Origin of the sequence: Terrimonas pollutisoli, assembly GCF_029360765.1 — a bacterium.
In the GTDB taxonomy this organism is placed as follows: Bacteria; Bacteroidota; Bacteroidia; order Chitinophagales; family Chitinophagaceae; genus Terrimonas_B; species Terrimonas_B pollutisoli.
In genome coordinates this window covers 288,356-403,698 of record NZ_JARKNA010000003.1, presented here as the reverse complement: position 1 = coordinate 403,698, position 115,343 = coordinate 288,356, and the positions used below count along the sequence as shown (strand labels likewise).

The window sequence follows — 115,343 nt, the reverse complement described above, 5'->3', positions numbered from 1 at the left end:
CTCAAGCAACTCCTTTGAAGAAGCCTGGCCGGTTGGCATTTGCGGGTAGTTGACAAACATGAGTTTCACCTTTTTCAATCTCTTCTCATCCAGCTTCTCGAAATCAGGCTCGTAACTATTTTTTTCTCTTAGTTTATAATCAACACATTTGCCTCCCGCTAATTTTACAGCACTCGTATAGGTAGGATAGCCCGGGTTAGGAACCAATACTTCATCACCCTTGTCGAGATAAGTCATGCAGATATGCATGATGCCTTCTTTACTGCCAATCAGTGGCAATACTTCTTTATCAGGATTCAACTCCACGTTATACCACCGCTGATACCATTCGCTTATCGCTTTTCTCAACACCGGTGAACCTTTATAGCCCTGGTACGCATGTACATTTGGCTTTGCCGCTTCTTCCTGTAATACTTTTATCACTTCGGGATGTGGGGGCAGGTCAGGACTACCAATGCCAAGGTTAATGATATTCTTCCCGGTTTTGTTGAGCTCGTCAATTTCCCTCAGCTTTTGCGAAAAATAGTATTCGCCAATTCCTTCTAGTCGTTTACTGGTACGATATCCGGTCCCCTCCCAACCTCCCCCAATAGGGGAGGCCACCATCTCACCTGCCTTGCTTTCCGAAGACCCTGATAATTTTTGTGATTTTTTCATTTTATTATTTTCAAATCCATAATACTATTTCAACTTTCATGTGCTCTCTTAAGTCTTCCGCCAGCTGGCTGGGAGAGATTTAGAGGGGCCTTCCGTTCTTATAAACTCCATATATCTTCAACGCTTCCGTCAGTGGCTTCAGGCTATCTATTACCTTTTCAAATTGCTCTACCGACTCAAATTCCATATCCGCATGAAAGCTGTATCTAAAATCGCTGCCGGGTATCGGGAAGCTTTGCAGCTTGCTTAAATTGATTCCGCCTTCAGCGATCTTTGTCAGCACTTTTGCAAGACTACCTCTTGAGTGATCGGTATGAAAATTTACCGAAGCCTTGTCCGCCCCTTCCACCGGTTGAGCAGTATCTTCCCGCTGCAACACCAAAAACCTGGTGTAATTATTTTTCATCGTATGAATATTCGGGGCGATCACATCGAGCTCAAATAACTCTGCGGCAAGCTTGCTGGCGATGGCGGCGATATGTTTGCTCTTGTGCTGGTGAATATGTTTGGCACTTAAGGCCGTATCATCGGTCTCCACCAGCTTCCATTTGTATTTGTCTAAAAAATCATAACACTGTTGCAGGGCCATGGTATGCGAATGCACTTCACGGATATCATCAAGCTTTACACCGGGATTGACCAGCAGGTTTTGTTTGATGTGCAGGTACACTTCACCGGTTATTTTCAAATTACTTTTTTGCAGCAGGTTGTAATTGGGCAAGATGCTGCCGGCAATGGAGTTCTCAATAGCCATTACGCCGCCATCACTTTCTTTTTTATTGGAAGCAATTTTGATCACGTCCCTGAAAGTGGCGCAGGGCAGCACTTCCACGTTTTTACCGAAAAAATGACGGGCAGCTACCTGGTGAAAGCTGCCTTCGTATCCCTGTATTGAAACTTTTGTATTCATGATTGCTCAAAAAAAATCCCGGCCTTTGAGCCGGGATTTCTTTATGTTGATTTTAGTTGTTCTATTTTACTTTCAACAAAAGCATTCCCGGCTTCATTCTAAAATAAAAGAAGCTAAAATAAAAACCGAAGAATGTGTTTACTGTTGTCATGCTTCAACAAATATAATCGCTCATAAAATTCTGAGCAATTATTTTTTTATTTTTTTCTGATCAACCGTTTGAATGGTTAACGATAGGTCATCAATCTCTGCCTTTTCTTCTGTCACCACCTGTGTTCGCATCATTCATTCTTATCTTACGGCCGCGATAATTTTTACCATCCATAGCCTTGATCATTTTCTTGCCTGCAGAAGGCTCAATCTCAATCCAGCTGGTCATTTCCTTCATATCGATACGTCCCAATACTTCTTTCTTCAGGTCACTCATATCCAAAATGAACTGCAGGAAACTCGCTTTATAAAAACCATCTTTTGTTCCCAGGTTTACGAACAGTCGTTGATAGCTTCCATTACCTGCATACGCTTTTCCTTTTGTATCACGATCTCTTTCTCTTGATGGGGCCCTTTCACCTCTTTCGGTTCTTCTATCTGCCCTTCTTTCTTCCCGCATATTCAGGTCAGCAGCATTTTCATAATATTTCAGAAAGCGATCAAACTCCAATGCGGCCACCCGTTGCAGGATCTCTTCCTTTTCTACATTTTCAAATTTCTCTTTCAATAAAGGCAGATAGGTTTCATATTCGCCATGGCTAATATCTGCCTGCAACATCTTATCAATGAAATGAAAAAATTGTTTGCGGCAAACATCTTTACCGCTCGGTATGTCCATTTTATGAACACGGGTGTTTACCAGCCTTTCAATCTGTCGTAAGCGATAAATCTCCTTGGGCGTTACTATTGAAACAGAAACACCACTTTTTCCTGCACGGCCGGTACGACCGCTTCTGTGGGTATACACTTCCACATCATCCGGCAATTCATAATTGATAACATGGGTAATACCGGTAACGTCAATACCACGAGCCGCCACGTCTGTAGCGATAAGCAACTGAATACTTTTATCCCGGAACAGACCCATCACTTTGTCACGTTGTTGCTGTGTCAGATCACCATGAATCGCATCAATGTCATACCCCTCTCTTGTCAATCGCTCCGTTATATCCTGCGTATCGGCCTTGGTGCGGGCAAACACAATACCATATATACCGGGATTGAAATCGATGATACGTTTTAACACCTCGTACCGGTTGTGATGCTGTGTAGCATAATACTGGTGATCAATATTGGCATTGCCTGCATTCACCTTACCAATGGTAATCTCGAAAGGTTGATCCATATAGCGTTTGCTTACCTGCCTGATCTCCGGTGGCATGGTAGCACTAAATAACCAGGTGCTTTGCCGGTTGGGGGTATTTTTTAAGATGAATTCTATATCATCTTTAAAACCCATGTTGAGCATTTCATCCGCTTCATCCAATACTACGTAATGGATCTGTTCCAAATTGATCGCCTTTCTTTCAATCAGGTCGATCAACCGGCCGGGTGTAGCCACAACAATTTGGGTTCCTTTCTTCAGATCGCGGATCTGCATAGAAATAGAAGTACCGCCATATACTGCTGTAACGGAAATGTGACCTGCATTTTTCTTGAATGTGGTAAGATCGCTTGTGATCTGGAGACAAAGTTCTCTTGTTGGGCATACGATCAACGCCTGGGGAAACCGATTTTCCTTATTAATAAGTTGTAATAATGGCAAACCAAAAGCGGCTGTTTTGCCGGTGCCCGTCTGGGCCAAGCCAATAAAATCTTTTGTGCCTTGTAATAAAACAGGAATGGCTTTTTCCTGTATGGGGGTTGGCTGTGTAAAGCCGAGGGCGGTGATGGAACGCAATATGCCTTCCTCAATGCCTAATGATTCAAATGTAACCACTGATAGTATGATTTAAAATGACTTCACGGATAGGGGACGCAAAGGTAAATGTTTTATACCTGGCAGCGACTGAGAAGTTGTCTGCCTTTACTCCGCGAAATCCTTTTAAATCCTTCACCCGTGATAAAAAAAAGCCGTTCCGGTTTATCGGAACGGCCACCTAACGATTTGCTTGCCGTGAGGAATTTCTTATTTTTTCAAAGTATCTGCTTTAACAGTTGTATCTGCTTTAACGGTTGTATCAGCAGGAGCTGTAGTTGTTGTATCAGCAGGGGGAGTTGTGGTCAAAGTTGTATCTCCTGATTTTTCTTCAGTTTTGCTTTCGTTGTTACATGCTACAAAACCAAGGCTAGCTACTGCCAGTACGATAAAAAGCTTTTTCATTGTGATTTTTTAATTTTTATTTTATGAAATATTTCATTCTTTATACCGCAAGCGGGAAAAGGTAACCCATAATTTTAAAAAAAATTTTTTAAGGGCAGACAGGGTTACTATTTTTAAAAAAAAGTATTAAATAACGGATAGTGAACCAAGAGAATAACGAACGAATTTTATTGCAAGGATTAGCCCGCAACGATAAGAAAGCCGTGGAAACGATCTACAAGGAGAATTATAGTACGGTTCAGTCCCTGGTAATCAACAATAACGGTACGGCCGACGACGCAAAAGATATTTTCCAGGAGGCCATGATCATACTCTATGAAAAAGCAAGGTCCGGCACCTTTGAGCTGAACTGTCTGATCAAGACTTATGTTTATTCTGTTGCAAGGCGACTGTGGCTCAAGAGATTACAGCAGGCCAGCCGGTATACCGGTGAAATCGGGAATGCGGAAATTGTAGTGCAGGTAGAAGATGACATAGAAGGACATGCCCGCCGGGACGCCGAATTTGAAATGATGGAAAAAGCAATTTCCGGTTTGGGAGAACCTTGTAAAAGCCTGCTGGAAGCTTTTTACCTGCAAAAAAGAAATATGCAGGAAATAGCGGCCAATTTTGGCTACACCAACGCCGAAAATGCTAAAACACAGAAGTATAAGTGCCTGATGAGACTGAAGAAAATATTTTTTACTCATTATAAAAACGGAGTGGGTGATGAATGAGCCTAATGAAATAATGATACTTGACGCTGTTGAAAGGTATATCCGTGGTGAAATGAACCCGGATGAGCGATTACACTTTGAGAACCTGCGCAAAACAAATGGTGAAATTGATCAATTAGTGGTGGAGCACACCTTGTTTTTGCAACAAATGAACCGCTTTAGTGAATGGAAGAGATTTCATTCCACGTTGCATGATGTACACACTGACCTTGCCCAACAGGGTAAGATCAACGCTGATAAGCTGAAAGGCAAAGCCAAAATGGTGTACATGTGGAACAAATACAAAAAGGTAGCCGCCATTGCCGCATCAATTGCCGGTGTTACAGCTCTTACTTTTAGTTCGCTGGTTTGGTCATTCTCGCCAGCTACTAGTAATAAGAAGTTGGTGGAGGATCTCAGCCGTGATATCCAAATTGTAAAAGCCGAGCAGCGTTCACAAAAAAATGCGGTAAATAGCCTGAGAAACCAGATCACTGTTGATCCGGCCATTACGTATAAATCGGGAGGGTCGGGTTTTTTAATTGATGGCAAAGGTTTATTGGTTACAAATGCCCATGTTGTAAGAAATGCACGCAATATTGCGGTTCAAAATAAGTCGGGCGCCAGCTTTAATGCTAAAATTGTGTTGATCGACGAAGTGAAAGATTTGGCGATCCTGAAAATCGAGGATACTAACTTTAAACCGTTCGCCTCTATCCCTTACGCTATCAGCAAATCATCTACTGATCTTGCATCACCTATTTTTACATTAGGTTATCCCCGCGATGAAATTGTTTATGGTGAAGGATACCTGAGTGCAAAAACCGGTTTTAATGGCGATACATTAAGCTGCCAGATCTCTATTCCGGCCAATCCTGGTAACAGTGGTGGACCGGTATTGAATCAGCAGGGCGAAATCGTCGGTATACTAAGCACAAGAGAAACTGCTGCTGAAGGTGTTGTTTTTGCTTTGCAGGCAAAACATATTCACAAAGCATTAAATGACCTGAAAAAAGATACCTCTTATCAACGGGTAAAACTGGCTTCCAAGTCTTCGCTGGCCGGCATGGACCGCACACAACAGGTGAAAAAAGTAGAAGATTATGTTTTTATGGTTAAAGTGAACTAATCCCTTCTCTTTCATAAAAAAAGTAAAGCCATTCGCAATGCGGATGGCTTTACTTTTTGAATTCAGTTGATATTATTTTTCAACCCATAATTTCTCCGGATATTCTCCCTGGTCGATCAATGTCTTCAGGCTATTTTCTACAAATGGTGCATCTTCTTTATAAGTCACACCGAACCACGAAGAAGTAGTCGGAATAATCTCCACTCTTCCACCCTCTTTGATAAACTGGTCGGCAACAATCGGAATAAAAAATTCAGACTTTAATTCCTGGCCATATTGTTGCAGGAATTCACGAAACAATTTTTGTGTGTAGGAGAAAAAGGATGTATCAAAACACCAAAAGTTCATTGACACCCTTGTATCCAGTGAAAGTTCCTTTGGTTCCAAACCATCATCCACAGTAATTTTATCCCCTTTCTTACCAATATTGATTCTTTCTGTTATACCGGCAAGGTGACCAGTTTCATCCAGGCTGCAGACACCCCTGTTTACTGTACCGTAGTCAGAAAGCGTTTTTAACAGGTCATAACCAACAATCGCATAGTTTTTTTCGTTGCAATCATTTACGAGAAAATCAGCAGCATTTACAAACGCATCATGACCATAAAAGTCATCAGCATTGATTACCGCAAACGGCTCGTTTACCTTATCCTTGGCACATAATACTGCATGTGCAGTTCCCCATGGTTTTTGGCGATCAGCCGGGTAATTATATCCTTCCGTAAACGCTTCCATATCCTGGTATACATAGTCGATAGCGATACGGTCTTTTAATTTCGGTTCAAATATTTCTTTGAAGTCATCAGCAAACTCACGACGGATGATAAATACAACTTTGCCAAATCCTGATCGTATTGCATCAAATATTGAGTAATCCATAATCGTTTCGCCACCAGGTCCAAATCCTTGTATCTGTTTCATACTTCCATACCTTGATGCCATGCCGGCTGCCAATATTACCAATGTCGGTTGCATAGAGTCTTAAAATTTTTGGGCACGAAAATAAACTAAATTCGCTACCCATTCATGCTATTTTAAATGCCTGCTCTATCGTTTGACCGGATAACAACTGATCGTATTGCGTCTTTCAATAATTATAACATCGAAGTTGAGGTTTTACGCCTTGACAAGGTTGATGCAATAATATCCGGCAACAAATGGTTCAAACTACGCTACTACATCGATGAAGCCAAAGCCACCGATAAAAAAGGGATACTGACATTTGGCGGCGCATGGTCAAATCACATCGTTGCTACGGCAGCGGCTTGTCAGCTGCACAGACTCCAATCCATTGGCATTATCCGCGGCGAAGAGAGTCTTCATCTTTCCAATACTTTGAAAATGGCTAAAGACTTGGGGATGCAGCTTATTTTCATTTCACGTTCATCCTTTCAAAAAAAAGAAATACCATCAGACTTAAACATCAGTGAATATGCAATAGTAGATGAGGGCGGCTATGGGCGGCTTGGAGCCAAAGGAGCTTCTACCATTTTAAATTGTTGCAACAAATCATATACGCATTATTGTTGCGCTGTTGGTACAGGCACCATGATGGCCGGCATTATTAACGGCCTATCATCCGATCAACAAATACTTGGCATCAGTGTTTTAAAAAATAACTTCTCCTTGTCCTCCCAGGTGCAATCGCTCCTGGACGTTGACAAAAAAAACTGGTCCGTCCTGCATGATTATTCTTTTAATGGCTATGCTAAACACACGCCGGAGTTATTGCAGTTCATGAATGCGTTTTACAGACAAACAGGTGTTCCTACTGATTTTGTGTACACCGGCAAATTATTTTACGCCGTCACAGACCTGGTTGAGAAAAACTACTTCCCTCCAGGTAGCAAAATCCTTGTAATCCATAGTGGCGGCCTGCAGGGAAATGACTCGTTGAAGGAAGGAACGCTGCTATTTTAACATTCTTGACCATGTATGGTATATTTGTTGCTTATGGATGCAAACAATCCATATCTTTCGTTTTTGAATTATGAAAAAACTCGTCCTGTTTCTCTATATCATTTCTCTCGCCGCGGCCCAAGGTTTAGCCCAGGATACTCTTCCCAAATTTTCAGTGAAAAATGTCGGTAACAACCGTATCGTTATTGGTTGGGTCAACACTTTTGAAACAGTGAGGCAGATCAGCATTCAGCGTTCTTTTGATAGTACGAGAAATTTTAAAACGATACTTACTGTTGCCGATCCTACACTTCCTGAAAATGGATTTGCCGATACAAAGGCCAATCATGACCAGATGTTTTACCGTCTTTATATAATGCTTGACAAGGGTGCCTATCTTTTCAGTGATTCAAAAAGACCTGTAAAAGATACCGTAGTAAAAAAAGATGCCGCTGTTAAAACAGATTTGCCTGGACTGGCAGTGATCATTTCTGACAGCGTTGTGATAGGCCCTGTTGCTGCCAATAACCGGCCCAAGACAGACATGTTTATTCCTTCCAAAAGAGTGTTTACCTATAAAGATGGCTATGTAAGAGTGTTATTACCGGATGAAGATGAAAAAAAATACAGCATTAAATTCTTCACCCAGGAAAATGAGCTGCTATTTGAATTAAAAGAGGTAAAAGAAAAAGACTTCAAAATCGATAAGGCAAATTTTTACCACGCCGGCTGGTTCAAATTTGAATTGTACCAGGATGGTGAACTGCTGGAAAAAAATAAATTCTACATACCGAAGGAGTTTTAAAAACTTGACAAATAAGCAATGGGCAATTGACAAATCAGATCCTGACTGTTGAAATCGCTTATTGCTTATTGTCTATTGTCTTTAGTTCTGCATCAAATACTTTCTCAAAATTCCTTTTCACCTTTTCTTTCACTTCTTCAAAATTTAACGGCCTGCCCAGTTCTTTTTGTAAAGAAGTTACCTGTTTATCCTGTATACCGCAGGGTATGATGAAATTGAAATAATCGAGATCTGTATTAACATTGAACGCAAAACCATGCATAGTAATCCAGCGGCTGCTACGAACACCAATGGCACAAATCTTTCTTTCCCGGCCTTTTTTATCAGCATCCAGCCAAACACCCGTTTCTCCTGCGGAACGTCCCGACTCTATCCCATATTCCTTCAACGTAAGTATGATCACCTCTTCAATATTGCGCAGGTACTTCCCGATATCAGTATAAAATTTTTCCAGGTCCAGGATCGGATAACCAACTATTTGTTGCGGACCATGAAACGTAATATCGCCACCACGGTTGGTACGAAAGAATTCAATCCCCTTTGCTTTTAAATTTTCCTCACTCAGCAGCACGTTCTCTATATGACCGCTTTTCCCCAACGTATAAACGGGAGGATGCTCTACGAAGAGGAGATAGTTTGTAGTTGACAGTTGGCGGTTGGCAGTTGGCAGTCCCTCAGTTTCTGACATTTCACTTTTCATTTCTGATTCGCAGCTCCTGATTTCTGACTTTATCCTGACATTTTCCTGCAGGAGGTTTTCCTGGTAGTCCCAGGCAGTTTTATAATCCATGCTCCCCAAATCCCTGAAAATAACCGGTTGTTTGCTCATAGTAAACGGCAAATTTACGATCCTGCTTTTAAATTGACTTCTGACAAGAATGCTATAAAAACAAATTGAAATGCGCACCTTTGCAGGATTGCAAAAATGATACGGCACTATGAATGAGGAAAATGAGCTCGAACCCCAGGAAATTATCGATAATAACGATGAACTGTATGAAAGGTTTACCCTGACGGTAGATAAAGGACAGGAACCGTTACGCATAGATAAATTCCTGATAAACCGGATAGAACGAGGCACCCGGAATAAGTTGCAAAGGGCCATTAATACCGGCATGGTGCTCGTAAATGGCAAAGAAATAAGGCCCAATTATAAAGTAAAGCCAAACGACGAGATCATTGTATATTCTGATACCGACCCGGAAGAGTCAGAAATAGTTCCCGAAAATATCCCCCTCAATATTGTATATGAAGATGACTCACTGATGGTGATCAATAAACCAGTGGGCATGGTTGTGCACCCCGGCAGCGGTAATTATTCAGGCACATTGCTGAATGGTGTGGCTTATTACCTGCAACAAAAAAATCCTGCCGTTTCCGAAGCTGTCCTACCCCGCTTTGGTTTGGTGCATCGTATTGATAAAAATACCAGTGGCTTACTGGTATTGGCAAAAACGGAGCATGCCATGCGGATGCTGGCCAAGCAATTCTTTGATCACACGGTAAAACGGCAATACGTGGCGTTAGTTTGGGGCGATATGCAGGAGGATGACGGCACTGTAGTTGCCCATATTGGTCGTCACCTGCGTTTCAGAAAACAGTTTGCTGCTTATCCCGAAGGCGATCATGGCAAAGAAGCGATCACCCACTACAAAGTAATGGAACGATTTGGCTATGTAACATTAGTACAGTGCATACTGGAAACCGGTCGTACTCACCAAATAAGGGTGCACATGAAACATATTGGACATCCGCTCTTCAACGATGATTTTTATGGCGGTGATAAAATTGTAAAGGGAACAGTGTATGCTAAATACAAACAGTTTGTCGACAATTGTTTTGCTATTTGTCCGCGCCAGGCCCTGCATGCAAAAACGCTGGGCTTTATACACCCCGAAACAGGTGAGGAATTATTTTTTGACACCGAACTGGCAGACGATATGAAGCAGGTGATTGAGAGATGGAGAAAGTATATCAGTGCAGTTGGAAACCGGATGGAGAAATGACAACGGAAGTCAGAGGTCTGACTTCCGACTTTAATTCTTAAAATCGAATAACGTTGCCGTAAACACTCCTCTCTCCCGTTTTTTGAACACTACGTCCCAATTGCCTTTGTAGCGGAGAGTTTTGGGAACCAAATAGTCACCAAGCTTTGTCATCTCTACTTCCATACTAACATCAAAATCATACACCCCAGCGTCATAACTAAGGCTATAATTGCGGGCCAGCACCTCCATGGTCACCGCGTCAAACCAGGTGATCATATTATCAATAACGATCTTATCTCTTTCCCCGCCCGATAAGTCTTCCCTGGCCTTCACCGAAAAAAGATAACAGGGCTTGCCCCCATACTCCACCTGGTCAATCATGAAATCATAATACGCCGCCACGTCGGGATCGAAAACATTTATTTTGTTGCCGATAAAAGGAATGCCTGGTATCTTCTTGCCAGGATTGAAGAATAACATTTTCAATTGTTCTTTATGCCTGGCAACACCTGATTTTCCTTTCGCATCAAAAGAAGTTCCTTTTACAATATTATTTTCACCACAAATTTTTCCATTGGTGAAAAACAATCCGGCGTATAATTCAGCAGTATAATAGTTGTACTCCCTGTCGGAATTATAAAAATTGCCCTGTGTAGTTTCGGAAATGATTTCCGTGGTGCGGCAACCATTTTCTCTTACCTGTCGGGTCTTACTTTGCATGCCCGCTTTTTGCCGGTCTTTTTTATCCATAATGCGAATATCATTCAATGCTGTAAAGCCCAGCACATGCAGGTTTTTAAAGGCTTTGTAAAAAGTCGTGTCGTTTTTTACCCGGTCAATAAATTTGGGAACATTGATATCTGTCCGTACCACTACTTCGGACAGGTTGATCATTTTTGCAAGGCGCTCATTGTCCAGCGAATCCGTTTGGGCATAACCCCGCAGAATGAAAGAAAAAAATAAGAGTACGAATAAGAAAAGCTTCTTCATGCTGCTTATTTATCGGGAAATAGCATTTTATAGTCGACACTTATTTTCCCTTTGGAAATATCATTTAACCGGCCCTTCATCAGTTTTTTCTTGAGCGGCGAAAGATAGTCGATAAAAAGTTTTCCTTCCAGGTGATCATATTCGTGCAGGATCACTCTTGCTGAAAGACCATTGAATGTTTTCTCCTGTGGTTGAAAATTTTCATCCACGTATTGCAGCGTCACTGTCTCATGCCGGTAGATATCTTCCCTGATTTTCGGTATACTGAGACAGCCTTCGTTATAGGGCCATTCTTCGCCATCCAGCTCTTTAATATGGGCATTGATAAAAACGGACTTGATGCCGGGTGCATCGGGGTAATCGTTTTTGTCTTTTTCATCCATATTTTCAAACATTTGGACGGTATCCATCACAAACAGCCGGATGTCCCTGTTGACCTGCGGTGCAGCAAGCCCAACGCCATTGCTGGCATACATGGTTTCCCACATGTCTTCAATAAATTTTGACAAACCGGGATAATCCGGGGTAATATCGGTGGCAAGTTTTCTTAAAACCGGGTGGCCATATGCTACAATCGGGAAAATCAAATTGACGAATTTAAAAGTTCAACGTTTACACAAAATTGAAGGTGCAAATTTAAGCCTTATCGGCTTACTAACCTACCCTGGAACAAGGGTTTAACTATTCCGCATATACTCCTGCAACATAATGGTAGCGGCTATTTCATCAACCAGGGCCTTGTTTCTTCGTTGCATTTTTTTAAGTCCCATTTCCAGCATGGCATCTTTCGCCATTTTGGAGGTATAGCGTTCATCCACTTTTTTGATGGGAATGGCTGGAAAGTTTTTTTGGAGCTCTTTGATGCATTTTTCCACCAGCGGGGTGGCATGGGTATCGGTGTCGTCCCAGTTTTTGGGCTCACCGATGATGATCAGTTCTACCTGTTCCCTCGAGAAATAATCTTTGAGAAAAGGGATCAATTGTTTTGATTCAACCGTAGTGAGCCCGGTGGCGATGATCTGTAAAGGATCGGTTACGGCAAGGCCGGTACGCTTGAGACCATAATCGATGGCAATTATCCGGGGCATAGAAGGAACGCTGATTTTTATGATTATTAAGATATGCACTGATCATCATAATCAATCATAACGATCATGATGATCTGCGTTCTAGTTTATAAACAGGTCGGCAATCACAAATATCGCAAAGACCACACTGGCTATTCCATTCGCCGTCATAAAAGCCAGGTTTACTTTTCGAAGATCATTGGGTTTGACGATAGAATGCTGGTAGATCAGCATGCCTGTAAACACCGCAATGCCGATCCAATACAGCCAGCCAAAACCTCCATACAAACCCGCACCAATGACACAAGCCGCACTCAACACATGGAGCAACTCGGATACCCGTAACGCTTTTGCCTTGCCTAACCACGCCGGAATAGAATAAAGTTGCTGTGATTTATCAAACTCTTCGTCCTGCAAGGCATAAATTATATCAAATCCACTGACCCAGAAAATAACGGCAAGTGAAAAGAGAATAGGCAACAATGAAAACTGGCCTGTAACAGCCAAATAAGCGCCAATAGGCGCCAGTGATAAACCCAACCCCAACACCAAATGACAGAGCGGCGTAAATCGTTTGGTATAACTATAACCCAACACAACTGCCAAAGCAACGGGTGACAGGTAAAAGCAAAGTCTATTTATAAAGAAAGTGCAAACAATAAACAATAGGCAATTGACAAGAGTGAAAAGTAAAACACTGTTTGCTTTTAATATACCCGCCGGAATTTCTCTTATTGCGGTCCTGGGATTTTTGGCATCAAAGCTTCTGTCGAGATAACGATTGAATGCCATGGCTGCACTCCGGGCAAAGACCATGCAGAGGATGACGAGGATGAGTATTTTTAAATAAAATTTCAGTGGAGGATTTAGGCCAGGTATTCTTTCACCATTTATGTAAACATTAAAAGGATTTTCAAGCAAAATACTTAATGGAGTGTCATATCTGGTTGCCAAGAAAAATCCAATCATCGCAAAAGGCATTGCGAAAATGGTATGGGAAAATTTTATTAGGCTTAAATATTTTTTTACGCTATTCATCAATGTTCAATTTTCAATGTTCAATTTTCAATTGGCAAACTCCCCTTTAAGGGCTGGGGGCATCCAATCATCGCAAAAGGCATGGCGAAGATGGTGTGGGAAAATTTTATAAGTGACAGATAGCTTCTGACCTTTGTCATAATTTATTTTAAATACGGTTTTAACCGGTCATTCAATTCTTTTACAGAAATATTTTCCTTAACCGATTTGTCATAGATGCTAATCAATAACACTACTTCATTTATCAATTTTACAAAGGTGATTAGCCTTGCTCCGCCACTTTTTCCCTTTCCTTTGCTGGCAATTGCTAACCGTATTTTGTAACAATTATTACCCAGCGCAGTACCCTGAGTTGGATTTATTGTCAGTGATTGAACAAGAACCCCAAATCATTTTTTAGAGAAGGATATTTTTTGGCAAGTTTTTTAAGTTCTTTCTCAAATTCGGATGTAGGAATGATTTTATAGCTCATCCAAAAGGTCTTGTATATTTCGAAGTTTTCTTTTCCCTTTTAAATACTCGGCTGCTTCTTTTGCTCCTCTTTCTATTGAATCCAAAATTTCCTTTTTCGTTGGTTCTTTGAAAACCTCATTCTTCACCCGTTTCTTTTTCAAAAAGTCAAGTACCTCCTTGAATTGCTCAGAGTTTTTGGGTTTTACAATTATCGTTTCCATAACTACAAATTTAGGTTGAAATCCTGGAACGCACCATCTCCCACAACACCACTCCCGCCGCCGTCGCAATATTCAACGAATGTTTCATTCCTAATTGTGGAATCTCAATGGTGCCATCACATAAGCCAATGGTTGACTGCTCCACACCCGTTACCTCATTGCCAAAAATGACCGCTATTTTCCCTGCCGCATCAAATTTTTCGAGAGAAATACTGTTTTCTACCTGTTCAATGGCGAAAACTTTGTAACCATCCCGCCGTAAATCCTCCACAGCTTCTTTGGCCGAGGGAAAATGTTTCCAGGTAACCGTTTCTTCGGCGCCGAGAGCTGTTTTTTTGATCTCTTTATGCGGTGGTTTGGCGGTATAGCCGGTGATATAAATGGCTTCAATCAAAAAAGCATCGGCTGTGCGAAAAACACTGCCAACATTATAGGCACTCCGAACATTTTCCAGTACGGCTATAACAGGTGTTTTGGGAGATTCTTTAAATTCTTCTACCGTTTTGCGGCCCAACTCTTCCATGCTCAGTTTTCGCATGGCGCAAAATTAACCGGTCAGGATGGAAATATAAAACCCTGCAAATGATTACAATTAATTTCAATCAAAGCACGTACAGTCCTCAGCAGAATATGGTTGTGAAAAGCTATTTATACACCAGTTACCCAAGCCGGAACAGTTGAATCAACACTTCCTTATTTTTGCCCTCCTTAAAACGGCGATTATCCTGATGGCTAAAGCGAAAGTTGAAGAAACTCCCATGATGCAGCAACACCGGGCTATTAAGCAGAAATACCCCGATGCTATCCTGCTATTTCGGGTAGGGGATTTTTATGAAACGTTTGGCCAGGATGCAGTGATCGCCTCGCAGGTATTGGGCATTACATTGACCAAAAGAAACAACGGCGCAGCTTCTTCTCTTGAATTAGCCGGTTTTCCGCATCATGCCCTGGATACTTACCTGCATAAATTGGTAAAGGCCGGTTATCGTGTGGCTATCTGCGATCAGCTTGAAGATCCCAAACAGGCAAAAGGCGTGGTGAAAAGAGGCGTAACCGAAATGGTAACGCCGGGCACCACTGTCAACGATAAATTACTGGAACATCATAGCAACAACTTTTTGGCGGGAATACATTTCGCCGAGAATGAGCATTTTGGCCTTGCCTTCCTCGACATCTCAACCGGTGAATTTTTTATCGCCGAAGGTGATAAAGAATACGCGGATAAATTGCTGCAAAGTTTTAAACCAGCCGAAGTCATTTTTCAACGCCACAAACAAAAAAATTTCAAAGAATGGTTTGGCGGAAAAATGTACACCTACACCCTGGATGAATGGATCTTTGATAAAACATATGCCGAAGATGTTTTGCTGAAACATTTCCAGACACATTCCTTAAAGGGTTTTGGCGTTGATGATCTCGGCAATGGCTTAATTGCCGCCAGTGCCATCATTCATTATCTAAAAGATACAGAGCATCCCAACCTGCAGCACATCACTTCTATTCAACGTATCGACCGGGACGATTTTTTATGGATGGATCGGTTCACCATCAGGAATTTGGAATTGGTATATGGTAATTCAGAAGGCAATCACACTTTGTTAAGTGTGCTGGATAATACCGTATCGCCGATGGGTGCCCGTTTGCTGAAACGCTGGATCATTTTCCCGTTAAAAGATATTCTTAAGATCAATGAGCGGCTGAAACTGGTGGAATTTTTCATCAAAGAAACTGATTTACGAAACAGAGTTTCACAGTCCATCAAACAATGTGGTGACATTGAAAGACTGGTGTCTAAGATCCCGATGAAAAAGATTAATCCCCGTGAGGTGTTGCAACTAGCGAGGGGCCTGCAACAGGTAGCAACGATCAAAGAGCTATGTTTGACTGCTGACAATGAATACCTGAAAAGATTGGGTGATGCATTGAACCCCTGCCCCTATATCGCCGAAAAAATTTTTAAAGAAATTGTTGATAATCCACCTGCTGTTGCTGCTAAAGGTGGCATGATGAATAAAGATGTCAGCAGCGAATTGGATGAGCTAAGAAAAATATCGCAGACAGGAAAAGAATACCTGGTACAACTACAGCAAAAGGAAATAGAAAGAACGGGAATCAATTCCCTGAAGATAGGATTCAACAACGTGTTTGGTTATTACCTGGAAGTAACCAACCTGCATAAAAATAAAGTGCCTGCCGAATGGATGCGGAAGCAAACCCTCGCTAATGCGGAACGTTTTATCACGCCGGAGCTGAAGGACTATGAAGAAAAGATAACCGGCGCGGAAGATAAAATCCTGCAATTGGAGTTGCAACTGTATGAATCACTATTAAACGAATTGTTTGATTACCTCGCTCCGGTGCAAAACAATGGTAATATTATCGCCATACTCGATTGCATTTGCTGCTTTGCACAAAACGCTATTCATTATCAATACAAGAAACCGGTCTTGCATACAGGCCCTGAATGGAAAGTGAAAGAAGGCCGCCACCCGGTTATTGAAAGAAATTTGCCGGTAGGTGAAACGTATATTCACAACGACCTGGAGCTAAATAAAACGGATCAACAGATCATTATTCTCACGGGCCCGAACATGAGTGGTAAAAGTGCTTTGCTCCGGCAAACGGCACTCATTACTTTGATGGCCCATATCGGAAGTTTTGTTCCCGCTACAGAAGCCAAGATTTCGTTGACTGATAAAATATTTACCCGTGTTGGCGCATCCGATAATTTAAGTGGCGGCGAATCCACATTTATGGTGGAGATGAATGAAACTGCTTCCATCATCAATAATATCACGCCCCGCAGTCTGATCCTGCTCGATGAAATCGGCCGCGGCACTTCCACTTACGATGGCATCTCTATTGCCTGGAGCATTACAGAACACTTGCACAACACCTCTCACCAGCCGATCACTTTATTTGCCACGCATTATCATGAACTGAATGAACTGGAAGATAAGTTTCAGCGCATAAAGAACTACCATATCACCAACAAAGAAGTTGGCAATAAAATAATTTTCCTTCGCAAACTGGCGCCGGGCGGCAGCACACATAGTTTTGGTATACATGTAGCCAAAATGGCGGGAATGCCACCTTCATTGATTGAAAGGGCCAATGAAATATTATCGCAATTGGAAAGTAAACATGTGGAGGAAGGAGAGCCGGAAGTCAGAGGTCAGAAGTCAGAAGTGAAAAGTCAAAGGATTTCAGATAAAGTAAAAAATCTTTCACTGCCACAAATGCAGCTTTCCATCTTTGATGCGCATAGCGAAACCTTTGATGAAATAAGGAAACTGTTGGAATCAACGGATATCAACCGTCTTACGCCTGTAGAAGCTTTATTGAAATTGCAGGAGATCAAGAATAAGTTGAAATAAGATTCACATTACCTCGCATCAAACCAAAGCGGCTTGCTGTCATTCCACTCGCCGTTATAATTGATAAACAACTCCTCTCCTTCTTTTATGTACCGAACCGTCTTAATACTGATCAGGTCATTGTCAAAATCCATTTCGTATTCGCAATTGGACTTATAAGAGTGATTATACATCGGCACATATCCAAGGGCCATACAACATTGATTACCTTTTTTGCCCCATTCAAAAATATAATCATGCAACAGGGTTTTATCCAGCAGCTTCCGGTCATCATTACTCATGACAATAACCGGGGACATTTCGATAACCGTGTCTGCTTCAATAGCGGATGACGTGTAAACACCGCGGCCCAGGTCGCCGGAAGGGGCAATAAAAAGAATAGGCAGGATCATGCAGCAAATAATGTTTAAAATAAAAGTCACGAAGTACGTAAATATTAGTTAATACAGAAACGGCAGTAGCATGGGCATTTCATAGCCTGTACTTCGTATTTTTGACTCATGTCATTAGAAGACGAACAACCTTCATTACCGGAGCAATTTAAAGCCGTTATCCAAACGGAAGACAAATTGCAGATCCGTGATTTTTTGAATCATCAGAATATCAGTGATGTAGTGGACCTGGTTTATGAGTTCCCCGATTATGAAAGCCAGATCATTGCCAACATGTCGGTGCACCGTGCCGCCAGTGTTTTCAAGATACTCGAGTTTCCCACACAAAAAAGAATTATCCAAACCCTCCCACCCAATACCGTCGCTTCCCTATTGAATGAATTACCGGCTGATGACCGTACCGATTTTCTCGAAGGCTTGCCGAGTAATGTGGTTCGTGAACTCATTAAATTACTCGATCCCGAAGAAAGAAAGATCACTTTATCATTATTGGGCTATCCTGAAAATAGTATTGGCCGTTTGATGACGCCGGACTATGTGTATGTGTATCCCTATAACACCATTGAAGAAGTTTTCGCTACCATCCGGAAATATGGCAAAACCAGTGAAACCATCAATGTGATCTATGTGATCAATGAAAAAGGAGAGCTACTGGACGATTTGCGGATCCATGAATTTATTTTGAATGCACCCGATAAAAAAGTTTCGGAATTGATGGATGACAGGGTGGTGTCGTTAAATGCTTTTGATGACCAGGAAACCGCCAGCGAAGTATTTAAGATGAATAACCGGGTGGCTTTACCCGTCGTCAGCAACAGTAATAAGTTATTGGGTATTGTAACCATCGATGATATATTGTGGGTAGCCAGCGAAGAATTTAGCGAAGACATGCAAAAGATGGGTGGTACGGAAGCTTTGAATGAACCTTACCTGGAAATGCCGATTCTTCGCCTCTTTAAGAAAAGAATAGTCTGGCTGGTGATATTGTTTTTAGGCGAAATGTTAACCGCAACGGCGATGGCTTATTTTGAAGATGAGATTGCCAAGGCAGTAGTGCTTGCTTTATTTGTACCATTGATTATTTCCAGCGGTGGCAACAGTGGTTCGCAAGCCTCCACACTCATCATACAAGCCATGGCAGTAGGTGAAATAACAGTTTCGGATTGGTGGCGGGTAATGCGGCGTGAAATTTTTTCAGGAGTCCTCCTGGGGTCTGTACTCGGCATCATTGGTTTTTTTCGTATTGCTGTGTGGCATTCCATATTTCCTGATTTGTATGGAGCGCATTGGGTGGCATTGGGATTGACCGTAGGCATAACATTGTTGGGTGTCGTGCTATGGGGTACCCTGGCCGGAAGTATGCTTCCCATGATGCTAAAACGTTTAGGCGCCGATCCTGCTGTTAGTTCAGCTCCTTTTGTAGCCACGCTTGTTGATGTCACCGGCCTCATTATTTATTTTTCGGTTGCCTTCATGCTGCTGAGCGGCACGTTATTATAAATGCTTTTAATGCATTTTGCGGCAATCTGCAACGGCGCTCAATCGTTTGCACAACCTAAACAATTCTATATCTTTACCGCATATAAAAAACCTAAATCATCTATGTGCGGAATCGTTGGATATACCGGCCCAAGAGAAGCCTACCCTATTATTATTAAAGGATTAAAAAGATTAGAATACCGCGGCTATGACAGCACCGGAGTTGCTTTACAAAATGGCGAAGGATTAAATGTGTATAAGAAGAAAGGTAAAGTAGCCGAACTGGAAGAATCGATCGTTGGAAAAAAATTACATGCCCACGCAGGAATCGGTCACACCCGTTGGGCCACCCATGGTGAACCAAGCGATCGCAATGCCCACCCGCACCAATCAGCCAGTGGCAAATTAGCAATGATCCATAACGGCATTATCGAAAACTACGCCCCGCTCAAAAGTGAATTACAAAACAAAGGATATACATTTAAGAGCGATACAGATACCGAGGTTCTTTTGAACTTTATTGAAGAAATTAAGACAAACAATAATTGTTCGCTGGAAGAAGCGGTAAGGATTGCGCTTAAGAGAGTGGTAGGCGCCTATGTTATTCTGCTGATGGATGCAGACGATCCTGAAACAATCATTGCTGCCCGTAAAGGCAGCCCGCTTGTTATCGGTATTGGCAAGGGCGAACATTTCCTGGGTTCCGACGCATCTCCCATGCTGGAATACACCAAGGAAGTGGTATATGTAAACGACTATGAATTAGCCATCATAAAACCGGATGAGCTGATCTTAAAAAATCTCGGTAATGAAAAGATCACTCCCTATGTTCAGAAGCTTGACCTGGAACTGGCAGCAATTGAAAAAGGTGGCTTTGATCATTTCATGCTGAAAGAGATCTTTGAACAACCACAGACCATTTATGATTGTCTCCGGGGAAGATTAGATGCGGAAGCGGGAACTATTACGATGAGTGGCATCCAGCAATATGCTGAACAGATCATGAAAGCCCGCCGCATAGTGATGATTGCCTGCGGTACCAGTTGGCACGCGGGACTCGTGGCAGAATATGTCTTTGAAGAACTCTGCCGCATCAATGTAGAGGTGGAATATGCGTCCGAATTCCGGTATCGCAACCCCGTTATTCACGAAGGCGATGTAATTATTGCCATTTCACAAAGTGGGGAAACGGCAGATACCCTGGTGGCAATAGAAACGGCCAAACAAAAAGGCGCCATCATTTTGGGTGTTGTAAACGTAGTAGGTTCGTCTATTGCCAGGATGTCGCATGGTGGAGCATATACACATGCCGGTCCTGAAATTGGCGTAGCAAGTACCAAAGCATTTACAGGACAGCTGGCTGTTCTTACTATGATTGCGTTGAAGATCGCTCATCTGAAAGGCACTATTTCACAGGAGCGTTACCTGCATTTATTAAATGAATTGAATGATGTGCCGGAAAAAGTTGCTTATATTTTAAAAAGCAGCGACCATCTAAAAGCTCTCGCTGAAAAATATAAAGATGCGCAGGATTTTCTCTACCTCGGCCGGGGTTATAATTTCCCTGTAGCACTGGAAGGCGCATTAAAACTAAAAGAGATCTCCTATATACATGCCGAAGGCTATCCCGCCGCCGAAATGAAACATGGACCTATTGCTTTGGTTGATGAAACTTTGCCAGTAGTTTTTGTAGCTACCAAAGATTCTTACCATGAAAAAGTAGTCAGCAATATGCAGGAAATAAAAGCGAGGAAAGGAAAAGTTATTTCTGTCATCACTGAAGGAGATGTGCATTCTACCGAGCTTTCTGATGACGTGATGATCGTTCCGGCGGCTGACGAAATATTGGCCCCTATGCTGAGTGTTGTTCCCCTTCAATTACTGGCTTATTATATTGGCATTGCAAAAGGTCTTGATGTAGATAAGCCGCGCAATCTCGCCAAGTCTGTTACTGTAGAATAAGGTTGTTTTGCCAGGCGCAGAGCTATGAAAATTTGATAGCTCTGCGCTTTAAAATTTTATACATGAATCAAATCACAAAAACTCCGTTATCGGGGTTGGGTTACAACTTCATTGATGAGCAATATATTCCTGAAGGAAAAGACGAATATTATCTTCGAAATATCCAAAATCCCAATCACTCACAATATCGCTCACTCACTGACAGCGAGATAAACCAGTTAATCGCTAATGGCAATTGTTCAGATGATTGGAGCAACGTATTAGTAACAAACGGATTTGACACTTCGCTTGTACAACAATGTAAGTTTTATGGCCTGGTGCGAATTGGCAGGCTTGAATCTTATTACCTGGAATTTCATGATATCCGCTTACCCGTTGGGCTTTATAACAGTTCCATCATTAGTTGTGATCTTGGCGATAATGTAGTAATCAATAATGTAAACTACCTCAGCCACTACATTATCGGCAACGAGGTAATCATTGTGAATGTAAATGAGATCGAAGTTTCCAATCATGCGAAGTTTGGAAACGGCATCATTAAAAAAGGTGAGAAAGAGTCGGTACGCATCTGGCTGGAACTCTGCAATGAAAATGCTGGCCGCCGTGTGATGCCCTTCGATGGAATGCAGGCTGGTGACGCCTGGCTGTGGACCCGTTATCGCAGCGATGAAACTTTAATGCAAAAATTCAAAGAATTTACAGAAAAGAAATTTGATGACCGGCGTGGCTATTATGGAATGATTGGCGATCGTTCGGTGATAAAGAATAGTCGCATCATTAAGGATACATTTATTGGCACCGATGCTTATATCAAAGGAGCGAATAAATTAAAAAACCTGACGATCAATTCTTCGGCTGAATCACCCACTCAAATTGGCGAAGGGTGCGAATTGGTGAATGGTATTATCGGGTTTGGTTGTAAAGCATTTTATGGTGCGAAAGCCGTTCGCTTTATCCTGGCTTCTCATTCCCAACTAAAGTATGGCGCCAGGTTGATCAATTCATTTTTAGGTGACAACTCCACCATCTCCTGCTGCGAGGTATTGAATTCATTGATCTTTCCTGCGCATGAGCAGCACCATAACAATTCCTTCTTATGCGCCTCTATATTAAAAGGCCAAACGAATATGGCTGCCGGCGCTACCATCGGCTCCAACCATAATTCCCGCGGTGCAGATGGTGAAATAATTGCTGGTCGTGGATTTTGGCCAGGCTTATGTGTAAGTTTAAAACACAATTCAAAGTTTGCATCGTTTACATTGATTGCAAAAGGTGATTTTCCGGCAGAGTTAAATATCCCTATTCCATTTTCTTTGGTAAGTAACGATGTAGCTAATGACAAGCTTGTTATCATGCCGGGTTATTGGTTCATGTATAACATGTATGCCCTTGCCCGCAACAGTGGCAAGTATGAAAGCCGCGATAAGCGAACATTCAAAAACCAGTATCTCGAATATGATTTCCTGGCGCCGGATAGTGTAAATGAAATATTCGATGCCTTACAATTACTAAAGAAAGCCGTAGGAAAAGCAAAGGCGACAAAAAAAATAAGCGAGGAGCAGGCCCTTCAAAGCGGAGAAAAGTTGCTGGAGCAAAAAAAGAATCTCAGCAAACTGGAGATACTGATAGATGGTGTTGAAAATACTTCCCGCAAGGTGCAGTTGGTAAAGGTCACCGAAGCATATCAGATGTTTAAAGAAATGATCATTTATTACGGAGTTACCCAATTACTAAATTGGATTGAAGGAGATGAGATCACTTCTTTTGATGACATGATTAATTCGATCGGGAAACCTGTACGGACAAACTGGTTAAATATCGGCAGCCAATTGATTCCTGAGCCGTCCGTCAATGAGTTACTCAAGGACATTCACGAAAGCAGGATAAGTGACTGGGAGGAGGTGCATACTTTTTATAAACAAAAAAGTGAGCAATACCTGCATGACAAAAGACAACATGCAGTTGCGTCCTTACTTGAACTTCTTGAGATCAAGCCTTCCTCCTTTACCAGAAAAATATTTCTGCAATTGCTACAACAAGCTGTTGCCACAAAAGAATGGATGGTCAACAACATTTATGAATCAAGAGCAAAAGATTATGCCAATCCATTTCGCCTGATGGTATACGAATCACAAAAGGAAATGGAAAAAGTAATCGGCAGTCTCAAAGACAATGCCTTTATCAAACAACAGCAGGAAGAACTACTTGTATATAAAAAGAAGGCAGCCGCAATCAGCAAGCAATTCGGTAAATGACCGCTTATTTTTTTCTGAAAAATAAGCGGATCGGCACGCCGGTAAAATCAAAATGCTGGCGGAGTTGATTCTCCAGGTAATTCTGGTAAGGCGCCTTTATGTCGTCCGGAAAATTGCAGAAGAAGGCAAACGATGGCACCGCCGTTGGCAATTGCGTTACAAATTTTATTTTAATAGCATGCCCCCGAACCACAGGCGCATGATAGTTTTCCATCGCCTTTTGCATCACATTGTTTAATTCTGATGTAGGCACTTTGCGTTTGCGGTTTTCGTAGACTTCCAATGCCGTTTCAATGGCTTTGAAAATGCGTGTCTTTTCTTTGACAGAGATAAAAAGGATCGGCACATCTTTAAATGGTGCCAGTCTTTTCTTTAAAGTGGCCTCATATTCCTTGGCAGTATTTGTTTCTTTCGCTACCAGGTCCCATTTGTTTACCAATACAACTATCCCTTTTCCTTTCCTGGCGGCCAAGGAAAATATATTCAGATCCTGCGCCGCTATTCCTTTTTCAGCATCCAACAAGATTAGACATACATCCGCTTCATCCAAAGCTTTGATAGCCCGGATAACGGAATAAAATTCAAGATCCTCATGCACTTTGGATTTTCTCCTGATACCTGCCGTATCAATCAGGACAAATTCTTTTTGATAAAGATTATAATGAGTATGTATCGTATCCCGGGTGGTGCCTGCTATTTCACTGACAATAGTCCGCTCCTGCCCTATCAACGCATTCAATAATGAAGATTTTCCAACATTCGGTTGACCGATGATCGCAAATTTTGGTAAAGCTGTTTCATCCTGTTCTTCATCTTCGTCGGGTGTAGCAGGAATTAACTCGGTGATCGCATCCAATAATTCACCACTACCACTGCCACTGGCCGCCGCTATAAAAAATATTTGATCGAATCCGAGGCTATAAAACTCCGATGCTTCCAGCAACCTTTCGTTATTATCAACCTTGTTCACTGTCAGGAAGACAGGTTTTTTACTCCTTCTTAAAACATGAGCCATTGAATCATCCAGGTCAGTCATGCCGGTGTGAGCATCGACCATAAAGAGTATCGCATCCGCTTCATCCACGGCAATCAATACCTGTTTGGCAATCTCTTTTTCAAAAACGTCTTCGCTACCAGCAACAAAACCACCGGTATCAATAACGTTGAAATTTTTTCCATTCCAATCAGCCACACCATATTGCCTGTCACGGGTCACGCCGCTCATGTCGTCAACGATCGCTTTACGCTCTTCCAGCAAGCGATTAAAAAATGTACTTTTCCCTACGTTTGGACGACCTACTATTGCTACTGTAAAACTCATACCCTAAATCCCTAAAGGGACTTTTAGACTCCGATAATTGAAATTGTCTATTGAATCAAGAACTTCAATTAACGAAATGATTAAAAATATATTTAGAAATCTATTGCTACATTTTACTCTTCCCAAAAGTCAGACAGTCCCGATCTAAGTTCCCCCTTTAGGGGGACAGAGGGGGGCTAATAACCGTACTCCTTCAACTGCAAATCATTTTCCCGCCATTTCGGTTTTACTTTTACAAAGAGTTCCAAAAAAACTTTTTGTTGCAAAAACTCTTCGATATCCTTTCTGGCCATCATGCCCAACTTCTTGATCATACTTCCTTTTTCACCGATCAATATTGCCTTTTGCGTTTCCCGGTGAACAATGATGTCGGCCACTATTTTTACCAGTGTTGTTTTTTCTTTGAACTCTCTCACCAGTACAGCGGTGTGATAAGGGATTTCATCCGCTGCTAATTCGTAAATTTTTTCCCGTATCAGTTCGCTTACAAAAAACTTGGTTGGCAGGTCGCTGATATCATCTTCCGTATAAAACGGATCTCCTTCCGGCAGTAATTCCAATATCGGTTTTAAAAAATTCTTCAGGTTAATACCGCTGGTAGCTGAAATCGTGATTGTTTTCCGACAATATTTTTTGCTATCAAAAAAAGCAATAGCTTCCTTTATCTTTTCCTGGCTTGCTCTGTCGATTTTATTGATGACAACTATTGCCGGTACTTTCAACTTTAGTGCTTCAAATATTGTATTGCACTCTTCCCAATTTTCATTCACATCTACAATCAATAAAGCCACATCTGCATCTTCTAATGCTCCTTTAACGGATTGCATCATTTTTTCATGCAGCTTGTATTTCGGTTCAATGATACCCGGCGTATCTGAAAAAATGACCTGGTAATCTTTTTCGGTCATGATCGCCTTTATCCTGTGCCGGGTGGTCTGTACTTTCGGTGACACAATAGCCAACTTCTCTCCCATCAGCGCATTTAACAAGGTGCTTTTACCCGCATTGGGTCTGCCAAAAATGTTTACAAAACCGACTTTCATGATAAACTTGTCCAGTTGATTCCCGGCAAGCCGATGCTTCAAATTGCAAGAAGGAGGAGGTAGTCAATCCTTGCCAGTTGAAACAGCAACTGTTAGGAAAAATTAAATAATCACAATTACGGCGATTATCAAGTAAATACATCTTATGTCAATCACTGAGAAACCTATACCGTAAACATAAACAAAAATCCGCCGGATGGCGGATTTCCTCTGTTGCGAAGGGGAGGATCGAACTCCCGTCCGCCAGCTGGCGGATATGAGCCCGGAACTACTCATCAGCTATCTTTTGCCAAATCCAGTCTCTGCCTCTAGCTGATTTAAGTTCTTTTTCCCGACGCATCGCTTGTGCTTTGGTTTCAAATATCTCTGTATGAACTATTTTCCAGGGCCTGAATTTTATTGTCCAACCCTTTATCGCAAGTTCGTTATGCGAATTAAATCTTTCAGCTAGATTTGATGTATATCCGATATAAATCTTTCTGTGCTGTTGACTATATAAGACATATACCGTAAACATAAACAAAAATCCGCCGGATGGCGGATTTCCTCTGTTGCGAAGGGGAGGATCGAACTCCCGACCTTTGGGTTATGAGCCCAACGAGCTACCGCTGCTCTACTTCGCGGTGCAAATGTAAGGTCATAGAGCTTAGCAGCCAAACAAAAATCAAAAAGCTGTTGTGTTTATTTTCACAACAGCTTTTTCTACAAATAATTTCATTGATTATGATCTTCTTGAAATGCTACTGGCACCGCTTGTTTTGATATCACGGATTAAACCAGCTCCCTTATATTTAACATCGCTGGCACCACTGGCCTCAGCCGATAACTCTTTATTAACAGTAATTTTAATATCACTTGCTCCGCTGGCTTTTGCATTGCAATAATCAACAATCATGTCAAATCCTTTAAAATCACTGGCGCCACTGGCTTCAATATTTAATTGACCCACATCACCGTTCAGCGTAAGATCGGAAGCGCCACTCAGGTCAATCATCAGTTTTTGCGCATCTATTTTGCCTTTTAAATTGCTGGCGCCTGACATATCCAGTTTTAAATTTTCAGCTTTCCACGCATCCACGATGTAAACGTCGCAGGCGCCGCTGACATTTAGTTTATCCAATTGCTTGAATGAAATATAAGCCTTCAGTTTTTTATTACCCGAGTTCCACTTGCCCTTATTGTCATAACCAACAATGAGCACACCTCCTTTCACTTCCACTTTTATATTTTCCCGGTATTTCTTTTCAGAAGCACTTACGGCCACTGATTCTTCATTCGACTGGGTGAGGTATACATCAAAAGCACTGGATAATTCAATCGCCCTGAAATTTTTAGCCTCCCGCACCTCCGCATTGGGATCATTAATGGTTTTTTGCGACAAGCCGGCAACAGCAAAAACAGTGACAAGCAAAAGTGACAATATAGTTTTTTTCATAAACTTGTTGATTTTGAGTAGTACGAAGGATGCAGTAAGAAAGTTACAGCGACATAATTTTATTTTCTTCTTACTTTTGCGGCAGTTCTTATACTTTCAATACGAAAGCTTTAAAGTTTTCAGTGTTCCCGGGGTGTTTGAGCCAACCTGACGAAGGGCCCTTCGAGAGGTTTGGTGACAATCTGAGATTATACCCGTAAACCTGATCAGGGTAATGCCTGCGCAGGGAAGGATGGCAGCCTACTGCCCTTTCTCCTACAGCATTTCCCTCTCATTTTTAACCGTTTAAACTTAAAAAAATGAAGAGGATTGCAATCACAAGCTGTATTTTATTTTCAGCCTCTGTTTTATTTGCACAACAAGTCCCGGCAAATCGGGAAAAAGTTCCAACCGAACAAAAACAAGAAACCAGCGACAGTTTTTATTTGCTTACACCAGTCGAAGTAAAAGCTATCCGTGCGGGTGAAAAAGCACCGTTTACCAAAACCAATTTGTCGAAAAAAGAAATCCAGAAAAACAATCTTGGCCAGGACATCCCTTTTATCCTGAACCAGACTCCGTCGGTTGTCGTCAATTCCGATGCAGGTGCTGGGATTGGTTATACCGGCATGAGGATCCGCGGAACCGACGGTACCCGCATCAATGTCACATTGAACGGCATTCCATATAATGATGCAGAATCACAAGGAAGTTATTTTGTTGATTTGCCCGATTTTGTCTCATCTGTGAGTTCCATCCAAATTCAACGGGGTGTAGGTACATCATCAAACGGGATGGGAGCATTCGGCGCAACCGTCAGTTTATCTACCAATGAAGTCAACCTGAAATCGTACGCTGAACTGAACAACAGCTATGGCTCCTTTAATTCATGGAAGAATACCGTTAAAGCCGGCACAGGTTTAATTGACAATCATTTTACGATTGATGCCAGGCTGAGCCAGATAACAAGCGATGGCTATATCGACAGAGCCAGCAGTAATTTGCAGGCGTTTTATTTATCCGGTGCCTACATGACTAAAAAATCGTCGCTTAGATTGAATGTTTTCTCTGGAAAAGAAAAAACCTACCAGGCCTGGAATGGTCTTCCCGAATATTTATTGAAAACGGACCGCACTTTGAATTCGAGTGGTACTGAGAAACCCGGTGTCCCTTACGATAATGAAACTGATAATTATCGTCAGACACATTACCAGTTATTTTTTAATCATGCCATTAATGACAACTGGAATTTTAATACCGCTGTTTTCCTGTCGAGAGGATTAGGCTATTATGAAAATTATAAAGCACAGGAAAGTTTTGCTGCTTATGGTCAACCTGACCTGGTATTGGGTGATACAACTATTGAAAAAACTGACCTGGTGCGTCAGAAATGGCTCGATAACTATTACTATGGTCAAATAATTTCAGCCCAATATAAAAAGGATAAACATGCTGTAACCATTGGTGGTGGCTGGACCGTGTATGATGGCCTACACTATGGCGACATTATTTGGGCACAGTTTGGATTTGATAAAGGCTTCCGGTATTATGATCTCGATGCATTGAAATCGGACATAAATTTTTATACCAAATGGCAATACGAGTTCATGCAGTACTGGAACTTGTTTGCGGATTTACAATACCGGCATGTGCAGCATAAAATGAACGGGTTTTCTAATAATCCAACCCTTGTTATTAATCGCAAGTTTGACTTTATCAATCCTAAAGTTGGCATTCAATACAACAAAAATGGTTGGCAGTCTTATTTAAGTTATGCGGCGGCGAATAAAGAGCCAAACCGTGATGACTTTGAAGCCGGGATTACCAACCAACCCAAAAAAGAAACATTGCATGATTTTGAAGCAGCCATTGAAAAAAGAAGTAATAAGGCTTATGCCGGCGCTACTCTTTACTATATGCTGTACAAAAATCAACTGGTGTTAACAGGCAGGATCAATGACGTAGGAGCCTATACAAGAATCAATGTTCCCAATAGTTATCGTGCCGGCATTGAATTGCAGGGTGGATACAATTTTGCAAAATGGTTGAATGCTGTGGCTAATCTAAGTCTTAGTCAAAACAAAATAAAAGCATTTACCGAGTACCTGGATGAATATGATGCAAACTGGGATTGGACAGGACAGAAACCTGTTACCCATGAAAAAACGGATATCGCCTTTTCGCCTGCTATTATCGCTGGAGGCACTATCAATATTTTGCCGGCAAAAAACTTCGAGATCAGCTTTTTAAATAAATATGTAGGCAAGCAATATCTTGACAATACCGAAAATGAAGCGAGAAAATTAAATGGCTTTTATACCATGGATGCCCGGGCAGTACTCACGTTAAAAAACAAGATATTTTCCGAGTGGAATATTATCGGGCAGGTAAATAATGTGTTTGACAAAAAATATGAGCCCAATGGCTACACTTACAGTTATATCCATCTAACTAAAACCATTACTGAAAATTTCTATTTTCCAATGGCCGGGACGAATTTCATGATCGGGTTGAATATTAAACTATAGAACCACGATGGACATGATTAATATGGATTTTTAGGAAATAGTCACAATCAAAAGGCCGCTTAAAATTTTTAGGCGGCCTTTTGATTTCCTAATAATCTTTCAAAATCTCAAAAATCGTGGTTCTGTGTTACTTCACTCTCTCCTGCCATGCCAACATTCCACCAACGAGGTTCTTGGTGTTCTTAAAACCCAACGTGTCTAAAATAAGACAAGCTTGTCCGCTCCGGTTCCCACTACGGCAATACACGATCACTTCCTGGTCCTTTAATGGTTCTAATTCATCCACCATCATCGTTTGTACTTTTCCCAGGGGATATAAAATGCCCCCTATATTAAATTCTGCATTTTCATGTGGCTCACGAACATCAACAATGTTCAATTTTTCGCCGGCATCCAGGCGGCTTTTCAATTCTTCAACGGTTATATTTTGCATGGCGCAAAGGTAGTTTATTCGGGTAACTCTTCCTCCTCTAATGGAGCCGCAACACTATCAGTAACAGGTTTGTCCTTTTGCAACCAGATGTCCATCAATTGCCCAGACCGGATATACCTGAAACGTTTATCAGCATCGTACCGCTCCGGACTTTGTTTATAGATATACGCATTAACAGTGTCGTCGATGTCCGGAGCGATGACAACACCTAAGTTCAGGCCATGTGACTCCAGTAAGGACTTGGCTTGCCCATAGGTCATGCCTATCAAAGTTGGTACAACAAATTGACGCTCCCCTACCCCATTGCCCAGTACCAGCGAAATTTTACTGCCCATCCGGATTTTGGTACCTGGCGTAATCACCGATCCGTTGTAATGCTGTTCCAAAACAGCATTTTTTGCAAAATCTGCTTTGAAAGATGTGTCCCCCACCCTGAGATTAGAATTCTTCAGCGCCATTTCAGCACTGCGGTAACTATAGCCCACAAGATTAGGCATATCGACCATTGGTGGAACAGAACGGTTTATTGTCAGGTATACCGTGCGGTTCACTTTTACATTTTCATCCGCTTCCGGCACTTGTTTCAATACATGCATCGGTTTAGAACTATCAACATAAATGGAATCTTGTATTTCCACTTCAAATCCACCTTGTTCCAGTAATTCCCTGGCTGCCTCGAATGATTTGCCAACGACGGAAGGAACAGTCTTTGACTGGTCATGGTGCGTAAACCAATTGAGCGAAAAAACAAAAATGAAAAAAAGAATAACAGCAATAAGAAGCCCGGCAAGGATATTAGCCCATAATGGCTTGTGTGTAATGAATTTGAACATGCAGATAAATTTCTCTTGTAAATTTTATTATTGATGTCAAGAGTAACCTTTGATTAAATTTTTCATCCCTGCTTTGTGTAATGTTGAAATGAAAAATTTAATGTCGGTTTGTAATGGGAAATCATTTATTCCCCTATCGGTCTAAATTTTAAAATTAATCTTCAAACGCTTCTTCCACCAACTTAGTATAAAACTCCTTCAGACTCCATCCCATTGCTTTTACCTGTTGCGGCACTATGCTTGCTTCGCTTTGACCGGGGATTGTATTAATCTCCAGCATATAGGGCTGTCCGCTTTCTTCATTGTAAATGAAATCAATTCTGACTACTCCCCGGCAATTAAATACCGAATATATCTTTTTTGCCGCATCCCTTATTTTATCTGCAATTGCTTCATCCACCTGCGCAGGCGTTGTTTCCGTTGACTTTCCCTGGTATTTAGCCTCGAAATCAAAAAAGGATTTATCATCATGCGCCTTTACTTCTGTAATGGGTAATACAATAATATTACCTTTTGTTTTAAAAACACCGACTGTAAACTCGCGGCCTTTAATCATTTCTTCAACCAGCACCTGGTCGTCTTCTTTAAAGGCCTTTTCAATCGCCGTGTCAAGATCCTCCGGCTTATCCACCTTGCTCATGCCAATGCTTGAACCACCATTATTGGGTTTAACAAACACGGGCAATTTTAATTGATCGGCTATCTGTAAGGAAGAAACTGGCAGGTGTTTAAATAAATGAACGGAATTAGCTACGGCCACTCCCGCCATTTTTGCAATGGCTACCGTGTATCGCTTATTAAAAGTGATAGCGGAAGTTGCAGCATTGCAACTGGTGTAGGGAATTTTAAGTGTATCAAAATAGCCCTGCAGTTTACCATCCTCACCGGGTGTTCCATGCATGCCAATAAATACAGCATCGAAGTCAATCTTTTTATTATCTAATTGTAGTGAAAAATCATTTTTGTCAACTTCCACTTTCCTGCCGTCAGTCATTTCATAAAACCAACCATTTGGATTGACATCAATTTTGTACACATTGAAGATTTCGGGGTCGAGATTGTTACCAATGGTGGTGGCACTTTTATAGGAAATAACTGCTTCGCCTGAGAAACCGCCCGTTACGAGGGCTATATTCTTCTTCATAATAATATAGGACTGCTTTTTTGAAGCACAAATATTGAGGAAAAATTGCTTAGCAGGAAATTTAGATCGCTAAAATTGATTTATTTCTCAAAATGTAAACTGGTGAGTGGTCAATCGTGAGTTGTGAGACGATGAAATACTTATAACGCAGTGGACTATGAGATTTTCTCCTACTAATCCTAATAATCTCAAATCCCGAAGCTATCGGGACCGGTTCAGACAATAAGAAAGGTGAAGGCCGTTTCTCCTTCACCTTTTTACGACGGGAAATATCACCCGCCTGAAAATTAGCAGTATTACCTGCTTTATTATGCTTTTGTAAGATATAACAAATATGTACCAAATGCGTTTTTATCAGCAGCTTTTTTTGCACATCAAACATGCAGGCTTTCCTTTTTAGCCATTAGTTGTTCCACCGTTTCCTGGTACATTTCATCAGGCACACAGCAGTCGACCGGACAAACCGCCGCACATTGGGGCTCTTCATGAAAACCCTGGCATTCCGTACACTTGTTAGGTGTGATGTAATACGTATCAACACTGACCGGGGCATTTTTTTGATCTGCATCCACAACAGTTCCATCCAATAATGTAAAAGAGCCCTTCACCGAGGTACCATCTGAAATAGCCCACTCTACCCCGCCTTCATAAATAGCGTTATTCGGGCATTCAGGTTCACATGCTCCACAATTAATACATTCATCAGTTATCTTAATAGCCATACAATTATGATTAAATGAGTGATCTTATTTTGCCAAACAAAATTAATCTTTGCAAATGAATTTACAACAACGCATCGATTTAATAGTAAGGCTCGGCGAATATATAAAATCTGACAACAACTTTTGGCAGCAGGCAAAAGAAAAAGCCAGTCGGGAAAATGGATGGTTCATTCCTGAATTCATTGAATTATCAACTGATAATATTGCCTCTTCTTTTTTACAAAAAGATAAACTGGAACCCTGGTGCAAAACATATCAACTACCCCATGAAAACCCATCTCCAAAAAAGGTTGGGATCGTGATGGCAGGAAATATTCCGCTGGTTGGATTTCATGATATGCTCTGCGTGTTCATCACGGGTCATATTGCCTGTATCAAGCTTTCGTCAAAGGACCAGGTTTTATTAAAGCACCTGGTTGAAATAATGGCTTCCTGGAATGAGGAGGTACGCAGCCTTATCATTTTTTCGGAGATGCTGAAAGGTTGCGATGCCTACATTGCCACAGGCAGCAATAATTCTGCTGGTCACTTTGAATATTATTTTGGAAAGTACCCTAATATTATCCGCCGCAACAGAACATCCGTAGCCGTATTAACCGGAAAAGAAACTACTGATGAATTAGAAAAACTGGCTGATGATGTTTACCTGTATTTTGGCTTAGGATGCAGAAACGTAACCAAGATATTTGTGCCGGAAAATTATGACTTCATCAAATTGCTCACCGTCTTTAAAAAATATAATTACCTCGCCGACCACCATAAATACAAAAACAACTACGATTATAACCTGGCAATTCTCTTACTCAACAAAAAGGTTTATATGAGTAACGAATCTATCCTGCTCGCTGAAGAATCTTCCGTTTTTTCACCCATCAGCCAGTTGAATTATGAGTATTACAATAGCGAAAACGACCTGGCTGAATCATTAAAACACCATGATTCCCTGCAATGTATCGTTGGAAAAAATTTTATTCCCTTTGGCCAGGCACAAAATCCTTCCTTAAATGATTTTGCTGATGGAGTTGATACAATTCGGTTCCTTATCTCGCTTTAAGTCATAACAGCGTAATTTTCTCCGCAAACTTGGTTAAATTTGTATTGAAGTACGAAAGGCTTAGTAAATGATTTGTTAAACTGAACTGACGGTAACAGAACTTGTTATGACAGTTTGTTATTTTGTGTGGCTAAGGCATACAATTTGAGTTAATCCTTGCTGAGCTTATTACTGAATAAAATAAAAATTAATAAAGAATATGAAATGGAAACAACTTCTACTGATTGTTGGTGTTAGTGCCGCTTCAGCCGTTGGCAGTGTGTGGACCTATGGAAAGCTTACTCATGAAAAAACAGCATTCGTACAATCCACCAATGGCAAACTTCCTGTCAACTATGCAGGATTCAATGAAAATATTGCCGGCGCTCCTGCCGATGCTATTGATTTTACAAAAGCTGCCAATGCTGCCGTTCCTGCGGTTGTGCATATAAAGACAAAAATTCCTGCAAAGAAAATCAGCAATGATCTTCCCCGCAGCCGCAGAAATAGCGCTGAGGATTGGTTTGAGCAGTTTTTCAATTTTGGCCCGCAAATACAACCCGAGCAAAGAGCTTCCGGAAGCGGTGTGATCATCAGCGATGATGGTTATATCGTAACAAACAACCACGTTATTTCAGATGGAGGAGCCGGGGTTGCGGATGAAATAACTGTTACACTTAGCAATAAGAAAGTTTATAAAGCCAAGGTGATTGGTAAAGATCCAAGCAGTGATCTGGCTGTACTGAAAATTGATGGCACCAATTTCCCTTACATGATCTATGGTAACTCTGATAATCTGAAACTCGCACAATGGGTTCTGGCTGTTGGTTATCCCCTGACATTGGAGACAACCGTAACAGCTGGCATTGTGAGTGCGAAGGGAAGAGCTATCGGTATCAATGCAAGACAAAGCCAGACACCTATTGAATCTTTTATTCAAACAGATGCTGCGGTGAACCAGGGAAATAGTGGTGGTGCGTTAATCACTACTGATGGACAACTGGTAGGTATTAACTCAGCTATATTGGCTCCTTCAGGTACGTACGCCGGTTATTCATTTGCCATTCCTGTAAACCTGGTAAAGAAAATTGTAAATGACCTGATCAAGTTTGGTGATGTGAAAAGACCGTATTTGGGTGTTCAAGCGGATGAAACAAAGGTTGAAGCAGGTGGTGGTGCACATATCGGTGCAGTACCAAAAGATGGCGCAGCGGCTTCTATTGGTTTGAGAAAAGGCGACATTATTACTGGCGTCAATGATATTCCTGTCAATTCATGGTCGGAATTGCAAGGAACTATTGCTTCTTACAATGCAGGCGATAAAGTTAAAATATCTTACAAAAGAGATGGTAAAGATTACACCGGTACCGTAACGCTAAGTTCACAAATAGGCACTTATGATGAAACCGCCTCTAACAGTAGCATCGGTGAAATGTTGGGCGCAGACCTGGAAACTCTCGATAAGAAAAAAGCAGAGCAATATGAAGTGGATGGTGGCGTAGTTGTTAAAAAAATTAAAGAAGGTGGTTCGATAAGCCGTACAAGAATGCAGGAAGGCTTTGTGATACTGAGTGTGAATGGCCAGGACGTTCCCAATGTACAGGCCCTTGGAAGATTGTTATCAGCCATGGAAGGAACTGTTCAATTAGAAGGTATTTATCCCGGATATGATGGCACTTATCGCTATCCGTTGAATTTGGAAAGTCAATAACATAATCACTGTAGTTATATAAAATAAGAAAGCCCCGATTGGGGCTTTCTTATTTTAATCTTCTGACCAACTATTTTTCAAAGACGAAATAGTCCCATGCTTTCACATTCAACTTATGCCCTGTAATGAATCTTTCAGCACCAGCAGATAATGCATTTTTAAATTCCCCTGTCAATTGTTTATCAGTTATTGAAAGATCGAATGCGGAGGATGATAAGTTTAAAACAACTAATATTTCCTTGGCGCCGTTTTTACGGAGATAAGCCAAAACATTTTCCGGGTGAGATGTCTGCAGCATATAGGTCGCAACATTCTTGTCGCCACCACGCAATGCGGGATGATTGGAATGAAGATTCAGTAATGTTTTATAAAAATCATGCAGCTGATATTTTCCGTTCCACTCAATCGTATCTTTTTCAAAAAACTCCAACCGCTTATTATTCGGCAGTTCCTGCCCGCTATAAATAAGTGGCACACCATTCCAGGTGGCGCTGAACACCGCTAATGCCTTCGCCATTTGTCCATACTTTTCATATTCGGTGCCGTTCCAGCTATTTTCGTCATGATTGCTGGTAAACCAGGCCCGCATTGAACCATCATCCAATTGACTATACTGTTGCAATAACGATGTCAAAACAGTCAGCGGTTTGTGATGCTCGTAAAAATCCCTCGTTGTATGCATCCATTTCCAACTGTAACTGGCATCAAATACTTTTCCGTAGTCGGGATTTTCCAGCTCATCAAATTCACCCAGCCAAAACAAATGTTTCAATGAGTCAACCTGTGGCCTCGCTTCCTGCCAAAAATCCACCTCCACCCATGCTGCCAAATCGCAACGGAATCCATCGATATCGGCCTCTCTCACCCAATACTTCATCGCATCGATCATAGCCTTTCGCATTGACTGATTACTGTAATCGAGCTCAATTATGTCATCCATTCCGCTGGCCATCAAAAAATCATCGGTGCCTTTATCTTTCAGGTAATACTCCGGGTGTTCTTTCGTCCACACATGGTCCCACCCCGTATGGTTAGCTACCCAATCAATCAGCACTTTAAAGCCTTGTTGATGCGCTTCTTTTACAAGTGTCTTAAAATCGTCCAGTGTTCCAAATTCGGGATTAATTGCTGTATAATCCGAGCAGGCATACTGGCTGCCCATTGGGCCTTTTTTGTTTTTTTGCGCTATAGGTGTTATTGGCATAAACCAAAGTGTTTTAATGCCCATATCCTTCAATCTTGGCAATTCATTTAGAAAAGCAAGAAAAGTTCCTTCTGTCGTATATTGTCGCAGGTTCACTTCATAAATATTCGTAGTATGAGCCCATGCCACAGTTTTTGCTATTTCCGTCATATCAGCTTTTCTGTTGTTTTTGTTTTTAAAGAATTATCGCCACAGCCTGCCAGCAGCAAGGCAATTGCAATAGTTGTACTATTACGTATTCTTAGCCCTGTTTGGGTGAAAATAAGAACTTGAGACGAATATTGAACACAGATGCCGCTGATTACACAGATTTGCAATGATTTTCTTTCCTGAAGTACGCTATCTCCCACTCTTGTCATAAAGAGCAAGTGATAGGTGCAAAATCGGTAACTTGCGTGCCGATTTTCCTCCTAATCCCTGTCTGCCGTCAGGCAGGCTTTTCAATCTGGAAAATCGTGGTTCTACATGAAAAGTTTTGAAGTACCTATCATATACCGAAGTCCGTTGATCACCGCTATTAAAAAAAAGCGGAAAGAAATGGATAAAATGAAAAAAGATTTTACACCTACCCTGTTGGACTTTGGGCCTATCCAGATTTATTTAGCAAGGCATTTTGGTTTTTGTTATGGTGTGGAAAATGCCATCGAAATTGCTTTCAGAACAGTAAATGAAAACCCAGGCAAAAGGATTTTTTTGTTGAGTGAAATGATCCATAACCCCCAGGTAAACGCTGACCTCCAAGCCCACGGAGTTGAATTCTTACAGGACACTTATGGCAAACAACTGCTGCCCTTTTCCGAATTGACGGCTGATGATATTGTAATCATTCCTGCATTTGGTACTACCCTTGCCATTGAACAACAACTAAAAAAAATCGGTATACAGATTGAAAAATACAATACCACCTGCCCCTTTGTAGAAAAGGTATGGAACCGAAGTGAAGCGATTGCTAAAAAAAATTACAGCATCATTATTCATGGCAAGCCCAATCATGAAGAAACAAGAGCTACTTTTTCTCATGCAGCCATCAATGCACCATCTGTGGTTGTAAAAGACATGCAGCAAACAAAAGAACTGGCAAAATATATAACCGGCGAAAAGCCGGGTGAACAATTTTATTCCGAATTCAAAGGACAGTACTCAGAAGGTTTTTCTATTGAAAAAGACCTGCAACGAATCGGAGTGGTTAACCAAACCACCATGCTCGCCAGCGACACACAGGCTATTGCTGATTACCTGAAACAAGTGATGATGGATCATTACCAATTAAACAATTCAACTATCGCTGAGCGATTTGCCGACACAAGAGATACACTTTGCTATGCCACCAATGACAACCAAACAGCCGTCACTGGTATGTTAGAGACCGATGCAGATTTGGCGATAGTTGTTGGCGGCTACAATTCATCCAATACCTCTCACCTGGTGGAGCTTTGCGAAGAAAAGCTGCCTACCTATTTTATAAACAATGAGGAGAAGATCATTTCAGCGACGGATATTCTTCATTATAATTTTCATACCAAAGAAGAATTACTGACTTCAGGATATCTTCCGGGGAAGGAACCTGTAAAAATTCTTATCACCAGCGGCGCCTCTTGTCCGGATGCACTTGTAGAAGGAGTTATAAACAAGCTGGTAAGTTTCTACAATGCACCTATAACAGTTGAGGATTTGATTGATGAGTTTCAGTAAAAAAATTACTGCTTAAAAGAAAAGTGACCTCGCATTAAGGTCACTTTTCTTTTATTCCCGTATTCAGTCTTTTCTTACTTATACAACAAATCATAATATTCATGCGCCATGCGATTGCTCTCGAAACGGAACCGCACATCTTCCATTCCATTTTTCATGATCTGGCGCCAGGTGCTGTAATTGTCATAGTAAACAGGAAGGATTTCTTTTTCCAGTATTTCATACAATTTATTCAGGTCATATTGATCCTGCTCGTGTGTAGCCATACTAGCATAATCGGCTTTTGGCACCACGAAGCCATTGTGTCCATGGTTGATAAATTCAGGTATCCAGCCATCATCAGTTGAAAAATTGACTGCACCATTCATGGCTGCCGTCATGCCACTGGTGCCCGAAGCTTCGCGGGGCACACGGGGATTATTTAACCAACAATCCGCTGCCTGTTTCAAACGTTTGGATAAAGCCAATTCGTAACCCGTAAGAACGGCTACATTCTTATGCTGTTTGCTTAAATACACCAGTTGGTTGAATTCGCTGATGGCAGGATGATCAACAGGGTAAGGCTTTCCTGCCCAGATGATTTGCACAGGATGCTTTGGATTGTTCAACAATTTTTTGAAACGCTCTTCATTGGTGGTAATAAGCCCGGCCCGCTTATAGCCTGCAAAACGGCGAGCCCATACTATCGTGAATACATCCGGATTAAATATTTTGCCAGTCTGATCAGCTACAATATCAAAAGCTCTCTTTTTGAGATATTTTTTTCTGTCATCGATTCCATAATCATCACCGGCTTCTCTAAAGCGATACAATTGCTTATCCGCCCAATAACGATAATTCTGAGCATTGGTAATAGAAATGATCGGGCAAATATCGTCGTATTTACTCCACATAGCCCTTGACACATGCCCGTGCAATTCTGATACGCCATTGGCCAAATGAGCAAAACGTAAGGCCACGAGGGAATGATTGAAGGCGTCATCATTAATGCCTGTCAGTTTCTTTACTTCATCAACACTCAACCCGCAGAAATAACTCATTTTATGGCAGAGATAAATATCATGCTTTTCATTGCCCGCTTCTTCCGGTGTATGCGTTGTAAACACCAGCCTTTTCTTCACTTCCTCTATCTTCCGATTGAATTTGCCATAGAGGTAAAACGCTGCTGACAGACCGTGAGCTTCATTCAGATGGTAAAGCTCCGGGTTAAAGCCCAATACATCCATCAACTTAGCGCCACCAACTCCCAGTAAAATATATTGAGCCACTTTCGTAGCGACGTTTGCATCATACAACCGGTGAGTGATCGTTTGTGATACATAATCATTCTCCGGTGTATCAGTTGATAAAAGAAATAATGGCGCCGATTTAAATGTTTCGGGATTGAGGTAAAATACTTTTATCCAAACAGGGTGTTCATGCACATTGATCTGGAATTTTATACCGGTATCTTCCAGAAAACTATAACTTTTTTCATTCCAGGCAACATCCAGGGTTTGATCCTGGTTTCGCTCCTGGTCGTAATACCCATATTTCCATAAAATACCTACACCAACTAAATTTTGTTTTAATTCATAAGCACTACGCAAGTGTGAACCGGCAAGAAAACCTAAACCACCGCTGTATATCTTCAACGGTTGATGCACGGCAAACTCCATGGAGAAATAGGCAACCCGTTTGGAATAATTCTGCTCGACAGGATATGGAACCTTAAAATTGGTAAAACTCATCTTTAAAAATTTAGTTTTTGGCAAGTTTTGAATTACTTCAAAAATTCGCTGAAACACTATTAAAATAGTGTCTCAACACTGTGTTGTTTTTACACGAGGGCGCAAGATAAAGGTTAATTTGGAAATGGCTCTTATTTGGGCTTTTTGGCCTTTACCGGCCTGGGTTTTGCTTCCTTTTTTCTTGGATAAGTTCCGTCGAAAGAGCATCGCAGTCCCCGCCGCGAACCACAGGCGTCGATTTCTTTTATCGTAACCGCAGAAGAAGAAAATTTGAATTGTAAAACACAAGGATCACCTCCTTCCCTGTATTCCGCTAAGGTTGGAGATTTGATGATGGCCTCGCCTTTCAGCTCGCCGGTACATTCTCCGTTGTTTTTTTCAAAATGAATAAAAAAGCTGAGCCGGTCATTCTTTCGTCCATCCCTGAATGAAACTAGATTCATTTTACCACTGCCATAATCAGCGGTATATTTTTGCTTGCGGGAAAAGGTGTCGATCGGGTTGGTCAACTCGCTTACCCTGTCGTCGAGAGCATCCGTCATAATCAGCATAAAACTTTTAGACCCGCTATTCAGCACATACACATCCTTCCCTTCACTCACCGTCCCATTCGCATTTTTTTTAAGTATTGTTTTATAAATGGAGTAACGGCTATCCATACTTGCTGTCTGCTGCGTGGCGGCCAGGTCATCTTGTTTTAAAAAAGGCATACCGGCAATAAACTGTTGCTTTTTATCGAATCCAAGGATCAATGCCGCCCGTTTATTCCCGGCAACGGTTTTTGCAAAAAGATAGGTTTCATCGCCATCAATTCTTGCCAGTGGATAAATTTTAATTTTAGTTGTTTTACCTAATGCCTGTGTCAGTATAGAATCAGGCACAAACTGTGTAAACACTTTGTAACCGATCAGCAATGAATCTTTTTCTTTCCTTAATAAAGTGCTGTCGGCAACCTGGTAGGGAAGCTTTGCCGCAGGAAAAAAATCAATGAAATCACCTATTTCAACCGGGTCTTCCCCCGAAAGCGATGGCTTTTTTGATTTACAACTTACTACCATCATAGCAAAAAGAACAAACAGGCAATACTTGCGAAATAGCAGCATAGTGACTCAATTGTAACGGCAAATTAACGGTTTCCGCCTTCATACTCAACAGAAAATTTGGATGGCTGATAATAATATTTTAGGTTTGTCTAAAAATAATTTTAGCTGTGTTGAATTATTCCACGAGTGAAGAAAATTACATCAAGGCTATTTTTCATCTGCAGAAAGGAGGAACAGTGACCACGAATGAACTGGCTGCCGAACTTCAAACAAAGCCTGCTTCAGTAACCGATATGATGAAAAAATTGAGCAGTAAAAAACTGGTTCATTACAAAGCTTATCATGGTTTCAATCTGACAAGTGAAGGTCGTAAAGTAGCATTGCTGATTATCCGCCGTCACAGGCTATGGGAATATTTTCTAGCGGAAAAATTAAAATTCAATTGGGATGAAGTACATGCTGTAGCGGAAGACCTGGAGCATGTGAGCAGCAAAAAACTGATTGACAAACTGGATGAATACCTGGGGTTCCCCCGCTACGATCCGCATGGTGATCCTATTCCGGATGGCAGCGGAAAAATTGAAACCAGCAGGCAGGTTTGCCTGGCAAATTTACCCTTAAATAAAATGGCAACTGTTTGTTATGTCAGCGATCAATCTACCGAAATGCTGGAATTGCTCAGCCATAAAAAAATTGGCATTGGCACAAAGTTGGAAACAAAAAAGAAATTCAATTTTGATAGCTCGCTTGAAATAAAAATCCGGCAGCAATCTCCTACCAATATCAGTGGCGAGCTCGCCAAAAATATTTTTGTAAAATACGATGACTAAGAATTTACCCGATACATCATTAAGTGAAGTTCACGAAAGTGTCGACACTACTTCAGCACATCGCCCGACGTGGAGACGTATTCTTTCTTTTTTTGGACCAGCTTACCTGGTTAGTGTGGGTTACATGGATCCTGGCAACTGGGCCACTGACCTTGCGGGTGGAAGTAAATACGGGTATAGTTTAATTTGGGTTTTGCTGATGAGCAATATCATGGCGTTGTTGCTGCAAAGTTTAAGTGCAAGATTGGGGATTGTAAGAGGTCGTGACCTTGCACAGGCCAACCGGGAAACATACCCCAAGCGAATGAATTTTGTGTTATGGTTATTAGCTGAAATTGCGATTGCCGCAACAGATCTTGCAGAAATATTGGGAATGGCCATTGGTATCCAATTATTGACTGGCCTCCCATTAATATGGGGGGTTTCAATTACCGTGTTCGATACTTTCCTTCTTTTGTACCTGCAACGTCTTGGTATCCGCAAGATGGAAGCTTTTATTATCGGCTTAATTGGAGTGATCGGCATTTGTTTTCTGTTCAATATCATCATTGCACAGCCTCAACTACATGAAGTATTGAAAGGCTTCATTCCCTCGCTGCCAGAAGCCGCTGATCTTTATAAAGCAAAAGGGATCACTAACGCATTACCCGAGGAAACTGCACTATACCTGGCTATCGGGATAATCGGCGCTACCGTGATGCCACATAATTTGTACCTGCATTCGGCCCTTGTACAAACGAGGAAAATCAAAAAAAATCAGCAGGGAATTAAACAAGCTTTGAAATGGAGTTTTATTGACAGCGCCGTTGCATTGAATATCGCTTTTTTGATCAATGCTGCGATCCTGATTTTGGCCGCCACTGTTTTTTTTCAAACCGGCAGAACCGAAGTAGGCGAAATAAAACAAGCTCATGAATTGTTGTCTCCTATGTTGGGTTCATCCATTGCCTCTACCTTGTTTGCTGTTGCCCTCATTGCTTCGGGCCAGAGTTCCACTGTGACGGGTACGTTAGCAGGACAAATTGTAATGGAAGGCTACCTGCGTTTACGTATCAACCCGATCATGCGCCGGTTGATCACCCGATTAGTAGCGATCATTCCTGCAATTATCGTCATTGCTGTTTTTGGCGAAGATGAAGTGGATAGTCTTTTAGTCTTTAGCCAGGTGGTGCTGAGCCTGCAACTGGGTTTTGCCATTATACCACTCATACATTTTGTAAGTGATAAAAAGACGATGGGCAGTTTTGCCATCAAACCCATTGTGCAAATATTTGCCTGGTTGGTGGCGTCTGTATTGGTATATCTAAATTTAAAAATGCTGACACAGGAAGCTGTTGGTTTCTTTACATCATCTGACAATATTTTGGCTAAGGCCTTCATTGTAGTAGCCGGGATTTTGTTCGTGGCCCTATTGATCTTTTCTTTCATTTACCCATTATCTATAAAAACAAAAAGAACAGTTTCAATTCAAATGCATCCTGAAATTCATGGCTTACAAAATATCCAGATCCCGGCTTATAAAAAGATCGCCGTTGCTTTGGACTTTAGCGAAAACGATATCCGGTTGTTGGCCTCTGCTATCGGGCAGGCAAGACAGGATACCAGTTTTATCTTAATACATATTGTAGAAAGTCCCGTTGCCAGAATATTGGGTAGTGAAACTGACGACTATGAAACATCGAGTGATCAGCAACGACTGGAAACATTTGTAAGTCAGCTAAGAGAAAAAGGATATGATTCGAAAGGCATTTTAGGTTTTCAAAGCAGGGCTAAAGAAATTGTAAGGATCGTAAAGGAAGAAAATGCGGATATGCTGATCGTGGGAGCACATGGGCACTCGGGACTAAAAGATTTTATTTATGGCGAAACGATCAATGCTGTTCGTCACGAGTTAAAAATACCGGTGCTGATCGTGCATCTATAGTGAGTCGTTAGTCGGGAGTCATGCAAAATTGAAAATAAAATGCGCCTGGTATTGAAAAAAATTATAAACAAAGTATTTAAGGGGAAAGCCTCCAAACTCCCGACTCCTGACTATCAATCAAGCTGCATTATTTTTCGTGTGATTTCTAAGTAAATGCTTGAACCGGCTAAAGGTTTCTGGTTTGATGTTAAGATAGCTGGCAAGATATTTTTGAGGCACCCTCTGCATTAGTTCCGGGTTCTTCATCACAAAATTTAAAAAACGTTCACGGGGAGTCATTTTTACCATTTGCATTTGCCAGCGATCACTAATCACCATTATATAAGTAACTACCAATCGACCCAGGTGCTCCATCTTTTTGGACTTCTTATACAATTCTTCCAAATGTTCGTACTTAATAGAAACAACCACAGTCGGTTCGATAGCTTCAATATGATATTCGGAAGGATAGCGCCCCAGGAATGATTGTTGGCTCATGATTATCTGCCCTTCCCGGGAAATTTGGGTATTGATTTCCTGGTGACCCTTTTTATAATATTTGCGAACCAGCCCCTTTATTACAAAGTTGAAATAGGGCTCTACTTCACCTGATTTGATAAGATATTCCTTCTTTCCAAAACGCCTGACTTTAATAATAGGCATGAAGTATTGCTCAAACTCTTCGTCTGTTATATTAACAAACTTGTTTAAATATTGGTGAAAAAGCCTTGTGGTATCCATGACAATTGTACAAGGAAAAGTTACGCAATAAATTGACCAAAATCAACCCCTTCTGAAAAAAATCTTGCTATCCTAAAAATTGAGGCCCCTGAGAATTGGTTATAATACTTCGTGATAAATTGTAGATTTGCGACCCTGTACGAATAGTACAGCCCTTGAATATTAACCTTAAAAAAAGTATTATGGCCCAAAAGATCAAAGTTGCAAAGCCGGTCGTTGAATTAGACGGAGATGAAATGACAAGAATCATCTGGAAGTTTATTAAGGACAAACTAATCCTGCCATATGTAGAACTGGATATAAAATATTATGACCTCGGGGTTGAATACCGGGATCAGACCAATGACCAGGTGACCATTGATGCGGCCAACGCCATCAAAGAATATGGAGTAGGTATCAAGTGCGCCACCATCACCCCTGATGAAGCAAGGGTGAAAGAATTTAGCCTGAAACAAATGTGGAAGAGCCCGAACGGTACTATCCGTAACATCCTCGATGGAACCGTATTCCGTGAGCCAATTGTGATCAGCAATATCCCAAGACTGGTTACCAATTGGACGGCTCCGATCATTGTTGGCCGTCACGCCTTCGGCGATCAATACCGGGCAACAGATACGGTAATCAAAGGGAAAGGAAAACTGACCATGACCTTTACTCCAGAAGGCGGTGGGGAGCCACAAACTTTCGAAGTATTCAACTTCAAAGGAGATGGCGTAGCAATGACCATGTATAATACCGATGAAAGTATTATAGGCTTTGCAAGAAGCTGTTTCAATATGGCCCTGAGCAAAAAATGGCCGCTGTATTTGTCTACCAAAAACACCATCCTCAAAAAATACGATGGTCGCTTTAAAGATATTTTTGAAGACATCTATCAAAAAGAATTTAAGGCACAATTTGACGCCGCAGGTATCGTGTATGAGCACCGCCTCATTGATGACATGGTGGCCAGCGCTTTAAAATGGAATGGCAATTTCGTTTGGGCTTGTAAAAACTACGATGGCGACGTACAAAGCGATACAGTAGCCCAAGGTTTTGGTTCCTTAGGATTGATGACCTCTGTACTGATCACTCCTGATGGCAAAACCATGGAGGCCGAAGCTGCACATGGAACGGTTACCCGTCACTATCGTGAACACCAGGCCGGCAAACCCACCAGTACTAATCCCATTGCATCCATCTTTGCGTGGACCAGGGGACTTGCTTTTCGGGGTAAATTAGACGGCAACCAGGCCTTGATTGATTTCAGCAATGCATTGGAAGCCGTATGTATTGAGACAGTAGAAGAAGGCAAAATGACAAAGGACCTGGCTGTTTGCATACACGGTAACAAAGTAAAACACGGTGAGCATTATTTGTACACCGAAGAGTTTTTAGATGCTATTGATGCGAACCTGAAAAAGAAGATGGGATTATAATTCACCAGAGATTATCACAAATAGTCTTTTAGAATAAACCACAAAGGCGTTTCAGCAATGAGACGCTTTTTTACTTTTATCCATGTTTATATTAAGCCATGGTCATCTTTACTGCTATGCTTACTTTTGTGGCTGATAAATTATTGTAAGTATGACGATACGGGAAGCATTGCCGGAAGACGTTTCGCTGATACGTGATCTCGCCTGCCAAATATGGCCTACCGCCTATGGCCATATTTTAACCCGGGAGCAAATCGATTACATGCTCAATAAAATGTACAATGAAAATACACTCCGTGAACAACTGCAAAACGACATAGAGTTTGTCATTATATATGATGAAACGCGACCTGTAGGCTTCGCCGCTTTTGGACTTGAAAAGCCCGGTACTTACAAACTGCATAAAATATATGTCCTTCCATCCCAACAGGGAAAAGGCACGGGACGTTTTATGTTGGATGAAATAGAAAAAACAATAATGCAGCGGGGTGCGATAAGTTTATTGCTGAATGTAAACCGGCAAAACAAAGCCAAATTCTTTTACGAGAAATTGGGCTTCACTGTCATAAAAGAAGAAGACATCGACATAGGCAATGGCTATTTTATGAATGATTACGTGATGGAGAAGAAACTGAGTACAGAGTCGTAAGTCAGGAGTTCGGAGCCCGTCTAATGACTCCTGACTCCAATCCCCCGACTCACTTTCCGCAGGCCATATATTTTTTCGGATCGATCGGGGTTTCAAAATCATAAAGCAATAATTCCAGCTTCTGACCAGGTTGCAGTATTCCGAGAGCATCGCCTGTTTTTATCTTTTGATCTTTTCTCACTGATGGTTTAGATACACCCGAGAGCCAGAACCAATAATCCTTATGATAAAAAACGATTTCCCATTTCCCATCCTCATCCTTTTGTACATTACTGATAATTGCATCAATACAGGCTTTGACAACTGTATCAGTAGTACTCGACAAGATAATTTTTGGCTCTGCTTGACCGACATTGATTGCCGCTTTTTCCGGGGCGTGTTGAATAGGGTTATTTAAAAAGCAGGCCAGTTGAGGTAGGTCTTTCTTTTGTGCTGCCAGGCTAAGAGGAAAACAAATAAGCAGCAGGTACAGATATTTTTTAACCATAACTTATTTCAATGAATATGTATTTCCAATTTTTTTGCCATTTCCGAGCTCATTGTGTCCGATGTTGGACCATAGCCATTTACCAATACGCCTTTATGACCGCGGTTACTTTCAATTGCGTACACAACTGCTTCGTCGGCTGGATCGGTGTTCCCTTCAAACCTGTAAACTTCTACGATCTCAAAATCCTCCGGATTAAACTTATCCTCATGACATACCAGACAATTCTCACCAAGGTTAAAATCCATGGTATATCCTCTTTTCTTAAGGCCGTTAACAGCCCCGGAAACCGTATCGTAGGTGTACATAAATGGTTGTTTTGAGTATTCCAAAGTTAGTGATTTCGGCCCCATCCCGACCTTCCCCCAAAGGGAAGGCCATCCAAACACAGCCATGGCTTTTCGGAGGCTCTGAAATAAATTGAAGTCTCCGAAAATGCTCAGTAGAGATATGCAGATGATGTGGTAGTTATAAAGATCATTTAAGATATAAAGCACCGCTCTTTCCCTTTAGGGAAATAGAAGGAGAATTGGGTTGATGTGGTAGTTATGAGGTTGGGGTTTGTAATGCAGCACCGTCTTACTCCCTGGGAAAAGGATAAGAGGTCAGACGATAAATGTCTGACTGACCATAGCATCGGAGATGAGGTCTGCCGAACGGCGAACCGACCCCTGAGGAGTGCGACGCAACGAAGCCCAATAGTAGTACTACAGCCGGGCCAATAACTCTTATCAACACCCCTAATATCCATTAGGCTTTTAAAGGGGTAAAACTTACCTTTGCCCCCGAAAAAAACACTTATAAAATGTCTACACAAACTAAGTCCATTGACTTTTCACTCCCGTATAAAGTAGCTGATATTTCATTAGCTGAATGGGGCCGTAAAGAAATTCGTTTAGCCGAAGCTGAAATGCCCGGCCTTATGTCGATTCGTGCTGAATATGGCCCTTCGCAGCCATTGAAAGGCGCAAGAGTTGCCGGTTGTTTACATATGACCATTCAAACCGCTGTGTTAATAGAAACTTTAGTGGCCTTGGGTGCTGAAGTAAAATGGAGTTCCTGCAATATATTTTCTACCCAGGATCATGCCGCTGCTGCTATCGCTGCTGCCGGTATCGGCGTTTTTGCGTGGAAAGGACAATCGCAGGAAGAAGCTGACTGGTGTATTGAACAAACCCTGTTCTTTGGTGGCAAAGACAAACCCCTGAACATGATCCTTGATGATGGTGGTGACCTGACCAATATGGTGCTGGATACCTACCCCGAGCTGGTACAACATGTAAAAGGTATCTCTGAAGAAACTACTACCGGTGTTCACCGTTTGTATGAAAGAGTAGCAAAAGGTACATTGCCGATGCCTGCTATCAATGTGAATGACTCTGTTACCAAATCTAAATTCGATAATAAATACGGCTGTAAAGAATCATTGGTTGATTCTATCCGTCGTGCTACGGATGTAATGCTGGCTGGTAAAATAGCAGTTGTTGGTGGTTATGGTGATGTGGGTAAAGGTTCTGCCGCTTCATTGGCAGGAGCTGGTTGCCGCGTTATCGTAACCGAAATCGATCCTATCTGCGCATTACAGGCAGCAATGGATGGTTTTGAAGTAAAGAAAATGATCGATGCCGTTAAAGAAGCCGATATCATCGTAACAGCCTCTGGTTGCCGCGACCTCATTACCGGTGCTCATTTCAAACTGATGAAGGATAAAGCCATCGTTTGTAATATCGGCCACTTTGATATTGAAATCGATATCGCCTGGTTGAATACAAACTATGGTCATACCAAAGACACTATCAAACCACAGGTAGATATCTACAATATAGATGGTAAAGACATCATCATCCTGGCTGAAGGCCGGCTGGTAAACCTCGGTTGTGCCACTGGTCACCCAAGCTTTGTGATGAGCAACTCTTTCTCCAACCAAACTTTGGCGCAAATAGAATTGTGGACCAACCATAAGAGCTACGAGAACAAGGTATATGTGTTGCCAAAACTATTGGATGAAAAAGTTGCCCGTTTACACCTGGCAAAAATTGGTGTTGTGCTGGATGAATTAACTACCGCACAATCTGATTACTTAGGTATTAAGAAAGAAGGTCCGTTTAAGCCGGAATTGTATAGGTATTAAGGCCCACCTAAATCCTCCCAAAGGGAGGACTTAGCAACCGCACAGCAAAGACTTATTTGATTATTATAAAATCTCTCAATTTCTCTTAAAATTGAGAGATTTTTCTTTTAAAAAACATAATGCCCCTGAGGGTCTGGGCATGGATGGCCTTCCCTTTGGGAAGGTCGGGATAGGCTATAGCCCGTTTCGTTTTTGACGAGACGGGCTTTTATTTTTTTGCCGGCTGTAGTGCTACTATTAAGCTTTGCTTGACGCTCCGTTCAGGGTTCTGTTCGTTATTGGACATTTTAATAACAATCAATCAATTCTGTTCTTCCCTTTATAATAGGCGCGGCAAAATTTGGACATGCAATGTCTTGCATCTATTTTAGTACACTATTCAATTTTATGAAGACTATACAGTTCGCACTTTTTTCATTATTGACACTCAGCGCTTGTACAACGCAAACTAACAAAGCCAATGACGATATGCAGCAACCGCAGGTTGTCGTCTCAACCAGGGGAGAAAACATCGAAGAAACAATTGAAGCCTCCGACACATTAACTATTAACAAAAAAGCTGCGGTGTTTTATCAGCCTGATTCAACGCAAATTGAAAAAAGGAAAAAAGAAATTGGCGAAGAAAATTTTATGATTGGCGCTGATGACTATCTTTTTTCCCTTCACACAGCCCATGAATTTGTTGACAGCATTCGTCTTCCAGTTCTGGAAGCAAACAACAAGCGATTTTTGAAATTCATTAGATATGACAAATCACAAACTCTGATTAAACTAGACACGGTATCTGATCTTTGGGGTGTTTACTTCTTTGATACATCAAAAAAACCGAAACTGATTGATGGAACAAGAATTGAAGAAGAGTATAAAAGCTATTTTCTAAAATGAAAAACCAATTTCGGCTTTGGCAATCACCATCCGGAACCCTGTAAAAAAATCAATGGCTCCTTTCCATTTGATCAAACAACTCTTAAGTTTTACGTTTTAAATCATAAGGTCATCTTGTATGTTGACAGGTTTGACAGAAGAAATTATTTTTTTGATCTCGAAAAATAACGTAGTTACAGATGACTTTTCATTTTTCTAAATAAATAGCAAACTCATTCCCCTTATTTTTTCTACCTTTTCATAAAATAGCTATTATGAAAAGCAGGATCATGATCCTTATCTTGTCCATTTGTTTTCTTCAACAAACAGGCTTTTGCCATACGGAAGAACCGAAGACATTGCCGATTGGCTCAATAGCTCCTGACTTTAAATTAAAAGGAATAGATAGTAAAACTTATTCTCTGGCATCATTTAGCAAATACAATCTTCTTGTCGTCATTTTCACCTGCAACCACTGCCCTACTGCCCAGGCTTATGAAGACCGTATCATCGAACTGGCAAAGAATTATACACCCAGGAACGTAGGCATTGTTGCTGTTTCTCCCAATGATCCCGCTGCTGTTCGCCTGGATGAGCTGGGCTATACTGACATGAGTGATTCTTTTGAAGAGATGAAGATCCGGGCCAAACAAAAAAAGTTCAACTTTCCCTATCTCTATGATGGTGATAAACAAAGCATGTCAAACGCTTACGGCCCGGTGGTGACACCGCATGTTTTCATTTTTGATAAGCAACGAAAACTTCGCTACCAGGGACGCATTGATGATGTAGAAAAGCCCGGCAAAACACCCAATCATCATGATACAAGAAATGCGTTGGATGAATTGCTACAAAACAAGGAAGTAACCAATCCCACTACCAAGGTATTTGGCTGCTCCATCAAATGGGCCGATAAAAATGATTGGGTGAAAAAAGGATTTCAAGACTGGGCAAAGGAACCGGTGTCATTGGAACTGATTGATGAGGCAGGTATAAAAGACCTGCTGAAAAATAATTCCGGCAAATTACGCCTCATCAATGTATGGGCCACCTGGTGCGGCCCCTGCCTTATTGAATTTTCTGAATTCGTTACCATCAACCGCATGTACCGCGAAAGAGATTTCGAATTCATCAGCATTTGTTTGGATGACACCGCCCGAAAACAAAAAGCATTAAATTTTCTAAAGAGCCGGCAGGCGTCGAATAAAAATTATCTTTTTAATATTGACAACAAGTATGCATTGATTGAAGCTGTTGACCCCAACTGGCAGGGAGCTCTTCCTTATACATTAATTGTAGAGCCGGGAGGAAAGATTTTCTATGCAAAACAATACCTGATCGATCCGGCAAAAATGAAAAAAATGATTGTGGATCATCCTTTGATCGGGAGGTATTATTAAAAGAATCGGCCGGATACAGGCATCATAACAAAAAGCTTCTTTTAAACGAAAGATGATGTATTGAACCGGGTATCGTTATATTTTCCGGTACTTCTTTTTAGGATTTCTGCTGGTATGAAAAATGGCAGTTATTATCACCAGATATTTGTCTTCTTCAACAGTATATATGATAACATAAGGATATTTCTTTACACCTAGTTCCCGATAATCTTTATATTCATTGCGCCAACGATCAGGATTATCGCAGATTAATTGTAATCCCCGTTCTATTTCTAAAATTAAATTCTCCGCTGCCTTAATACTCTTTGCCGCATGCCATTCAACAGCTTCCTCATATTCTTGCTGGGCCAGGGGATGCAGGATATGACGGTAGCTCATTTTCTCCGGGATGCTTTTAAGATTTTTTGCACCCTTTTCCGGCTTTCCGCTGCTGTTATCATTTTAGCCTTCCCGCTTTTATATTCGGTATACCGGCGGTCTAATTCTTTTTTTGTTTCACCGGTGTATTCCATCGCCAATTCTTCAATATCATTCTCCATAATGGCATAAATAGCTTTAACCTTTTTATCATCGGCAACTTCTAAATAGCTGTGCAACTTCTGCCGTATTGTGCTTGTACTCATGATTCTTTCCATTTTGAACAAATTTAGTTTTTAAAAAACAGCCTTCCAAACGGGAATGTTTTGACCGCAAACAACCTGATCCTGCCAAACAGAAATACCTAACTTTGATCTGCAATCATCTGCAAGCCATTTTCACAAATTTCTCATTGCATAAACGGATTCATTTTTAAAAACTTTATGTATGAGAGTAGTAAAGCTGATCATATTATCAATCTGGCTTTTTCCGGTGCAGCAGGATATTCATGTGAAGCGACGGGAAGAGATGGTAAAAAAACAGATAGAAGAACGTGGCATCAGCAATGCCGCTACATTAAGCTCCCTGCGAAAAGTTCCCCGCCATTTATTTGTTCCAAAAAATAGTATAGATCATGCTTATGATGATCGTCCCCTGCCAATCGGCTTCGGGCAAACGATATCCCAGCCCTATATTGTTGCCTACATGACTGAGATCGTGAATCCACAATCGAACCATCGTGTGTTGGAGATCGGAACAGGATCGGGTTACCAGGCCGCCGTACTTTCAAATATTGTAAAGGAAGTGTACACGATCGAGATCATTGATACGCTGAGCAAGCGGGCAAGAACCCTTTTCAACCAACTCAATTATAAAAATATCTCGGCAAAAACGGGCGACGGATATTATGGTTGGAAAGAGAAGTCACCTTTTGATGCTATTATTGTCACGGCTGCAGCAGAACATATTCCTCCGCCCCTGATAGAACAGCTGAAGGAAAATGGACGAATGATCATACCCGTTGGCTCGCCCTTTATGGTGCAGCAACTGATGCTTGTGGAGAAAAAAAATGGGAAAGTCCGCACCACAAGTATGATGCCTGTTCGTTTTGTTCCTTTTAAAAGAAGTCAATGAGCCGGCTGCTTTCTTATCATAACAGACTATTGACAGCCGTGGCCTTGCTATCCGTGGCACTTATCGCCTACCAGGTTTCTATCATTCAATTACTTTCTTATGTACAATGGTATCATTATGCTAATATGGTTATATCCATTGCTTTGCTGGGCTTTGGCGCTGCCGGAACAGTTCTGTCGCTGCTACGTAAACAGCTGCTTGATCACAGCAATATCTTGCTACCACTATTGATGATCGTAAGCGGTCTTATGATGATGCTTGCGGTATGGCTCAGCCGAAGCGGCTTTGCACGTTTCGATTCTTATCTTCTTTTTGTGAACCGTAGCCAGTGGTTATCGCTCCTCATAAATTACCTGCTTTTCTTTTTTCCTTTCTTTTTTGGCGCACTGGCATTAGGGATCATTTTTGTAAATTATGTTGCGGGCATTGGCAAAGCGTACTTTTTTAATCTCTTAGGTTCCGGTATTGGAGCGATAATAGCCGCGTCTCTTGCGGGGTATTTTTTCCCCGCCGTGTTACCCATGGTAATAGCACTAATGGCAGTGCTTGCAGGTCTCTTCTTATTGCAACGCAACAATCAGTTATTGGTTATTTCATTTGCTCTTATCACTGTGTTGCTGACATTTTACAGGATCATACAGCCTGTTGACCTTACGATGTCTGAATACAAAAATCTGAGTCGCACACTTAATTTGCCAGCTGCACAAATTACCCTGAAGAAAGCAAGTCCTTATGGCTTTGTTGAAATGGTTTCGGCTGATGCATTGCGTTATGCCCCGGGATTAAGCCTCGCTTTTACCGGGGAAGTAGCTGTAAAAAAGGCGGTATTTAGCAATGGCGACTGGCTCGGTCCAATGATTTCATTGAAACAAATAGGAGACTCCCACCTGCTTGACTACACGACAATGGCTCTTCCATATATATTAAAAAAAAGGGACAGAGTCCTTGTGTTGCATGCAGGAACGGGATTATCGGTTTCCCATGCCATCAGCAGGAATGCTTCAAGTATTGATGCCGTTGAACCCCACAAAACTATTAATGATCTCTTACTACATGAACTTGCTGGCGATAGCGATTCGCTTTATTATCATCCTGCAGTGAAGATCCACAGCATCGAGCCGCGAACCTTTTTATCTGCCACGAAGAAAAAATTTGACCTGATACAACTTCCGATGATTGGTTCCTTCGGTGGCAGTGCAGGTTTATACGCCATGCGGGAAGAATACAGCCTCACCAAAGAAGCCTTCCTGCAAATGTGGAATTTATTAGAAGATGATGGAGTGATCGGCATCAACGCCTGGATGGATTATCCTTTCCGAAATCCTTTAAAGATTGCGGCAACTATTACCGAAATAGCTGAAGCAGCAGGCCTGGCATCTATTCATTCACATATAACAGCCGTCCGAAGTTGGGGCACTATTAGTTTCCTGTTAAAAAAATCTCCTTTCACTTCATCAGACACATCCGCTATCCGTCAATTTTGCAACAAGCTATTTTTTGATCCTGTTTTTCTTCCGGGAATAACACCGGAAGAACGTACATTTTATAATAGGATGACCGATACTTCTTTCTTTTCCTACATGGATGAGTTGTTGTCAGGAAACAGGAACCGTTTGTATAAAGAATATGATTTTTATCTGCAGCCCGCCACAGATGATAAACCTTATTTTTCACAATACCTGCGTGTCAAAAGTCTTCCTCATCTTACCAGTATCTTCGGTTCCCAATCGGTCCCCTTTTTAGAGTTGGGCTGGCTTATATCCATTGTTACATTTTTACAATTATCCGTGTTGGCCTTACTCCTTATTATTCTACCCCTGTTTAAAATTGGTTGGAAAGGGAATTACAAGTTCCGGACATTTTTATATTTCAGCGGCATCGGTATTGGCTATATGTTTTTGGAAATCGTTTTGCTTCAAAAATTCATCCTGTTTTTTGGCAATCCTGTCTATACGGCTGCAGGTGTGATCGGCGTAATGCTTATTGCATCAGGCATTGGCAGTTATTACTCATCAGGATTCAGAACAAATACGTCTACTATAAAAAAAGTATTGCTACTGATTACCGGCATTTTATTACTATACTCATTCTTATTGCCAGCATTCCTGCAAAATATCGTTGGGCTTGGCCTTGCCCTAAAGTCCGTCATTTCAATTATCATCATTGCCGTGCCTTCCTTATTGATGGGAATACCTTTTCCGATAGGTCTAAGATTATTATCCCGCATAGAGGAAAAAAATATTCCCTGGGCCTGGGGCATCAATGGGTGCATGTCGGTGATCAGCGCTGCATTGGCCGCTTTACTGGCGGTGGAAGCGGGTTTTACAATAGTGATGTTGTTGTCAGCCCTTGCCTATGCGTTGAGCCTGTTCGCAGTACTTAACCTTCGCTTGTTGCGATAATTTAAACTAAAGCCAACTCCCGTAGATTATTGCTTAAAAATACCGGCATGTAAGTAGTGGTTAAGTAGTGGTGTTTTTATTCGCGCCGTATCATCCTAAGCACTTCAAATAATTCCTGCTCAGAATTCAACAGGCAACTTTACTTCCTTCACCAACCTGTCCAGGTTCTCCAATGATTTTTTAAACCGGTCTTCCATTTTCTTTTTCATCAGCATGTTGAACATTAGTTGTAAAGGCAGGCTTTTCTTTAGATAAAATTCAAGCGTCAGCTTTGACTTTCTCTCTCCCAATTGCTCCAAAATAAAATATAAAGAGCTTCTTTTGTTTTCCTCTGTTTCGCTAAACACAATTTTACTATCAGGATCATACAAAAAACTGCTGCTGATCATAAACACTTCTTCTTTTTCCAGCACACAACGATGCCTCGTGCCCACACCCGGCAGCAAATGATCAACCTCGTCGATCGCCTTAACGCCTTCCTGCCATTGAGGTCGGAGTTCAAAATGCCCGGCAGTATAAAACAAGGTTTTGATATCAACATCATATTCACGGGACACGGTTATCATCTTCACCCTGTTCTCAATTTCCAGGGCGGGAGGTGTTTCAGGTGGTAGTTCATTCCTTAGCTCACTCAACTGAGTATAATGGAAGGGTATTTCCCCGGTTTCGGTTTGTTTGGAGCTGCTGTCCCACTTCATCCATTGCGCATAACCGGAGGGCTTACCGTCATGTGTAACACTATTTGTTACGAGCCAATATTCATGTTGCTCTATATCATTTTTCAGGAGCTGGTGTGCGACAATTACATCCTTACCGATTAGCTTATAAAAATTCTTAACCGTGTAACCGGTAAATTCACCATAGTGGGTAACTACTTTTAAAGAAAGATTGACGGCTGATATACAAGCTTTGCATTGACAAAAGCGACGATGCTCGTAGCCCAGAAGGTGGCTATGAAAAGAGCAAAACATTTTTTTCACCTGCTGATAAATTGCATCCAGTTCCGGTGACTCACCAAATTTGTAAAACAAAATAGCATCGCCTTCTACTTCTGAAACTTCTAATCCAAGCTGGTTTGAATCGATCAGTATTTCCAGCAATTCCTGGATGATATGACGGCTATGCTCTATCTCCATATCCGTAACAAAGCGGGTAAATCCACTTATATCCGGGATAAAAAGCAAGCCTTTATTTTCCATTTTTTATTTAAAGTTACCGTCAATTTGGTTCTTCTAAAAAAATTGCACACAGCATCATTTATCTTTCTTTATCGATCCCATTTCAACTGATACCCCGTTACTTGCACGTTATATAAAGAATATGCTGCCAAATAAGCATGACTTATTTTCAGTCAGCTATTTTCATATGTATTCCTTTGGTTGTCATTAACCTATACATGGAAAGTATATTTCCTAAGGCCAAAAAGTTATGAGATTCGGTTTTTGCTGAGTACGTTTGATCCCGGTTGTAATAATAACACACCAGTACATCGCTGCGGATTAAATGAAAAGCCTCATTACCGTACCCTCCGTAGCAATTCAAGTACTCATATTTCCAATATTCTATCGTTAAAATTCCTTCCTCTCTCCTATGCTGAACATTTAATCCAAACCTTCGGGTCGGCATTGTTTTACCCTAAAAAAGAAAACGATGTTGAAAAGAAAACTACTCCGATCAGGTCTTTTTGCAAATGGATTGTTGGTCATTCTTGCTGCAGTACATGCAACAGGTACTCAACAACCGTTCGGCGCTCCACAACAAGCCATCACAGATTCGGCCATGAAATGGCTGACGCTTGATGAAGAATTGTTACGGTTTTCCGGCCTTACAGCAACAATCGCTGAAGATGTTCCCCGGATCAAACTGAATAAAGAAGCCGCCAGGTTCACTAAAACTTATATTGCTGACAACAGCGAAATGCTTGAAAAAGTCAAACAGCGAAGTCCTGTTTTTTTCAGGATCATGGATACGGTGTTTAGCAGGTACAAACTGCCAATAGAACTAAAACACCTGGCTATAGTGGAATCGCAATTGAACACCACTGCAAGGTCACGTGTTGGTGCAGTAGGTACCTGGCAACTGATGGCAAGCACTGCACGGTTACTTAAACTTAAAGTGACGAGCAGGTATGATGAACGTAAACATCTATACAAGAGCACTGTGGCCGCTGCCAAATACCTGCGTGATCTTCATGGCTTATTTGACGACTGGCTGCTGACGATTGCCGCCTACAATTGTGGCCCGGCCCCCGTATATGCTGCTATACGAAAGTCCGGTAGCAGAAACTTTTGGAAGTTGCAATATTTTTTGCCGAAAGAAACAAGAGGGCATGTAAAAAAATTCATCAGCACTCATTATTATTTTGAAGGGCAGGGAAGCATTACCACCGTTACCAAACAGGAAGCACATATGTATAGAAAAACGATGCTTGCCTTTGCCGAAAAACATAATCGTCTCTTAAAAGAAAAACAGCTGGCAGACGCTGCAACAGTCACTACAGATACTACCTGTGTGGAAGATAAGATAGTGGCTAAGGGCAGTTTGGCTGTTGAAAAATAAATTATCAATCACCGTTACTTGTTACCGGCTTATCAGCTACATAAAAACTGATAACCGGTAACTTTCCAGACATTGCCCATTGCGGGATCGGTACAGCTCATTTCTCCTGTTTCTACATGACCTGCATATCGTTTGGCAAAAAATTTATTGCCAGTTATTGTAACAGTGAAATCGTACCAGCCAAAGCTATTCTGCAAATTGAGGATAATCGTTACTGCCTCCTTACCTGATCCTTTACTACCTGCCAACCTGGTTAATTTATTTTTTTTGTAAGCGTTGTCATTAATTTCAACAGAATAAGATTGACCAGGGTTCTTGTTGCTTATTTTTATCAACAGGTTGCCGGAAAGTTTTTTGCTTATTTTTTTTCTTTCATACTCCAGTGAAATAGCTACTGCAGGATCTTTATCGCTTCCTTTAAACTCACGGAAGAATCCGTTTGGCCCGTTTAACTCCAAATGATAATTATTATTTTCAAAATCATCCAACGACCATTGATCTTGCAACTCATCTCCGGCTTTTACGGCATAGTTTCGAATGTTCAATCCTTTTGACGAACGGGCATATACATTGAATGGCGAGCCTGCAGCTTTCTCCCTGAATAACTCGTTGGCAGCTGCCATTCTCAATTCAATTGTTTTTTTATCGTCACTTAGCTGCCCATCTGCATACAACTGGTATGGCAATGGGCAGGAGAATCGCATCCCCTTTTCCTGGCGGGGCATTAATGGTGAAGCTTGCGGCTTTTGATTTATTGTTTGAATTTCTTCCTTTGTCAATCTTTTGTAGCCAACCGGGTCTTTCTTAAACTGAGCCTTATGAATGCTTTCATAAAAAGGTTCTTTTTTTACCACTATAGGCGTCTGTATCTTTTCGCCATTATAGGGCCTGAATACAGACGTAAGGTCGCCACAAACAGTACGACGCCACGAAGAGATATTAGTTTCCTCAATTTTTTTTCCAGTCCTGGCTGTTAAAAATTTTTCCATGAACTGAAGTATCGAAGTGTGATCAAAGACCTGTGAACATACGGCGCCGCCGCGGCTCCAGGGAGAGGCAATAACAAGCGGCACTCTGTACCCTAATCCTATTGGACTTTCCCTGGCATATTTTTCTTTTGTTCTTTTTATATCCTGCTGCCATGTTACAAACTCCATGGCTGCATCAACGCCTTTTGAAACCAGGCCTGTCTTTTCTTTGCCAGGATGTGGCGGTACATATGGAGGCACATGATCGAAATAACCATCATTCTCATCATAACAAAGTATGAAGATCGTTTTCTTCCACACTTCTGGTTTTTTTGTCAATATATCCAGCACTTCAGACACATACCAGGCGCCATACCATGGCGACCCCGGGTGATCAGAAAAATTTGCAGAACCAACTACCCATGATACCATTGGCAAATTGCCGCTATTCACATCTTCACGAAACTGGTGTAAAACATCTCCCTTCGGAATAGTCATTTTCCTTTCCGTATTATTGTCTTTATAACCAAGCGTAGTCAATTCACGGTAATGGGGATCTTTACAGTTGGTGTCAAATGCTTTATTGTGCAAATTCTTTTCATACTGCGATAACTTTTCAAAATTTTCCGCCGACCATTTGTGCCGGTCCTTCACTTTCAACCAAAGAGATTGTTTGCCCTGCAATTTTCTTTTTAATTCTTCCGCTTCTTTACTTTTTTCGTCCAGTCCCTTCAACTTGTTTTCGAGTTCATTTATTTCAGTGGGCAAGATGGCTTCCATCTTTTCCAAATATTTTCGATAAGATGGTGAAAACCGTACATTGAATTGTGAGAACCATTCGAGAGGATTGTCGGTAAAATTGGCGAGCCACGCATCTTCATCACCGGTCAGGCCAGATTCGAGGCTTATTTCATTTTGATAGATCTTCCATGAAATCCCATTTTCTTCCAAACGCTCCGGGAATGTTTTCCAGTTTTTCTCTTTATCATAGTCTGTATCCCCATTCGAAACATTGGCCTGCGCATTCGCATCCTGCTTATCCCTTATTGTTCCCGTCCATAGATGCAAACGATTAGGAGTGGTACCAGTTAGCGAAGAACAAAAATTCTGATCGCATACCGTAAATGCATCTGCCAATGAATAATAGAATGGAATATCCTCCCGGTTATAAAAACCCATTGACAATGGCACATTTTCAAACCCCTCATGACCCGAAGCCTTTGCAATCAGCCATTGATCGTATTTACCGCCATTTCTTGCATCAACCTGGTCGCCCCAGGAATGAGGAAGTGAGCCCAACCAAGTAGACTTTGTTTCATTTATATTCAACCGGAAAGGCGCAAAGGTTTCACCGCCAGCATTTGTTTGAAGCCAAACAAGATTTTTATCAGGTTGTTGTATTGCCCGTGGATCATTGAATCCTCTCACTCCTTGCAAACTACCATAACAATGATCAAAAGAGCGGTTTTCCTGCATCAATATCACAATGTGTTCTGCATCCAGATATGTACTGCCCGTTTCAGGATCGATAGTCAGTGCTTTATGAATAGAAGATGGCAATGCCTGAAACAATCCTGCACCACCGGATAATAGGGTTGCCTTTTTTATAAACTCTCTCCTGGAATCCATATGTTTCGAATGATAAATTGAATAACTAATTTAAAATTATTTGCACCAGTTATTCTTGCCTGCGAATAACCTTCAGTATATTTCAAATGTAACTACTGAAAGATGAAATGCCTCATTTAGCTCATTAAAATATTGTGATGATGACTGGTCAATCGGTTGAACTGGCCAAGTTGAATCAATAATTGGAGAACCGGTAGAGCAATTTGATACCATGAATAAAATACCAGTCTTTAACACCTGTATTGCCACGCTGATCCCCTTCGCCCTGGGGAAATGGCGGCTTGGCTCTGTAAGCCAGTTCAACCGCCTTAGGCCCTTTTGCCGCCGATAGTTTTTCAGGATCTACATAGGTACCGCTGACATCATCGAGGTAATCAGTAAATAAAGCCCGGTAGCCTATCTCGTAGACAAAATCCCAATTCTTGTTTAGATTCACTTTCCATCCTGCTCCAAATGGAATGCAAAATTGTGTTTTGGAATATTTTTTTTTGGAAGGATAATCAGCCAGTCCCTGTCCTTCTGTACTTAACGGCCGCAGAAAAACTTTATCGCCATTTGCGTCATGGGTAAAAGGATCAAAATGAAACACACCCACACCTGCAAAGACATAAGGATAAGCATAAAAAATATCAGGTTCCAGCAAATTGACTTCCGCACAAATATTAGCTTCAAAAATATTGCTTTGGAAATTCAGGTTACGGGCTTTTAAATCTGCTTGCTTATTGTATTTATCATTGCCAGTAACCTTTCCAACTACAATGCCGGTACGAAGCACTACCATGTTGCCGATATTATACTTGATATTAACATTCGTCGCAGGCCGCAATGTTCGTAATGCAAAATGCCTTTTGGTGAGATCCCCCTGGTAACCGGCTATACCCATCAATACTTCAGCTTCCCAACCCTGCGCACAGCAAGATGAAGCTGCCATCAGCAAAGCAAGCACACTTAATCTCATAACAGTAACATTTCTTGTATTAAAAAAACAGGCTTCCGGTTTCTCACTTTTTGCGGATACTGACCTGGGTGGAGGATGGGGTCTTTTAAAAATAGGCTTTTTTTTCATCTCCGGAATAAATCCAGATGTACTGGACCGAAAATAGTCCTTTAATGCGCTGCTAACTCAATGAATTGTCATCGGTTGGAAAACTGGCACAGTTTTTTTCTATATAAACAAAATTATAGGCTATGGCTAAGTCCAGGAAAAAACTTCCCGAAGAAAGCATTGATTCCGAATCGTACACGTTTAACGATGATGCCACAAAGGATAAGATCAAAAAGCACATCCACGACATCAAGGATGTGATCACGGAAGAAGATATTGCCAACGCTAAAGTGCCGGGTGAAGAAGGTAATTTTCCGGAATCTCCAAAAGAAGATGAAGAAAAAAAAGAGGAGCCCCATTCTGAAGGTAAGCCTGTCACCCCATGGGATATCGTTAATTGAGGCTCTTGAAAGCCTTTTTACTAAAAATGTCGCGGGACATTTATTTTCACTAAACTTGCGGCAATGAAGCGGATACAGCAGTCTATCAAAAAACAGTTGGCCAGTATTGCATTATTGTCTGTCGAATTAATTATCGTCCTTATCCTTTTTGTTTGCGCCCTGGTAGCTTTTACGCTGATAGCCTACCGCATTTTCAATCTTGAAAACGAAAGCTTCGATTTTCTCGTTTTTGATAAGGTCAACACAATTGTAAGTCTCTCCACCACGAGGTTCATGCAATTCATCACTTTTTTTGGTAATCATAAATTTCTCATTCCTGCAAACGTCCTGCTAATTGTATACTTCCTTTTTATTAAAAAGCACCGATGGTACTCCATCAAAGTACCCGTCATCGCTCTTGGCGGACTTTTATTAATGTTCTTTTTAAAACAGATATTTAATCGCCCCCGGCCGCTTGTGCCATTGCTGGAACCAGTAAAAGGCCTGAGTTTTCCCAGCGGTCACGCATTAATGAGTGTGTCCTTTTATGGTCTGCTTATCTTTCTTGTCTGGGAAAATATTACGAACAAATTTTGGAAATGGCTTTTAACGCCATTGCTCCTGCTTTTCATCTTACTAATTGGCTTTAGCAGGATCTACCTTCGGTTGCATTATTTCAGCGATGTAATGGCAGGATTTGCCGCGGGAATTATCTGGCTATCCTTGTCTATATGGTCAGTGCGCCGGATGGAGCAATACAGCCGCCGGAAAATTGACCCGGTTGTGGCTGAGATAAACAACTAACATTTTTAAACTATATGAGAAATCTTAGTCTGCTACTGCTGTTCTTTTCTCTTTCGTCATGCACTCGCTATTTCTACGTAGTTCGTCATGCCGAGAAAGCGGTAGTCAATAGCGGTGACAGTATGATGAGCAGTGATCCGGGATTAATTGAGAAAGGACAACAACGTGCTGAAGCATTAAAAACAGAATTAGCAAACAAGAAAATCGGCTACATTTTTTCAACAAACACCATCCGGACGAAATCAACTGCAGAGCCAACCAGGGTCTTGTTTAACCTGACTGTAGAAACATATCCCCCTTTTCCAGATTCGGCCTTTTTTGATCGCCTCCAATCACTCAAAAAAAATACGCTGATTGTCGGTCATAGCAACACCGTAGATGATATTGTGAACAGGCTTTGTGGTGCAGTAAAATTGCCAACCGACCTTGCCGATACTGAATACGATAATCTTTACATAGTAAAAAAAACGGGAAGGAATTTCCGTTTTGAACAAAAGAAATATGGAATACCTTCCACACCCAATCAATAAATGGTTGGCCCTTGCTTTGTATATAGTTATCAATTCTATACTTTAGTAAAATCAAATTTTATAAAGAACATAAGTCGTTTGCTTATTCAATATCCATACACTAAACCAATAACCGTCGCCCTCTTATTGCTGGTCTTCCCGTTCAGCTTAAGGGCGTCTCCTGCGTTACATCCGGCCGACACTTTAAAGTTATCCAGTCAGCAACAGGCCATCGATTTCCTGGATAGTTTGAAAAAATTACAGCCCAGCAAGCATTGGCCAAATGTAGACCCCGATCTTTTTTTACAAAACCTGAAAACATTTGCGACCGAGCCTCTAAAATTTTATGAAGGTAAAGGCACTAATTTTTGTGCTTATTCGGCACTTACCTACATTCCTTTAAATTATGATCCTTTAGGGTTTTCCCGTTTCATGGTAACGCTTTACCAGAAAGGAAGGGCCAGGATGGGCAAAGTTTTATTTACACCCAGCAGGACCATTAAGAAAGAAGCGGGGCTGTTAAAATATAAAGGGGCTTTAGACATTAGCCCTGCCGGACAAATTTGGTTTCTTTCATTAGCCGATAAATTCAAAGGATATCTCAACTTCTTTAACCGGCGTTTTAAGACCGGCGATGAAAATACACTGTGGGCATCTACCAATTATGCTAAATTCAACCGGATGCTCCGCAAGTTATTCCCCGTTAAAGTTCATGCAAGAGGATCCGATCTTATCAGGCCCTGGATCGGCGATACCTATGCATACCTGAATGAGCGGATGAAACAGCGGCCCATTTTTATCTATCTCAACAACCGGCTTTTGTATAAGAAAAAACATGTGGTTACTACCAGGTTTGGCATACCCACTCATTTCGTGGTGCTCATGAACATTACAAAAACACCGGATGAGCTGATTACAATTGTGTACTGGGACTATGGGAAAAAAACATTGCAACAAGTAAATCCAAAGCTGCTTCGCAAAATTATATTTGGCATCACCGACTATACTTTTAAAACAAAATGAGCCGTATCGTCTATATACCTGTTTTATCACTTATGTGGATGATGACCTGTTGCTCACCTTCCAAAAAATTTACGCAGGGCTACTATAGCACCAACGAAACAACCATCCAATCGATATTGCATCAATACAAGAAGATATATGCCAGCCGGCCTTTTTCACTGGAGTTTAAAAATGAGGCTCAAAGCCGCATCGCTATAGAAATTCATACCGATAGCATCAAGTATATCTACAACTTCAACCTGCATGAGCCCTTTTTGCAGGACACGTTGCATAAATATAATTTTGACACCAGGTCAATGAATCAACTGATCAGTGACATGCAAAAAGTACATTGCACCTGGATTAACAATCTTGACTATTATGAAAAGCGGCAAAAAAAATATCTTGTTTTTTTGTCAGTAAGAGATAAAAAGCTTGACGCCTTTTTGAGTTCAGAAAAATATTTTACACTTATTTTTTTTGAACAAAAACAACCATCGGATGAAAAAGGAAGATTACTGGACAACGATGACCGAAAAAAAATGCGCAAGATAAACGGTGAAATTTTCCGGCGAATTAATGATAAAGTCTTTTACGCGGTAACGGGTCATTTCAGGTAAGGTCATCTCAACCGCTAGTAGTAGGAGGTCTGCGTGTCGGGAAAGCTAAACGACACTGTTGCTTCTCTTTGCTGAGCGCCATAAATATTGATATCGCCGCCGACATGTCTCGCCGATTGCCCTACTGACAACAGGCTAAATTGCAATGCATACCCGTTGTAGTTATTAGGGTCCTCAAAATTTAAAATTACAATATCAGAATATCTCTCCGCGGTAATACTAATGCTTGTATTGCGTGCATTAGATACAACCGTATTTAATACTTCATCTATCACGGGAACAATCTTATCTCTGTCTGCTTTCATTGTGAATTCAGCTGCAACTTTATTTTTTACGGAAATTTTATTACGAAAAATTGTTTCGGGTAAATTATCCACCAGGTTGTTTAAGAGAAGTTGTAGCGAGACCTGGTTGGTGGAAACCTGATCAATACTTTGACTTTGTGGGTTCATCATAAAAGTGGATATCAATGCTGTGATTCCTTAAAAAGGATTGCTCACAAATAAAATAAAATGCGGCCGGACTTTGAAGTAAGTCTGCCGCATTTATTTGACAAAAAGTAAAACTACTACTGTCAGAAAAGATTTCCACCTATACCCGGTAAGAGTTTCCCTAAAACAGTGTAGTTACTTATATACTAATCAGGATCAATGGCTATATATTGCCTGCTTTTAATCTTATAATCGAACAGCAGTTCCGGAGGCAATCACCATCAGCATGCTCCCATTGCTGCCGATGGTTTCAAAATCAAGATCCACGCCGACAATCGCATTCGCACCCATACCCTGTGCTTTCTCAGCCAGTTCTCTTAATGCATCTTCTTTCGCTTGCTCAATTACTTTTTCATAAGTTTTACTGCGGCCACCAAATACATCTCTCAAACCACCTAAAAAATCTTTAAAGATATTGGCGCCGATAATGCTCTGCGCATTGATAACACCCAGGTACTGTTGTACAGGTCGGCCTTCAACGAAACCAGTAGTTGTAATGATCATTTGCTTATAGTTTGTTTTAAGTTTTCAAAAATAGTTTTTAACTCCATATTTTCCTTCACGTTTGAATTTTTGCCGGCTTCCTGTATGTAAGCGATCCTATTGTCAATATCAGGATGGCTGGCCAGGAACTCAGGCACAGAAGAAGTGGTAGTTAATGATTTCAACTGTTGAAATAAACCGGTGAACCCAACTGGATCGATCCCACGCTCTTTTAACAGCAATAATCCCTGCATGTCGGCCTCCTTTTCCAATGACCGGGAATACTTTAAGGATTTAAATTCATCAGCCTTATCGATCAGTATAGACGTGACCGAACCAAACTTGCCAAATAACAAGCTTAAAAAAATCCTGGAGCCCAACTGCCGAAAAATTGATCTTGTAGAATGCTTATTGTTTACGTGTATGAACTCATGGCTTAACAAAGCTGCCAGTTCAGGATAGGAAACCAGCTTTTGCAGCAAAGCAGTATATACGACAATATTTCCGCCGGGCAGCGCAAAGGCATTGATCACATCTCCTTTTAGAGCGGTGATCTTAACGTTGTAAGCGGTTTGGATTTTCATGGCCCTGAAAAACTCATTCAAAATTGCCGTAGCATTTTTATCTTCCTGCGATGCGATATCTAATGCATTGTAGACCGCATTACCAAATTGTTCTTCTCTTTGTATGGAAACACCTGAAGCCAATTTGCCGGAAATCCAGGGAACCACCAGTAAGTAAGTTCCCACCAACAGGCCGGCAACAATAAGAAATATTGTCAGATTTCTCGTCCATTCCTTTGTCCGGTCTTTCTTATGCCAGGGCTTGTTTTTTTCCTCTTGTATTTGCTGTAAAAAGTTTAAGGCATCCTTGCCCTGGATGATGAGCCGGCTGCCCGGATCTTGCCTATTGTTGAGCCTGGTAGCCTGTTCGCTATTATCAAAACCGGCCTGGACATCGTTGATATCCCACGACTTTCTATTCACTACGCCATTGGCATCGCGAAACCCGATCGTAATATTTTCCTCACCAGCTAATACCGTCACTTCAACTGGATCAGCATTCGTCGCTGCATAAAAAGACCCGAACCACGACTTCATTGTTTAATTGTTTTTTTAGTTACTGGTAATTTATACTTCTTTTTTTGACGAAGTTGGTACAATGCTTTTATAACTGTTTAAAAAACGAAATTTGCTCACAGGAATAATTCACAAGTTTACAATTTTTCCAAATCAATCATTTCCTTGACATTTGCCTCTCAAATTGTCGTCATGCGCAAAACACCTGCAAGGTTTTTTTTACGAACCATTTTTCTTTTCTCTTTTATTTTCATTGTACACACTGCTTTTAGCTGGGGATTACTGGGTCACCGGATCATTGGTGAAATAGCCCAACAACACCTCACAAAAAAAGCGAAGAAAGGCCTGGATAAACTGATAGGGAGAGAAACACTGGCATGGTGGGCTAACTGGCCCGATTTTATTAAATCAGATTCTACCTGGAACCATGCATCACCCTGGCACTATGTAGATCTGCCTGGCCATATAGCAAAAGATAGTTTTGTAGCAGGATTGAAAAAATTGCCCGGAAAAAATTTATACACCCAAATCCCGGCAATGATGCAGGAAATCAGCGACGAATCTCTTTCGGTTGAAAAGAGAAGAACAGCTTTGTATTTTCTTATTCACCTGGTGGGAGACCTTCACCAGCCCCTGCATGTTGGAAGAGACGAAGATGCCGGCGGAAATAAAATCGTCGTGTACTGGTTTGACAAGAAAACAAATCTTCACTCACTTTGGGATAGTATGTTACTGGAATTTCAGCAATATAGTTATACCGAATATTCATCGCTCCTAAACATTCGTAGTGAGGAGCAGGTGAAAGCCTGGCAATCCAGTTCGCTGGACGATTGGTTCTACGAATCACATGTATTGTCCGATGCTATTTATGACGCAACACCCAATGAATCGAAACTGAGCTATCGTTATAACTACCAGTTTCAAAAACTGATGGAAGAGCAACTGGTAAAGGGTGGTGTCCGCCTGGCAGCCTTATTAAATCAATGTTTCGAATAAACCTGTAATGAAATTTATTGCTTGATCAGCGTTTTTGACTCTGCAATCATACAGGCTGTAATGTCCATAAGGACTTTTTGCTGCTCAGGCAACAGATCCACCGTCGTTTCTTTTTTGTCATTGCCGATAAAAATAAAATGAGCCGCTTTTTGTGTCGCCAGTTTTTGCAATACTGTTGGCGTGGTGATGCCATTCCTGAATTTAAAATGAAAAAAACCGTCACAGTTCATGCTGCCATTATTGCGATAAGTGGTTTTGACTTTACTTCCTTCGAAATAAATGTATACGGTGGATGCATCCGAAAAACATTTATCAGGAACCGTAAAAAAGAAATCAATTTCCTTGCTATCTGCATCAACAGTTAATGACGCTCCCTGCAGGGAAATAAATCCCGATGACAGTTTTGTTTCTTTGGTGTAAGGATCTGTTTCCCTCACCAATTTACAATCGGCAGAAGCCGGCTGCTGTGCCGACAAAAACAAGGGCAATAAGAACAGGAAAGTCACTAAATATTTCATGCAGGTCACGTTTGTTGAATAAGAGCTAAAAATAAGATTTTCCTTTTTACCTGTTTGCATATTAACATTTTTATCAAGTCAAATATCCCGATGGTGTAAAGAATTTTAAACCGGTAATAAGTGCTCTCAACTTTAGTCCACTTAGCTGCTGATGATTTTTCCGCTGGTAACAATTAGCAGCCACTTGTAAAGCATTTGATATTTATTAACAGTACGGCTGTCACGAATTGTGCTTTTGCACGTTTCTTTACCGACCATGTTACCAACAATTGACATGAGAAATATTTTTTTATTCATCGCAAGTCTTTGCGTCACTAGATCAGAACAGCGGTCAAACAATTCTTCAAAGATTGAGACTCTACCAAAATCAATGATATTCCATGATTGTTCGTTTTCAGCTGGAAATCGGATTTATTAAAAATCGATTACTGCAATAAAATGAAGCAACCACTCTATTCAAAGTCCCGGCTTTTTTGAGGCAACTTTGGCTTCCCTCCAACCGATATTCATACCAATGATCCGGCTTCTAAACCCGGGATTATTGGTATATTCATAGAGGTTATTTATTTCTCTCATTTGGAGTACCGGAAAAAGAAGGCTGCATGAGAATATTTCTTTCCATATTCTTCTTTGTCGTTTTCTCTTTTGTTGCCAAAGCCGATCATATTACCGGCGGAGAAATGTATTACAGCTATACCGACTTCTCCAATGGAAAAAATAATTACTACGTTACATTAAAACTTTTCATGCGCTGCAACTCAGGACGCCAATTCCCCGATCCGGCCATTATTTCAGTCTTTGATCTTGGAACTAATCTGAGGATCCAGGATGTAAGTGTTGAACAACTAAGCCAGTTAACCATCGAGATCACCAATCATGACCCCTGCATCACAGATCCTCCGAGGGTCTGTTATGAAGTGGCTTATTACAGGACTACTATTTCTCTCCCTCCCAACAATTCCGGCTACTTATTAGCCAGCCAGGTCAATTATCGTATCAATGGCATTAGTAACCTTGACGGCAGCACCCAGGTAGGCGCCACTTATACTTCCCAAATAGCGGGATCACAACCGCAGAGTAACGGCTATGTCAACAACAGTGCTTTTTTTACTGGTTCAGACCTGGTAGAAGTATGCGCCGGTAATTATTTTTCTTACAGCTTTGCGGCCAAAGATGCGGACAATGATGTACTGCGCTATTCTTTTTGTGCTGCTTACCGGAGTAGTGCTCCGGGTGTCAATGGGGTACCATCTGGCGATCCGCCCTATAAGCCTGTTCCTTATAGGTCACCTGATTATTTGGAAACCAGCCCGCTGGGCAAAAAAGTTTTTATTAATGAAAGTACAGGATTGATAACAGGTATAGCGCCGCCGCAGGGCGTTTATGTAGTTACAGTCTGCGTGGATGAAATCAGGAATGGCACCGTGATCGCCACCCAAAGAAAGGACCTCCAGATAAGTGTCGCCGATTGCAGCGTAGCCGCCGCATTACTTGATGATGATTATATGGTTTGTGGTGATACCCGGAATTTATCGGTAAAAAATAATTCAACCAGTCCGCTGATCAATACGTATGACTGGACAGTTTTCAATCCTGCGGGAAACAGCATTTATACCAGCAAAGAAAAAATATTGAATTATAGCTTTGCTACCAACGGAAAATATTCAATAGAGTTAATTGTCAACAGAGGTGCTCCATGCTCCGACACCACTACAGCACCTGTGTTTGTTTATCCCGGCCTGGCAGCTGACTTTAGTTTTACAGGTATTTGTAATAATAATCCTACTCTCTTTTCAGACCGCACCACGCTAATCACCGGTTTGGTCAATTCCTGGAAATGGGATTTTGGCGAGTTGTCCACTACTGCTGATGTTTCAATTGAGCAAAATGCCTCTTTCACCTACCCAAGTCACGGAGCAAAACTTGCTCAACTGATTGTCACTACAACGGAAGGCTGCCGCGATACAGCCACGCAACTTGTACAAGTGATCGACAAACCACCGCTAACAGTCGCATTTTCCGATACACTGATTTGTATCAACGACCAGGTACAATTGCAGGCAACGGGTACCGGCAATTTTTCCTGGTCACCTGCATTTCATATCACCAATGCGAATAGCCCCGGTCCATTAGTGTCGCCACCAGTGAATACAACTTATTATGTCAATCTTGAAACAGAAGGATGCGTTAATACGGATTCCGTTTTGGTATTGGTAACAGATCATGTGAATCTGCAAGTAATGCGGGACACCATTATTTGCAGTGGTGATACCATTCAACTTCGTGTTGTATCCGACGGCTTAAGTTATGCATGGTCACCCGCCGGCCAATTAATTGATCCTTTTGCAAAAAATCCATTTGCAATTACTACTGCAACTACGCAATACCAGGTTACAGCTTTCATCGGCGGATGTTCGGCAACACAGGGTATCCTTGTCACTTCAGTTCCTTATCCAATTGCCAATGCAGGAAAGGATACTGTCATTTGCTATGCCACCACGGCGAACTTGCAGGCCATTACAAATGGTAACTCATGGCAATGGTTACCCTCTTCCCATTTAAGTAACCCCTCTTTATTGAATCCAACTACCACGCTGATTCAAACGACCACTTATATTTTCAAAGCGTATGATTCGGGAGGTTGTCCCAAGCCTGGTATTGATACCGTCGTGATAACAGTATTGCCTAAGATCATAGTTTCTGCAGGAAATGATACCGCCATTGTGGTGGGGCAACCGTTACAATTGAATGCATCGGGTGCTGATAATTATTTCTGGTCTCCGGCTTACAATTTATCTTCTACAACTATTGCCAATCCGGTGGCAGTATATAGTGAACCTTCCGGCGGATTAAGGTATAAAGTAGAGGCTTTCAATATTGCCGGTTGTGTTGACTCGGCTTTTGTTATGATAAAAATATTTGCCACCAAGCCGACCGTTTTTGTGCCCACCGCCTTTACCCCTAATCATGACGGCAAAAATGATATTCTCCGACCCATCCTTGCCGGCATGAGACAGTTTGATTATTTCCAGGTGTATAACCGTTGGGGACAATTGGTATTTAGCACCTCGCGGGATGGACATGGCTGGGATGGAACGATCAACGGTCAGCCACAGGCCAACAACACGTATGTCTGGATGGTAAAAGCTACCGATTATACCGGGGCTCCTTATTTTAAAAAAGGAACTGTCACCCTCATCCGGTAAAAGGCAAATCATCACAATCGCTGATATTTAATTAATTTGCCCCCTTATATAAAAAAAATCGAATGGCTAAATCTGTAAAATCAAAAAAGAAGGCAAAGAAATCCATTTTGACTGATGAGTCTTTCCAATTCTTACGTAATTATATCAACAATGCTTCACCGGTAGGTTTTGAAACGTGGGGACAAAAGCTATGGCTTGAATATTTAAAACCCTATGTAGATACTCACTATGTTGATCCTTATGGAACTGCTGTGGGTGTAATTAATCCTGAGAATAGCTTCAAAGTAGTAATTGAGGCACATGCTGACGAGATCAGCTGGTTCGTGAATTATGTTACTGCTGAAGGGTTGATCTATTTAAAACGCAATGGAGGCGTGGATCATCAAACAGCGCCGGCCTCAAGAGTATTTATTCATGGGAAAAAAGGCCCGGTAAAAGCTGTCTTTGGTTGGCCCGCTATTCATACACGGATTGGCGGAGATAATAAAGAAACACAACCTAAAACAGATAACCTTTGGCTTGATTGCGGTGCAAGAAACCGAAAGGAAGTAGAAGATCTCGGTATTCATATTGGCGCTGTCGTTACTTACCAGGATGGATTTGATGAACTGGCCAATGGTAACTATGTCGGTCGTGCATTTGATAACCGCATTGGTGGTTTTATGATCGCCGAAGTTGCAAGGCTATTAAAAGAAAATAAAAAGAATCTACCCTTTGGCTTATATGTCGTAAACGCTGTGCAGGAGGAAATCGGCTTACGCGGTGCTGAAATGATTGCCCGCCGCATAAAACCCAATATTGCTATTGTAACGGATGTAACGCATGATACTACCACACCCATGATCAACAAAAACGTGGAAGGCGACGTACTGTCCGGTAAAGGACCTTCACTATCCTATGCACCAGCCGTACACAATAAATTACTGGGCCTCGTCGAAAAAGTAGCAGCGGATAAAAAAATCGCGGTGCAATGGAGAGCTTTAAGCCGCAGTACCGGAACAGATACAGACTCGTTCGCTTACTCCAATGATGGCTGTCCTTCAGTATTGATATCCATTCCGCTTCGCTACATGCATACAACAGTTGAAATGCTTCATCGGGACGATATCGAAAACACTATTCAGCTGATGTATGAAACTTTGCTAACTTTATCACCCAAGACAAATCTTAGTTACTTATAATGCATTTATTTTTATTATACATTGATCCCGGCAGCGGCAGCTATCTCGCACAGGTAATTGCTGCTGCTGTACTGGGTGTTGCTTTCTTTTTTAAGAATATCAAATTATATATACGTTCCTTTTTTTCAAGGCTGTTTAAAAAACAAAAGGACACATCTTCCAACTGATGCCAGGTGCTGTTATTAATCATCCATCCTCATACAGGGATCCTTCTGGTTTTATTTTTGAAAAGAATGGGGAGTTATACAGGCAGGTCAATATCTGCTTTAAAGAACATTTTGACCACTTTATACAAAGCGGTTGTTACGATCAGCTTATTAAAAAAAACTTGCTTATCCCCCATGAGCAAATTCCGGAAAACTTTACAGGCGATACCGATCACTATACAACGTTAAAGCCCCAAAGAATTTCGTTGATTACCTATCCCTATGAATGGAGCTTTGATATGCTCAAAGATGCAGCACTACTAACACTGGGCCTGGCCAAAGAAGTTTTGAATTACGGAATGATGCTCAAAGATGCTACTCCGTATAATATTCAATGGCATAAAGGGCAATTTATTTTCATCGACACACTTTCGTTTGAAAAGTATGCCGAAACTCCGTGGATAGCCTACCGTCAATTTTGTGAAAATTTTCTTGGCCCTTTGTTACTTATGCATTATTGCAAAATGCCTTTACACCAACTGCAACTTTCCTGGCCTGACGGAATCCCTTTGGCAATCATCAAATCATTGCTTCCAAAACGAAGCAGATTTTCTTTGCATGCCTATTTGCATATCCACTTACATGCAAAGGTTTCTTCCAGTAATAAGAGAAACACCAACGTGGTTCAACATTTTTCAAAACAAAAACTCACCAACCTACTTTCCAGCCTTGAAACCTTGATCAACAAATTGAAGCTGCCGGAGCAAAAAAGCACATGGTCCGGGTATTATGAAGAAGCATCCAAGCGGGATAATTATCTTGAAGAGAAGAAAAAGATTATTGGCGAATGGCTGGTTGATTTGAAACCATCCATAAAAACTGCAGCAGATATTGGTACTAATGAAGGTGAATTTTCAAAATTACTGGCTGGGCAAAATATAGAGATAGCTTCCGCTGATTTTGATCCTTTTTGTATCAACCGGCTTTATTTATCAATAAAAAAAACAAATGAGAAAAACATTCAACCTCTCATACTGGACATATCCAACCCTTCCCCTGCCCTTGGGGTGAATAATGAAGAAAAAAGTGCTTTTATCAGCAGACCCGATGTTGACCTTGTATTGGCATTGGCACTTATACATCACCTGATCATTGGCAAAAACATTCCATTTGAAAAAGTCGCAAAACTTTTCGCAACATTGGGAAATTATTTGATTATTGAGTTTGTGCCGGATCAGGACGAAAAAGCAAAGTTTCTGATAGCTCAAAAAAGCAAATTCATCATGGATTATAACAAAGATAGTTTTGAGTCCTCTTTCAAAAAATATTTCACTATAGAAAAACAGAAGAATATTTCCGGCAGTCAGCGTTCACTTTACCTGTTAAAGAAAAGATAGTTTATCACTAACACATTGAAATGAAAAAAATCACTTCTTTACCCTGGCATATTCTCCTGTTGCCGGTATTTTATACATTACACGTATACAATGAATATTTCGGAATCTATAATATAAGCCTGGCTTTTCGTTTCACTTGTTATTACCTGGCCCTTGCAGCAGGAGTTTTTCTTTTTTCTTTTTTGTTACTAAAAAACAAAATAAAAGGGGCTGTATGGACCTCCTTATTTCTGCTGGCGTTCTTTTTCTTTGGCGCCACCCATGATTTTTTGAAAACAATTGGTCTTCCTAAATTTTTTGTTTCTTATACCTTCCTGCTTCCACTTGGAATAATATTTTTCATTTTCCTGGGTATCAGGCTTAAAAAAAGCAGCCCACCTGCAAAATCAAACCGCTTCTTTGGGTATCTTTTTATCATGTTATTCCTGCTTGAAACAGCGATAACATTGTTTTATATCTTTTCAAATGAAATAAAGAAAAAAGATCCTGCTGGAAACAATCCACCGTTAAACCTTAGTTTAAGCACCAGCAATGAGAATCAAAAGCCCGACATCTTTTTCATGGTATTTGATGAATACACCAGTTCAACGGCCTTGAAAAAATATTATCATTTTGATAATAGCGGAATTGATTCAGCATTAGTAAATGCAGGTTTTTTTATATCAACAAATTCACAAAGCAACTATAACGCCACCTCCTTATCGATAGGATCTACTTTTAACCTGCAGTACTTTAATAAAAATATCGAAAAGACACCCAACAATCCATTTAGTTTATTGCGAGGGGCTTATTCATTTAAAAACAGTTTATTGCCTGACCTGTTAGAAAAGAATGGGTATGACATCATAAATCATGGCCTTTGTGATATAAAGGGTCATCCCGTATCTGTGGAGCCACTTTTTACTGAGTTTGCAAAAAGGGTAATGTACTATGAGACATTATGGGGTAGAATTAAAAAAGATATTTACTGGAATTTGACTGTAAGGTTACCAGGGTATAATAAGTTAAAACCAGCTGATATGAACTTTGTAAATAGAAATCGGTACAATTACACCAACTTCCTTACAGAACTCGGTAAAGAAGGTGACCGGCCGAAATTTGTTTATGGACATGTAGCTATCCCACACCGGCCAGCTTGTGTTGACAGGCATGGCAACCTACGAATGGTATCCGACGATGATTTTACTGACGCTAATCATGACAAGCTTTATGTAGAACAGGTAATTTATGCAAATACATGGATTGATTCACTTGCAAAAGCGGCTACTACTACCAAACGTTCACGACCACTGGTGCTGATAATTGAAGGTGATCATGGAAACCGTTATGCCGCATGGGGACGACCTATACGGGAAAAACAATTCATGAACCTGAATGCTTATTATTTTTCTGATAAAGACTACACTATGTTATATGACAGTATCAGCCCCGTGAATAGCTTTAGGGTAGTTTTAAATAAATATTTTCAAACAAGCTTACCATTATTAAAGGATTCCACAATTAGGCTGGCTGATTAAACTTATCTCTTTACCATCCAATCCGCTCGCCCAACCTTCCTAATCCAAAATATTTGTTCAACGGCATATTCAATCCAAACTGGTTGTAAGCTGTATTATTTTGGTAATGTGACCGGGCATATCTCACCTGGAGTTTATTTAATAACAATGAGACCCCCACAGAAAAACCGGTAAGACCGTTACCTCCACTACCAATGTTTAATTCTTTTCTCCGCAAATAATTGTAGCCGGCTTGCAACTCAACTTTATCACCCAGGTAAATAGTGGTAGCAAAGACAAAATGCTGGAACAACTTATCCACGGTAAATTTTTTTGTGCTGTCACTTGCCAAATCATTGTCAGCGTTATAAACGGCATCATTATATCTTATATCAAACCGGTGCAGATGATGTGCAGTCACGGAAAATTCAAACGGAGAATTTTCCAATCTCCTGGAAATGCCAACCTGCAGATCAAACGGAAGATCATCAGGATCTGTTCCATCATATTTTCTTAATTGAGTGCCCATGTTCCTGGCCAATAGGCTGGCGGAGAAAAGTCTTGAACTGTCATGATACAACACGCCAACATCGGCGGCAATACCACTCGACCGATATTGCCCGTAGTTTGAATATATAAACTTGAATGTCGCTCCGTAATGCCATTTGGTCAAATAGCTTCGCGAAGCAGATAGCTGTATTACCCAATCCGTAGGTCTGAAACGCCCCATGAAGTTTCCCGCTGCATCAGTTTGCTGAATATTTCCATAGTCCAGGTAATTGAGAGCCCATAAGAAATTTGTTTTGCTTTTTTCATGCCGGTAAGCTAATGCCAGGCTATAAGAATTAATACCATCATACAATGAATTAAAAACCGCATTCATTTGTGTATGCATTTGCGGACTAAGCAAAGAAGGATTATTGGCGGCTAAACCCACATCATTGGATATATGCGATGTATTGACGCCTCCTAATGCAGTTAACTGCGGTGTATTGGGCAGCCGAAGAAAATTGAAAACAGAATTTCCGCCCAGTGTCTGTGCCTGCAATTGTGCAGCTATTCCTAAAAGCAGTATGAATGCAAAGAATCGCAAAGTCTTACGAAGATAGGCGTCGGCAGCGATCCATCGATATGATTACTGGCAAGAAAAAGCCCAACTTTTGGTTGGGCCTATCAAATGTCTTTTCCTGAAAATTTATATCAACGCCATATCCAGCACTTCCTTCATTGTCTTCACATAGTGGAATTTGATCCCTTTTATGAATGTTGAATCAATTTCCTGTACATCCTTTTCATTTTGCCAGCAAAGAATAATCTCTTTTAAGCCCGCCCGCTTGGCAGCAAGCACTTTTTCTTTAATCCCGCCTACCGGCAATACCTGGCCACGTAAGGTGATCTCACCCGTCATTGCTAAAAAAGGCTTTACTCTTTTCCCTGTCAATGCCGAAGCAATGGCTGTCATCATGGTGATACCGGCACTCGGACCATCTTTCGGCACCGCACCTTCCGGTATATGAATATGGATATTTCTTTTCTCAAATAATTTCTGATCGATGTTATACTTTTTAGTATTGGACTGCAAATAGGTCAAAGCTGTACTGGCACTCTCTTTCATCACATTGCCCAGGTTGCCGGTAAGCTTCAGTTCGCCTTTACCATCACTGATACTCGTTTCGATAAAAAGAATTTCACCACCAACATAGGTCCAGGCAAGCCCAACAGCTACGCCTGGCATATTCGCTGTTTTATAGATCTCGTTACTGTATTTAGGTTTACCAATTATTTTTTCAATGTCTTCCGAGGTCAGCGTTGATTTCAAACTTCCATTCATGGCAAGTTCCTTTGCCTGGTACCGCATAATTGAAGCCAGTTGCCTGTCCAACTCACGAACCCCGCTTTCTCTTGTATGATCCTGTATGAATTTCTCTAAAACCTTATCGCTTATCTTGAAGTTGGTGCTCTTAAGTCCATGTGCTTCCTTTTGTTTAGGCAACAAATGTCGTTTGGCAATTTCCAGTTTTTCCTCTACTGCATAACCACTAAGATCAATGATCTCTAAACGATCACGCAATGCCGGTTGAATATTTTGGATATTATTAGCTGTGGCAATAAACAATACCTTACTCAGGTCATACTCCATTTCGAGGTAGTTATCATAAAAAGTATTGTTTTGCTCAGGATCCAATACTTCTAACAGCGCACTGCTGGGATCGCCACGATGGTCACTGCCTACTTTATCAATCTCATCCAATATAATAACGGGGTTGGATGATTTCACTTTCCGGAGTGATTGCAAAATACGACCCGGCATGGCGCCGATATATGTTTTCCGATGCCCTCTTATTTCACTTTCATCATGCAAACCTCCCAGACTTAGCCGGACATACTTTCTGCCGATAGCATTGGCAATACTTTTACCCAATGAGGTTTTACCGATTCCGGGAGGACCAATAAAACAAAGGATCGGGCTTTTCATATCCCCTTTTAATTTCAACACGGCGAGGTATTCCAATATCCGTTCTTTAATTTTTTGCATCCCATAATGATCATCATCCAGCGTTTTCTTCGCCTTCTTCAGATCATAATGATCTTCCGTATAGGTTTCCCATGGCAGATCCAGCATCAGGTCAAGATGGTTGTACACCACCGAATAATCAGGTGTGCTCGGGTGCATTCTTTCCAACTTCTCAGCGCCTTTCTTGAACATCTCCTTTGCAGCAACAGGCCATTTCATGGTTTCTGCTTTTTTCTGCATTTCTTTTACTTCCTGCGCATTGGTATCACCACCCAGTTCATCCTTGATACTTTTTAGTTGTTGTTGTAAAAAGTATTCCCGTTGTTGCTTATCCAACTCTGTTCTTGTCTTGGTGGTCACTTTATTCTTCAGCTCGGCGAACTGCAATTCTTTTTGCAGCATCTGCATCAGCAGGTCTGCTCTTTCACGAATATTGTCAATCACCAGAAGTCGTTGCTTTTCCTTGATATCCGTGTTCAGGTTGCTGGATACAAAATGGATCAGGAACGAAGGGTTTTCTATATTCTTTAAAATAATAGAAGCTTCAGCGGGCAAATTGGGCGAAAGCTGGATGATCTCGGTAGCCAGGTCCTTGATATTAGCAACATAGGCATCAAAGTCTGCGTCTTTTGGCAGTTCATCCTCCTCGAGGCGGAGAATCTTCGCTTTAAAATAAGGCTCCTCATTTACAATGGATTCGATGGAAAAGCGGCTTTTCCCCTGAATAATGATCGTAGTGCCTCCGTCCGGCATTTTTATTTGCTTCACGATTTTGGCCACTGTACCTACATTCTCTAAATCTTTAACAGCAGGATCCTCCACCGTACTGTCTTTTTGTGCCACCACACCTATCAATTTGTCAGCCTTGTAGGCATCATTTACAGCCTTAATGCTCTTGTCTCTGCCCACGGTGATGGGTAAAACTACGCCGGGAAATAAAACGGTATTACGAAGGGGCAGCAAAGCAATCTCAGCAGGGACCTCAATACCATTCGCATCATCCTGGTCACTTTCGTTAAGGGGAATGATTGGCATGAAATCCATCTCATCTTCTGGTCGCAGCAAAAATTTATTAAAACTCATACTTTTATCCAACTTTAGACAATATGTCATTCCGCAACTGGCGGAATTAAAAACACATCGGGAATGACTAGTTGTCAAGTTTCGTGCCGCCAGGGGAAACCTGACAAAGCTGTAAAAAAAAGCCCTCCCGCCAAAGCGAAAGGGCATTTTTATTTGTACATTTTTTTTTATAAAGCCAGACCTAATGACAACTGGAATCCCTGGCTTTTCCATTGGTCTTTATTATCAAGGTCGCTGATATTATTCAGACCTACCGCATACCTGCCGGTAATCCGGATAGCACTCAATTTCAGCTGTACGCCGCCCAACATCGAGAAATCACCATTTTTGAATGCATCTCCACCGTTTTGTAAAAGAGTTTTATCCTGCTTCATTAAAACACTAAACTGGGGACCTGCCTGCAAGGAAAGAAAATTGCCCAATAATTTATAATTTAACAAAATAGGAATAGAGAGATAGTTCAACTTAACATCCCGTTGTCCCTGCGTGAAGATATTTTCATAAACATGATTGTAATTACTGTCAAGCGTAGTGGAGTACTGATTGAACAACACTTCCGGTTGTAATCCAAATTTCTCCCCAAGACCTATCTCCGCAAAACCTCCGAGGTGATAACCATAGGTAAACTTGTCCTTAAATGAATGCCCGTCTATTTTAGTAATGTTAGCACCACCCTTCATACCAATATGAAACTGCGCCATAAGTGTGGATGATACAAATAATGCTGCGAGCAACGGAAGAAAAAATTTTGCTTTCATGTGTTTAATTTTTAATGTTTTTTTGCCGCATGGTATATTCATAAAAATTATCATCGCTATTGCTATAAATTAGCTCGATAATTTTTACGAATATTTCATGTGTTTTAATTTTAGTGTTTGACTTTTTTATTCATCAAAGGATGGCGCAACAATGTAAACTGGGTTTATATTAAATTATTGCAACACCAATGTGAATGTTATCTAAAAACGGATCGTATTCCCGATAGACCTGTTTGCAGGAAAAGAAGTTTATAGAATGGTAGTTAAAATTTTTGAAATAAAATTCAATGCATAGATACTACCTGGCATAACCCTTCCTTCAACATCTCTTCAAGATTGACAACTGGCAGGAGTTACACCCCTATCCGTTTTGAAAAAAATCGTTTGAAATTTTGCTAAAGTCCTTTAACACTTAAAAAATAAATCCTGCTCCCAGGGAAAACAGCGTAGAGAATTTTTCAGCGGGGAAGTAATAATCAAGAATCACCTGGGGTTGTATAAAAAACTTACCAATATTATACTCCGGGCGCAGGTATAGTGATAACGACAAAGGTTGAAACTCGAGTTTATTATCGATAGTAACATCGCCGCTATTGTATAAAAGATAGGAGGCTAGTCTTGTATTAACGGCGTAAGCAGAAGTAGTGCGGTTGAATCCAAATTTTTGTGTGCCGGCTGAAAAAACAAATTGAGGAGTAAATTTTACATAATCCTTTTCACTCAACACATGCATCCAGTAAAAACTATGTCTTACAGTTGCCGATAATGAAAAATCAGCAATTTCCTCAGTAGTTTGCTGGTCAATAAGAACGGATCCCCTTTTTTTAAGTCTTAAAAGCCTGATATATCTTATTCTTTCTTCATATCCTGTCTTGCTCCCCCAGCCGTAGCTGGCGGTAATGCCGGGCTGCAGCCACGACTGTCTCCACAAAAAATAAGCATTGACTTCATTTTGCAATGGAGAGGTATAAAAAGGCAATGAATCTTTGGTGAAATAATGAACATAGGAAACACCGGCGATCCAGTTGTGATTTTGAATAAGATCAAAAGAAGGAGCTACTGAAAACTGGTAAAGATCCAACTGCTGCTGGTCATTAATAATATTACCGGATAATGTTATACCCGGCCCCGATTTGTGATAGTAACCGATCGTAGGCGTATAAACACTTCTTCTTTTTGATTCAATTTTTGTATTTGTCTTTGGATAATTGAAATAACCACTGCCGGCTGAAGCACTGATCAAAAAATAGCTTCTCGGTGCCAGCAACGAATCTAAAAATACATCCAGCTCACTCATCAGGTCATCATAGTCCATGGTAGTATCCATCGATAACAGATCGTCTGTCACAGCAGGAATTGTGTCTTTAGGCGTAACCTGGGAAAAGGATGCGAATGACAGCAAAACAACTCCAATGGCGATGAAATATTTTTTAAGCATGAGCAGTATTCAAAAGTTTTAGAATGTGTTTTGCAATCGCAGGTTAAGACTTCTAACGGATATAATAGTTTAAAAATTATAATCATCATGCCAACTCCAGCACGGTGATCTCGGGCAGAATACCTACCCTGCCGGGATAGCCGATAAATCCATAACCCCTGTTCACATACAATTTTTGGGCAGCCTGTTCATATAGCCCCGCCCACTGCTGGTACACATATTGAACAGGGCTCCAGCGAAACCATGGCAGTTCAACACCAAATTGCATCCCATGAGTATGCCCCGAAAGCATCAGGTCAATGTCACTGTATTTCGTTCTCACTTCTGCATCCCAATGCGACGGATCATGGCTCATCAATATTTTAAAAGGATAAGTATCAGCACCTGCATAGGCCTTTGCCATATTACCATATTTTGGGAACCTGGCTTTAGCACTCCAGTTCTCGATTCCCAGCAACGCAATTTTATCATTTCCTCTTTCCAATACCACGTGCTCATTCATTAATAAACGCCAGCCCATGTCAGCATGGATTTGCTTCAGCCTGTCGAGGTTCGCTTTTTTTTCTTCGTGAGTCTTCCATTCAACATAGTCACCATAATCATGATTGCCCAAAGTTGAATAAACACCCATTGGCGCATTCAATTTCCCAAAAACCCCGACATAATCTTTCATCTCGTCGGCGGTATTATTTACGAGATCACCGGTAAAAAGGATGAGATCGGGCTTCTCATTCAATATTTTTTCCACACCCTTTAACACCGCATGTTTGTCCATCAGGCTGCCGGAATGGATATCAGATATATGAATAATTTTTAATCCCTTAAACGCTTCCGGAAGATTGCCGAAAGCCAGCGGCACTCTCTTTACCTGGTAATGATATTTGTTTCCAAAACCATTCATGAGTGTAGCAAATAGACCGCCACCGGCAATCATGCCTGTCCAGCTTAAAAAAACTGACCGGGATATTTTTTCAGATTCTAAAGCGCCAGATCCTTTATTGCCCTGAAAAACCTTGCCCCCGGTCCATTGAAGCAGCCGCCGGATATCATCGATTAAAAAGAATAAAGCCGCTATTAACTTAGCAATGAACAGCCCCAGGATAATAGCAAATATCGTGGTACGAAGAAACCGGGCCTGGTGAGCAAAATGCAGGTAAGGAAGAATTAGTAATACCACTATCGCCGATACTGAGATTACCCAATAGCCTGAATAAATAAAAGTTCTGATCCGACCGCTTGCCGGCGAGGCAATGACTTTAATTGCCTGGAAAACATAAAAGTCCAGCAATACCATCAACATGATTAAGATCCACCAGACCGGAGAGTTTCGCATGAATAAGAATTTGAGTGCAAAGATAACCGGGAAATATCCCTATTGTTTTGCCGAACACTTATTTTTGCCCGATTGGCTGCCGGGAATGGGCAAAACTTAATTTTGCGGTTTTGGCAATCAGCGACAATTTTACTATAAACTGCCTGGCTTATAATTTTTAATTAAAAAAACTGCAGGAAAAACCCCGATGGCAAGAATAATTGGTGTAGCAAATCAAAAAGGAGGTGTTGGCAAAACCACAACCGCTATTAACCTGGCGGCAAGTTTTGCAGTGTTGGAATTCAAAACCCTGCTGGTGGATGGTGATCCGCAGGCCAATAGCACTACCGGCGTAGGCTTTGACCTTCATAATATTACCCAAAGTTTGTATGACTGTATGGTCAACCAGGCTGCGGCCAGGGATGTAATCCTGAAAAGCGATATTCCCAACCTGGATCTTCTTCCTTCCCATATTGACCTGGTAGGTGCTGAAATAGAAATGATAAACTATCCCAACCGGGAAATGGTGATGAAAAACCTGTTGGATGCCGTAAAAAATGAATATGATTTTATCATCATCGATTGCTCACCTTCGCTCGGCCTGATAACAGTTAATGCCCTGACGGCTTCAGACTCAGTGGTAGTGCCGGTACAATGCGAGTTTTTTGCGTTGGAGGGTTTGGGAAAACTGTTGAATACGATCAAAATTGTCCAAAGCCGTTTGAATACAGCGTTGGTAATTGAAGGAATATTGATGACGATGTATGATGGCAGATTACGTCTTTGCAACCAGGTGGTGAGTGAGGTCAGGCGCCATTTTGAAGATATGGTATTTAATACCATTGTACATCGGAATGCCCGGTTGGCGGAAGCACCCAGCGTAGGGAAGCCTGTGATATTATATGATGCCAATAGCAAAGGCTCGATGAACTACCTGAATCTTGCCAAGGAGATATTGCAGAAAAACGATATGACAAAAATTAAAAACGAAGAAAGAATACTTGAACTCTAAGGGAAGGTAACGGGTGCCGGGAGTCTGTCAGGACGCAAACCTTCAACCTCAAGCCTTCAACCTTAAACCTCTTATGATGACGAACCCCAAACAAAATAAAGAAGCTCTGGGTAAAGGAATCCGTTCATTGCTGCAAGGTATTGATAGCGATCTAAAAACCGGAACCGGTGCTTTGAAGCCTGCTGTAGTAGAAAATGTTACCGGTATCAACCGCATCCCTGTTGACCAGGTAGAAGCTAATCCCAAACAACCCCGCCGTGACTTTGATGAGCAGGCTTTGAAAGAATTAGCTGAGTCGATCAAACTACACGACATCATTCAACCGATAACGGTTACCAAACTGCCATCAGGTAAGTACAGGCTTGTGGCGGGTGAACGTCGCTGGCGGGCATCAAAAATGGCCGGATTAAAAGACATCCCGGCTTATCTGCGCCAAAGCAATGACCAGGAGCTGTTGGAGTTGGCATTGTTGGAAAATCTGCAGCGGGAAGATCTGAATGCCATGGAAATTGCACTTAGCTATAAGCGGATGATGGAAGAATTGGACTATACCCAGGAACAGGTTGCAGAAAGAATGGGCAAAGACAGAAGTACAGTTGCCAATTTTATCCGCCTGTTAAAACTTCCACCCGATATTCAATTGGCAGTTCGCAGCGGCCAATTAAGCATGGGACATGCAAGAGCCTTGATCAATGTGGATACGGTTGACAAACAACTTTACATTTATAAAGAAATAAAAGACAAAGGTCTTTCTGTACGACAAACAGAAGAGTTGGTTCGCAATCTATACAAACAAAGTGGTGCTGTTAAAAAAACTTCAAAAAGCTCCCTGGCTCCTGCCTACCAAAAAATTGAAGATAACTTAGCATCCTATTTCAGCACAAGGGTTAAACTAAAACACAGCCGTAATGGCAATGGACAGATCATTATCGACTACTACTCGCAGGAAGAACTGAATAAGATCCTGGAACAAATGGATGTGCGGGTTAGCTAACCGGATGCGGAGATATAGCGTGCTGTCATCATTATCATAAATGGAATGAGAAATAAAAAAGTTTTGGGTTGCCTTTTTCTTTTGCTGATTTGTCTTACAACAATTCCTTTCCCTCTATTTGCCCAGGAAAAAGAAGTTCTAAAGTCAGCTGACTCATTGAAAACAATTACCGCAGTTGTTGATACAACTTCACCGGAAGGGAAAAAAGTAAAAAAGATAAATGTTTACAATCCTAAAAAAGCAGCGTTGCGGTCAGCCATCCTTCCCGGTTGGGGACAGGTATACAATAAGAAATATTGGAAGCTGCCTATTGTCTACGGTGCGCTGGGAATTACAGGCTATATTTTTTTTGATAACATAAATACTTATCGTGAGTACCGGGAAGCTTATAAGATAAGATACAAAGCAGCATTACCTGTACCCGACTCTATAGGATATAATGAGTTAAAAGAAATTTATAAAATAATAGAGCCTAATTCTATCCGGGCAGCCCGTGATGAATTCAGGCGTTATATTGACTACTCTGTTCTATTCTTTATTCTTTTTTGGGGGTTAAATGTCGTAGATGCGGCAGTAGACTCCCATTTAAAAAGTTTTGATGTAAGCCCCGATCTGAGTTTTCGTTTTAAACCAGGCCATAGTGAAATGGCCGGTACTACCGGGTTAAGTTTTGTATTGAGCATCGGAAAGAAAAAACCAACTACTTTCCTGCCTTCACGATTTTAGATCTAACCCTGTAAGAATATGATTTTCCACTAAGGTTTAATCAAGAAATAAATATTTTTATACAGTGCTCGTTGGGGGCTTTTCCTATCCTGATAAAAGGGTAATGGCATACAATTTGAAACCCTTGCTAAAAAAACCCTCATGAAAAAACTTTTTTTTCTTACCACCTTTCTTACCGCAATTATTAGTTTAGTTTTTTTCTCTGCCTGTACAAAAAATGATACGAAAACAGATGGCAAAGCAAAGCTTGCAGTTTATCTAACCGATGACCCCGGTGATTACGACGAGGTCAACGTAGACATACAGGATGTACAAATTAATCTTACTACCGATAGCGAAGGCGGCTGGCAAAGCTTGCCTGGTGTTGCCAAAGGTGTTTACAATTTATTAGACCTTGTTGATAACAAGGATACACTATTGGTGAATGCAGATATTCCTGCCGGTAAAATTCAACAGATCAGGTTGGTATTGGGAAATGACAATACAATTGTAGTGGATGGTGTGGAATCATCGCTTGAAACGCCCAGTGCACAACAATCAGGTTTGAAACTTAATATACACCAGGATGTAGAAGCGGGCTTGGTATATAAAATGATACTGGACTTTGATGCATCCAGGTCAATAGTTCATACTGGCAGCAATAAATACATACTGAAACCTGTCATCCGCACCTCACTTGAATCGGTTGGCGGCGGCTTGCGCGGCGTAGTTGTTCCCTATGATTCGCTGACAAATATATTGGCGATCCAGGGTACCGACACCATTGCAGGAACTTATACAGGAGCAACCGGCGGTTATTGGATCGGTGGCCTGGCGGCGGGATCTTATTCCTTACATTTTCTTCCTTCAGCCAGTTTTGCTGATACAGTCAGGAACGACATCATGGTTACTAATGGATCTGTTACAGTAGTTGATACGATGTTTTTGAAATAATTTCTTATCATTCATCATTGTGAAACCATGCACGGAAACGTGCATGGTTTTCTTTTTTACACCCGTTTTTACTATAGGTCATGCGAAGTCCCCGGCCTCGCATGACCTATGTCAAAAGTCAACAGACTTTGCTCATAAAAACCACCGTCTTCTACACAAACTATCATTAACTTCACAGCCTCAAAAATTAAAACCAGGCTTCACAATGAATATTGCTTTGATCGGGTACGGGAAAATGGGAAAAGCTATTGAAGAAATTGCTATCGGAAGGGGTCATTCTATCGTTTTAAAGATCAACGATGAAAACCTGCAGGATTTCACCAAAGAAAAGGTTTCGAAAGCGGATGTAGCTATTGAATTTACCAGTCCGCATAGCGCCTACGATAATGTAAAAAAGTTATTGGAATACGGAACTCCTGTGGTGTGTGGTTCTACTGGTTGGACGGAAAGGATCGGCGAGATTAACGATTATTGCAATAAGCAAAATGGAAGTTTTTTATACGCCAGCAATTTTAGCGTTGGGGTCAACATCTTTTTTGAACTGAATAAAAAATTAGCTGCACTGATGTCACCTCATGCAGAATATGAGGTCAGCATGGAGGAAATACATCATACACAAAAAAAAGATGCGCCGAGTGGTACTGCTATTACATTGGCGGAACAAATATTGAAGGAAGTGCCACGAAAAACAAAATGGGTAAATAACCCGGCGACGGCCGCGTCTGACCTTTCTATTATCAGTAAACGAGAAGATCCTGCTCCCGGCACACATAGTATAAAATATTCGTCATCGATTGATGATATTGAAATCATTCATACTGCTCATAACCGGCAGGGCTTTGCCCTGGGAGCCGTGCTGGCCGCTGAATTTATCAAAGACAAAAAAGGTATTTTTAGTATGCAGCAGGTATTGGGTTTGTAGAAAGCCTTGCCGACTTTGGTATTGACCAACGCCATGTTATTGACCGTTTGCCAACATTTCCTGTCTACATGAAATATCGACTCGCTATTCTATTGTTGATGTGGGTATCTTTGCGGGCAAATTCTCAACATCATCAAATTGATTCGCTTTCCACCATTGCGCAAAACACAGCGGGCACAGGACAAGTAGAAGCTTATGTGTCATTAGTCACTCTTACCCGTAATTCTGATCCTGACACTGCTATCTTTTTTGCAAAAAAAGCATATGCAATAGCAGAAGAATCTGAAAATGCTTATTCCAAAATGATTGCCTACAATGCCATGGGCAGCATATTGCATGTGCGTGGCAGCTACGACCTTTCTTTAAAATATTACAGGCAGGCATATGAACTAGCCGAAGCCGCAAAAAACGATTCATTAAAAGCAAGTGCCCTTACCGGTATAGGAGCATCCCTGTGGCAGACAGGCAAACATGCCGAATCATTAGAACACCACTTCCGGTCACTTCGCATCAGGGAGAAGATAAATGACACCAAAGGCATCATCGTTGCCAAAAACAGTATCGGCATGGTGTACCAAAGCCAGGAGAAATTACCACTGGCGGAAAAATATGTAAGCGAAGCCCTGGCTTTGCTTAAAACCTATAGTGACCCGGGTCTGCAGATCAATACCATGCATACGTTGGCAAATATTTATGGCATGCAGGGAAAAATCAAAGAAGCATTCGCTATTGACCAGCAAGGATTGGAATTAGCCGAGAAGACACACAGCGAATTAGCAAAATCATTATTTTATGATAATATGGGTAACTGTTACCTGTATGGTGATCCGCCCAACTATGTTAAAGCAATCGGGTTTTTTACTAAAACATTAAAAATCGACTCAGCTTTCGACAATAAAAAGCAAATGAGCGACAGCTATGTAAACCTGGGTGATGTTTTTTTCCAGCAAAAAAAATACGCCGAGGCGATTCCTTACCTCCAACGCTGCATTGTGCTAGCCGACGAATCGGGTTATGCACAAGGAAAATTAAAGGCGTTGCAAATGCTGTCAACAGCCTACCAGCAATCCGGGAAAGCCAACGAAGCTTATATAGCTTTAAAAAACGCCATGCGGGTAAAAGACAGCCTGGTAAATACGGGCAGTGAAAACCGGATAGCCGAAATGCAAACTTTGTATGAAACAGAAAAGAAGCAACAACAGATCAATTTGCAACACGAACAACTGAGTAAAAAGAATTTTATCCTGGGGGCACTATTATATTGTTTTTACTACTGGGATTACTGGCTTTGTCGGGCTGGTTACGCTACCGGTTAAAACAAAAAGCAAAGCTGCAAAATGAAATCATCCGTCACCAGGAGTTGTCAACAAAAGCAGTGATAAAAGCTGAAGAAGATGAGCGGCAACGGATAGCCCGTGATTTGCACGACGGTGTTGGACAAATGATGAGTGCTACCAAAATGAACTTATCAGCGCTGGAATCGGATATTAAATTTGAGACCAAAGAACAACAGGTATCCTTTGAAAAAATTATCAATTTGGTAGATGACAGTTGCAAAGAAATACGCAGCGTCTCACACAACATGATGCCCAATGCCCTGTTGAAAAAAAATCTTTCATCCGCCATCAGGGATTTTGTAGATAAGATGGATAAAAAATCATTGGAGGTACATTTATATACAGAGGGATTGGATGAAAAGCTTGATTCAAATGTTGAAACCGTATTATATCGTGTAATACAGGAGTGTGTGAATAATGTAATCAAACATGCTGAAGCAACCACACTGGATATATCTGTAATAAAAGAAAGCAACAGCATCAGCGCTACCATTGAAGACAATGGAAAAGGATTTGACATAAATGACCGGCAAAAAATAGAAGGCATTGGTTTAAAAAATATTTTAACCCGGGTAAATTATCTCAAGGGCACGGTTGACTTCGATTCTGCTCCCGGCAGGGGGACACTGGTGGCCCTGCATATACCGTTATTAGGTTGATATTTTTTAAAATATTTATTTTTTATAATGCGGCATATTTCTTGATTCTGTTTGTTTGATGCGAGGCAATTTTATAGCACTAAATTTTTCAGTTTAGTTTTGCAAGCCATTTTATAGTATTTTAGAAACGCATGAAGAATGGCAAAATCATACTAGCTCTTGTGGACGACCACCAGATCGTAATCGACGGTTTGATTTCTTTATTGAAAGGAGATGACAAGTTCAGTTTTGCCTTTGCAACCACCGATGCTGGAGAAGTATTAAAAAGGCTGGAAGAGCAACCCGTAGATATTTTACTCACTGATATCATGATGCCCGGTATGCCGGGTAACTTGTTGGCCAAACAAGTAAAAGAAAAATTTCCCGCCACACAGATTCTTGCCCTTTCAATGAACGGAAGTGCTGACCTGGTTAATGAAATGATCAATGAGGCAAATATTTCAGGCTACGTGCTGAAAAATATCGGTAAGCAGGAACTGGTAGAAGCACTTGAAAAAATTGCCAACGGTGGTATTTATTTCAGTGAAGAAGTACTTGCCGGCCTGCAAACAAAATCGGCAACAAAAAAAGAAAACCCGACAGTTCATCTTACTGATAGGGAAATGGAAATTATTCGCCTCATAGAAAAAGAATACAATAACAGGCAGATCGCTGAAGCCCTTTTTATTAGCGAACGAACAGTAGAAACACACCGGAAAAATATATTTCGAAAAACAAATACCGGCAGTGTAATCGGCCTCGTGAAGTATGCTTATGAGCATAAGCTAATCTGATCGTCTTTTGTGTTACATCGCCTCACATCCTTCTTCCATGCGCTTTATCCTTTCGCCAATTCGTTTATAAAAAACCTGGCAGGCGTACATTATTTCTACCTAGCTTTTGGTTTAAAACCCAATTGCATGAACAGGAAAATTGTTTTACTGGCCTTTGGCCTTTTTATCACTATTCTCGGATTAGCCCAAATACCATTGATCGTAGCTCCCAGTGGCGGCAATAAGAAAGCTTCGGTGAGTGAACGCATCGGCCTCACGGATGTAACGATTCACTATGACCGGCCCGGTGTAAAGGGAAGAGATGGAAAAGTGTGGGGGCAACTCGTACACATAGGATTTATCGATCAGCAATTTGGCAGCAGTAAATCGGCCCCATGGAGAGCCGGTGCCAATGAAAACACAACGGTTGAGTTTTCTACTCCTGTCAAGATTGAAGGAAAAGATTTACCCGCAGGCACATATGGATTCTTTGTAGCTTACTCGCCGGAAGAATGTACGTTGATATTTTCCAAAAACTCTACATCATGGGGTAGTTATTTTTACAATGATGCGGAAGATGTATTGCGGGTAAAAGTAAAACCGGCAGCATTAGATAAAAGTGTAGAGTGGCTGAAATATGAATTCATGAATCAAACAGAAAACACCGCAACCATCGCCTTGCTTTGGGAAAAACTGATGATCCCGTTCACTGTTGAAGTGGATTATGTGAACGCACAGCTCGAATCATTCCGGAAAGAGCTGAGAACGGAGAAAGGATTTATCTGGGAAAGCTGGAACCAGGCGGCTGCATGGTGCCTGCAGCGAAATGTCAATCTCGAACAGGCACTCCTCTGGGCCGATTCGGCTACCAGCACTAATTTTGGCGGTGATAAATCTTTCGCGGCATGGAGCACCAAAGCTCAGCTGTTAGATAAACTCAACCGTTCTGCGGAATCCGCCGAGATCATGAAAAAATCAATGGTCTTTGCAGGCATGAATGAAATACATCAATATGGTCGCCAACTGCTGCAACAGAAAAAGACCAAAGAAGCTTTGGAAATATTTAAAACCAATTTTCAAAAAAATCCGAACCAGTTTACAACGCTGATGGGATTGACAAGGGGTTATTCCGCAAATGGCGATTATAAATCGGCATTAAAATATGCCAACCTAGCCCTGGCGCTGGCGCCTGATACCAACAATAAAAACAATGTATCAACGATGATCGATAAGTTGAAAGCAGGGAAAGATGCTAATTAAGAACGAAGCAGAAGTACGGGGTCAGAGGTCAGATGTCTAACTTCTGACCTCAGCCTTTTAGTCTAATTACAACCAATTACTTCACACAGCTTTTGTTCCAATGCCGGGCCACGCAGGTTTTTGGCAATGATCTTTCCATCGGGACCAATCAAAAAGTTTTGGGGTATGCTCTGCACCCTGTATTGTTGGGCAACCGCATTATTCCAAAACTGCAAATCGCTGACATGCGTCCAGGTCAGTTCATCTTTATAAATCGCCTGTAGCCACCTTTCTTTTTGCCCGGGCCTGTCAAGCGAGACACCTAACACCGTAAAATTTTTGTTGTTGAACTTTTTAAAATTGGCCACTACATTCGGATTCTCCTGGCGGCAGGGACCACACCAGCTGGCCCAAAAATCAAGCAGCACATACTTTCCCCTGAAAGATGAAAGCGAAACCGGAACACCAGATGTATCCGCTTGAGTAAACTCCGTTGCCACAGTCCCTATAGCATTGATCTTTGCTTCTGCAATATTTTCTTTGAGATAAGTACCATACATATTTTCCAATGCAGCGGGTTTTAAGCTATTCAACCTTTGCTCGGTTACCATAACATCTTCATTCAACTGCATGGTTGCCGCTATTACAAACGCACTGACCGGGGATGATTTTCTTTTAGTGATAAACTGGTCAATTGACTGCTGGATATCTGCTTTGATTGTTCTGGTAGCAGTTTCAAGACTATCTGAACGTAAACCCATCTGCAATTGCTGATTTATTTTCATCAGCTTCTCAAACTTAGGGTCGAATGTTTTTTTGAAATCAGTAAAGTCATTGTGAGTTTTTGAACCGCTGAATTTGATATTCTTCATCTGTTCTATATCACCTGAAACTTTGACCGGCGAATTATCCAGGAAGGTCATCACCGTTTTACCACTACCTATTCCCAAATTAAGCAACATAGGCTCCTTCAACTCGTGGGTAAGCACAAATGCGCCTTGTTTAGCCTTCACTTTCGCCAGCGTATCCGCAGGGCGGTTTACATCTGAAATCGAAACAATGGTACCATCTTTAAGCCCTTTCACCTTACCGGTAACAGTGAGCTTTTTCTGGGCACTTGCCAACAAGGGAAGCATTGCTAAAACGACTACTAATCTTTTCATATTCATGCACATCAATTTTTGTCTGCAAACAAAGATAATTTCTTTTTTTAGCCGGCAAAAGTAAGCCGGCTTACGAAATAACAGACTTAAGGAATTGTTTAACAGATTCTTTAATCAGAAATCTGCTTTGTATATAATCCCCATAGTACCAATTAAAAACTCCTGATATAACTTATCGCCAGTATTACCAATGCTGTTAAAAACTGATTCCCAAACTCGAAATCTATACCGTTTCCCTGATTGTTTGTCACCAACCTCTAAATAATAGAATCTGGTCTTACCACTCTTTTCAGTTTCTTTTGACAAAATAACCCCATCAATAATAAGTCTCTCTTTTTGCCCGACTGTATTGATTGTTTGAACCCATCCCCGGTTAAATGCAAATGAAAGAATCAGAAACAAAATGAGGATAAGGGTTTTTGCAATCCCATTCTGATTTGCATATCCTTTAGGAAAAGCCATTTTAAATCCATAAAAGCAAGCTATTCCTATTAAAACTGACGTTCCAATAAGAAATACCATTTGATTAGCTATACTTTTTTGAAGGGTATTAACTTCAGTGTAGGCATTTCCCATCAGTCCCAAGATGGCCCCTGCAACGTATAAAAGTACAATTACCAGGAATATCAATCTTTTCATGAAATAATATCGGACAAAAAACTTTTAACACTGAGGCCTATATCATCATGAACTTTTTCTATTGCCTTTACAAAAGCACTACCGATAATAGCGCCGTTTGCATAGCGGCAGGCTTCATCAAATGTCTGCTTGTCCTTGATGCCAAATCCTACCAATATAGAATTACGAAGTTGAAGACTTTTAAGTTTTTGTAAATAACTGGCAACAGCAGTCATGTTTTTATCACTACCTGTTGTAGAGGATGAAGACACAGCATATAAAAACCCGGTACTTAGTTCATCCAGCTTTTTTATTCTTTCTTCGGATGTTTCAGGAGTCACCAGGAAAATAAAATCAAGACCATATTTTTTGATGATACTTCCATATTCCGTCTCAAATTCATATTCGGGCAGGTCAGGAAGTATCAGGCCATCGATACCCGCTGCCGCAGCATCTGCACAAAATTTTTCAAAGCCATATTGTAATACAGGGTTCATATAGCCCATTAATATCACCGGAATACTAATGTCTTTTCTAAAGTCTCTTAACTGCTCAAAAAGTTTTTTTATTGTCATCCCATTGGCGAGTGCCACGGTGCTGCTGGCCTGTATCACCGGGCCATCGGCCAAGGGGTCGCTATAAGGCATTCCCAATTCGATGATATCCGCACCATTTTGCTGCAGCGCTTGCATTACAGACACTGTGCTATCAATCCTCGGATAGCCTGCGGTACAGTAAACATTCAGTATGCGTTCATTTTTCTTTTTAAACAATGCTTCGATCCTGCTCATTCAAACTATTTTTCTGAAGAAGTAATAGAATAGGTTTCGTCATCAATCGTCAGGTAATTATACCGAGGATAGCTATCAATATCTAAAGTAAGATGGTAGACATTTCCGGTTTGTGCCGAAGGAGTAATTTTAAAACTTGCCAGCACGGTGTCTCCTCTTCTTTCAGTTACGAGTTGTTCTTTACTAAAATCCGCGGGTAAACATTTTTCAAACTCATAGCGTTCGCCACCAAAGTTGGAATTCATCCGGAAGTAAGTTTGTTGCTCATTACAATCATCAGCTACTTTTTCAAATTTTAATTTATGCTCGACATAGGGCTTATGGTCGCAGCAAATGAAAGAAAAATTGATTACTAAAAGTAAGAGCAGTTTGATCTTGTTCATTCGGGTTATTTTATATATTTCATATAAGTGCCGAGATCCTTATCTCCTCTCCCACTCAGGCAAACAATAACAGTATCATCCTTTTTAAATGTCATTTGTTTGAGTGCTGCCAATGCGTGGGCACTTTCGAGGGCCGGAATAATTCCTTCCAGTTTCGCCAAATTAAAAGCAGCTTCCAACGCTTCATCATCTGTTGCACTTAAAAATTTCGCCCTGCCACTATCAAACAGGTAAGCATGTAACGGGCCGATGCCGGGATAATCCAAACCGGCGGAAATGCTATGGGGCTCCACTACCTGCCCGTCTTCTGTTTGCATCACCAAACTTTTACTTCCATGCAAAATGCCGGGCCTGCCCAATTGCGATGTGGCCGCACTATGACCACTGTGCACACCCATGCCGGCTGCCTCTACAGCTATCAGTTCAACTTTCGGCTCTTCCAAAAAGTAATAGAACGCACCGGCGGCATTACTGCCACCACCTACACAAGCAATAACATGCGATGGTAGTTCCGCCCCCGTCTTTTCTTTTAGTTGCACTCTTGTCTCTTCACTGATCACACTTTGAAACCTGGCCACCATATCCGGATAGGGATGAGGTCCTACTACCGATCCAATGATATAATAAGTATCATTCGGATTATTGATCCAATCACGGATGGCTTCATTGGTCGCATCCTTTAATGTCTTGCTTCCACTGGTAGCGGGTATTACGGTAGCACCCAGCAGTTTCATTCTCGCTACATTGGGAGCTTGCCGCTCGATATCTTTCTCACCCATGTAAACGATGCACTCCACACCCTTCAAAGCACAAACAGTAGCAGTTGCCACACCATGTTGTCCCGCTCCTGTTTCTGCAATGATTCTTTTTTTGCCTAACCGCTGCGCCAATAAAATTTGCCCGATCGTGTTATTGATCTTATGAGCACCGGTATGACAAAGATCTTCCCGCTTCAGGTATATAGTGGTCCCGTGTTGTTCACTCAATCTCTGTGCATGATACAATGGAGTAGGTCTTCCCGCATAGTCTTTTAATAAGCCCTGGAACTCATTTTGAAATGAAGCAGACTGAATGATCTCAAGATATTGGGTTCTCAGTTCTTCCACATTTCTATGCAGCATTTCGGGAATATAAGCTCCCCCGAATTTTCCATAGTATCCCTGCTGGTCGGGATGGGTATATTGTTTCACTTCCATAATCATTTATCCGCTGTTAACGCCTTTTATTTTTTTAATGCCTGCAAAAATTTCAACCCCGGCTCTGCGAAGTCTCCGACTTCGCAGGCTATATGCCAAAAGTCTTAGACTTTTATATAAACTCCACATCTATTATCCCTTTGCCCAAAATATAATTCGACGCACTGGAATAAATATAGTCTTCCGGTCTATTCACAATTCCGGCTCGTACAGGATTCTCATGAATATAATCAAGTTTGGTTTTCGTAAACGCATAACTATAACATTCTTCCGGGTGACTATCATTTACCCATACTTGCTTGATCTCGTTATTAGGATTGATGCGACCATAATAATTAAACTGGTGCGCCATCCACTGCCTCCTGCTTTCCGCTTCGCTCTCAATAATGGGCATCATCACATGATGTGTATATTTTTTAAAATCCCTGACAATATCACTCAATGATTTCCTCTGTTTATCATTAGCCCTCGCAATCAGATGAACATGATTGCTCATGATCACATAAGCATTTAAAATAAGCTGCCCGTTTTGTTGAGCAAAGCGAAATGAATCCATAACAATATCGCGGTACACTTTTCTTGTAAACAGGTCAATCCAGCCACATATAGTAAAGGTCAAAAAATGAGTGGCGAACTGGTCCCTGATAGCATTACCTTCCCGAAATTGCGCTCCTCCCATATTTTCAATTTTTATTTTCATGTCTGTGACATGAAGCATTGTGTCTTCGAAGTCGGAGACTTCGAAGAGCTATTTCTTCAATGCCTGCAAAAACTGCAGTAGTAAAGCCATATCTTTTTCACCCGGCTCTTTATCGAACTGGCTGTTAAGATTTACTCCATAAAAATCGGAATGACGAAAAGCCTTTATATCCGCAGCATCTTTAAGGCCAATTCCCCCGCTTAAGAAAAAAGGCTTTTCTATGCTGCATTTGTCCAGTAGTGACCAATCAAACTGGTGACTGGTGCCCCCAATATCTTTCCTGGAAGATCCGGCATCGAAAAGATAATAATCACAAACCGCATCATATGGTTCAATCATTTTATCAATGTTAAGATTAGCACTACCACCCAGTTGAAAGGCTTTGATCACTTCTACCTCGCTGCCCAGGTCCTCGCACATTTCAGGACTTTCATTACCATGCAACTGCACTACATCCAAACCGTAGTCATCGATAGCATCGAGGACATCGATCATTTCAGGATCTGCGAATACTCCCACCTTCTTTATGTCAAAATCGGCATTTTTTAATTCCTTCTTTGATATCTTATCGCCGGGATACTGTGGAAGATCTTTCAAAAAAATAAATCCTGCAAAGTCAATATTCAACCCATCCAGTTGTTTCAACTGTTTTAATGAAGTAATACCACAAACTTTAATGTTCATAATTTCATTCAGGTTTTTGGGTCGCTCAACCCTTTAAGTTTTTTACAAATCGCCTCACCTTTTCAATATCTTTTACGCCTGCTGTTATTTCGAAGCGACTGTTTATATCGATAGAAAACATTTTTTTAGCTACCGCTTCCTGCGAAAATAGTTTCAGATTCTCTTCATCGCCAGGTTCAATACCTCCGCTTAATACAAACAGCTTTTTTATATCTGCATCCTTCAGGACGTTCCAGTCGAATTTTTTTCCCGTGCCACCATACCCAGCTCCCATCGTGTCAAACATATACATATCGGTGCCTTCATGGTAAGGCCGGGTGATCCACTCTATCGGGTCATTATCAGATAAGCGAAATGCTTTAACTACTGTCACGTAGTTCGCTACTTTTTCACAAAAGAAGGGTGTTTCATCACCATGCAACTGTACCATGTCAAGCCGGTAATCTTCCACCGTCTTCATCAGCTCTTCATAAGGCATATTCACAAACACACCCACTTTGGCAATATGGCCTTTTATCTGCTTCATTTTCTCCGGCGATATCTTATTGGTCACATAGCGTGGCGACTTATGATAGAAAATAAAGCCGGCGAAGTCAACCCCCATCTCATCCAATGCCCTAACCTGTTCGGGCAAGGTCATGCCACAGACCTTGATCCTGAAATCTGCTTTGTGTTTGCCAGGGGACGAACCCATTTGATTGGTTGTTGTGTTATTCATAGTTTGACCAGTTTTAAATAGTAACTGGCTAAACAATCGTTATCCATTCAGCGCTGCTACAAACTCAGCAAAAGCCTTACCGGGGTCCGCTTCTTTCATAAAAGTTTCTCCGATCAAAAATCCCTTGAATCCTGCCTGCCGCAGGGTCGCCAGCGTCTCAGCACTGCTGATCCCGCTTTCGGCCACAGCCGGCTTGTCCTTCGGTATTTTATCGATCAGCTGCAAAGAAGTATTAATATCTACTTCAAAGGTTTTCAGGTTACGGTTGTTCACACCAACCAAATCTACTTCTTCGCAAATATGCTCCAATTCTTCTTCATTGTGAATTTCCAGTAGCGATTCAAGGCCAATACTTTTGGTAAAGGCCGCCAGTTGTTTTACTTCACCCGGCGTCAAACAGGCTGCAATCAGCAAGATAACATCGGCTCCAAAAGCTTTCGCCTCCGCTATCTGCCATTCATCAATGATAAAATCTTTTCTCAACACAGGTATATCCGTCACCACTTTTGTTTGGATCAGGTCATCCAGGTCGCCGCCAAAAAAAAGCTCATCTGTTAATACCGAAATGCCCGCAGCTCCTTTTGTATTATACCAGGTTACAACTTCTTCTACCTCCAGTTCCTTTGTTTTGAACCAACCCTTGCTGGGACTCTTTCGTTTAAACTCCGCGATAATACCCGTACTACCTTCAGCCAGCAAACTTTGTTTCAACGAACGGTTACTTATTTCCCAAAAGAAACCTTTTTTGCTAAACCGCTCAATACTGCTCAGGGGCTTTAACTTTTCGATTTCCTTTCTTTTGTTAGCAATAATATCATCTAAAATAGTGCTCATTGTAATGCTATTAATTTTTGTAAAGACCCGTAGGCTTTTCCACTTTCCAAACTGTCAACCGCAGCATGATACGCATCATCATATGTTTTATATTTTCCGGTGCAATGCAGGGCCATGGCAGCATTGGCCAGAACCACAGCATTTTGTGCCCAATTTCCTTCTCCTTTTATTATTGTTGAAAATATTTTTGCAGCTTCTTCTACTGTTCTGCCCCCATAAATATCAGTAGCAGCCACCGTTCTTTTTCCCAATTGCTCAGGTGTCATGATCTTTTCTCCTTCATTGGTGATCACCTTGGTATCATTGGTTAGAGATATTTCATCATAACCATCGAGGCTATGAATGATGGTAAAAGGCTTGCCGCCTAATTGCAATAGGTAGTTATATATCCGAGCCATCTCCAAACTATAAACGCCTACCAACTGAAATTGTGGCGAAGCAGGATTTACCATTGGCCCCAGCATATTGAAAAAGGTTCGCATGGCCAGGTTTCGGCGGATGGGTCCCACTGTTTTTAATGCAGGATGAAATAAAGGCGCATGTAAAAAACAAATATTCGCCTCTTCCACTTCCTGCTTCAAACGGTCATTGTCATTTTTGAATTTATAACCTAACTGCTCCATCACATTGGATGCGCCGCTTACGGAAGAAGCGCCGTAGTTGCCGTGTTTGGCCACTTTTTGTCCCGTACCTGCTACAATAAAGCAGGCAAGTGTTGAAATATTGAACGTGTCCTTACCATCTCCGCCCGTACCGACAATGTCCATTGTCTGGTGTCCATTGAGATCAACAGGTACGCAAAGCTCCAGCAACGCATCCTGGAAACCCTGCAATTCCGGCAAGGTAATACTGCGCATCAGAAACACAGTCATAAAGGCCGTTACTTCATGTTCGTTGTAAACACCCTTGCCAATATTGACCAATACTTCTTTGGCCGCTTCACGACTTAGTGTTTTATGTTCGAATAAATATTGCAGAATCTTTTTCATTTGCACATTTTCAAATTTTCAAATTTGCACATCATTGATTTAACCAATTAAAAAGTATCCTCTCCCCCATCGGCGTCAACACACTTTCTGGATGAAACTGCACACCCTGTACATCATATGTCTTGTGTTGCAGAGCCATGATATACCCATTATCATCCCTGGCAGTAACTTCCAGTTCTTTCGGAAAATTATCATCGGATACGATCCATGAATGATAGCGTCCCACTTCTATTTCATCGGGCAAGCCTTTGAATAGTTTGCAATTGGCGGTTTGGAGTTTACAGTTTGTGGCTACGCCATGATAGACGGTTGATAAATTTTTCAATGTACCGCCGAATGCTTCGCCGATGGCTTGCTCACCCAGGCAAACTCCCAATATGGACTTGCTGGATGCATATTCTTTTATCAATGGCAATAGCAAACCAGCTTCTTCGGGTATACCCGGCCCCGGTGATAAAATGATCTTATCATACTCCTTTGCTTTTTCCAACGGCAATTCATCATTGCGGTACACATCTACTTTCTGATGCAATATTTTTTCTACCAGGTGTACCAGGTTGTAGGTAAAAGAATCATAATTATCGAATACTAATATTTTCATAGTTCTCTATTAAATGTTCAATTTTCAACGTTCAATGTCCAAATGACAAAACTCAAGGCCGCTTTATAAATTGAACATTGATCCCGATAGCTATCGGGAGAGCATTGAGTATTGAACATTTTCTTAAATGTTTTCTGCCATCACAATGGCTTTTTTTAAAGCCCCCAACTTATTGTTCACTTCCTGCAATTCACTTTCCGGTTTTGACGCCGCCACTATTCCGGCACCTGCCTGGTAAACCAGCGTATTATTCCTGCTTAAAAAAGTCCGGATCATGATCGCATGGTTACAACTGCCATCAAAGCCCATAAAACCGATACCACCACCATAATAACTCCTCGCTGTCGGTTCATAGCTATCGATCAGTTCCATGGCTTTGAATTTGGGTGCGCCGCTCAATGTGCCGGCCGGAAATGTTTTTGCCAGCAACTCAAATGGATTACTTCCGGGTCTTACTTTACCCGTTACTTCACTCACCAGGTGAATGACATGAGAAAAGTATTGCACCTGCCGGTAATGACTTACTACTACATCATCACATAAACGGCTCAAATCATTTCTTGCCAGGTCCACCAGCATTACATGCTCCGCATTTTCTTTCGCATCTTCCAGTAATTTTTCTGCTGATTGCTGGTCCTGGTCATCATCACCTGTTCTTTTGAACGTGCCGGCGATAGGATGAACCACGGCCTTGCCGTTTTTTATCACCAGTTGCGACTCCGGTGATGAACCCATCAGTTTATAATCGCCGTAATCAAAAAAGAATAAATACGGCGATGGATTGATATTTCGTAATGCCCTGTATACATTGAATTCATCACCACGGAATTTTTGCTCGAAACGCCGGCTCAGCACAATTTGAAAAACGTCACCACGATGGCTGCTGGCAATTCCTTTTTTTACCATGTCCATGTATTGCTCGTTGGTCATGTTAGAACTTTCTTCCTCGTATGACCGGAAAGGATAAACAGGAAGGTCTTTGCTGCGAATCAATGACTCCAAAACCGCCAGTTCTGATTCAACACCAGCCATTTTATTTTCGCAGATAAACAATTCATCTTTGAAATGATTGATAGCAATGACGTATTGATAGAGACGATAGCGCATCAGGGGAATGGGAGTCGTGAGTTTGGAGTCATGAGTCGTGAGTTTTATTGTATCAAAAAACTGAACGGCATCATAAGTAGTATAACCAAATAATCCTTGTGCAAATTTGCCTTCTTTTGTCTCCGGGGTTTTTGCGTCAAAGCGCTGCATAAAATCCCAAAGCAATTGCGGCACTTCGTTGACATTATTGATCGCCATCTTCTCCGGTTTTTGCCCGGGCAGTTTGAACTCAATGCTTTTAGCCGAGCTGATTTCCATACCGGCAATGGCATTAATGCCAATAAAGGAATAACTGTTTTCCGCCGAATGGAAGTCGGAGCTTTCCAGCAAGATGGTATCCCTGAAACGATCCCGTAACCGCAGGTAAATACCAACCGGCGTAAACACATCCGCCAACAACTGCTTACAAGATGTTTGAATTTCAATTTTCTTCATAATAACCCTCCTAAATCCTCCCTAAAGGGAGGACTTTGTAACCTCCCGTTAAGGAACCTTTTTTACTCGTAGTTAATCTGACCTTTTAAGTTCACCAAGCCCTCCTGAGCCTGTCGAAGGGTCAGGGGGTTGGGGGGTAATAAAAAACCCCGACTTTGTCGGGGCTTCTTGATAATACGTTTATTTACAAAATAGTAATAGCATTACATCACCCCTGAAGAGTTAGCATGCCACCACCACTGGATATTTTTTATCGTTTGCTTCATTGCATTGCAAATATGCGGGAGAAATTTTAGTTGAACAAACTTTTATTCCGAAAATCATCCGCTAATTTTAATTTTTATCAAAAGGCACAATGACTTCAAAATACAAGGAACACATATTTACCGTGCCGGGGTTATACAGTTCCGGCCCGGACCATTGGCAAACTCATTGGGAAAAAGAATTTGGCATTGCCCGCATTGAACAAAAGGATTGGGAAACACCAGTGTGTAACGACTGGATACAAACGATTGATAGTGTTGTGAACAGGCATCCGCTGGATAAAGTAATATTGATCGGCCATAGTCTTGCCTGTTGTACTATTGTGAGATGGGCCGAAAAATATCAACGCATTATCAAAGGTGCATTATTGGCAGGACCCAGCGATGTGGAAGCCCCTTCTTATCCACCTGGCACAACAGGTTTTTCACCAATGCCGGTATTCCACATGCCCTTTCCGTCAATTGTTATTGCCAGCAGCAATGATGAATACGTAACAATGGAAAGAGCAAAAGAATTTGCGAAAAACTGGGGAAGTGAATTGGTTAATGCGGGTGAACTGGGACATATAAATTCAAGCTCGGGACTAGGAAAGTGGCCTTTTGGATTATCTTACTTAGAAAGATTGGTTCAGAAGTAAATTTTTGTTATTAAATAATTCGCCTAAATATTTCATATAATACCGCTAGCATGAAAACCGAACCGCCTAAATAAAAAAACATTACCGTGATTTTATCAGACAACTCGTCTATAGCAAAATCTGATGAATCTTCTGAATTATAAAATATTTTGACTTTATCACCAACTTTATGAAATGAAAAGTATTTGTTGAAGATAGAGTTCTTTGGTACACCTGTAATTTTTATGTCCTTATAGTCAGTAAAGGAAACAATTGGAACGAAAGATTGATTTTCTCTTTTCAAACTTATTACTTCTGCATATATGCTTTGCCCTTCTCTCTTAAGCTTAGTTAAGGTTAAATGCTTATTAAATCCAAAGCGAAACATGTAGAGACCTAGACAGAAAAAGAAAAGCGAGCCAATAATTTCTAATAGAGTCATGAAACTATGTTTTTCTCTTTATTGCATAAAGGGGCATAAATTTATAGCTCTTTTTGTCGGTCTTACGATAATAATCAATGAGGATGGAAATATCAACCAGTATTATTTCATTCGCCATTGGTTGATAGATTTTCTATTTCGGGTTATTGTTTCTAATTGCTTTTTCGTTGCTGTAGGTCCGTTTAAAAGCAAGGATTCCAAATCATTTTTTGATTTTTCTGATTTTGTTCCTTTTTCAATTTCTGCTTTGAGTAATCTTAACTTTCCTGACGGCAAAGTTCTGACGAGCTTAAGCAATTGATCAAACTCTATATCTACCTGTACTCGCATAATTCCAAATTTAAGAAGTTTTGTCAAATGTAACTGCCCTGAAATTATCCGTTAAACATGAAACAGCGATTACAGCTTTTAGTCAATTCCTCATTTAGAAATCGCTTTTCTTCAAAACTCTTCGCTAACCCTTCTCATTCAACTGCCTCAATGCCACAGTGATTCTCTCCTGTTGCTGCTGTTTCAAAATTTCCACTGGCTCAGCCGCCCTTTCTTTACAATCCATAATACCACAACGTTCGCAGGTGGTGTGTACCGTTTTTACTGGTATCGCAGGATCATTGACAAATGGCATGGTCTGCAGTAATTTCTGATCGATCAATAAACCGATGGTAACACTCACCATTTCATCACTGCCTTTCGCAGCCGGTTTACCGATTGAAATGCACAGGTAGCGATTATGTGTTTGCCAGTATTGCGAGATCTGCACATCTACTACCGGGTGACGGTATTTCTTTTTTTCTACCAGTTCCGCCACATGTTTAATGCTGTTGATCAGTATCCACCGCCGGCAATAATGCTCATGCAGCACATTCGCATAGGGATTATGCAACTGCGAAAGATGCAGCTCCTTGGTTATTTCATATTCATCTTTTTTAGGATCGCCGGACATGCGCAGGAAAAACAAATGATCGATGCCGAAGTGATTGGGCAATAAATTCGTCAATCGCTGCATCATCATTTCCGGTGTCACATCATAACGTTCATAAAGCTCCGTCCACGCCTTATCATTCCATTTAGGTTGCATCACGATACGCTTTACATCTTCCACCACATTCTCTTCCGGCATCAATAACGCTACTGCAAAATAGGAGGCTTTAAAATTATTCAGCAGCATATCAAATGAATCGCTGTGCTGGATAATGGTTTCATAGGGCCGCTGTGTAATGCCCATGAATTGAAAGGCGATCTCCCGGCTCAATAAAAATTTTTCCTGCGCCGGGCTCAACCCCTTGCTGAGATAAAGTATCTGGTTTGCCGCTGAATAATATGAACGCAAATTTCTCAGGGACTCCAGGCTGGTCATCCGCTTACGGTTCACCTGTATTTTCATTTTTGCCAAAACGGCCTCTAATGAAGCAATGTCAATTGGCAAACTATTTTTCCATTTATATTCATCCCTGAATTTTTTAACGGCCTCTTCTGTTTCTTCAAAGTAATTATCCTGCAGGTCCTGGTAAGAACGCAAAGCGGAATTATAAAAACTCTCTTTTGACAATTGGTAACTACGGAAAATCTTTAACAGCGTACTGATAAAAGCCGTCACCTTGTCGGGTGTGTTGGAAAAAAGATCGAGCAGGGCGGCAGGTGTCAATCCAAAATGCTCCCAGGGAATGGCATTGATAAAATCAGAATTGATCAGGTCAATGATCGGCTGCAGTTTTTTACTGGCCCGTAATGAAACGAGATAATCATAATCTACGCCCAGGGCTTTTGCCAGGGCCAGGATCTTATCGGCCTTCGGAAATTTTTTCCCGGTCTCAATATCGTGTACATACGAAAGAGACATACCTGTCTTCTCGGCCAGCTGCTGGTAGGACAATCCTTTCTCCTGCCGCAGGGCTTTCACCTTCAGTCCGAAGATGAGGCGGACGTTGTCATTATCTGTCATCATGCACCCAAAGTAAGAAAAACCTTCATTTTTCGAAAAAAAAATATTCAGCGAAATTTTCGCTTTTAAAGAATTTTACTATTTTAGTAGAAATTATTTTAACATGGCAGCTATTATCACCCACCCCGACACCCGGTACACTACCCCGGAAGGCATGGCGATCAGGGCCCCGTTCCATGCACCCTACACACAAATTCTTACACCGGAAGCCCTTTACTTTATCCGGGCTCTTCATCTCCGGTTTAACCCGCATCGCCTCAAACTGATGGACGAACGAAAACAGGTGCAGGTGAAAATAGATGCCGGCTGGAAACCCGGTTTTTTAGTCGAAACAGAAATCATCCGTAGCAGCGACTGGAGAATCCCTGCCCTCCCGGCCGATCTCGCCGACCGCCGGGTAGAGATCACTGGACCCGTCGACCGCAAAATGATCATCAACGCTATGAACTCCGGCGCTAATGTTTTTATGGCGGATTTTGAAGACAGCAATTCACCGGGCTGGGATAATAACATGAATGGCCAGGTCAACCTGCGTGATGCTATTAATAAAACCATCAGCTTCACCAATGAAGCCGGTAAAGAGTATTTGTTGAATGAAAAGACAGCCACACTTTTTGTGCGTCCCCGCGGCTGGCACCTCGAAGAGAAACATGTAGAGATCAATGGTGAACCAATCAGCGCCAGTCTTTTTGACTTTGGGCTTTACTTTTTTCACAATGCCAAAACCCTGCTGAAAAAAGGATCGGGACCTTATTTCTATTTACCCAAAATTGAAAGCTATAAGGAAGCAAGACTCTGGGATGACATATTTGTGTTTTCTCAAAATTATTGCGGCGTGCCCTATGGAAGCATTAAGGCCACGGTATTGGTGGAAACCATTTTGGCCAGTCTCCAGTTGCATGAAATTTTATGGGAACTAAAAGATCACTCCGCCGGGTTGAACTGCGGTCGCTGGGATTATATTTTTTCCTTCATCAAAAAATTCAGGAATATCCCTGGCCATATTTTCCCTGATCGTTCGGAAGTAACGATGACCGTTCCTTTCATGCGGGCCTACACACAACTGGTGATACAAACCTGTCATCGCCGCGGTGCACCGGCTATCGGCGGTATGGCAGCACAGATACCGGTTAAAAATGATGATGAAGCCAACCGCAGTGCACTGGAAAAAGTAAAAGCCGATAAACTGCGGGAAGTAAAGGATGGTCATGATGGCACCTGGGTGGCCCATCCCGGCCTTGTTTTACTAGCCAAAGAAGTTTTTGATGAACACATGAAAACACCCAATCAAATTCATGTGAAGCGGGAAGACTTTCATTGTACCGAAGAAGAGCTGTTGGCTGTGCCTCAGGGAGCGATCACAGAAAAAGGTTTGCGGCATAATATCAATGTTGGCATACTCTACCTCGAAAGCTGGTTAAGGGGAAATGGCGCTGCTGCTATTTACAACCTGATGGAAGATGCCGCTACTGCAGAAATATGCCGCACCCAGGTTTGGCAATGGATACATGGCCATGCTCAACTGGATGATGGAAGAGAGATCACACTGAGCCTGTATGAAGACATGCGGGATGATGAAATTGAAAACATCCGTCACGCAGTAGGCAGCAAAGCCTACCAGGATGGTTTTTATGTACAAGCCATTTGCCTGTTCAACAAACTTGTGGTACAGGATAAATGGGAAGATTTCTTAACCCTGTCGGCATACGAACTTATCCTTGCCAATGATGACAAAAAAGTTTGTGCAACGATAGACGAAGGTGAAACAAGAGAAACATCCATGTTAGTTAGTCTCGACAAAGAAAAAGCGGGATAGAAAAAGTTAGTGGTTTCCGGTTGATGGAAACCAGTTTTTCACTTCTCACTTTTCATTTTTCACTTTTTGACTTTTCACTTTTCATTTTCTCATCTCTCATTTCAAAACCCCATCACTCATGACAAAGCATCCAAAAACAACACAGTTATTTTTTGATTGGCAAACCAATCCCCGCTGGAAAAATATCAAACGTCCTTATAGCCCTGAAGACGTCCTACGACTACGCAGTAAAGTGGAAATTGAATACAGCCTCGCAAGAAAAGGCGCCGAAAAATTGTGGAAGAAACTGCTATCACAATCTTATGTAGCCGCCTTGGGTGCACTTACCGGCAACCAGGCGGTGCAGGAAGTGGCTGCGGGATTGGAAGCCATTTATCTCAGCGGCTGGCAGGTGGCTGCAGATGCAAATCTTTCGGGCACCATGTATCCCGATCAGTCTTTGTACCCTGTAAACTCTGTACCCGAAGTAGTGAAACGCATCAATAATGCTTTATTACGAAGTGAGCAAATTGATTCGGTAAATGGTGATAACAGTAAAGACTGGATGGCGCCGATCATTGCTGATGCTGAAGCCGGTTTTGGTGGTAACCTGAACGCTTTTGAATTGATGAAAGCAATGATAGAAGCCGGCGCTGCCGCGGTTCATTTCGAGGACCAGTTATCATCCGCAAAAAAATGCGGCCACCTCGGTGGCAAAGTGTTGGTACCAACACAGGAAGCTATCAATAAATTGGTAGCGGCAAGATTAGCTGCTGACGTGATGAATGTGCCTACACTTATCATTGCACGTACGGATGCGGAAGCTGCCAACCTGCTTACTTCCGATATTGATGAAAGAGATCAGCCATTCATCACCGGTGAAAGAACGAATGAAGGATTTTACCAGGTTCGCAATGGTGTGGAGCAATGCATCTCCCGCGGCTTATCCTATGCACCGTATGCTGATATACTCTGGATGGAAACATCGCATCCTGACCTGGGCATAGCGAAAGAATTTGCCAAAGCCATTCATGCCAAATATCCCGGCAAATTATTGGCTTATAATTGTTCACCCTCCTTCAACTGGAGCAAACATTTAAGTGAAAAAGAAATGGAATGTTTCCGCGAAGAGCTGGCGGCACTCGGTTATAAATTCCAGTTCATCACACTGGCCGGTTTTCATGCACTCAATACATCGATGTTCGAATTATCCATGGCTTATAAAGAAAAAGGCATGGCCGGTTTCTCACAGTTGCAACAGCGGGAGTTTGCCTTGCAGGAACATGGTTTCAAAGCGGTGAAGCACCAAAGCTTTGTTGGCACCGGCTATTTTGACTATGTGCAAAATGCCGTGCAGCAAGGCATGGCTTCTACCGTAGCGATGAAGAATAGTACAGAGGTAGCGCAGTTTCATTAATCATTGCAGTTCTTACCACATATACAACGCCGTTTTCTATAGGACAGTTAGGTTTGCTAGCTCTGATAGTAGCACCTAACGTTTTATTGAGGCCGGTGTTTTTTATTTTTATCGGGTTGATTTGCAGTACTACTATCATAACATTTGAGATTGTCAGAAAATTGCGCTATGATATTTGTATAGCTAATTAGCTGAAACCAGTAAACATTATCCTTTCCGATTACAACTAAATCAACGTGTCTTATCATGTAATATTAAATTGAAAGTTCTACCTGATAATATTATATTGCTTATATGACAAATAAAAATGAAAGACGAAAAATTGAGATTAGCTATAATGTATATCGAATGGAAAGAATATTTAAAACTAATATTCTTGAAGATAACAAACATCCACTTTTTGCATCAGCCCTTATTGAAAGTTTAATTGTTACAAGAGATCTTCTCGAAAAGACAAAGAATTTGATTCATATAAAAATTGACTTTAAGGACGATGTTATTATAACTGAAAAAATTGGAAATGTTTATGATCTGATAATCTTCTATAGAAATGCAGCTTGTCATAAAGATTCTAATAATCATCTGGATGCAGAAGGGAAGGTTTTTTCATTTAACTCCAAAAAGGGAAAAGGAAGTTATCCAATTTCTAACTATAAAATTTTACAGTCTGATTATGAAGATGATATTTGCATCTTTCTTGGAGAACAAAAGTTATATATCCAACGTCATCTTATCCGAGCATGTAAAGAATCAATTAATCAATTAGAACCTCATTTCCCAATATTGAAAGTTTGGCGCCGTCTTGCTCAAATGTTATAAGCATTCCCATCGTCGCAGTTTTGTAATAACTGCGAACCATATTTGGCCGCATCATCTTTCCGGTTTTAACTAAGTACCTTTATAAAAATTGAACAGTATGATACAACCCGTTCTCTTATGGGCTTTAGGAGTCAAAGAATTGATTATTATCCTGGCCGTTATTATTCTTCTGTTTGGCGGCCGCAAAATTCCCGAGCTGATTAGGGGAATAGGACGGGGTATCCGCGAATTCAGGGAAGCTAAAACCGATAAAAAAGAAAACCCTGATGCAAACAATAAATCTTAACGATTGAATTTCCGCTAATGCTTTACTTCCGCCATGGCCAGTGTACTGAGCTTGCCGAAGTATCTTTCACCGACCGCACGAACTAAGGTTTCACTGATGCGTGCCTTTATAAGATGAAACTTCTGTTGAGTAAAACGTTTACCAGGGGTATTCAGAGATTTATATAACAGCGCTATTTCTTCGCTGGCTTCCTCATCTCTCTGACAATCTTTATCACCAGCGGTATCGTTACTACCAGTATAAAAAAGGTGACGATATACTTTAGCCAGGATCGCAAAACCGGCAGGCTGTCTATTAGATATCCGGTCAACACAAACACCAATATAAAGATTACCGATCCTGTAATGGTGTAGAGAAGAAACCGTTGAAATTTCATCCTGATTATGCCTGCCAACACCGGTGCGAATGTTCGGATGATAGGTAAAAAATAACCTGCTATCAGTGTCAGGGCTCCGTATTTCTTATAAAATTCTTCTGTAGCAATTAAATATTTGCGGCGGAAAAAACGGGAACCTTTCCGGGTATAAAAAAAGTTTCCTGTACTGCAACCCAATCCGTAACCCGCCAGGCTACCGGCAACACTGGAAAGGATCAGCAGCCAACAAATGGTGAACACATGTTGAACCAGGTCTCCCGTTGCGGCAAATATCCCGGCTGTAAACAAGATACCTCCGATGGGTAAAAAGAAACAAAAGAATACACCGACAGAACAAAAAACCAGCAGGCAGACGATAAATACACCGCCATACCTGATCAGCGATTCCGCATCGAGGTATAACAGCACCTGCGGCATGATCGATATAAGGCGAATGACAGCCATTTGCAGAATATCCCCAAATTACGGCGTTGCAGGCTAATCATGAAGGGGCAGAACATTTACAGTAAAACAAAATGTTCTGCGAGGGGCTTTACAGCTCAGCTATTGTGTACAGGGCGACAGCGATTTTTTTATTACCTGGTTTGTAGGAAGTACAATTCTATTTTGCTTATCCCAGGATAAAAGACAATTAATCGCCTGATTAAATTCTTCCAATGAAAGAGGCTTTTTTCCGCCCTTGGCAACTGTTCGCCGAAAGAGAGCACGCCGTGGCTGGTGTACTGAGCCTGTCGAAGTATTTCCACCGCCACACTGCCTAAGGGCTATCTTACAGTACCTTTATAAAAATTGAACAGCATGATACAACCCGTTCTCTTATGGGCTTTAGGAGTCAAAGAATTGATCATTATCCTGGCCGTTATAACCCTTCTGTTTGGCGGCCGCAAAATTCCCGAGCTGATTCGTGGAATAGGTCGTGGCATTCGTGAGTTCAGGGAAGCTAAAAATGATAAAAACGAGAACGCTGAAACAAACAATAAATCTAACGGTTGAATCCCGCTTTACCAGGCGTTCTCTTGTTGGTGATATCATCCATGCTTGAAATTTTGCAACCTATCTTACCAAAACTATTTGCTGGTTACCGATCAATACCTTCTTCGTTTGGTTCCAGAGTTGCAACACATAAGTTCCCGGCTGCAGGTTCCACATATTCACTTCCGCTGAGCTGCCTCTCGCCAGGTTCGTCAAACCGTTCACCTGTTTTCCATTGTGATCAATGATCCTTAACCCGTACTGGTAAGCGGGATTAAGATTATTAATAATAACCATACCACTTGTCGGGTTGGGGAAGAAAGAAATGACCGCATTGTTATTCGTTGGGTCTAACAGCGATGTGAACACGGCATTAAGCGGTGGGCTTGAAGGACTGATGCATCCGTCAACCGTGTACGTATAACTGTAATTACCGTTCTGCGTGATGGCAAGTGTCTTTTCTGTTTTGCCTGCCATCGCTGCTGCACCGTCGTACCATTGATAGGAACCGCCGGTCGCAGGTGCTGTCAACACATTACCATTCTGCGTCGGCATCGCTCCGGCCGCAGGTGTAAGTTTAACCACAAAGGATGTGTCTTTAAAAGAAGAAGATGATTGATGCGCATAAGTGACCCTGATCGTATGATAGCCAGTATCAGTCACTGAATAATTAAACGAACTGTCAGCAGCATTATATGGTATTGCCGTCGTATTATCTATCATTATCGAGATCGTATACGGCGCTGCAACGGGATTTAAGAGTTTCCCGGTTTGTGTTGTTGTGCTGCTGCAAACAGGTGAAATAATATCATTGATCACAGGAGTCGGAATAGGCGGTATCAACGTAGACGCATCCACTTCGTAAATGAATCCTGCATAACCATATACCGAATCCGTTATCTGCCCGCTGACCAGTGTTTGCCCATCCTGCCCAATCGTAATGGATGTGGCTTTGTTTTGCCACGCACCATAACCATCTTTTGTGAATGTATTGATCGCATTTCCGGATGTATCAAATGTCACGATATGGATCTTTGACATTGTCTTGATCACCGTATCGATGATATGACCGACAATTGTGATTTTTTGCCGCTGTTTGCTCATGGCAAAATCACCGACCTTAAAGATATGTCCAACCGGCGCAGCAATGGATTTGGTCCATACCACATCACCATTTGTGCCTTTGAATTTCCGGATAAACACATCATTGCCCTGGGTGCTCAATGCATAAAAGGAACCGTTCAATTCATAACCTTTCAATGTGAGGATGGTTGAATCAAAACGTTTGGTCCAGAGAAGTGTTGAATCGGTAAGACGATATTTGAAGATAAGGTCCCTCAAACTGCTGTCTTTAGCCGCCACGTAAAAATTATCCTTGCCCTCCCGTTCTACGGAGTTGAACCATCTTATATCCAGCGATGACCAAAACCAGTAGTAAGCATTGGCAACAGGCAAATACCCCTGCCATAATTTACTTAACGAAGCTTTCCTGTTCCTGCCAACCGGTTCGCTGAATAATAAAACAGTGTCTTTTGTATAAGGGAAATAGGTTGTCGGTTTCAACAACTTGTAAGGCCTTGCTGTCCACTGGCCGGAAATGCCGACTACCCCCGGCATTGAAACATATGGAAAGATACTTGAATTAACACTTGATCCCGCTACATAAGAAAACCATGTTCGGCCCACACTGTCCTGGAAAAATTGGTACGGATACATGATGGACGTACTTTGAAGGCGGGAATAAGAAGAGAAAATCGTACCTGTCGTATCAATTCCAACGATATTGAAGGTCTCGGGATTGGCTACCTGTGAAAAATAAAAGTGGTTATTGCTGGCATTGGCATATTTATAATAAGGAACAAAAGTGATCCCGGAAGTATCGTTTGTCCCCAGCCTGTCAATGCCTTCATAAGGATCGAGTGTATCGCCAAGTGTCTTTTCCGATATTTTATTGAGCAAGGCATCGACTACCGCTACCTTCAATGATTTGCCGATTTTTTTTACGATCATTTTTTTGTTGGCTGATACATTTGCAATACTTACTACCGACGAAGTATATTGTATGTTGGATTTGTACAAATGTGTTGGGCGGGGCACGAGGTCCAATGTATCAACAGAACCACCGGCGACATTGCCCGGCATAATGCCGGTGGTATAAATTTTGTCTCCTATTAATCTCGCGGTAAAGCCACCCGGGAAATCTTGGGTGATATCGCTGGCGGGAACAAAACTCCTTTTTAACACCGTACCATCTCTTCCACGGATCTTCATAAAAGCCCAGCTTACTGCAGCCTGGTTATCCGGTAAACCGTAACCAGTTAAATAAATTGTTTCATTATTGTCAATATCCATCGACACCATCGCTTCAGCTTTGCTCACATTGACCGGCTGGGTGCGAAATGCATGATTGAATTCCCAGGTCTTGGTACCGGTATTAATATCTATTTTATTGACAAAACATTTTTCGGAAATGCTACCGACATACGCATGACGCCACGAAGTATAAAGAGCACCATTTTTTACTTTATGGTCAGCATAATAAAAATCAAAAGAGCCCCCGTTTTTCACGAACCATTTGAGCGTTCCGTTGGAGATATCAATGCAGGAGACCATTCCATTTTTGAATCCCGATTCTTTACTACCATAAATGAACAGGTTATTGCCGTCCTGCGCTAAATCTTGTACCGGGTAAAACCGATCTGTGCCGGTACACATACGAACCTTCCATTCGAACGCGGGGTTATCAAAACTCGTGTACTTGTAACAGCTATCCCTGCTGGCCAGGAATATATTGCCATTGGTTGCTACATGGATACCAAATGTGCCTTGGCCGGGACAACGAAGGTCTACATAGCCCAGGTTTTCACCCTTTGCCTTACTGTATCGTATTAATCGTACTGTATTCACGCTAACTGTTGTACTCGCATACACCACAGTTTGCATATCGTAATCAACAAGGATAGCGGGCGAACCCACCACAGGTGTCAATGGCACCATCCAATCGATGCTTCCATTACTGGCTCTTATTTTAGCCAGCTTGCCATAATTCATCCAGGCATACAGATTGTTGTCACTGCCTAAGATAAATTGGGTGAAGCCGATATTAACCGGCTCAATACCTGATGCGATAAAATTGGTCGGATAAGCTGTCCAGATGGTTTTGCCGGAAGTATCCACTTTAATAATAGTAGATGCGGTGCTGTGATCCCCATCGGTTGACGAGTTGGAAATATAAGAATAGATACCGTTGTTGATAATTTGCCCGGGGCTGGCCGGTCTTAACTTTTGCAGCGTATCGCTGAAGAGATGCATTTGCTGGGCATGCACAACGTTGATAAGCAGTACGGAGCTGATCCAATAGGTTACCCGAATTTTTTTCATGCTTAAAAATAATAATTAGCATTAAAATCGCGAAGCATCTTTCACTCACCTTCGATTTTGATTTTTTCTGCTTGTTGAGATCTCTAAAGATCTCTCTTTAATGTCTAACACGGAAAACTACTACCGGTTCCTTTTAAAATATTACTTTAGACATCCTGCAATTAGTAATAAAATTTAGAACCATGTCTTCAAATTTTTTTTGGTAATAACGCAACTGACTTTGTATTTTCATTTATCAGCACGGCCAAATCAAAACCCCAGCAAATCGATTGGCAAATGGGTAGGTGTAACCACTCAAAATGATTTTGAAGCCTTGGATTTTATTGATAGTGCAAAATTATAATTGAATCAGTTTCTGGTGAGGAATTCTCATCGGCAACTCATAGAATAATACTGCAAAAACCAATGTGATTTGATACCAACGTGGTGATTCAAATATATCCTTGTCAACCACAATCCCTGGAAATTTCACTCTTCTTATCGCCAGGCCGGCACATCGGTGTTATACATTTTAGTGTTTACCATTACACAGTTCTGTGTTTACCACTATTGCGCAGTTCAATGCGCTGACATATATTTATTATCGAAAGTGTAAGCCGCTTTCAATAAATCCAATATCATGAACCACCTTCTTCGCTTAATTGCATTTGCAATTTGCTGTCTTTTCTGTTCACTATTTTCCCCGGCGCAAACCACTAATACTTATACCAGCAGCACTACCTGGAATGTACCGGCCGGTGTCAACACTATTATTGTAAGAGTCTATGGCGGCGGCGGTGGTACCGGTGGCCGTGATTGTGGAGCCGGCTGTACCAATGCTCTGGGAG

At 41.4% G+C, this 115,343-nt stretch carries 109 protein-coding genes, 1 tRNA gene and 1 riboswitch (2 of these 111 running past the window's edge); of the genes, 50 read left to right on the top strand and 60 right to left on the bottom strand.

The features are described 5' to 3' along the window. The 4 genes from P2W73_RS08380 to P2W73_RS08365 all read right to left on the bottom strand — a co-directional run. Positions 1 to 657, bottom strand: the 5' portion of a protein-coding gene (locus tag P2W73_RS08380) for a pyridoxal phosphate-dependent aminotransferase (protein WP_276501562.1). Its footprint begins 591 nt before the window's first position; only the first 657 of its 1,248 coding nucleotides appear in the window; its start codon is at positions 655 to 657; the stop codon falls past the left edge of the window. A 79-nt stretch (positions 658 to 736) separates the two neighbouring features. Further along, positions 737 to 1,567 carry a prephenate dehydratase gene (locus P2W73_RS08375; protein WP_276501561.1) on the bottom strand — a complete coding sequence of 277 codons (831 nt, stop codon included), beginning with the start codon at positions 1,565 to 1,567 and terminating at the stop codon, positions 737 to 739. 241 nt (positions 1,568 to 1,808) lie between these two features. After that, complete coding sequence (locus P2W73_RS08370; RefSeq protein WP_276501560.1) at positions 1,809 to 3,497, bottom strand: DEAD/DEAH box helicase; 1,689 nt, start codon at positions 3,495 to 3,497, stop codon at positions 1,809 to 1,811. Between the two features lie 189 nt (positions 3,498 to 3,686). Further along, entirely contained in the window at positions 3,687 to 3,881 is a 195-nt protein-coding gene (locus P2W73_RS08365; protein ID WP_276501559.1) for a hypothetical protein, read from the bottom strand. Positions 3,882 to 4,021: 140 nt separating this feature from the next. Here P2W73_RS08365 and P2W73_RS08360 point away from each other — a divergent pair, with 140 nt between their 5' ends. Next, on the top strand, positions 4,022 to 4,597 hold the full coding sequence (locus tag P2W73_RS08360) for an RNA polymerase sigma factor (RefSeq protein ID WP_276501558.1): 576 nt from the start codon (positions 4,022 to 4,024) through the stop codon (positions 4,595 to 4,597). After that, entirely contained in the window at positions 4,590 to 5,705 is a 1,116-nt protein-coding gene (locus P2W73_RS08355; protein WP_276501557.1) for a S1C family serine protease, read from the top strand. The genes P2W73_RS08360 and P2W73_RS08355 overlap by 8 nt, the downstream gene beginning before the upstream one ends. Positions 5,706 to 5,777: 72 nt before the next feature. On the opposite strand, the gene P2W73_RS08350 is transcribed toward P2W73_RS08355, so the two are convergent. Beyond that, positions 5,778 to 6,680 carry a nucleotidyltransferase family protein gene (locus tag P2W73_RS08350; protein WP_276501556.1) on the bottom strand — a complete coding sequence of 301 codons (903 nt, stop codon included), beginning with the start codon at positions 6,678 to 6,680 and terminating at the stop codon, positions 5,778 to 5,780. Between the two features lie 63 nt (positions 6,681 to 6,743). Here P2W73_RS08350 and P2W73_RS08345 point away from each other — a divergent pair, with 63 nt between their 5' ends. Further along, a complete protein-coding gene (locus tag P2W73_RS08345; RefSeq protein ID WP_276501555.1) occupies positions 6,744 to 7,625 on the top strand; it encodes a 1-aminocyclopropane-1-carboxylate deaminase/D-cysteine desulfhydrase in 882 nt (293 codons plus the stop codon). Between the two features lie 70 nt (positions 7,626 to 7,695). Further along, positions 7,696 to 8,409, top strand: coding sequence for a hypothetical protein (locus tag P2W73_RS08340; protein ID WP_276501554.1), 714 nt, complete (start codon positions 7,696 to 7,698; stop codon positions 8,407 to 8,409). Positions 8,410 to 8,467: 58 nt separating this feature from the next. On the opposite strand, the gene lipB is transcribed toward P2W73_RS08340, so the two are convergent. Then, complete coding sequence (gene lipB, locus P2W73_RS08335; protein WP_276501553.1) at positions 8,468 to 9,238, bottom strand: lipoyl(octanoyl) transferase LipB; 771 nt, start codon at positions 9,236 to 9,238, stop codon at positions 8,468 to 8,470. A gap of 109 nt (positions 9,239 to 9,347) precedes the next feature. Here lipB and P2W73_RS08330 point away from each other — a divergent pair, with 109 nt between their 5' ends. Then, on the top strand, positions 9,348 to 10,415 hold the full coding sequence (locus P2W73_RS08330) for an RluA family pseudouridine synthase (protein WP_276501552.1): 1,068 nt from the start codon (positions 9,348 to 9,350) through the stop codon (positions 10,413 to 10,415). A gap of 30 nt (positions 10,416 to 10,445) precedes the next feature. Here the strand turns inward: P2W73_RS08330 and P2W73_RS08325 are convergent, their stop codons facing one another. The 7 genes from P2W73_RS08325 to P2W73_RS08300 all read right to left on the bottom strand — a co-directional run bounded on the left by P2W73_RS08325 (position 10,446) and on the right by P2W73_RS08300 (position 14,704). Further along, a complete protein-coding gene (locus P2W73_RS08325; RefSeq protein ID WP_276501551.1) occupies positions 10,446 to 11,387 on the bottom strand; it encodes a hypothetical protein in 942 nt (313 codons plus the stop codon). A 5-nt stretch (positions 11,388 to 11,392) separates the two neighbouring features. Continuing rightward, complete coding sequence (gene def / locus P2W73_RS08320) at positions 11,393 to 11,974, bottom strand: peptide deformylase (protein ID WP_276501550.1); 582 nt, start codon at positions 11,972 to 11,974, stop codon at positions 11,393 to 11,395. A gap of 90 nt (positions 11,975 to 12,064) precedes the next feature. Then, positions 12,065 to 12,475 (bottom strand): Holliday junction resolvase RuvX, encoded by a 411-nt coding sequence (gene ruvX, locus P2W73_RS08315; protein ID WP_276501549.1) that lies wholly within the window; start codon positions 12,473 to 12,475, stop codon positions 12,065 to 12,067. Positions 12,476 to 12,556: 81 nt separating this feature from the next. Continuing rightward, the gene (locus P2W73_RS08310) at positions 12,557 to 13,492 is read right to left on the bottom strand and encodes a UbiA-like polyprenyltransferase (RefSeq protein WP_276501548.1); all 936 of its coding nucleotides are present in this window, start codon (positions 13,490 to 13,492) and stop codon (positions 12,557 to 12,559) included. A gap of 143 nt (positions 13,493 to 13,635) precedes the next feature. Continuing rightward, on the bottom strand, positions 13,636 to 13,830 hold the full coding sequence (locus P2W73_RS26475) for a type II toxin-antitoxin system RelE/ParE family toxin (protein ID WP_439145490.1): 195 nt from the start codon (positions 13,828 to 13,830) through the stop codon (positions 13,636 to 13,638). Between the two features lie 123 nt (positions 13,831 to 13,953). Continuing rightward, on the bottom strand, positions 13,954 to 14,166 hold the full coding sequence (locus P2W73_RS08305; protein WP_276501547.1) for a hypothetical protein: 213 nt from the start codon (positions 14,164 to 14,166) through the stop codon (positions 13,954 to 13,956). Between the two features lie 10 nt (positions 14,167 to 14,176). Then, the gene (locus tag P2W73_RS08300) at positions 14,177 to 14,704 is read right to left on the bottom strand and encodes an RNA methyltransferase (RefSeq protein ID WP_276501546.1); all 528 of its coding nucleotides are present in this window, start codon (positions 14,702 to 14,704) and stop codon (positions 14,177 to 14,179) included. 190 nt (positions 14,705 to 14,894) lie between these two features. On the opposite strand from P2W73_RS08300, the gene mutS reads away from it, so the two are divergent. Then, on the top strand, positions 14,895 to 17,543 hold the full coding sequence (gene mutS, locus P2W73_RS08295) for a DNA mismatch repair protein MutS (protein WP_276501545.1): 2,649 nt from the start codon (positions 14,895 to 14,897) through the stop codon (positions 17,541 to 17,543). Positions 17,544 to 17,551: 8 nt separating this feature from the next. Here mutS and P2W73_RS08290 read toward each other — a convergent pair whose 3' ends face one another. Then, the gene (locus tag P2W73_RS08290) at positions 17,552 to 17,935 is read right to left on the bottom strand and encodes an SET domain-containing protein (RefSeq protein ID WP_276501544.1); all 384 of its coding nucleotides are present in this window, start codon (positions 17,933 to 17,935) and stop codon (positions 17,552 to 17,554) included. Between the two features lie 108 nt (positions 17,936 to 18,043). Here P2W73_RS08290 and mgtE point away from each other — a divergent pair, with 108 nt between their 5' ends. The 3 genes from mgtE to P2W73_RS08275 all read left to right on the top strand — a co-directional run bounded on the left by mgtE (position 18,044) and on the right by P2W73_RS08275 (position 23,631). Next, positions 18,044 to 19,435, top strand: a complete 1,392-nt coding sequence (mgtE, locus tag P2W73_RS08285) for a magnesium transporter (RefSeq protein ID WP_276501543.1) — start codon at positions 18,044 to 18,046, stop codon at positions 19,433 to 19,435. A 102-nt stretch (positions 19,436 to 19,537) separates the two neighbouring features. Next, positions 19,538 to 21,376, top strand: coding sequence for a glutamine--fructose-6-phosphate transaminase (isomerizing) (gene glmS / locus P2W73_RS08280; protein ID WP_276501542.1), 1,839 nt, complete (start codon positions 19,538 to 19,540; stop codon positions 21,374 to 21,376). Positions 21,377 to 21,438: 62 nt separating this feature from the next. After that, positions 21,439 to 23,631 carry a DUF4954 family protein gene (locus P2W73_RS08275; protein WP_276501541.1) on the top strand — a complete coding sequence of 731 codons (2,193 nt, stop codon included), beginning with the start codon at positions 21,439 to 21,441 and terminating at the stop codon, positions 23,629 to 23,631. 4 nt (positions 23,632 to 23,635) lie between these two features. Here P2W73_RS08275 and der read toward each other — a convergent pair whose 3' ends face one another. The 5 genes from der to P2W73_RS08250 form a co-directional block, all read right to left on the bottom strand. Beyond that, entirely contained in the window at positions 23,636 to 24,952 is a 1,317-nt protein-coding gene (der, locus tag P2W73_RS08270) for a ribosome biogenesis GTPase Der (RefSeq protein WP_276501540.1), read from the bottom strand. A gap of 176 nt (positions 24,953 to 25,128) precedes the next feature. Beyond that, positions 25,129 to 25,995 carry a GTPase Era gene (gene era / locus P2W73_RS08265; protein ID WP_276501539.1) on the bottom strand — a complete coding sequence of 289 codons (867 nt, stop codon included), beginning with the start codon at positions 25,993 to 25,995 and terminating at the stop codon, positions 25,129 to 25,131. 268 nt (positions 25,996 to 26,263) lie between these two features. Next, on the bottom strand, positions 26,264 to 26,512 hold the full coding sequence (locus P2W73_RS08260) for a GIY-YIG nuclease family protein (protein WP_276501538.1): 249 nt from the start codon (positions 26,510 to 26,512) through the stop codon (positions 26,264 to 26,266). A 34-nt stretch (positions 26,513 to 26,546) separates the two neighbouring features. Next, positions 26,547 to 26,618: transfer RNA gene (locus P2W73_RS08255), tRNA-Met, on the bottom strand. 98 nt (positions 26,619 to 26,716) lie between these two features. Next, complete coding sequence (locus P2W73_RS08250; RefSeq protein ID WP_276501537.1) at positions 26,717 to 27,430, bottom strand: head GIN domain-containing protein; 714 nt, start codon at positions 27,428 to 27,430, stop codon at positions 26,717 to 26,719. Positions 27,431 to 27,549: 119 nt separating this feature from the next. Further along, positions 27,550 to 27,676: riboswitch (TPP riboswitch) on the top strand. A gap of 53 nt (positions 27,677 to 27,729) precedes the next feature. Here P2W73_RS08250 and P2W73_RS08245 point away from each other — a divergent pair. After that, a complete protein-coding gene (locus P2W73_RS08245) occupies positions 27,730 to 29,937 on the top strand; it encodes a TonB-dependent receptor (RefSeq protein WP_276501536.1) in 2,208 nt (735 codons plus the stop codon). Between the two features lie 127 nt (positions 29,938 to 30,064). Here P2W73_RS08245 and P2W73_RS08240 read toward each other — a convergent pair whose 3' ends face one another. The 4 genes from P2W73_RS08240 to P2W73_RS08225 all read right to left on the bottom strand — a co-directional run bounded on the left by P2W73_RS08240 (position 30,065) and on the right by P2W73_RS08225 (position 33,069). Next, complete coding sequence (locus P2W73_RS08240) at positions 30,065 to 30,370, bottom strand: rhodanese-like domain-containing protein (RefSeq protein ID WP_276501535.1); 306 nt, start codon at positions 30,368 to 30,370, stop codon at positions 30,065 to 30,067. Positions 30,371 to 30,384: 14 nt separating this feature from the next. Then, positions 30,385 to 31,203, bottom strand: coding sequence for a PASTA domain-containing protein (locus tag P2W73_RS08235; protein WP_276501534.1), 819 nt, complete (start codon positions 31,201 to 31,203; stop codon positions 30,385 to 30,387). 154 nt (positions 31,204 to 31,357) lie between these two features. Then, positions 31,358 to 32,347 (bottom strand): D-alanine--D-alanine ligase, encoded by a 990-nt coding sequence (locus P2W73_RS08230; RefSeq protein WP_276501533.1) that lies wholly within the window; start codon positions 32,345 to 32,347, stop codon positions 31,358 to 31,360. Between the two features lie 374 nt (positions 32,348 to 32,721). Further along, entirely contained in the window at positions 32,722 to 33,069 is a 348-nt protein-coding gene (locus P2W73_RS08225) for a 4Fe-4S dicluster domain-containing protein (protein ID WP_276501532.1), read from the bottom strand. A 55-nt stretch (positions 33,070 to 33,124) separates the two neighbouring features. Between P2W73_RS08225 and P2W73_RS08220 the strand changes: the two genes are divergently transcribed. Beyond that, positions 33,125 to 34,123, top strand: coding sequence for an aldehyde dehydrogenase family protein (locus P2W73_RS08220; protein WP_276501531.1), 999 nt, complete (start codon positions 33,125 to 33,127; stop codon positions 34,121 to 34,123). Positions 34,124 to 34,322: 199 nt separating this feature from the next. Next, a complete protein-coding gene (locus P2W73_RS08215) occupies positions 34,323 to 35,813 on the top strand; it encodes a trypsin-like peptidase domain-containing protein (RefSeq protein ID WP_276501530.1) in 1,491 nt (496 codons plus the stop codon). A 70-nt stretch (positions 35,814 to 35,883) separates the two neighbouring features. Here the strand turns inward: P2W73_RS08215 and P2W73_RS08210 are convergent, their stop codons facing one another. Beyond that, entirely contained in the window at positions 35,884 to 37,167 is a 1,284-nt protein-coding gene (locus P2W73_RS08210; RefSeq protein ID WP_276501529.1) for an alpha-amylase family glycosyl hydrolase, read from the bottom strand. Positions 37,168 to 37,482: 315 nt separating this feature from the next. Here P2W73_RS08210 and P2W73_RS08205 point away from each other — a divergent pair, with 315 nt between their 5' ends. Further along, positions 37,483 to 38,709: a 4-hydroxy-3-methylbut-2-enyl diphosphate reductase gene (locus tag P2W73_RS08205; protein WP_276501528.1), complete on the top strand. Its 1,227-nt coding sequence runs from the start codon at positions 37,483 to 37,485 to the stop codon at positions 38,707 to 38,709. Positions 38,710 to 38,783: 74 nt separating this feature from the next. Here P2W73_RS08205 and glgP read toward each other — a convergent pair whose 3' ends face one another. Then, entirely contained in the window at positions 38,784 to 40,439 is a 1,656-nt protein-coding gene (glgP, locus tag P2W73_RS08200) for an alpha-glucan family phosphorylase (protein ID WP_276501527.1), read from the bottom strand. A gap of 131 nt (positions 40,440 to 40,570) precedes the next feature. Next, positions 40,571 to 41,542 (bottom strand): hypothetical protein, encoded by a 972-nt coding sequence (locus P2W73_RS08195; protein WP_276501526.1) that lies wholly within the window; start codon positions 41,540 to 41,542, stop codon positions 40,571 to 40,573. Between the two features lie 107 nt (positions 41,543 to 41,649). Here P2W73_RS08195 and P2W73_RS08190 point away from each other — a divergent pair, with 107 nt between their 5' ends. Further along, positions 41,650 to 42,312: a metal-dependent transcriptional regulator gene (locus tag P2W73_RS08190; protein WP_338116865.1), complete on the top strand. Its 663-nt coding sequence runs from the start codon at positions 41,650 to 41,652 to the stop codon at positions 42,310 to 42,312. Further along, positions 42,305 to 44,236 carry an Nramp family divalent metal transporter gene (locus P2W73_RS08185; RefSeq protein WP_276501525.1) on the top strand — a complete coding sequence of 644 codons (1,932 nt, stop codon included), beginning with the start codon at positions 42,305 to 42,307 and terminating at the stop codon, positions 44,234 to 44,236. Before P2W73_RS08190 ends, P2W73_RS08185 begins: the two co-directional genes overlap by 8 nt. A 117-nt stretch (positions 44,237 to 44,353) precedes the next feature. Here P2W73_RS08185 and P2W73_RS08180 read toward each other — a convergent pair whose 3' ends face one another. Further along, positions 44,354 to 44,956 (bottom strand): Crp/Fnr family transcriptional regulator, encoded by a 603-nt coding sequence (locus P2W73_RS08180; RefSeq protein ID WP_276501524.1) that lies wholly within the window; start codon positions 44,954 to 44,956, stop codon positions 44,354 to 44,356. Between the two features lie 182 nt (positions 44,957 to 45,138). On the opposite strand from P2W73_RS08180, the gene P2W73_RS08175 reads away from it, so the two are divergent. Further along, positions 45,139 to 46,374 carry an isocitrate dehydrogenase (NADP(+)) gene (locus P2W73_RS08175; RefSeq protein WP_276501523.1) on the top strand — a complete coding sequence of 412 codons (1,236 nt, stop codon included), beginning with the start codon at positions 45,139 to 45,141 and terminating at the stop codon, positions 46,372 to 46,374. A gap of 151 nt (positions 46,375 to 46,525) precedes the next feature. Continuing rightward, complete coding sequence (locus P2W73_RS08170; RefSeq protein WP_276501522.1) at positions 46,526 to 47,023, top strand: GNAT family N-acetyltransferase; 498 nt, start codon at positions 46,526 to 46,528, stop codon at positions 47,021 to 47,023. 49 nt (positions 47,024 to 47,072) lie between these two features. Here P2W73_RS08170 and P2W73_RS08165 read toward each other — a convergent pair whose 3' ends face one another. Continuing rightward, positions 47,073 to 47,510, bottom strand: coding sequence for a M23 family metallopeptidase (locus tag P2W73_RS08165; protein ID WP_276501521.1), 438 nt, complete (start codon positions 47,508 to 47,510; stop codon positions 47,073 to 47,075). An 8-nt stretch (positions 47,511 to 47,518) separates the two neighbouring features. Continuing rightward, positions 47,519 to 47,818 (bottom strand): hypothetical protein, encoded by a 300-nt coding sequence (locus P2W73_RS08160; RefSeq protein ID WP_276501520.1) that lies wholly within the window; start codon positions 47,816 to 47,818, stop codon positions 47,519 to 47,521. Positions 47,819 to 48,315: 497 nt separating this feature from the next. On the opposite strand from P2W73_RS08160, the gene ahcY reads away from it, so the two are divergent. From ahcY to P2W73_RS08145, 3 genes are all read left to right on the top strand, one after another. Next, positions 48,316 to 49,641: an adenosylhomocysteinase gene (ahcY, locus tag P2W73_RS08155; protein WP_276501519.1), complete on the top strand. Its 1,326-nt coding sequence runs from the start codon at positions 48,316 to 48,318 to the stop codon at positions 49,639 to 49,641. A 387-nt stretch (positions 49,642 to 50,028) separates the two neighbouring features. Continuing rightward, on the top strand, positions 50,029 to 50,526 hold the full coding sequence (locus P2W73_RS08150; RefSeq protein ID WP_276501518.1) for a hypothetical protein: 498 nt from the start codon (positions 50,029 to 50,031) through the stop codon (positions 50,524 to 50,526). Positions 50,527 to 50,780: 254 nt separating this feature from the next. Then, positions 50,781 to 51,905: a redoxin family protein gene (locus P2W73_RS08145; protein ID WP_276501517.1), complete on the top strand. Its 1,125-nt coding sequence runs from the start codon at positions 50,781 to 50,783 to the stop codon at positions 51,903 to 51,905. Between the two features lie 75 nt (positions 51,906 to 51,980). Here P2W73_RS08145 and P2W73_RS08140 read toward each other — a convergent pair whose 3' ends face one another. Next, positions 51,981 to 52,283: a type II toxin-antitoxin system RelE/ParE family toxin gene (locus P2W73_RS08140; RefSeq protein WP_276501516.1), complete on the bottom strand. Its 303-nt coding sequence runs from the start codon at positions 52,281 to 52,283 to the stop codon at positions 51,981 to 51,983. Next, positions 52,280 to 52,528: a hypothetical protein gene (locus P2W73_RS08135; RefSeq protein WP_276501515.1), complete on the bottom strand. Its 249-nt coding sequence runs from the start codon at positions 52,526 to 52,528 to the stop codon at positions 52,280 to 52,282. The genes P2W73_RS08140 and P2W73_RS08135 overlap by 4 nt, the downstream gene beginning before the upstream one ends. A gap of 181 nt (positions 52,529 to 52,709) precedes the next feature. Here P2W73_RS08135 and P2W73_RS08130 point away from each other — a divergent pair, with 181 nt between their 5' ends. Continuing rightward, positions 52,710 to 53,396 carry a protein-L-isoaspartate(D-aspartate) O-methyltransferase gene (locus P2W73_RS08130; protein WP_276501514.1) on the top strand — a complete coding sequence of 229 codons (687 nt, stop codon included), beginning with the start codon at positions 52,710 to 52,712 and terminating at the stop codon, positions 53,394 to 53,396. Next, positions 53,393 to 55,798 carry a spermidine synthase family protein gene (locus P2W73_RS08125; RefSeq protein WP_276501513.1) on the top strand — a complete coding sequence of 802 codons (2,406 nt, stop codon included), beginning with the start codon at positions 53,393 to 53,395 and terminating at the stop codon, positions 55,796 to 55,798. Before P2W73_RS08130 ends, P2W73_RS08125 begins: the two co-directional genes overlap by 4 nt. A gap of 119 nt (positions 55,799 to 55,917) precedes the next feature. Here P2W73_RS08125 and P2W73_RS08120 read toward each other — a convergent pair whose 3' ends face one another. Continuing rightward, a complete protein-coding gene (locus P2W73_RS08120; protein WP_276501512.1) occupies positions 55,918 to 56,997 on the bottom strand; it encodes a DUF2652 domain-containing protein in 1,080 nt (359 codons plus the stop codon). A gap of 451 nt (positions 56,998 to 57,448) precedes the next feature. On the opposite strand from P2W73_RS08120, the gene P2W73_RS08115 reads away from it, so the two are divergent. Continuing rightward, positions 57,449 to 58,357: a lytic transglycosylase domain-containing protein gene (locus P2W73_RS08115; RefSeq protein ID WP_276501511.1), complete on the top strand. Its 909-nt coding sequence runs from the start codon at positions 57,449 to 57,451 to the stop codon at positions 58,355 to 58,357. Positions 58,358 to 58,389: 32 nt separating this feature from the next. On the opposite strand, the gene P2W73_RS08110 is transcribed toward P2W73_RS08115, so the two are convergent. Continuing rightward, positions 58,390 to 60,954, bottom strand: coding sequence for a phosphocholine-specific phospholipase C (locus tag P2W73_RS08110; protein ID WP_276501510.1), 2,565 nt, complete (start codon positions 60,952 to 60,954; stop codon positions 58,390 to 58,392). A gap of 175 nt (positions 60,955 to 61,129) precedes the next feature. Further along, entirely contained in the window at positions 61,130 to 61,912 is a 783-nt protein-coding gene (locus P2W73_RS08105; protein WP_276501509.1) for a DUF6089 family protein, read from the bottom strand. A gap of 230 nt (positions 61,913 to 62,142) precedes the next feature. On the opposite strand from P2W73_RS08105, the gene P2W73_RS08100 reads away from it, so the two are divergent. From P2W73_RS08100 to P2W73_RS08080, 5 genes are all read left to right on the top strand, one after another. Next, positions 62,143 to 62,400 carry a hypothetical protein gene (locus P2W73_RS08100; RefSeq protein ID WP_276501508.1) on the top strand — a complete coding sequence of 86 codons (258 nt, stop codon included), beginning with the start codon at positions 62,143 to 62,145 and terminating at the stop codon, positions 62,398 to 62,400. 63 nt (positions 62,401 to 62,463) lie between these two features. Further along, the gene (locus P2W73_RS08095; protein WP_276501507.1) at positions 62,464 to 63,183 is read left to right on the top strand and encodes a phosphatase PAP2 family protein; all 720 of its coding nucleotides are present in this window, start codon (positions 62,464 to 62,466) and stop codon (positions 63,181 to 63,183) included. Between the two features lie 14 nt (positions 63,184 to 63,197). Then, on the top strand, positions 63,198 to 63,713 hold the full coding sequence (locus P2W73_RS08090; RefSeq protein WP_276501506.1) for a SixA phosphatase family protein: 516 nt from the start codon (positions 63,198 to 63,200) through the stop codon (positions 63,711 to 63,713). Positions 63,714 to 63,791: 78 nt separating this feature from the next. Continuing rightward, positions 63,792 to 64,715: a hypothetical protein gene (locus P2W73_RS08085; protein WP_276501505.1), complete on the top strand. Its 924-nt coding sequence runs from the start codon at positions 63,792 to 63,794 to the stop codon at positions 64,713 to 64,715. Further along, positions 64,712 to 65,314, top strand: coding sequence for a hypothetical protein (locus P2W73_RS08080; protein ID WP_276501504.1), 603 nt, complete (start codon positions 64,712 to 64,714; stop codon positions 65,312 to 65,314). The genes P2W73_RS08085 and P2W73_RS08080 overlap by 4 nt, the downstream gene beginning before the upstream one ends. Before the next feature lie 14 nt (positions 65,315 to 65,328). Here the strand turns inward: P2W73_RS08080 and P2W73_RS08075 are convergent, their stop codons facing one another. The 3 genes from P2W73_RS08075 to P2W73_RS08065 form a co-directional block, all read right to left on the bottom strand. Further along, complete coding sequence (locus P2W73_RS08075; protein ID WP_276501503.1) at positions 65,329 to 65,769, bottom strand: hypothetical protein; 441 nt, start codon at positions 65,767 to 65,769, stop codon at positions 65,329 to 65,331. Between the two features lie 222 nt (positions 65,770 to 65,991). Beyond that, positions 65,992 to 66,309 (bottom strand): heavy metal-binding domain-containing protein, encoded by a 318-nt coding sequence (locus P2W73_RS08070; RefSeq protein WP_276501502.1) that lies wholly within the window; start codon positions 66,307 to 66,309, stop codon positions 65,992 to 65,994. Next, entirely contained in the window at positions 66,306 to 67,388 is a 1,083-nt protein-coding gene (locus P2W73_RS08065; RefSeq protein ID WP_276501501.1) for a M48 family metallopeptidase, read from the bottom strand. The genes P2W73_RS08070 and P2W73_RS08065 overlap by 4 nt, the downstream gene beginning before the upstream one ends. A 171-nt stretch (positions 67,389 to 67,559) precedes the next feature. Here P2W73_RS08065 and P2W73_RS08060 point away from each other — a divergent pair, with 171 nt between their 5' ends. Beyond that, the gene (locus P2W73_RS08060) at positions 67,560 to 68,363 is read left to right on the top strand and encodes a S1/P1 nuclease (protein ID WP_276501500.1); all 804 of its coding nucleotides are present in this window, start codon (positions 67,560 to 67,562) and stop codon (positions 68,361 to 68,363) included. 14 nt (positions 68,364 to 68,377) lie between these two features. Here P2W73_RS08060 and P2W73_RS08055 read toward each other — a convergent pair whose 3' ends face one another. Continuing rightward, positions 68,378 to 68,941 (bottom strand): hypothetical protein, encoded by a 564-nt coding sequence (locus P2W73_RS08055; protein ID WP_276501499.1) that lies wholly within the window; start codon positions 68,939 to 68,941, stop codon positions 68,378 to 68,380. 542 nt (positions 68,942 to 69,483) lie between these two features. Here P2W73_RS08055 and P2W73_RS08050 point away from each other — a divergent pair. The 5 genes from P2W73_RS08050 to P2W73_RS08030 all read left to right on the top strand — a co-directional run bounded on the left by P2W73_RS08050 (position 69,484) and on the right by P2W73_RS08030 (position 76,328). Continuing rightward, complete coding sequence (locus tag P2W73_RS08050) at positions 69,484 to 72,087, top strand: T9SS type B sorting domain-containing protein (RefSeq protein ID WP_276501498.1); 2,604 nt, start codon at positions 69,484 to 69,486, stop codon at positions 72,085 to 72,087. A gap of 62 nt (positions 72,088 to 72,149) precedes the next feature. Continuing rightward, complete coding sequence (locus P2W73_RS08045; protein ID WP_276501497.1) at positions 72,150 to 73,268, top strand: M20/M25/M40 family metallo-hydrolase; 1,119 nt, start codon at positions 72,150 to 72,152, stop codon at positions 73,266 to 73,268. After that, on the top strand, positions 73,268 to 73,435 hold the full coding sequence (locus P2W73_RS08040) for a hypothetical protein (RefSeq protein WP_276501496.1): 168 nt from the start codon (positions 73,268 to 73,270) through the stop codon (positions 73,433 to 73,435). The genes P2W73_RS08045 and P2W73_RS08040 overlap by 1 nt, the downstream gene beginning before the upstream one ends. After that, complete coding sequence (locus tag P2W73_RS08035; protein WP_276501495.1) at positions 73,435 to 74,811, top strand: class I SAM-dependent methyltransferase; 1,377 nt, start codon at positions 73,435 to 73,437, stop codon at positions 74,809 to 74,811. Before P2W73_RS08040 ends, P2W73_RS08035 begins: the two co-directional genes overlap by 1 nt. A 20-nt stretch (positions 74,812 to 74,831) precedes the next feature. Beyond that, entirely contained in the window at positions 74,832 to 76,328 is a 1,497-nt protein-coding gene (locus P2W73_RS08030) for a sulfatase-like hydrolase/transferase (protein WP_276501494.1), read from the top strand. A 10-nt stretch (positions 76,329 to 76,338) separates the two neighbouring features. Here the strand turns inward: P2W73_RS08030 and porQ are convergent, their stop codons facing one another. From porQ to P2W73_RS08005, 5 genes are all read right to left on the bottom strand, one after another. Beyond that, entirely contained in the window at positions 76,339 to 77,400 is a 1,062-nt protein-coding gene (porQ, locus tag P2W73_RS08025) for a type IX secretion system protein PorQ (protein ID WP_276501493.1), read from the bottom strand. Between the two features lie 102 nt (positions 77,401 to 77,502). Beyond that, positions 77,503 to 79,905, bottom strand: a complete 2,403-nt coding sequence (gene lon / locus P2W73_RS08020) for an endopeptidase La (RefSeq protein ID WP_276501492.1) — start codon at positions 79,903 to 79,905, stop codon at positions 77,503 to 77,505. A 167-nt stretch (positions 79,906 to 80,072) separates the two neighbouring features. Beyond that, positions 80,073 to 80,663, bottom strand: a complete 591-nt coding sequence (locus P2W73_RS08015; protein WP_276501491.1) for a porin family protein — start codon at positions 80,661 to 80,663, stop codon at positions 80,073 to 80,075. Positions 80,664 to 81,075: 412 nt separating this feature from the next. After that, entirely contained in the window at positions 81,076 to 82,101 is a 1,026-nt protein-coding gene (locus P2W73_RS08010) for a hypothetical protein (protein ID WP_276501490.1), read from the bottom strand. Between the two features lie 85 nt (positions 82,102 to 82,186). Beyond that, positions 82,187 to 83,434, bottom strand: coding sequence for a metallophosphoesterase (locus tag P2W73_RS08005; RefSeq protein WP_276501489.1), 1,248 nt, complete (start codon positions 83,432 to 83,434; stop codon positions 82,187 to 82,189). 187 nt (positions 83,435 to 83,621) lie between these two features. Between P2W73_RS08005 and P2W73_RS08000 the strand changes: the two genes are divergently transcribed. The 9 genes from P2W73_RS08000 to P2W73_RS07960 all read left to right on the top strand — a co-directional run bounded on the left by P2W73_RS08000 (position 83,622) and on the right by P2W73_RS07960 (position 92,008). Beyond that, positions 83,622 to 84,425, top strand: a complete 804-nt coding sequence (locus P2W73_RS08000; protein WP_276501488.1) for a ParA family protein — start codon at positions 83,622 to 83,624, stop codon at positions 84,423 to 84,425. A 76-nt stretch (positions 84,426 to 84,501) separates the two neighbouring features. Beyond that, positions 84,502 to 85,419, top strand: a complete 918-nt coding sequence (locus P2W73_RS07995; protein ID WP_276501487.1) for a ParB/RepB/Spo0J family partition protein — start codon at positions 84,502 to 84,504, stop codon at positions 85,417 to 85,419. Positions 85,420 to 85,464: 45 nt separating this feature from the next. Then, positions 85,465 to 86,145 (top strand): DUF5683 domain-containing protein, encoded by a 681-nt coding sequence (locus P2W73_RS07990; RefSeq protein WP_276501486.1) that lies wholly within the window; start codon positions 85,465 to 85,467, stop codon positions 86,143 to 86,145. Between the two features lie 141 nt (positions 86,146 to 86,286). Further along, the gene (locus tag P2W73_RS07985; protein ID WP_276501484.1) at positions 86,287 to 87,078 is read left to right on the top strand and encodes a DUF4382 domain-containing protein; all 792 of its coding nucleotides are present in this window, start codon (positions 86,287 to 86,289) and stop codon (positions 87,076 to 87,078) included. 205 nt (positions 87,079 to 87,283) lie between these two features. Next, a complete protein-coding gene (gene dapB, locus P2W73_RS07980) occupies positions 87,284 to 88,000 on the top strand; it encodes a 4-hydroxy-tetrahydrodipicolinate reductase (protein ID WP_276501483.1) in 717 nt (238 codons plus the stop codon). A gap of 68 nt (positions 88,001 to 88,068) precedes the next feature. Further along, the gene (locus P2W73_RS07975) at positions 88,069 to 89,316 is read left to right on the top strand and encodes a tetratricopeptide repeat protein (RefSeq protein WP_276501482.1); all 1,248 of its coding nucleotides are present in this window, start codon (positions 88,069 to 88,071) and stop codon (positions 89,314 to 89,316) included. Continuing rightward, a complete protein-coding gene (locus P2W73_RS07970; protein WP_276501481.1) occupies positions 89,289 to 89,996 on the top strand; it encodes a sensor histidine kinase in 708 nt (235 codons plus the stop codon). Before P2W73_RS07975 ends, P2W73_RS07970 begins: the two co-directional genes overlap by 28 nt. A gap of 131 nt (positions 89,997 to 90,127) precedes the next feature. Continuing rightward, on the top strand, positions 90,128 to 90,769 hold the full coding sequence (locus P2W73_RS07965; protein WP_276501480.1) for a response regulator: 642 nt from the start codon (positions 90,128 to 90,130) through the stop codon (positions 90,767 to 90,769). A gap of 126 nt (positions 90,770 to 90,895) precedes the next feature. Next, entirely contained in the window at positions 90,896 to 92,008 is a 1,113-nt protein-coding gene (locus P2W73_RS07960; protein WP_276501479.1) for a DUF2911 domain-containing protein, read from the top strand. A 62-nt stretch (positions 92,009 to 92,070) separates the two neighbouring features. Here the strand turns inward: P2W73_RS07960 and P2W73_RS07955 are convergent, their stop codons facing one another. The 12 genes from P2W73_RS07955 to P2W73_RS07900 all read right to left on the bottom strand — a co-directional run bounded on the left by P2W73_RS07955 (position 92,071) and on the right by P2W73_RS07900 (position 102,206). Then, positions 92,071 to 93,150, bottom strand: coding sequence for a TlpA disulfide reductase family protein (locus tag P2W73_RS07955; protein WP_276501478.1), 1,080 nt, complete (start codon positions 93,148 to 93,150; stop codon positions 92,071 to 92,073). 114 nt (positions 93,151 to 93,264) lie between these two features. After that, positions 93,265 to 93,789 carry a hypothetical protein gene (locus P2W73_RS07950; protein ID WP_276501477.1) on the bottom strand — a complete coding sequence of 175 codons (525 nt, stop codon included), beginning with the start codon at positions 93,787 to 93,789 and terminating at the stop codon, positions 93,265 to 93,267. Beyond that, on the bottom strand, positions 93,786 to 94,559 hold the full coding sequence (trpA, locus tag P2W73_RS07945) for a tryptophan synthase subunit alpha (protein ID WP_276501476.1): 774 nt from the start codon (positions 94,557 to 94,559) through the stop codon (positions 93,786 to 93,788). The genes P2W73_RS07950 and trpA overlap by 4 nt, the downstream gene beginning before the upstream one ends. Positions 94,560 to 94,564: 5 nt before the next feature. Next, positions 94,565 to 94,942 carry a hypothetical protein gene (locus P2W73_RS07940; RefSeq protein WP_276501475.1) on the bottom strand — a complete coding sequence of 126 codons (378 nt, stop codon included), beginning with the start codon at positions 94,940 to 94,942 and terminating at the stop codon, positions 94,565 to 94,567. Positions 94,943 to 94,947: 5 nt separating this feature from the next. Continuing rightward, a complete protein-coding gene (gene trpB, locus P2W73_RS07935; protein ID WP_276501474.1) occupies positions 94,948 to 96,138 on the bottom strand; it encodes a tryptophan synthase subunit beta in 1,191 nt (396 codons plus the stop codon). A 112-nt stretch (positions 96,139 to 96,250) separates the two neighbouring features. Continuing rightward, on the bottom strand, positions 96,251 to 96,838 hold the full coding sequence (locus P2W73_RS07930) for an REP-associated tyrosine transposase (RefSeq protein WP_276501473.1): 588 nt from the start codon (positions 96,836 to 96,838) through the stop codon (positions 96,251 to 96,253). A 48-nt stretch (positions 96,839 to 96,886) separates the two neighbouring features. Then, the gene (locus P2W73_RS07925) at positions 96,887 to 97,522 is read right to left on the bottom strand and encodes a phosphoribosylanthranilate isomerase (protein WP_276501472.1); all 636 of its coding nucleotides are present in this window, start codon (positions 97,520 to 97,522) and stop codon (positions 96,887 to 96,889) included. A gap of 25 nt (positions 97,523 to 97,547) precedes the next feature. Continuing rightward, positions 97,548 to 98,240, bottom strand: a complete 693-nt coding sequence (locus tag P2W73_RS07920) for a phosphoribosylanthranilate isomerase (RefSeq protein ID WP_276501471.1) — start codon at positions 98,238 to 98,240, stop codon at positions 97,548 to 97,550. Positions 98,241 to 98,279: 39 nt separating this feature from the next. Beyond that, on the bottom strand, positions 98,280 to 99,074 hold the full coding sequence (gene trpC / locus P2W73_RS07915) for an indole-3-glycerol phosphate synthase TrpC (protein ID WP_276501470.1): 795 nt from the start codon (positions 99,072 to 99,074) through the stop codon (positions 98,280 to 98,282). Then, positions 99,071 to 100,063 carry an anthranilate phosphoribosyltransferase gene (gene trpD / locus P2W73_RS07910; RefSeq protein ID WP_276501469.1) on the bottom strand — a complete coding sequence of 331 codons (993 nt, stop codon included), beginning with the start codon at positions 100,061 to 100,063 and terminating at the stop codon, positions 99,071 to 99,073. Before trpD ends, trpC begins: the two co-directional genes overlap by 4 nt. A 31-nt stretch (positions 100,064 to 100,094) precedes the next feature. Continuing rightward, the gene (locus P2W73_RS07905) at positions 100,095 to 100,664 is read right to left on the bottom strand and encodes an anthranilate synthase component II (protein WP_276501468.1); all 570 of its coding nucleotides are present in this window, start codon (positions 100,662 to 100,664) and stop codon (positions 100,095 to 100,097) included. A 123-nt stretch (positions 100,665 to 100,787) separates the two neighbouring features. Further along, entirely contained in the window at positions 100,788 to 102,206 is a 1,419-nt protein-coding gene (locus P2W73_RS07900; protein WP_276501467.1) for an anthranilate synthase component I family protein, read from the bottom strand. 355 nt (positions 102,207 to 102,561) lie between these two features. On the opposite strand from P2W73_RS07900, the gene P2W73_RS07895 reads away from it, so the two are divergent. Then, entirely contained in the window at positions 102,562 to 103,107 is a 546-nt protein-coding gene (locus tag P2W73_RS07895; RefSeq protein ID WP_276501466.1) for an RBBP9/YdeN family alpha/beta hydrolase, read from the top strand. 10 nt (positions 103,108 to 103,117) lie between these two features. Here the strand turns inward: P2W73_RS07895 and P2W73_RS07890 are convergent, their stop codons facing one another. The 3 genes from P2W73_RS07890 to P2W73_RS07880 form a co-directional block, all read right to left on the bottom strand. After that, on the bottom strand, positions 103,118 to 103,528 hold the full coding sequence (locus P2W73_RS07890; protein ID WP_276501465.1) for a DUF3592 domain-containing protein: 411 nt from the start codon (positions 103,526 to 103,528) through the stop codon (positions 103,118 to 103,120). A gap of 102 nt (positions 103,529 to 103,630) precedes the next feature. Next, complete coding sequence (locus P2W73_RS07885) at positions 103,631 to 103,885, bottom strand: hypothetical protein (protein ID WP_276501464.1); 255 nt, start codon at positions 103,883 to 103,885, stop codon at positions 103,631 to 103,633. 97 nt (positions 103,886 to 103,982) lie between these two features. After that, positions 103,983 to 105,473 (bottom strand): helix-turn-helix domain-containing protein, encoded by a 1,491-nt coding sequence (locus P2W73_RS07880; RefSeq protein ID WP_276501463.1) that lies wholly within the window; start codon positions 105,471 to 105,473, stop codon positions 103,983 to 103,985. Positions 105,474 to 105,573: 100 nt separating this feature from the next. On the opposite strand from P2W73_RS07880, the gene aceB reads away from it, so the two are divergent. The 4 genes from aceB to P2W73_RS07860 all read left to right on the top strand — a co-directional run bounded on the left by aceB (position 105,574) and on the right by P2W73_RS07860 (position 109,787). Continuing rightward, a complete protein-coding gene (gene aceB / locus P2W73_RS07875; protein WP_276501462.1) occupies positions 105,574 to 107,286 on the top strand; it encodes a malate synthase A in 1,713 nt (570 codons plus the stop codon). A gap of 118 nt (positions 107,287 to 107,404) precedes the next feature. Next, on the top strand, positions 107,405 to 108,682 hold the full coding sequence (gene aceA / locus P2W73_RS07870) for an isocitrate lyase (protein WP_276501461.1): 1,278 nt from the start codon (positions 107,405 to 107,407) through the stop codon (positions 108,680 to 108,682). A gap of 294 nt (positions 108,683 to 108,976) precedes the next feature. Next, complete coding sequence (locus P2W73_RS07865) at positions 108,977 to 109,501, top strand: hypothetical protein (protein WP_276501460.1); 525 nt, start codon at positions 108,977 to 108,979, stop codon at positions 109,499 to 109,501. 97 nt (positions 109,502 to 109,598) lie between these two features. After that, complete coding sequence (locus P2W73_RS07860) at positions 109,599 to 109,787, top strand: Sec-independent protein translocase subunit TatA/TatB (RefSeq protein WP_276501459.1); 189 nt, start codon at positions 109,599 to 109,601, stop codon at positions 109,785 to 109,787. Positions 109,788 to 109,959: 172 nt separating this feature from the next. On the opposite strand, the gene P2W73_RS07855 is transcribed toward P2W73_RS07860, so the two are convergent. Beyond that, a complete protein-coding gene (locus P2W73_RS07855) occupies positions 109,960 to 110,607 on the bottom strand; it encodes a DedA family protein (protein ID WP_276501458.1) in 648 nt (215 codons plus the stop codon). A gap of 354 nt (positions 110,608 to 110,961) precedes the next feature. Here P2W73_RS07855 and P2W73_RS07850 point away from each other — a divergent pair, with 354 nt between their 5' ends. Next, positions 110,962 to 111,156 (top strand): Sec-independent protein translocase subunit TatA/TatB, encoded by a 195-nt coding sequence (locus P2W73_RS07850; RefSeq protein ID WP_276501457.1) that lies wholly within the window; start codon positions 110,962 to 110,964, stop codon positions 111,154 to 111,156. Between the two features lie 60 nt (positions 111,157 to 111,216). Here the strand turns inward: P2W73_RS07850 and P2W73_RS07845 are convergent, their stop codons facing one another. Next, positions 111,217 to 114,516 (bottom strand): T9SS type A sorting domain-containing protein, encoded by a 3,300-nt coding sequence (locus P2W73_RS07845; RefSeq protein WP_276501456.1) that lies wholly within the window; start codon positions 114,514 to 114,516, stop codon positions 111,217 to 111,219. Positions 114,517 to 115,135: 619 nt separating this feature from the next. On the opposite strand from P2W73_RS07845, the gene P2W73_RS07840 reads away from it, so the two are divergent. Beyond that, positions 115,136 to 115,343: the 5' end (the start) of a DUF8696 domain-containing protein gene (locus P2W73_RS07840; protein ID WP_276501455.1), read on the top strand. The gene runs 3,212 nt beyond the window's last position; only the first 208 of its 3,420 coding nucleotides appear in the window; its start codon is at positions 115,136 to 115,138; the stop codon falls past the right edge of the window.

Excerpts from the sequence above, each read along its gene's own strand:
- P2W73_RS08375 (WP_276501561.1), bottom strand. The coding sequence starts at position 1,567 with ATGAATACAAAAGTTTCAATACAGGGATACGAAGGCAGCTTTCACCAG.
- P2W73_RS08365 (WP_276501559.1), bottom strand. The coding sequence starts at position 3,881 with ATGAAAAAGCTTTTTATCGTACTGGCAGTAGCTAGCCTTGGTTTTGTA.
- P2W73_RS08355 (WP_276501557.1), top strand. The coding sequence starts at position 4,590 with ATGAATGAGCCTAATGAAATAATGATACTTGACGCTGTTGAAAGGTAT.
- P2W73_RS08350 (WP_276501556.1), bottom strand. The coding sequence starts at position 6,680 with ATGCAACCGACATTGGTAATATTGGCAGCCGGCATGGCATCAAGGTAT.
- P2W73_RS08345 (WP_276501555.1), top strand. The coding sequence starts at position 6,744 with ATGCCTGCTCTATCGTTTGACCGGATAACAACTGATCGTATTGCGTCT.
- P2W73_RS08340 (WP_276501554.1), top strand. The coding sequence starts at position 7,696 with ATGAAAAAACTCGTCCTGTTTCTCTATATCATTTCTCTCGCCGCGGCC.
- lipB (WP_276501553.1), bottom strand. The coding sequence starts at position 9,238 with ATGAGCAAACAACCGGTTATTTTCAGGGATTTGGGGAGCATGGATTAT.
- P2W73_RS08330 (WP_276501552.1), top strand. The coding sequence starts at position 9,348 with ATGAATGAGGAAAATGAGCTCGAACCCCAGGAAATTATCGATAATAAC.
- P2W73_RS08325 (WP_276501551.1), bottom strand. The coding sequence starts at position 11,387 with ATGAAGAAGCTTTTCTTATTCGTACTCTTATTTTTTTCTTTCATTCTG.
- ruvX (WP_276501549.1), bottom strand. The coding sequence starts at position 12,475 with ATGCCCCGGATAATTGCCATCGATTATGGTCTCAAGCGTACCGGCCTT.
- P2W73_RS08310 (WP_276501548.1), bottom strand. The coding sequence starts at position 13,492 with ATGAATAGCGTAAAAAAATATTTAAGCCTAATAAAATTTTCCCATACC.
- P2W73_RS08305 (WP_276501547.1), bottom strand. The coding sequence starts at position 14,166 with ATGGAAACGATAATTGTAAAACCCAAAAACTCTGAGCAATTCAAGGAG.
- P2W73_RS08300 (WP_276501546.1), bottom strand. The coding sequence starts at position 14,704 with ATGCGAAAACTGAGCATGGAAGAGTTGGGCCGCAAAACGGTAGAAGAA.
- mutS (WP_276501545.1), top strand. The coding sequence starts at position 14,895 with ATGGCTAAAGCGAAAGTTGAAGAAACTCCCATGATGCAGCAACACCGG.
- P2W73_RS08290 (WP_276501544.1), bottom strand. The coding sequence starts at position 17,935 with ATGATCCTGCCTATTCTTTTTATTGCCCCTTCCGGCGACCTGGGCCGC.
- mgtE (WP_276501543.1), top strand. The coding sequence starts at position 18,044 with ATGTCATTAGAAGACGAACAACCTTCATTACCGGAGCAATTTAAAGCC.
- glmS (WP_276501542.1), top strand. The coding sequence starts at position 19,538 with ATGTGCGGAATCGTTGGATATACCGGCCCAAGAGAAGCCTACCCTATT.
- P2W73_RS08275 (WP_276501541.1), top strand. The coding sequence starts at position 21,439 with ATGAATCAAATCACAAAAACTCCGTTATCGGGGTTGGGTTACAACTTC.
- der (WP_276501540.1), bottom strand. The coding sequence starts at position 24,952 with ATGAGTTTTACAGTAGCAATAGTAGGTCGTCCAAACGTAGGGAAAAGT.
- era (WP_276501539.1), bottom strand. The coding sequence starts at position 25,995 with ATGAAAGTCGGTTTTGTAAACATTTTTGGCAGACCCAATGCGGGTAAA.
- P2W73_RS08260 (WP_276501538.1), bottom strand. The coding sequence starts at position 26,512 with ATGTTTACGGTATATGTCTTATATAGTCAACAGCACAGAAAGATTTAT.
- P2W73_RS08250 (WP_276501537.1), bottom strand. The coding sequence starts at position 27,430 with ATGAAAAAAACTATATTGTCACTTTTGCTTGTCACTGTTTTTGCTGTT.
- P2W73_RS08245 (WP_276501536.1), top strand. The coding sequence starts at position 27,730 with ATGAAGAGGATTGCAATCACAAGCTGTATTTTATTTTCAGCCTCTGTT.
- P2W73_RS08240 (WP_276501535.1), bottom strand. The coding sequence starts at position 30,370 with ATGCAAAATATAACCGTTGAAGAATTGAAAAGCCGCCTGGATGCCGGC.
- P2W73_RS08235 (WP_276501534.1), bottom strand. The coding sequence starts at position 31,203 with ATGTTCAAATTCATTACACACAAGCCATTATGGGCTAATATCCTTGCC.
- P2W73_RS08230 (WP_276501533.1), bottom strand. The coding sequence starts at position 32,347 with ATGAAGAAGAATATAGCCCTCGTAACGGGCGGTTTCTCAGGCGAAGCA.
- P2W73_RS08225 (WP_276501532.1), bottom strand. The coding sequence starts at position 33,069 with ATGGCTATTAAGATAACTGATGAATGTATTAATTGTGGAGCATGTGAA.
- P2W73_RS08220 (WP_276501531.1), top strand. The coding sequence starts at position 33,125 with ATGAATTTACAACAACGCATCGATTTAATAGTAAGGCTCGGCGAATAT.
- P2W73_RS08215 (WP_276501530.1), top strand. The coding sequence starts at position 34,323 with ATGAAATGGAAACAACTTCTACTGATTGTTGGTGTTAGTGCCGCTTCA.
- P2W73_RS08210 (WP_276501529.1), bottom strand. The coding sequence starts at position 37,167 with ATGACGGAAATAGCAAAAACTGTGGCATGGGCTCATACTACGAATATT.
- P2W73_RS08205 (WP_276501528.1), top strand. The coding sequence starts at position 37,483 with ATGAAAAGTTTTGAAGTACCTATCATATACCGAAGTCCGTTGATCACC.
- glgP (WP_276501527.1), bottom strand. The coding sequence starts at position 40,439 with ATGAGTTTTACCAATTTTAAGGTTCCATATCCTGTCGAGCAGAATTAT.
- P2W73_RS08195 (WP_276501526.1), bottom strand. The coding sequence starts at position 41,542 with ATGCTGCTATTTCGCAAGTATTGCCTGTTTGTTCTTTTTGCTATGATG.
- P2W73_RS08185 (WP_276501525.1), top strand. The coding sequence starts at position 42,305 with ATGACTAAGAATTTACCCGATACATCATTAAGTGAAGTTCACGAAAGT.
- P2W73_RS08180 (WP_276501524.1), bottom strand. The coding sequence starts at position 44,956 with ATGGATACCACAAGGCTTTTTCACCAATATTTAAACAAGTTTGTTAAT.
- P2W73_RS08175 (WP_276501523.1), top strand. The coding sequence starts at position 45,139 with ATGGCCCAAAAGATCAAAGTTGCAAAGCCGGTCGTTGAATTAGACGGA.
- P2W73_RS08170 (WP_276501522.1), top strand. The coding sequence starts at position 46,526 with ATGACGATACGGGAAGCATTGCCGGAAGACGTTTCGCTGATACGTGAT.
- P2W73_RS08165 (WP_276501521.1), bottom strand. The coding sequence starts at position 47,510 with ATGGTTAAAAAATATCTGTACCTGCTGCTTATTTGTTTTCCTCTTAGC.
- P2W73_RS08160 (WP_276501520.1), bottom strand. The coding sequence starts at position 47,818 with ATGTACACCTACGATACGGTTTCCGGGGCTGTTAACGGCCTTAAGAAA.
- ahcY (WP_276501519.1), top strand. The coding sequence starts at position 48,316 with ATGTCTACACAAACTAAGTCCATTGACTTTTCACTCCCGTATAAAGTA.
- P2W73_RS08150 (WP_276501518.1), top strand. The coding sequence starts at position 50,029 with ATGAAGACTATACAGTTCGCACTTTTTTCATTATTGACACTCAGCGCT.
- P2W73_RS08145 (WP_276501517.1), top strand. The coding sequence starts at position 50,781 with ATGAAAAGCAGGATCATGATCCTTATCTTGTCCATTTGTTTTCTTCAA.
- P2W73_RS08140 (WP_276501516.1), bottom strand. The coding sequence starts at position 52,283 with ATGAGCTACCGTCATATCCTGCATCCCCTGGCCCAGCAAGAATATGAG.
- P2W73_RS08135 (WP_276501515.1), bottom strand. The coding sequence starts at position 52,528 with ATGAGTACAAGCACAATACGGCAGAAGTTGCACAGCTATTTAGAAGTT.
- P2W73_RS08130 (WP_276501514.1), top strand. The coding sequence starts at position 52,710 with ATGAGAGTAGTAAAGCTGATCATATTATCAATCTGGCTTTTTCCGGTG.
- P2W73_RS08125 (WP_276501513.1), top strand. The coding sequence starts at position 53,393 with ATGAGCCGGCTGCTTTCTTATCATAACAGACTATTGACAGCCGTGGCC.
- P2W73_RS08120 (WP_276501512.1), bottom strand. The coding sequence starts at position 56,997 with ATGGAAAATAAAGGCTTGCTTTTTATCCCGGATATAAGTGGATTTACC.
- P2W73_RS08115 (WP_276501511.1), top strand. The coding sequence starts at position 57,449 with ATGTTGAAAAGAAAACTACTCCGATCAGGTCTTTTTGCAAATGGATTG.
- P2W73_RS08110 (WP_276501510.1), bottom strand. The coding sequence starts at position 60,954 with ATGGATTCCAGGAGAGAGTTTATAAAAAAGGCAACCCTATTATCCGGT.
- P2W73_RS08105 (WP_276501509.1), bottom strand. The coding sequence starts at position 61,912 with ATGAGATTAAGTGTGCTTGCTTTGCTGATGGCAGCTTCATCTTGCTGT.
- P2W73_RS08100 (WP_276501508.1), top strand. The coding sequence starts at position 62,143 with ATGGCTAAGTCCAGGAAAAAACTTCCCGAAGAAAGCATTGATTCCGAA.
- P2W73_RS08095 (WP_276501507.1), top strand. The coding sequence starts at position 62,464 with ATGAAGCGGATACAGCAGTCTATCAAAAAACAGTTGGCCAGTATTGCA.
- P2W73_RS08090 (WP_276501506.1), top strand. The coding sequence starts at position 63,198 with ATGAGAAATCTTAGTCTGCTACTGCTGTTCTTTTCTCTTTCGTCATGC.
- P2W73_RS08080 (WP_276501504.1), top strand. The coding sequence starts at position 64,712 with ATGAGCCGTATCGTCTATATACCTGTTTTATCACTTATGTGGATGATG.
- P2W73_RS08075 (WP_276501503.1), bottom strand. The coding sequence starts at position 65,769 with ATGATGAACCCACAAAGTCAAAGTATTGATCAGGTTTCCACCAACCAG.
- P2W73_RS08070 (WP_276501502.1), bottom strand. The coding sequence starts at position 66,309 with ATGATCATTACAACTACTGGTTTCGTTGAAGGCCGACCTGTACAACAG.
- P2W73_RS08065 (WP_276501501.1), bottom strand. The coding sequence starts at position 67,388 with ATGAAGTCGTGGTTCGGGTCTTTTTATGCAGCGACGAATGCTGATCCA.
- P2W73_RS08060 (WP_276501500.1), top strand. The coding sequence starts at position 67,560 with ATGCGCAAAACACCTGCAAGGTTTTTTTTACGAACCATTTTTCTTTTC.
- P2W73_RS08055 (WP_276501499.1), bottom strand. The coding sequence starts at position 68,941 with ATGCAAACAGGTAAAAAGGAAAATCTTATTTTTAGCTCTTATTCAACA.
- P2W73_RS08050 (WP_276501498.1), top strand. The coding sequence starts at position 69,484 with ATGAGAATATTTCTTTCCATATTCTTCTTTGTCGTTTTCTCTTTTGTT.
- P2W73_RS08045 (WP_276501497.1), top strand. The coding sequence starts at position 72,150 with ATGGCTAAATCTGTAAAATCAAAAAAGAAGGCAAAGAAATCCATTTTG.
- P2W73_RS08040 (WP_276501496.1), top strand. The coding sequence starts at position 73,268 with ATGCATTTATTTTTATTATACATTGATCCCGGCAGCGGCAGCTATCTC.
- P2W73_RS08035 (WP_276501495.1), top strand. The coding sequence starts at position 73,435 with ATGCCAGGTGCTGTTATTAATCATCCATCCTCATACAGGGATCCTTCT.
- P2W73_RS08030 (WP_276501494.1), top strand. The coding sequence starts at position 74,832 with ATGAAAAAAATCACTTCTTTACCCTGGCATATTCTCCTGTTGCCGGTA.
- lon (WP_276501492.1), bottom strand. The coding sequence starts at position 79,905 with ATGAGTTTTAATAAATTTTTGCTGCGACCAGAAGATGAGATGGATTTC.
- P2W73_RS08015 (WP_276501491.1), bottom strand. The coding sequence starts at position 80,663 with ATGAAAGCAAAATTTTTTCTTCCGTTGCTCGCAGCATTATTTGTATCA.
- P2W73_RS08010 (WP_276501490.1), bottom strand. The coding sequence starts at position 82,101 with ATGCTTAAAAAATATTTCATCGCCATTGGAGTTGTTTTGCTGTCATTC.
- P2W73_RS08005 (WP_276501489.1), bottom strand. The coding sequence starts at position 83,434 with ATGCGAAACTCTCCGGTCTGGTGGATCTTAATCATGTTGATGGTATTG.
- P2W73_RS08000 (WP_276501488.1), top strand. The coding sequence starts at position 83,622 with ATGGCAAGAATAATTGGTGTAGCAAATCAAAAAGGAGGTGTTGGCAAA.
- P2W73_RS07995 (WP_276501487.1), top strand. The coding sequence starts at position 84,502 with ATGACGAACCCCAAACAAAATAAAGAAGCTCTGGGTAAAGGAATCCGT.
- P2W73_RS07990 (WP_276501486.1), top strand. The coding sequence starts at position 85,465 with ATGAGAAATAAAAAAGTTTTGGGTTGCCTTTTTCTTTTGCTGATTTGT.
- P2W73_RS07985 (WP_276501484.1), top strand. The coding sequence starts at position 86,287 with ATGAAAAAACTTTTTTTTCTTACCACCTTTCTTACCGCAATTATTAGT.
- dapB (WP_276501483.1), top strand. The coding sequence starts at position 87,284 with ATGAATATTGCTTTGATCGGGTACGGGAAAATGGGAAAAGCTATTGAA.
- P2W73_RS07975 (WP_276501482.1), top strand. The coding sequence starts at position 88,069 with ATGAAATATCGACTCGCTATTCTATTGTTGATGTGGGTATCTTTGCGG.
- P2W73_RS07965 (WP_276501480.1), top strand. The coding sequence starts at position 90,128 with ATGAAGAATGGCAAAATCATACTAGCTCTTGTGGACGACCACCAGATC.
- P2W73_RS07960 (WP_276501479.1), top strand. The coding sequence starts at position 90,896 with ATGAACAGGAAAATTGTTTTACTGGCCTTTGGCCTTTTTATCACTATT.
- P2W73_RS07955 (WP_276501478.1), bottom strand. The coding sequence starts at position 93,150 with ATGAAAAGATTAGTAGTCGTTTTAGCAATGCTTCCCTTGTTGGCAAGT.
- P2W73_RS07950 (WP_276501477.1), bottom strand. The coding sequence starts at position 93,789 with ATGAAAAGATTGATATTCCTGGTAATTGTACTTTTATACGTTGCAGGG.
- trpA (WP_276501476.1), bottom strand. The coding sequence starts at position 94,559 with ATGAGCAGGATCGAAGCATTGTTTAAAAAGAAAAATGAACGCATACTG.
- P2W73_RS07940 (WP_276501475.1), bottom strand. The coding sequence starts at position 94,942 with ATGAACAAGATCAAACTGCTCTTACTTTTAGTAATCAATTTTTCTTTC.
- trpB (WP_276501474.1), bottom strand. The coding sequence starts at position 96,138 with ATGGAAGTGAAACAATATACCCATCCCGACCAGCAGGGATACTATGGA.
- P2W73_RS07930 (WP_276501473.1), bottom strand. The coding sequence starts at position 96,838 with ATGAAAATAAAAATTGAAAATATGGGAGGAGCGCAATTTCGGGAAGGT.
- P2W73_RS07925 (WP_276501472.1), bottom strand. The coding sequence starts at position 97,522 with ATGAACATTAAAGTTTGTGGTATTACTTCATTAAAACAGTTGAAACAA.
- P2W73_RS07920 (WP_276501471.1), bottom strand. The coding sequence starts at position 98,240 with ATGAATAACACAACAACCAATCAAATGGGTTCGTCCCCTGGCAAACAC.
- trpC (WP_276501470.1), bottom strand. The coding sequence starts at position 99,074 with ATGAGCACTATTTTAGATGATATTATTGCTAACAAAAGAAAGGAAATC.
- trpD (WP_276501469.1), bottom strand. The coding sequence starts at position 100,063 with ATGAAAAAGATTCTGCAATATTTATTCGAACATAAAACACTAAGTCGT.
- P2W73_RS07905 (WP_276501468.1), bottom strand. The coding sequence starts at position 100,664 with ATGAAAATATTAGTATTCGATAATTATGATTCTTTTACCTACAACCTG.
- P2W73_RS07900 (WP_276501467.1), bottom strand. The coding sequence starts at position 102,206 with ATGAAGAAAATTGAAATTCAAACATCTTGTAAGCAGTTGTTGGCGGAT.
- P2W73_RS07895 (WP_276501466.1), top strand. The coding sequence starts at position 102,562 with ATGACTTCAAAATACAAGGAACACATATTTACCGTGCCGGGGTTATAC.
- P2W73_RS07890 (WP_276501465.1), bottom strand. The coding sequence starts at position 103,528 with ATGACTCTATTAGAAATTATTGGCTCGCTTTTCTTTTTCTGTCTAGGT.
- P2W73_RS07880 (WP_276501463.1), bottom strand. The coding sequence starts at position 105,473 with ATGATGACAGATAATGACAACGTCCGCCTCATCTTCGGACTGAAGGTG.
- aceB (WP_276501462.1), top strand. The coding sequence starts at position 105,574 with ATGGCAGCTATTATCACCCACCCCGACACCCGGTACACTACCCCGGAA.
- aceA (WP_276501461.1), top strand. The coding sequence starts at position 107,405 with ATGACAAAGCATCCAAAAACAACACAGTTATTTTTTGATTGGCAAACC.
- P2W73_RS07865 (WP_276501460.1), top strand. The coding sequence starts at position 108,977 with ATGACAAATAAAAATGAAAGACGAAAAATTGAGATTAGCTATAATGTA.
- P2W73_RS07860 (WP_276501459.1), top strand. The coding sequence starts at position 109,599 with ATGATACAACCCGTTCTCTTATGGGCTTTAGGAGTCAAAGAATTGATT.
- P2W73_RS07855 (WP_276501458.1), bottom strand. The coding sequence starts at position 110,607 with ATGGCTGTCATTCGCCTTATATCGATCATGCCGCAGGTGCTGTTATAC.
- P2W73_RS07850 (WP_276501457.1), top strand. The coding sequence starts at position 110,962 with ATGATACAACCCGTTCTCTTATGGGCTTTAGGAGTCAAAGAATTGATC.
- P2W73_RS07845 (WP_276501456.1), bottom strand. The coding sequence starts at position 114,516 with ATGAAAAAAATTCGGGTAACCTATTGGATCAGCTCCGTACTGCTTATC.